This is a genomic window from Cyclobacteriaceae bacterium (genome assembly GCA_030584025.1).
GTDB lineage: Bacteria > Bacteroidota > Bacteroidia > Cytophagales > Cyclobacteriaceae > UBA2336.
This window is the reverse complement of sequence record CP129487.1, coordinates 1,614,801-1,730,143: the sequence shown is the minus strand read 5'-3', so window position 1 is coordinate 1,730,143 and position 115,343 is coordinate 1,614,801. Positions and strand designations below refer to the sequence as shown.

Below are 115,343 nucleotides of genomic sequence, written 5' to 3'. Positions count from 1 at the left end.
ATTGGCTTTTGATTGAAGCATTTGATCGATGTAGTTTGCTTCATTATCAAAAAAGGAGAATTTCATCTGAACGCCATGCGACTTCCATAGCATACTTTTTAAAAGGAAGTCTTCTAATCTTATCTTGAGCTTCCTTCTTTGTTCAGTGAACGTTACTTCTTGGGATAAAGATGATTCATGGATATCATGAATCAACCCTTGCAAGCTTTTGCAAGGGCTTTCGGAATTTAAAGGATTCATATTCTAATAGTTTATAATTACCAAAAATTTGACCGATCAAATGACTCAAATGACGCACCGAAGTGTTTTGTTTTGGTAATTCAACTACTAGAATGTTCTGTTTCACGACTTTTTATTTAGATATAGTTGAAGTATGAAGCACCAAATTTTATGTGATAAAAGCAAGAAAATAGTAAAATATAGTTTACAAATGTCAATTATACTTTACTATTTACTATATTTAGTCAATTATAATTGACATACATTATTATAGAATTGGATTTTAAAGCTGTAGGCAAACTATCTATATGAGTATTTTTAGCATACAATTGAACAAAATTCTGGAGGGAGATATCTCAATTTCGCAGTTAGCAATAGATACTGGTATCACTAGGCAAAATTTACATCGCATTAAAAATGGAGCAGACCCCTCGTTTCACAATGCAGTTAAAATTGCAAGTGCCTGTAAAAAGCAGATCGACTTTTTTGCCCAAACAAATAATGACTACTATTCAGAAGAAGAAATAATAGGTCGTATAATCAAGGAATTTGATACAATGACAATCAAGCAAAGGAATCTGTTTTTTGAATTTGTTCTCCCAACTTATTTACTGAAGAATAAATATAAGTTAGTCTCTCATGGCATTGGAGATTCAAATAGCCTATTTATTGTTTCAACTGAAAAAGCTGATGAAGGGTAAAAGATACAATTCAAATGCTTGGTTTCAGGTCAATGGATTCTCAAAGGATTATCTATGATTTCAGGTACTTAACCTCTGAAATGTATCAGAATGTTGCAGTTAGTGTAACCTTTTTACTAAAACAAACTACCCTGCTCAACGTAGGTAAAGGGTTGTTGTGCTTCCGGTTTATTTCCAATCGCCTCCTTGCCTCTTAATCTCCTTACCGTAAAGGCATCCAGTTCTGTTTCATTATAGGGCTGAGCCAGTTCCTTTAACAATTCCTGATCGGCTTTGGTATTGATGGGTTCTCAGACCGTGCATTAATCGTTCTGTTACTAATCTTTACCGCTTCAGCAGGTGATTTTACCCACCGATGTATTAAACCCCATGAATATAATTCGATCTTTTTGTCTGGGCCTATTATTACGGGAACTTCCGGATGATCAAAACCTGAGGCATGATAGACCGGCCCAAGGTTTATTTTGTTCAGTTGCGCTTTCAGGTACTCTACCTCTCTGAAGCATGCACAGCGTAGCGGTTAGCGTACTTTTCTTGTTTTTTTGTCATTTCTCCTATATAATTAGACTCGACACCAGTAAATCAGACCATCACTTTAAATTAACAGACTATACTGCTTTGGGGGCTTGGTTAGGGCAAATTGGACGATAATTAGGCCAATCGGGGGGTAATTAGGGGAACCGAACCGGGTAAGGATTAAGAAAATTGAGAGGTGATAGAGATAATTGGGGATCAGGGCTCCATTATGATGGATTCTCCCTATTTGAATTCAACAGCTTCAAATTGCCAGAATTAAGAACTACCAATTCAAATTCAACAAGGGATCATCAATTTCAACTTGCCCTTTTTTTGCTGCCTTCCTTCCCTTCTTTATGATTAAAGATCTTTTATGCTCTTTATCCTTGACTTCTTGAGGCCTTTCAACAACTTCCATAGTAGAAGCCAAGAGAAAAACAGCATCATTAAGCACCATTGCCTGTGTATATTCAGAATGGCTATTAAGTTTTTTTGTATGAACTATATTTCGAATAAGTTCAAGTGTATCTGGATGGATTTTAAAAGAATGAGTTATGAGTATACTTTGGTCAATTTCATTTGTGAATAGTTCAAGTTTGGCTTTGACAAATAATTCCGGATTTGCTTTGAATACTTCTGAAATCAAATCAACAACCTTTTTGAAGTTAACTGCTTGCTCCTCCATGTCAAACTTTGATTGAAAGTGAAATAATTGAGCCTCTAAAAGGACCAGGCAACGAATGCACACTAAACCGATTCACATTTTCCGCCATGACCAAAGCTGATCCGGAGACAATGATTAACGAGCCTCCATTTTCAATACAAAAGATCATTAAAGAATTAAGACACCCGCTAGCATGCGTTCCACTACTAAAATTTCCCTCCAATGCCAAAATAATTGCCTCCTCTTCGTTTATGATTTTACTGTTAAATTGACTTATATTCTTAAAAAATCCTTGGCCACAATTGGTAATCGTAAATTTTAATATGCTATTTCTACAACTACTACAAATGAAAATAGGATCAGAACTGTAACCATGATGACTGGCGTTTTCAAACAAATGGAATAAGAAGAATTTCAATTTATCAACCACTGATCTACGTATGTGCGAATAATCATTAAATGCTTTAATCTCTAAATACGTTGCAAATTCAAGATATTTGTAGGGTTCAAAAGAATAAACTTTTGAGCCTCCATCCCAAAAACTCAATAATAAAAATCTACTAGTAGTAACGCGGAAGATATCCGCAAAATAGGGACCTCGATAAGATGAATATCTCTTGGGTAAAATGATTAAAAGATTGTTTGACTTAGTTAGTAAATAATTAATTGCCGCAAAAATGCTGGCAAGATTACCATCGCCTTTATTTGCATTAGGCAAATGTAAAATAATATACGAATTTATGGCTTTATGAGCTTTAAGCATCAGAGTTGATATCGCCATAAGACTTTCGTAAGACGTTGTAAGGTCTTCAAGTTTCGATGAATGAGAAATAGTCTTTGGCATTTTTACAGAAAATTAAGCTGCCTTTGAAGTTTCAAAATCTATTCCCTTTACAATATCCTTTGTGATTTTTTCCACTCCCATTTTAATAGCTTCAATTGCTGATTTTTTTATAAGCATACTAATCTCACCAATTGTTCCATTAGTTCGATCATAAATTAGAAGAGCGAGTTCCTCATCGATAAGCACAGATGGTTTACTCAACGGTAATATTAACTCAAAGCTCATGCTGTTGAAGAGGGGCTGCAAGCAAAAGTGTATGCTTCTCTCCAAAAAGAGACTGGACTCTCTCATACCGAAATAGCAATGATACTTGGGGTCAGCATCAGACACCTTAAAAATAAGAAACAAACAGATCAATTGAATACCAGAGCCTCAGAGAGACTGATTAAGCTGTACGAGCTATGGAATTTTGGCCTTGATGCCTTTGATGGTAATAAGGAAAATTTCAAGGAGTGGTTAAGGGTTCCCCTAGTAGTTTTTCAAGGTAGAACTCCATTGTATTTGATGAAAAATTTGATTGGGATTGAGATGGTCAAGGAGGTGTTAGGCCGTATTGAATATGGTGTATATTCTTGATTATGATTTACCATCATCCACTTACTTGGTTGCATTCACCGAGTTTCTTCCTCCTAAGATGATTGGCAAAAGCAGATCGCCCAAAATTTTTCATAGTACTACATATTTGAACTTTACCATAATTAATAATGAAAGAAAAAATCCATAGACTCACTTTTGAGGAATTTTTATCTCCAAGAAAATCGTCTGTATTAGCGATACACACTCAAAACCAAAGGAAGCTATCCTACCGAAGGGCGATTTATTGATTCATGCGGGAGAAGAAAACCGTGATTTACAATTCTTAATTTCCCTTTAATGAGGTTAAAAAGCAATTACAGGCACTCTCAAATGACATCAACTAGGGGTGGTCAATTACATCGGATTTTGCAAACAACAACCAAACCAACTTAAACGTCAAAAAATGGACACAAGAGAATTTCATACTTTAGGAGATTTTCTGTTGTTTGCTCTAATGTAATCCCCATTTTTATAATTGTATCATTTAGTGAATGGTGTAAGCATTTAGGTCCACCCTCAATCAAATCAGGAATTCAGGGGTAAGGATAAAGTGAATGTAGTCTCAATGATAGGGTCACTTCTAAAATCGATCGTACCCTTTAACATCTTAGCATACATTAAAGCAATACTTAATCCCAATCCAGTACCCTGGATATTGGAAGCGTTTTTACCCCGAAAAAAACGGTCAAAAATAAAGGCTTGGTCTTCTTGCGGAATACCCATTCCCTGATCCCGAACAGAAAATATCAAACGTCCCCTTTCAGCTTTACAATCCAGTACAACTGTTCCCTCTGCACCAGAGTACTTAAATGCATTTGAAAGCAGATTACTAAGCATAATCTTTAAAAAACTCCGATCGCAATAAAATTGAGTCACCTGACTTTTTGGAATAACTAATTTTTGACTTACCAGCTTCATCGCCTCAACACGTTCTGTTAACTCACTAAGAAAGTCGGGTAAATAAATTTTTTCATAATAAGGATTAACATTCCCTTGTTCCAATCTTTCGAAATGAAGAAAATCATCCAAAATTTCGGTGAGCAGCTTTACCGCATTTTTAATACGACTTTTATGAGCTTCGATTGCTTGATCATTTCCACTCCCTGAATAATTTGCCAATAAACTGGCAGAGGTCATAATCGTAGATAAAGGTGTTCGAAATTCATGAGAAGCCATGGTGATAAACCTGGACTTCATCTCATGAAGTTCCCGCTCCTTTTTAAGCGTGTTGATTAATTCAACTTCGGTTTCTTTAAGTACAGTGACATCATGCGCTACAAATAATATCCACGACTTATTTTTATTTACTTTAAAATTGCATGCATTAACTTCAAAGGTCCGCTTGCCTATACTTACCTCTAATGATTTTCGCGAACCATCACAAAGTTCCCGCAAATGGTAATTAACATTAGCTATTGGAACCAAATCCTGAAAAGATTTTCCAACCAATTCAGTAGCGGTTAATCCGATACGCAAAAGCCCTCTGCCTCCGACCAGTTGGAAAATAAAATTTTCATTTAACAAACCAATCCAACCACCCGGAAAGTTCTGTGCAATCGCTTTGTGCATTTCCTGACTACTTCGCAATCTTTCCTCTTCAAGTCTTTGTTGCTCCAATTCTTCCCGCTGACGCTCTTTCTCTCCTTGCAACTTCTGGTAATTGACTATAAAATAAGCGGAAAACCAAATGGCAACCATGGCAGAAACCCTGTTCATTAAAAACGTAGACTGGCCGGCTTGATCGGGAATAATTACGGCATACACATATCCAATAACCAGCAGCAAGGTTGCCCATGAGGCTATAAAAAGAATAGCGCTTTTACGCGTCAAAAACCACATGACTACTGCAGCTACAGCTACGTAAACCACATTACCTAAAATATGGGTATAATACTCGAATACCCATAAGCCCAATAGCATAAAGACACCCGTAGCAATCACCCACTTGTTGTGTATAGAAGAACGCATAAGGCTAAAATAACTGGAGTGAACTTTCCTGAACATGACAATTATCAGGAAACTACCTGAATGCTACTTAAACGAAAAAGTATCTCACTTAATTCGCCCGGTAAGCCGTGTCGCTATGTAAAAATCAATTTCCAGCGACTACAACCTTGATTGCCCGTGCAGGACATGACCGCGCTACCCTTTCGGACAATGCTATTAAGTCAACGCAGCGGAGGGTGCACACATCTTTTTTTAAAACCGATCCGATTAAATTCGCTTTTCCATCCTTTTTAGACATGCGCCACAGTGTAGGTTGTAGCTCATAACAAATGCCGCAACCAATGCATTTCTTTCGATAGTGCACAAGCGTAATCATGCCAATAAAACTTTATACAAGACATCTCCTTCTGATACAGGTATCTCCAACGGAAAAGTAATATGGTCTCCCCCTGTTGCTTCGTATGCAATACATCCATTTACCTGTAGTCCCTGTAACGTTAATCGGGTTATACCTGTTTTCTGACTGATGATCATAATCTCATCACCTTCCTTTAATCTGCCACTTTCCATTGCGAATTCACCAACCTTAAGCCTAGGATAATACCGTTGCCCCTTTCCTACCAGCACTTTCTTCTCCGTGGCTATGGAGCCAGGTTGATTGGACCACTCACCCAGTTTTCTACCCATGTAGTAACCTTCCCAAAAGCCCCGATTGTAAACCTTTGATAACTCACTCTCCCAATGCTTTACCAGCTTTCTATTGAAGGTTCCCTGCTCAATGGCTTGTACCGCTTCCTTATAACATTTAGTAGTTGTATATACATAATCAGCCGAACGGGCACGCCCTTCAATCTTGAGTACTGCAACACCCGTTTGAACAACCTGATCCAGCATATCAATGGTGCACAAATCCTTCGCACTCATGATGTACTCATTATCTACCTCAAATTGGTGACCATCTTCTTTATCGGTAAGTATATACGCCTTCCGGCAATTCTGATAGCACGCACCCCTATTGGCTGAGGCGAATTGGGTGTGAAGGCTTAGGTAACACTTTCCAGATATCGCCATGCACAATGCTCCATGTACAAATACCTCAAGCTTAACCAGTTGACCCGATGGACCTGTTAACTGGCGTTTTCTGATTTCCTGTGCTATTTCTGCTACCTGCTTTAGACTCAGTTCCCGGGCAAGGACCATCACATCGGCATAGGGGGCGTAAAATGATACAGCCTCTATATTGCTTATGTTCGCTTGTGTAGAAATATGCAAAGGCATACCAACGGAGCGACCATACTGCATGGCAGCATGATCGGTAACGATTACTCCATCTACGCCAGAAAATTTCGCATGGTTCATCAAGGCGCGCATTAAGTTAAGATCATGGTTATACAAAATTGTATTCAGCGCCAGGTAACACTTCACATTTGCCTTTTTACAACGGCTAACAATTTCATCAAGATCATTAACCTCAAAGTATTTTGCGGAACGAGCGCGCATATTTAATTGATTCAAACCAAAATAGATAGCATCGGCACCAGCCTGAATGGCGGCTGCTAATGATTCATAAGATCCAACAGGAGCCAGAACGGTTACCTTTTCATTCATGTGTAAAGCTGCTTATGTAAAAAAATTATAATTGATGCGAACAACAGTATCGCGATGAACTGGTGTACCACCCCCAACCAAACCGGAACGTGAACCCAAAGCGTGAGAATGCCCAGTATAATTTGTAATGCGGTCAATAAAAGAATGCGCGAAAGGATTCTACAGCTCCATGTGCCTCGTCCTCCTTGAAACCAGGAAAGCAGTATACTGCCAAACAGGGCAAAGCCGAGCCACCGATGAATGAACTGCAATACCACGCCATTGTAGAGAAGTGGCGCAGCATTTACAACGGTAGCCGAAGGAAAAAACGTATCGCCCATCAGCGGAAAGTTCGTATACGAATATCCAGCCTTTAATCCCGCCACTAAAGCGCCTAGCAACATCTGACCAATCAACAAAATCAGAGATATTGCCGAGCTAACGAAAATAAAGTCAACAACAGGCTTTATTCGCTCTTTGGTTAAGGAAAGGGACGTCCACAGTAATGCAGCGATCAACAACAAGGCAAGTGCCTGATGCGCTGCCAGGCGAAAGTGACTGACGTGTGGCACAGATGAGAGCCCGCTTTTTACCATATACCAGCCCATCACCCCCTGCAACATGCCAAGGACAAAAATCACAACTAAAGAGACCAGCAACTTACGGCCAATCCATTTACGAACGATAAAAATTATTAAGGGCACAATAAAGATGATGCCCATAACCCGGCCCAGTAACCGATGAAGATACTCCCAGAAATAAATGCGCTTGAATTCCTGAACAGTCATGTTGTAATTTAATTTCTGGTATTCAGGAAACATTTTATACTTCTCAAACTCAACCATCCAGTCTCCCTCGTCAAGTGGGGGCACCACACCGGTGACGGGTTTCCATTCCACCATGGATAAACCCGAACCGGTTAACCGGGTTATCCCCCCAATAATCACCATCAGGGCAATCAGTACAAGACCTGTCCAAAGCCAATATTGAATATACCGATGAGCCGGATTCATAAAATAATGGTATGCATTTTCGTATGGGTAACAAGATCAGTATTGAAATGGGTACCTCGATTTTCGGTGCGTTGTAAGGCTTGTTTCAATATTAGCCGGGCAACAATCAGCAGGTTTCGAACTTCATAATACACCCAATTGGGTTGGACCTTCTGTTCAGCTTCTTCCAGTTCACTTTCCAACTTCACGATTGTCTCTAATCCACTCTGAATACCCTGGTTCGTTCGCACAATTCCAGCGGACTGATGAACGCATTGTTGTATACGCATGTGAATCGAGTTGAGTCTGTCGGTATCCGTAACATCAGTCGATCGTACCGGTTGATGAGTATGAAAGGAACAAGTTGAAAAAGAAGCGTGTGAGGCCACATGAATGGCACATCGATACGCAAAGACCAAGGCTTCTAATATCGAGTTCGAGGCCAGCCGGTTAGCGCCATGCAAACCGGTTCGGGCACACTCGCCTATGGCATACAGATTTGGGATGGTGGTTTGCCCATCCTTATTGGTAACGATCCCACCGCATATATAATGGGCAGCAGGCGTTACCGGTACCAGATCCCTTCCCAGATCAAAACCATAACGTAAGCAGGTCTTATAAATGGCAGGAAAATTTTCCGTCAGCTTTTGCGCTGAAATGTGGCGACAATCCAGATAAATGTTTTGCGTCTTCATTTCGGTATAGATAGCCCGCGCCACTACATCGCGTGGAGCAAGCTCACCGCGCTTATCATATGCGAACATGAACCGGTTTCCAGCGGCTGTAACAAGGTATGCACCTGCTCCCCGCACCGCCTCCGAAATCAAAAAAGGTGTACCCGGTGTTGATATCTTTAATGCTGTAGGATGAAACTGAATAAACTCCATATCAGCAATGGTGGCACCTATCCGGTACGCCATGGCAATTCCATCCCCGGTAGCAATTGCAGGATTGGTAGTAACCGGATATACCTGGCCCGCGCCACCCGTAGCCAGGATTATAACAGATGCCTGTATCGACTGGAGTTCAAGGCCTTCCTTTGACAATACCGCAACGCAACAAACCTGATTTTGATCTTTCCCGGAAGTAAGCATATCCACGGCTAATGTTTCCCAGCGTGTTTGCACCTGTGGATAGGCTTGTAATTTTCGTAACAAGGCATTTACCAACACAAAACCCGTTTGATCTTTTGCATGAACAATTCGCGAAGCGGTGTGCCCACCTTCCAAACCAAGTTCTATGTTACCCCTGTCATCATAATCAAAGGAAGTACCCCATGTGATTACTTCCTTCAAGCGCAGGGGTGCATCCCGAACAACCAGGTCAACTACCTGTGGATCACACAGGCCGTCACCCGTGTTAAGGGTATCGGTAATATGTTTTTCAAACGAGTCGGTAATATGGTTCATCACCGCGGCCACACCTCCCTGTGCATAGCGTGAATTGGATTCACCCGGTTTATCTTTAGAGATTAAAATGATGCTTTTTTGAGGAAGTAATTCCGCCAGGTGAATGGCTACGGCCAGGCCACCAATACCGCCACCGATAATTACAATATCACTGCTGTTGTGCTCGTCTGGTTTTGGCCTTGTCATAATGTTGCTGCTCCACTTCATTGGTTAGCTGTAATTCGGGTACACCTACAGGTTTGCCGTGTTCATCGAGCGCTACAAACGTGAAAAACGATTCGCCAAGCTGTTGTTTTTCATCTTGCCCGATAATTTGCTTCCAGGCGCTTACATAAATTTCCATCGATGTAGTAAACGTACACGTAACCCTGGCTTCGATGCGTACGATATCTCCGACCCGGGCGGGGGCTCGAAACTGCACTTTATCAATTGAGGCAGTTACGCATATTTTTCCGGCATGCGTTTGCGCACAAACAGCCGCGGCAATATCCATCCATTGCACCAGCCGGCCACCTTGCAAAATTCCCATAGGATTGGTATCATTTGGACACACCACCTCAGTTTTCCATACCACTGATTCACCCACGGTTCTTTTAATGGCCATTGCAACGATCAATTAACGCCTGAAAATGAGCGCAAACTTAGCGATATAGAAGATATTTTAGTCTTTTAAACATGGTAAATATTTTGATATGATCTGGCTCATATTACCGGCATGCCTATAAGTATTAAACTGCGCCATAATTAATAACCGTTGACAAATTAAACCCCATTATCAATGAACACAGCATTTCCAACATCTGCACAACTTACCGTAGGTGAATTAGTATCACAAGATTGGCGTAAAGCTGAAGTTTTTAAAAAGTATGGTATTGATTTTTGTTGTGGAGGAAAGCAATCTGTCGAAGAAGCGTGCGCACGAAAAGGCGTTGATCCCACACAGGTAGAAACTGAGCTGAGAGAGATAGAAAGCAAAGGAATTATCAATGCCCAAAATTTCAATGCTTGGGAATTGGACTTTCTGGCCGATTACATCATTAACAATCATCATAGCTATGTTAAGGAAGCCATCCCATTCATAGATGAATTATGCCATAAGGTATCCCGCGTGCACGGTGATTATCATCCGGAATTGCTTGAGATCGAAAAGCATGCGGCAGATGTCATCGATGAGCTCACTCAACACATGCGCAAGGAAGAGATGATTCTTTTCCCGTACATTAAGAAACTGGTTGAAGCCAGCCGAAATAATACATCAATCCAGTCCCCTCCCTTTGGTACCATAGCCAATCCAATTAATATGATGGAAGCCGAACATACGTCAGCAGGGAGTTCCATGGAATCCATTGAAACACTCAGCAATCACTTTACTCCTCCGCAGGAAGCATGTATGTCTTACCGGGTCTTATTTGCTAAATTCCAGGAATTTCTGCAGGATCTCCACCAACATATACACCTGGAAAATAACATCCTGTTTCCTAAGGCACTTAAACTGGAACAGGAATTATTGGGTAAATCGTAATGATTCGGCTGCAATAGCTAGGCTTCAACACCTAAAATAAAGATAAAGCCTGCTCATTCGGGCAGGCTTTATCTTTATCTGACGAAATTGATTTGAAATATCCCCGCGAACTAACTGGTACTCAGAAACAGGTATATGCCGCTAAAATGACAGGCACTTCCAACCATAACAAACCCATGCCATATGGCGTGGCTATAGCGCATGTTGCGTAATAGGTAAAAAATCACACCTACGGTAAAAAAAATTCCACCCGCTATGATTAACCAAAAAATTATTGGTTGCAGCGCTTTAAAAAGGGGAACAATAACCCCTAAAGCCATCCAACCCATGCCCAGGTAAATCAGGGTGGAGAGAAAGTTCAGTTTCCGTACAAAAAATATTTTGAATAATACTCCAACCCCGGCAAGAAGCCATAAAGCCATCAGCAATTCATACCCCAGTTGATTCGGAATTGCCAGAACAAGAAAGGGAGTATACGTGCCCGCAATTTTGGAATAGATAGCACTGTGATCCGCCACCCGAAAAATGTGCTTCCATTTTTCCTCCTTGACAAAATGATACAAGGTTGACGCTGTGTATAAAGCAAGTAATGAAATCAGGTACACCCCCACGCATAACCACACCCCAACAGAATGATTGTATTTCATCAGCGCGAAACACATAAAGCCACTGCCCATCAGGCTTAACAACACAGCCAAGCCATGGGTTATCCAGTTGGCTCTTTCTTCATTTTGGGAATACATCGGCATTGATTTAGAATTATTTCTGTCGGCCATCCTGCCCGTTAGATTATTAAAACACCCTTTCGATCACCGCAAAATTAGATTATTACAGGATATTTTAGTCCTTTTTTAATGTAGCGTGTAATTTTTAGTTTTCAACTGAAACCCTTTTACAAGAATTTACATGAACCGCTACATTGACAAAACCTCTACAAAACATTTCCATATGTATTATTATCTTTCCATTCTGCGATCCGTGCATTTCCTATCAAGTGTACTATGGGTTGGCTCGGCCTTTTTCTTAGTCCTGTTTGTTACCCGCTATAGACCCTTTAGGCAGTGAGGGTGGTAAATTCATGAAACAAATCTTTAAAACAAATAAACTTCCTGTAGTTATGCAGGCTTTGTCATTCCTGGCAGTAGTCAATGGAATTTTATTGTTATTCCAGATTTCCGGGGGATTTAACAGGGTGTGGATTTCTTCCATGCATGGTATAGTATTACTCATTGGGGGCATCTTTGGCCTGATGGCCTGTTCTATCGGTTTTCTGGTTATCGGACCAACCGTACGAAAGATTTCAGCGATAGGCCAAAGCCTGGCAAAAAATAGCACGCCACCTAGTTTTGATCAGCTTAACCAACTTGCCAAACTTCGAAACCACATGACCCGTGCACAACGCTGCGATTTCATTTTACTTTTTTTTTCACTGTTTGCCATGAGTATCGTGCGCCACCTGTAGAAATTGTGATCCATTACATATTGACCTATCTCCTTTCAGCTAGGAAAACGAGTTGTCTTCATGAATTAACTGGTACTTTCAATCATCTAGTCAAGACCATACCTTGGCACCCAAATCGCCATGCAAGGCCTGAAACACTTTTAAAAGTTGGTGGAATGGCTCAATCTCCTGATTTTCAGGTGCTCGATAAAAGTTTATTATCCACAAGAAACTTTTCAAGTCAAAATAGCGTATTATTGTGAGTGAACAATCACTCACTTTAATCTAACGTTATGAATGGCCAAACAACATCGCAATTGGCTTTCTGACAATGGGTGCATTTATGGCATATGGATTTCTCCTTATCTACCTAAGGGACTTTGCCCCAGGGAAAGAAGAATGGGTTAATTCCTATTCCGTTGGTAGACATTTTGAAAGTCGGTTGGCACACGTACACGGCAATCTTTTTGCTTTTCTTAATATACTTATCGGCTACCTACTCCTCCATTTTCAATCAAAGTTGACTAGCACTAAATATATCTCTTGGCTGGCTTTAACCGGATTACTGATGCCCATCGGAATTCTGGCTGAAGTATATTTTGGTGCCCCTCCCGTGTTCGTTTTAATTGGTGCAATTGCCATGACTGCTTCTGTGGCGTGGCTGGGCATTTCTTTCTTTAAAATGAAAATAAATAGTAGTAACGCTTAAAATAAAGGAATCATGAAAACGACAAATGCAATCGGTCTTGAAAATAACAATGCCAAACAATTGGCTGAAAAATTGAATGAGCTATTAGCAAACTATTCCGTTTTCTATCAGAATACACGCGGTTCACACTGGAATATTAAAGGTGAAAAGTTTTTTGAGCTTCATCTTAAGTTCGAGGAATTATACAACGATTTACTGCTGAAGATAGATGAAGTGGCTGAACGGATATTGACTTTGGGCCATTCGCCAAGTCACAACTACTCTGATTATACCCGTGTTTCAAAAATTGCTGAGAGTAAAGAAGTAAGTGATGGCATTAAGTCTGTGACCAATATTCTTGAGTCATTCAAAATAATAATTACACTTCAGCGTGAGCTTCTCATACTTTCAGAAGAAGCTGATGATGAGGGGACCAATGCACAGATGAGCGATTATATCCGTGTCCAGGAAAAATTGGTATGGATGTATTCTGCTTTCTTAAATAAAAACTAACATGGAAATCAAAGAAAGACAACTGGAAATTATTGAGGCAGCAGGTGAGATTTTGACCGAGTCAGGTATTGTAGGATTAACTACAAAGAATCTCGCAGCTAAAATGGGGTTTGCGGAATCGGCACTATACAGGCACTTCAAAGGCAAAGAAGAAATAATTCTGACGATGCTGCGATACTTGTCTACGGATATGGATAGCCGACTTATAAATTCTACAAAAGACATTGAAAGTCCGGAAGAAAAGTTGAAAGCAGCATTCAACAATCAATTCGAATTCTTTAAAAAGAATCCACACTTTCTGGTGGCGATATTTTCGGATGGCATGCTGGAAGAGAGTAAGGCTATCAATGAAGCCATCTTGCAGATTATGGGTACCAAAAGGAAGCACTTACTTCAGATCATCCAGCAGGGTCAGAAACAAAAGCAATTCACGGATGCTCTATCAGCCGATGAATTGGTACATATTATTATGGGCAGTTTCAGATTGCACATGTTACAGTGGCGTTTATCAGGTTTTACTTTTGATCTGAAGCTGAAGGGAAATAAGTTAATGGCAAACCTACTCAAGCTGATTCAACCTCATAAATCTATTTTATGAAAACGACACTTAAAATTTCCGCTATCCTACTTACACTTTTTGCACTGATTACAGTGTTCATGAGTGGTTCAGTAATTTTTGATTTGTTCGGCATCCGTGAAAAGGAGGGTAATTATGTTTTGTTTATTGTGATTGCTAATTTTATCAGCGGGTTTATCTATTTGATTGCAGCATACGGCTTGTTCTTTGGAAGAACGTGGACTACAAGATTACTTGTATTCGCCACAAGTATTTTGACAATAAGTTTCGTTGGCCTGATTTGGCATATTTCAAGTGGAGGAATATACGAGCAACAAACTCTTAAGGCAATGCTTTTTCGGATTGCAATTACCGCTGTGTTTGCTGGATTGTCGTGGCGATTTACTTCCGCTGAAAAGGATTACTCTTTAATTAAACAAAAATAGATTTCACCTATGAAACGTGTAACAGCATTCTTAATCACAACCCTTGTTTTCTTTGGTCTGGGCTGCAAAGAAAAAACCACTGAAACCCATACTCATGATGATCAAGCTGTAGTAAAATTAGATGGCGGCAAAAAATGGCTGGCCAATGCGGAGACAACACAGGGCATACAATCCATGATCGTATTGACTGATGGTTATTTAGCCAATCCTTCTCCAGACTTGAACCTGATGAAAGAAAATCTGACGTCAGAGCTAACAGGTATTTTTCAGAAGTGCACCATGAAGGGTGAATCCCATGATCAGCTTCATAACTATTTATTGCCTCTCAAAAAGAAAATAGAAGCACTAAGCAATTCTGGGGATGTGCAAACAGTAGAAGACATAAAAATATATCTCGAAACCTATAGAGATTACTTCGAATGAATCTGAAAGATGTATTCACAGAGTCGAAACCTCTGCAAACAAAAAAGATGTTTACCCCCAATGAAAGCGTAACCACCATTCAGTTAATGGCATCTGCACAGTTAAAGGAACACACGACCAAAGTACCTGCATTTTTAGTATGCGTAACAGGTGAAGTCTTTTTTGAAAATGAACTGGGAGTTAAAGAAAAGCTCCTTTCCGGTGATTTTATCAATATAGAGCCAGCAGTTAGGCACTGGTTAAGTGCGGAGACCAATAGTCTTTTGTTACTCATTAAATAAAAAAATTTGAAATGGTATGTTAGTGAATATTCACTTTTTTAAACAAACAACTTTCAGTCTATTCCTTCTTGTGGGCATTCTGGTTAGTCAGCCTCTCAAGGCACAAGTGTGGACGCTCAAACAATGTCTCGACACGGCACAACAATACAATAAGAACTTGCTGGTTTCTCGAAACAATGTATTGATCGGTCAAGAAAAAGAGCAGGAATCCAGGGCTAATCTAATACCCAAAGTTTCAATTAATGCCGACTACAAGTATTACGCAGACTTACCCTATCAATTCATGCCACAGGTGGCTTTTGGTGGACCTGAAGGAGTATTCAAGGAAATTCAGTTTGGTGTTCCTCATAACATAGCGGCTAACCTACAACTAGCTATTCCCTTGTATAATCCACAAGTGTACGGTTCAATTCAGTCATCAAAAATTGGCTCCGAACTTATTGCTTTGCAAAACCAGAAAAACGAAGAACAACTTACCTATGAAATAACAAACCTTTATTACAACGCTCAAATTCTGCGCTACCAAGTGGCATTCTTAGAGGACAATTTAACGAATGCCAAAAAGCTCTTGCAGAATACCCAAGCCCTGAAAGATCAACTACTTGCTAAGGGCACAGATGTATCCAAAGTACAATTACAGGTGGAGCAACTGACTAACCAGCGGGAGCAGATTTTAAGCAAGTATGGTCAGGTTCTAAATGCCCTGAAGATTTTGGTGGGCATTCCTTTGTCTCAAAACCTTGAGGTGGAAAAGTCAATTATCAATACAACTGCGCCAGTTTATGAGCAAGCGGCTACTTTGGATATGCGTATCATTGAAAAGCAGAATGCTCTTTTACAGAGTGAACTGAGCACATTCAAAAACTCACGACTTCCATCAATTTCCTTATATGGTAGTTATGGTGTTACGGGATTTGGATACGATAAGGCGCCTAACGAATTTCTAAAGTTTTATCCTGTAAGTTTCGCAGGGCTTCAATTGTCCTATCCTCTATTCAATGGAACCGTTACCAGACAAAAAATCTCTCAGAAGAAACTGGAGATTAAGAATAAAGAACTTCAGGCAGACTTGACATCAGATCAAACCGCCCTGTACATTGAAACGGCTCACCAGCAAAAATCAATTGCGCAGCGATCTGTTGAAACAACCCTTGCACAAGTGCAGCTTGCTCAATCCATTTACGATCAAACGATTCTTCAGCAAAAGCAGGGAGTAGCATCCTTGACCGAAGTTCTACTAGCTGATAACGCATTACGAGAAACTCAACAAGGTCACGTGTCAGCTTTGATCGATTATCTGAAAGCGGATTTAGACCATAAAAAAGCAACTGGCAACCTGTTTATTAAATAATTACGTACCATGAAAAAGATTTTGTACTTCGCAATACCTCTGGCCTTGATTGTGCTCATTGCCGTGCGTTTAAAAAGTAATAAAGAAACTTCTTTAAACCGTATTTATACCTACAACAAAGAACAGGCTATCGAGGTAAGAACCGATACTGTAAAATATATCCGCACGGGTATTCAAAAATCCTTTACCGGTCTGTTTGAACCCGACAAAGAAACCAAGGTAAGTGCAGATGTGCAGGGTAAAATCGTAAGCGTATTTGTAGATGCGGGCAGCTATGTAAAGAAAGGGCAGTCGCTCATTAAAATTGATGATGCCTTGTTGAATCTACAACTTCAATCCGTATCCATTCAAATAGAGGGATTGGAAGCCGATGTGAAACGCTATTCAATTCTTGCTGAATCAGATGCAATCCAGGGGGTACAGTTGGAAAAAACTCAACTGGCATTAAAATCAGCACAGGTTCAGCGGAGTACTTTATTGGAGCAAATTAGCAGAACAATCGTTGCTGCTCCGTTCAATGGGATTGTAACACTTAAAATGGCTGAAGCTGGTTCCTATGCGGCACCTGGAGTACCCCTGCTGCAACTCACCGATATTTCTTCACTCCGTTTTACCATTCAGGTTCCTGAAAATGACCTAACGATATTTCACAACAACCAGGCAGTAGACGTTTTTGCCGAGCTCTATCCGTCAATTTCACTTGCAGGAAAAATTTCCCTCATCGGAAGCAAAGGTAACATGGCCAATTCTTTTCCAATTCAAGCCTTGGTGAAAAATACACAGGACATGAAAATCAAGTCAGGCATGTTTGGGAAAATTGTGATTGAAGAAAAGCTTGATGAAAGGCAACTTACCATTCCGGCATCAGCCATCGTGGGCTCTACTTTAAAGCCTCAGGTGTATGTGGTTGAACAGGGAAAGGCCAAGCTTCGCGACATAACTATAGCGGATAGAAAAGGAAGCACCGCTGTTATTCAATCCGGATTGCATGAAGGTGAAATGGTCATCACGAATGGCCTTATCAATCTCTTTGATGGTGCTACTGTAGAAAGTAAGAATTAATTATTATGAACATCACCGAAATTTCTATTAACCGTCCTTCGCTGATTATTGTCTTATTCAGCGTGTTTATACTAGCTGGTTTTTTAGGTTATAAAAATCTCAGCTATGAGTTGATGCCAGACTTCAATCAACCCGTTGTAGTTATTAAGACGGGCTATCCGGGTGCAGACCCTACCGAAGTAGAAACTTCCGTTTCGAGGAAAATTGAGGACGCCTTATCTAACCTTGAAGGCGTTGATTTTATCGTAACCAAATCATTGCCTAACGCATCGGTACTCATTGTCAATTTAAAATACGGATCTGATCTGGATCAAACGATGCAGGATGCGCAACGCTATATTGATAATATCCGGAGGGATTTACCACAGGATATTTTAAGTCCTGTGATGAGCAAAGTCTCGCCTAATGATTTACCCATTATGCAGATCAGCGCAACCAGCAAACTTCCCGCAACTGAATTTTATCAAAAAATGAAAGATGATTTTCTTCCGCAAATTCAGCAACTAAAAGGAGTAGCAGAAATTACATTACTAGGCGGTGAAGAAAGGGAGATTCAGGTTAAAGTAGATCAGGAGAAATTGAAATTGTACAAAGTCTCCATGTATCAGGTTACAGAGGCGATTAATCGTTCTGGTCTTGATGTTCCTTCAGGTAAGGTTCAGACCACCCTTGTTAACAATCCAGTCAGGCTAACAGGAAAATTTAAATCCATCGAGGACATCAGTGCAGTTCAGGTAGCCATGCCCACACCAGGCAGTCCAGTATATGTAAAAGACATTGCCTCCATTACCGATGGAATTAAAGAAATCGTATCTGTAAGCCGATATAACGGAGTGAATGGGATTGGTCTTTTACTTAAAAAGCAGGGGGATGCGAATGCGGTGGAAGTTTCCAAAGCGGTGCAGGAAAAATTTCAGGCAATTGAAAAACAGTATGCTTCGGCACAAGTAAAATTCACCATAGCTGATGACTCCACAGACAACACGATTGCAGCGGTGAATTCTGTTGTATTCGACTTGACTTTAGCTGTCATATTAGTGTCAATTGTGATGCTTCTATTTTTAAGAAGCTTCCGAAACTCTATTATCGTTCTGGTGGCTATACCGACCTCTCTGGTAACTGCTTTCGCGGTGATGTGGCTCTTAGGTTACACACTCAACTTAATGACCTTATTAGCCATGTCATTAATCATCGGGATTTTGGTCGATGATGCAACAGTCGTACTGGAAAATATCCAGCGACATCTTGATATGAAAAAGGATAAACGAGTGGCCGCATTGGATGGTCGAATGGAAATTGGATTTTCAGCATTGTCAATAACCCTTGTGGACGTGGTCGTATTCCTTCCCATTTTATTTCTACAGGTATTTGTTGCAGACATGCTCAAGCAATTTTCTGTAGTGGTGGTCACCTCTACTTTAACAAGTCTACTCGTTGGGTTTACGTTAACACCGTGGATGGCTTCGCGCATCGGTAAATCGGAGGATTTACAACCAACCAATTTTTTCAATCGGTTTTTACTTTGGTTTGAGTATCAGTTAAATCGGTTTATTGATTGGTATGGAAGGCAGTTGGAGTGGGTATTAAATTACAAACTTATCACCACTGGCATTATTCTCTTGTTGTTTGTTTTCACGTTAGGCATAATGAAACAAGGCATCATTGGAAAAGAGTTGATTGCAACGGGTGATCAAGGAAAGTTTCGCATGAACCTTGAATTTGACAAAACCACCACGGTACAGGAAAATAATATCGTTACTCAGAAAATAGAAAGTTTTATTGCAGCACAACCAGAGGTGCAGGCTGTCTTTAGTAATGTGGGCGGACCAAGTTCAGGAATTGGAAGTTTAGGTGTTGGCTCCGTTAATAAATCAGAATTGACCATTCAGCTAAAACCTGCCACTGAACGAGGCTATCAACCTACCGAACAATTCATGAAAGAAATTCGCGAAGCATTGAAGTCAGAATTTCCGGCCATCAATTATTCTATGGCTGCATTGGGGCTTGTACCCCGTTCGGCTCCGATTGAAATTACATTAAGCGGAAGCGATGGAAGTCAGGTAATGAAGTTAGGAAGTGAATTAAAGTCGGTGGTTGAAAAAATTCCAGGTGCAGATAATGTTCGTCTCTCCGTGGAAGAAGGAAGCCCTGAGTTCCAGGTAATTCCTGATAAGGATCGAATGCAGCGATTAGGACTCACCACTGCTTATGTTGGCCAAAGTATTCGCACAGCATTAACGGGAAACGATGATGCTACGCTTACTGAACAAGGTACGGAATACCCAGTGAGGATATGGCTGGATGATTTCAATCGACAGAATATGGAGGATGTTAATTCGCTAACCATTATTAATCCGCAAGGTTTACCTATTGAAGTATCTCAATTTGCTGAAGTTATCCAGGATAATTCGCCTTCGTTATTGGAACGATTAGACAGACAGCCTTCTATCACGTTAACAGCCGATGCACTGGGGCGCCCTTCCGGAACAGTTGCGGATGAAGTGGTGGCTTATATAAAGCAAAATCCATTACCCGAAGGAATTCAAATGACTTGGGGCAGTGATATAAAAAGACAGAATGATAGTTTTGGAGCACTTGGGTCAGTGCTTCTTATTTCATTCATTTTGATTTATCTGATCATGGTGGCGTTGTATGATAGTTTTGTCTATCCTTTTGTGGTATTGTTTTCTATACCCGTTGCGGCAATTGGAGCTTTCCTGGCGCTAAATCTGACTCTAAACAACCTGAGTTTATTTGCTTTGCTTGGGTTAATTATGCTGATGGGATTGGTGGCAAAAAATGCGATTCTGATTGTGGATTTTGCCAATCAATTAAAAGCCTCCGGAAAACATTTTAAGGAAGCCTTAATTACTGCGGGGAAAGAGCGTATGCGTCCCATATTAATGACTACCCTGGCAATGGTTATTGGTATGTTACCGATAGCGTTAGCCAAAGGTACAGCCAGTGAGTGGAAAAATGGACTAGCCTGGGTAATTATTGGCGGATTGCTTTCATCGCTGATTTTAACAGTGTTCCTGGTTCCAATGGTTTATTATGTAGTTGATTCGCTTAAGTCAAAAATGAAGATTATTAACCCATTATGATCGACATCGTTAGATAAGGGACCTCAACAAATTTTTGTTATGTATCATATTACTTTTTGATAACTGTAATTGATCATCCATTACTTGTAAAGTAAAAAATGGAAATAAAATCAAAGCGCTTTGACAATATGGTCAAGGATGTCCAGGAATTCGGGCGCTGTCCGGTTAGTATGATACTCAAAGTTTATGGTGGAAAATGGAAACCAAAAGGAATAACTTTTGCTATCCATTTTCAATAAACACGTTCATACCCTTCCATGCCTGAGTCGCTACCCTCTTGATACATAGCCTGAATGAGATCTTTATATTTTGTATAAATGGCCTTCCGCTTCAGCTTCATGGTTGGTGTTAATTCACCAGTAGCCGGTGACCATTCATCAGCCAGCAAGGTTATCTTTTTTATTTGCTCCCACTGCCCGAAATGCGTGTTGCAGGCATTCACCTCTGCCTGAAGCATTTCCCTCACTTCTTGATGAGCTATCAATTCACTCCGTGAAATAATTCGCAACCCCTTTTGCTCCGCCCATTCGCGAACCTGCACCTGTGAGGGAACAATCAATGCCGCTATAAACTTTTTGTCATCACCCCCTACCACCATAATCTGCTCAATGTATTTGATCTCCTTCATTTTCATTTCAATAACTTGCGGAGCAACATATTTTCCTCCAGCCGTTTTAAAGAGTTCTTTTTTCCTATCGGTGATTTTTAAAAATTTTTTACCGTTACGTTCTATCCACGTTCCTATGTCACCCGTATGAAACCATCCATCAGACTGAATCACCTCTGCGGTGAGGTCAGGCCGTTTGTAATAACCCTTCATTATGTTGGGGCCACGCGCAAGCACTTCCCCATCGGCAGCCAGTTCAATCTCCACACCCGGAATGGCCATGCCCACTGAACCTACACACCGATCAGATTCCGCATACCCATTTACGGTAAGCACAGGGGAAGTCTCCGTTAGGCCGTAGCCTTCAATGATACCGATACCCGCAGCCGTAAATAAGGTGATCAGCCTGGGTTGCATAGCCGCAGCACCCGTGATGATATATTTCACTTCACCGCCCATCACTTCCAGCCATTTTGAAAACACCAGCTTGCGTGCAAGGCCGAGCTTTATACCATAAATTAATCCCTGCTTTTCTCCAATGCGGTATTGCTCACCCACCGCAATAGACCAGTAAAAGAGTTTCTTTTTAATACCCTCCAGCACTGCACCTTTAGCCATAATTTTTTCGTAAACTTTCTCGAGTAAACGGGGTACCGTTGTGAAACAATAAGGCTTAACATCCTTCAGGTTATCAACAAGTGTATCCAGACTTTCAGCATAGCTGATATGAATACCAAAGCACAGGTATACATAGAATACCGTACGCTCAAAACTGTGGCACAACGGAAGAAAGCTCAACGACTTCCTTCCGCCACCCAAAGGCAAAACCTGCTTCACACTCTTGATATTACTCATCAGGTTCTGGTGCGTCAGCATCACCCCTTTCGGGTTACCCGTTGTACCGGATGTATAAATAATGGTGGCCAAGTGTTCTGGAGAAAGGGATTTCTTTTTCAACTTAATTTTGTCGTGACCAATGGTATCCAGTGCAGGCAATATATCCCAGAAGTAATCTGCATCTAGTGAGCACTCAAAACTAATGACGCCCTTCAGGGTTGGGCAGTTATTGCGCACCGCCATCACCTTGCTTATAATTATTTCATCTTCGGCAAACACAAAACACACTTCGGCATCCTGAAGTATAAATTCATAATCATGTTCCGAGAAGGTAGGATACATCGGTATATTGATGATGCCAACCTGTAATGCCCCGAGGTCAACAAAATTCCATTCCGGTCGGTTCGATGAAATAATGGCTACAGTATCACCGTGCTGTAAACCCAGATTTAGCAAAAGCTGACTGGTTTGGTTAACTACATTTTTTACATCCTGATACGTGTAGCCCCTCCACTCCATTGGGTTACCCGGCTGTTTTTTTGATGACAAAAAAAGTTGATTGGGTTGAGCCATAGCCTGCTCATCCAATAAATCAAATAGTCGGGTTGGTTGTGTCATCTGTTTGCTGTTTACATAGAGATGGAACCCTTTCTGAAATCGCTTTTACTAATGATGGCATTGATGATAAATGGAACACCGCTACGGCTCTTGCTCAATGCAAGGGTAACCGAATCACTAAAGTCTTCAATGCTTTCTACCCGAACTCCTTCGGCACCAAAAGCATGCGCAACTTTTTCGTAATTGGATTGTCGCAGGTTCACAGCACATTCGCTCTTCAACAGGGTTACCTGGTCGCGGGCAATTTGGCCCCAGCACCCGTCATTGCCAATTAGCGCAACAACAGGTAGTTGATGACGTGTAAACGTATCGAACTCCATCAGGCTGTAGCCTGCGCTTCCATCTCCATAAATTATCCAAACATCCTTTTCGGGATAAACAAGTTTTGCTCCCAGGGCAAATCCTGCACCTACACCCAATGTGCCAAACACACCCGGATCGAGCCACGAGAGCGGAGCTGCCGGCCGAAGCGTGTAAGCAGCTGTAGCCACAAAGTCACCACCATCGGCAATCAATATTGTGTTCTTGTCTAACAGCGTATTCAGTACCCGGAAAAGTGTTAACGGGTTAATACCTGCTTGCACTTCTTCCGACATGGTATTGATTTTTTCTTCGCGTTGGTTATCGCGACTGCGCAAATTCCCTATCCATTCCGTGTATTTACCCTGATAGTGATCGGCCAATGCGATCAAAAATTCTTGCGGATCGGCCTGCACTGCCAGGGTTGGCTTTTTATTTTGGTATAAATCCAGCCGGCTTCTGTTGATAGAAATAAAAGGTGTATGGCCAATGTGATTTCCGTAATCCAGTCGAAAATCATTTGGTACACCAGCGAGGATGATCAGATCAGCATCCCGGATAGCCTCCTTCCGGTGATGACGCAGCTGTATGGGATGATCGGTTCTTAACAAGCCCCGGGCCATACCGCTGAGATAAACCGGTAATCCCAATCTATTGACAGCATCGGACAGTGCATTTGCTTTTTGGGCATTCATGATGGCACCACTACCGATTACCAAAACGGGCTTTTTTGAACCATTGAGCTTGCTTAATGCATTTTTTAAATCGGATGTAGCGTGGTAAGGAACACTTGCATCTTTAACATGGCCAGAGTGCTCTTTAAAGTTTACGTCTTCAAATAATTTTCGAGCATGCCTATTAATATACCAACGTTCCATACGTTGAATTATATTTTTAGGCGGTACCTCATGTGATTTAATTCCATACCATTCACGCACAATATTCTCCGGATAAAGAATATCAACCGGGCATTCCACAAACACCGGCCCAGGTACGCCACGGGTTGCTTCATAGAAAGCCCTGCTAAGTACCCTTTCAATCTCTTTTACTTTTGTAATGCGTGCTGCCCATTTTACGATTGGGCGCATTAACGAAAGCTGATCAATATCCTGGAGTGCTCCCCTGCCCTGCAACAGTGTAGCCACCGCTCCTCCCAAAAGTACCAGGGGCGATTGCGCCAGTTGAGCATTCTTAATGGCTGTAATGGTGTTGGTAATTCCCGGACCCGCAGTTACGGTCGCCACACCGGGTATTCCTGTGAGACGTGCAACAGCATCGGCAGCAAATGCTGCCGTCACTTCGTGCCGGGTATCGATTACCCGTATGCCTTGTTTTTCGGCCTCCACAAATATCGGAGAAATGTGTCCGCCACTCAGGGTAAACAAAAATCTTACACCTTGTTGCTTCAGCAGGCGGGCGATGATTTCTCCTCCGTTCATAGATAGTTGAAGTCTTACTTAAAGGTACACAACCGCCAGAAAATTCAAGATAATTTCAGCATTCGTTCAAGCGCGCTGGCAGCCTGTTGTCGTATAGCCGTGTTCACCTGTATTTCAGGTTGTTCATACAAGAGGCAATCCCGCAGCTTTTCGAGGGTATTCATTTTCATATATGGACATTCGCTGCAGGCACAGGTATTATCTTCATGCGTTGGTGCGGGAATCAATAGCTTATCAGGCGCCTGTTTGCGCATTTCATGTAAAATACCTGCTTCAGTTGCCACAATAAATTCTGTGCATGCATCGCTCTTTACATATTCAATCATGCCTTTGGTAGAACCGATATAAGAAGCAACTTGTAAAATGTGCGGCTGTGATTCAGGGTGAGCAATGAATTTTGCGTTTGGGTACAACCGGTGTAATGAAAGAATTTTGTCCATAGAAAAGTTTTCATGCACCAGGCAGCTTCCATCCCATAACAAAAATTTCCTGCCTGTTTTACGCATGAGATACTTGCCTAGGTTTACATCGGGTGCAAAAATGATGGGCTTATCACTTTGAATGGAACGAATTACCTTCTCGGCATTGGACGAGGTGCAGACCACATCACTCATCGCCTTGATTTCAGCGCTGCAATTAATGTAACATACCACAGGTGATTGAGGATGTTGTTGAATAAAAGCTTTGAATTCTTCAGGAGGACAGGAATCGGCAAGCGAACAGCCAGCTTCCGTATCCGGAAGCAGTACCTTACGTGAAGGATTTAAAATCTTAGCGGTTTCAGCCATAAAGTATACACCGGCCACTACTAAAATCTCCGCCCGGGACCCGGCAGCAAATTGGGCCATTTGCAAGCTATCGCCAACCATATCCGCTACCTCTTGTATTTCGGGTTTCTGGTAATAGTGTGCAAGGACAATTGCATTTTTGCGTTTCTTGATCGCTGATATTTCCAATGAAATTGTTTGTGTTTCCAGCAAGTCAATCATTATTACAAATATTTTATATAGCACCTTCTTCGCTTATGTTGTTCTGCTTCATAGTACGACCAAAGCGACTGCACCTGCTTATTATCTTCCAGTTCCGGATTTGATTCTGCCATGGTAATATTATTTCGATTAAATGCTTTATTCATTTCTTCCATAACTAGAGCATTGACTCCTTTGCCTTGATAATCTGGTCTAATGGCAACCAGGCATAGCTCTGCCGTGTTGTTTTTTCGCAGGGCTTTCAAAATATGGAAAAGACCAAAGGGAAATAAAGTTCCATTGGCTTTTTGCAATGCTTTTGAAAGGGATGGCATAGTAATTCCAAATGCGATTAATGTTCCACACGAATCGACCACCAGCGACACATAATCTTTGCGAATAAAGGATAAGTATCGCTTGGTGTAATACTGAATTTGTTTCTCCGTTAACGGGACCATGCCGTGTAAGTGACCGTAGCAGACATTAATCAATTCAAATATGGAATGTGCATAGGTCATTATACTATTTGATTCATTAAGATTTACCACAGAGAGCTTGCTTCTTCTTTTAACAATAGTCGCCACTTGTCTGACTTTCTCGGGTACCTTTTTTGGAATTGAAATCCTATACTCAATCCAATCCACCTCCTTGTGATATCCGGCCTTTTCGATGCAGTCAGGATAGTATGGATAGTTATAGAGTTCTGAGAGGGTTGCCAACTGATTAAACCCGTCAACCAACAATCCAGCCGGGTCGAAGTTGGTAAATCCCATAGGGCCATGTACTGCATCCATACCCTTTTCCTTGGCCCATCGTTCAACGTGGTGTAAAAGAGCCTGCGCAATGGTTTCATCCTCTTTAAAATCAAACCAACCAAACCGCGCATACTTTTTACCCCAACGGTCGATAAATCCATGGTTAATAATCCCGGCAATCCGACCTACAATTTTTCCACTTCGATAAGCCAACCAATATTTTGCCTCACAATGATCGAATGCGGGATTGGTGAGCCGAAGGGTTTTCCTTTCATCCGATTTAAGGGGCGGCACATAGAACGGATTACCCCGGTACAATAGGTATGGAAAACCGATAAAAGCCTCAAGTTCTCTGGGATAAATAATTTCTTTAATGATGAGTTTTTTTTGGTCAGGATTTCCCGCCTGCACGGCAACATCCAATTTTTCTTCCATAGGAAATCATGATTTATCCGATTTCAAATTTATATAAAAAGATAAAATTGTCTTTATTTAATTTACTTTTGCTGCTATATTAACTAACCGTCAAAAACGTTAAATCTTGAAAGAAAGTCATAAATACGGTTTGTATGTAGGGTTGCTTTTGTCATTCTCTGTTTATACGATGTTTGTTTATACACAGCCAGTTGTTGTGGACGCCCAGATAAGCGCTGACCCTGCAGTGGGAAAAATGATTTGGCAGGAAAGAAACTGTTCAGCGTGTCATCAGCTTTATGGGTTGGGCGGATTCCTGGGGCCCGATCTTACCAATGTCTATTCGGCTACAGGTAAAGGTTCGCTTTACATTAAAGCTTTTGTTAGCAGCGGTACAACGGTCATGCCTTCATTTGATATGTCGGAAAAGGAATTGGAACACCTGCTTGCGTTCTTAGCACATGTAGATGCTTCCGGAAAAGCAGACCCGAAAACTTTTAAACGCAACGTTAGTGGAACCATTGAACCACAATAGAATGGATGCCCTGAGGTGGCTTATTCTCAGCGGCCTTGTGCTGTTTCTAACGGGTATGTTGTTTGGAATAACAGGTTCACTTCAATATATCCTTCCCGGGTTCTTAAAACCCTATTTGTCTTTTGAAAAAACAAGACCTCTTCACGTTACATCCGTGGTCTTCTGGATTTTATTTACTGCCACAGGAAGCGTGTTGATTTATTTGCGGGAATATACCGGCAGAAAAGTATACGCCAGTTGGTTATCACGCCTTCAGTTGGGCTTATTCGTATTGGCGGCATTGCTGATTTTATCCAGTTACTTTTTGGGAATATTCGGGGGCAGAGAGTACTGGGAATTTCCGCCTGTATTTGCTCTCCTTCTGGCTGCTGGTTGGATACTTTTTATTATTCAAGTAACAGGCTCAATCAAAACACTCAAGCAACAACCCGTATACATTTGGATGTGGCTTACCGGGGCTTTCGGCTTTTTGTTTACATTTTCGGAATCATACTTGTGGACATTGCCCTATTTTGGAAAGGATATTGTGCGTGACATGACCGTGCAATGGAAATCTTACGGATCTCTGGTGGGCAGTTGGAACATGCTCGTTTATGGAGTAGGCATCTACCTGATGGAGAAGATCAGTCAAGACAAAAGTTATGCGTGTTCTCCCATGGCTTTTACGTTGTTTTTCTTAGGCTTGTTCAATCTCATGTTTAACTGGAGTCACCATATTTACACGTTACCTGTGAATCCTAATATCCGGCATATTGGTTACCTGGTCAGCATGACAGAACTTTTCATCCTCGGCCGCTTGATTTATAAATGGAAAGATTCTATAACCGCTGCTCGGAAGAATAAACACAGCCTCCCCTACCGATTTTTAATGATTGCCGATGCCTGGATTTTTATTAACCTTTTTCTTGCCATTCTCATTTCCGTTCCAGCCATCAACGTGTACACACATGGCACCCACATTACTGTGGCGCATGTTATGGGGACCACCATCGGCATCAACACCATGCTGTTACTGGCCGTCTCGTTCGACCTGTTGAGCGATACTTGCCAAAGTCTTGAGCCATATCGAACACGTATCTTTAACGCTACCTGGCTGGTAAATGTCTCTCTTCTCATTTTTCTTACCTCCTTATTTTTAGCTGGTGTACAACGTGCCCGTTGGCAGATGAGTGTCGATGCGATCCCCTTCGGACAGATGATGAAAAACCTGATGCCCTATTTCATTGCTTTTGCCATTTCAGGTGGGCTGATGTTTGTTGCTTTTTCTATTATCGTTTACCCGCTCCTTAGAAATACTTTGGCCTGCTTAGTCAGATCCGGAGAGCGTCCTGTAGGGGAAGGATTAAAACCCGTTATTTTTAAGTCAAATGATTACGCTGACCAAAATTTTCCGATTTGAATCCGCCCACGCCATTCATGGCTATCCGGGTGCTTGCGCTAACATTCACGGACATTCATATGAATTACACGTAAGTGTTACCGATAATCGGGGATCTGAAAATTTCATTGACGGGATGGGTATCGCAATGGACTTCAAAGACCTGAAAACGATTGTACAGACATCTGTGATTTACAAGTTAGATCACGCCCTGATTCTTTCGCAAGCATACCTGGCATCAATACCTAGTGTACCATGGGAAAAATTGATTACATTCGAATACGAACCTACGGCTGAGAACCTACTAATTTTCATTCGAAACGAAATAACCGAATCATTGCCTGAACATATCCAACTCACTGCCCTAAGGCTATGGGAAACTCGCGATTCATACGCGGAATGGTCAGCGGGTTGACTTGCGGGTTCGCGCGTTCTTTAAAAATGTTTTGCCTTGATCCAAATCATCCATTAACGATTGCACCGTTGCTTCTCGCATTACTTTACGGAGTCTATCCTTAAAGCGCTTGATTTCGTGATGAATCGGACATGGAAATTTGTCGGAGCACTCTTTTAATCCCAAGGCACAGTTGTGCAATACCTCATCATTGCCATCAATTGCTTTAACTATCTTGCTGAGCGGGATGGGCTTGGCCTTAGGATCAAGATAAAATCCTCCATTCGGTCCCTTTATCGAGCTTATGATACCTTCACGAACCAAGGTTTGCAGAATCTTAGCTGTAAAAGGAAGGGGAGCATCTATCTGTTTGGCTATTTCAGGGATACTAAGTCGTTTCTCAGTATTGCTTTTTAACGAAACATACAACACGGCCCGAATAGCATACTCACATGCTTTTGTAAACATAACGGCTTTTGTATGGCGAATTACAAAAATTTACGGGTATCACCAACTCATGCCGTAACCAACACCTTATCAAGAAATCCATGCCATGCATTTCTCAAGGTATGCTCGGCTTCTGATATACCCGCCTCAACTTTTTCCTTCATGGAACTAAACTCATCGCCAAAATTTTCCGTTAAGTTCCGGTAGTATTGTATGCCTTCCTGAAGGTTCTGGTAAAATGTTTCTGCAAATGCCTTACTCTTTTGATCCGCAAGTGTTTTGGTATCTTCTAGTAAACCCATCCAATAGTCGACATACAAAGTAAGCTCCTTGAGGAACATATGAGGCCGGTCAACTCGCGCCACAATATTCCCTCTGCCATAGATATGATCCACCATGGTACGTAAAGAAACAATCCGATTAAAGTAGGCCAGGTTAGGCCCCGGGCAAACATTTGCACCCGCCAGGTGCTTAAACGGTTTGAGTTTATAAGCGGTAACCGCTGCATTGCTTAATCCTACACATAAGCATTCCTTATCCAGAATTGTATTCAATTGCTTTTTGTAATCTGCTTCAGGCAAATGCATTCCCTGCAACTGTTCAATTTTTCTTTTCTGATACGTACGTGATGCCGTGCATAAGGGCTTGTCCCCAAACTCCGTATTCATGGCCAGAAATTTTTCTGTACACGGACTTCCCGGCTTACCGGATTGAATAGCAGCAAGTCGTTCAGCTTCTGCAGTACTCCCCTTTAAATAATGAAAGCGGACACCCAGTGGTGATTTATTACTCAGGACAATATCATGCTCGGATGCAGCACATAGTTTTTGCAACGTGGCCTCATCTACCGTGGTAGCTTCAGGCACCAGCAAAAAAGGTGTACCCCATCCTGTTCCATCAACCTGGTAATAAGTGCGCAGAAAGCGATCTTCCTCATGCGTGCCAATGCCACCTTGTACGGTTATTTTCAATTCATGTGGTTCGGGTAATACAACTTTATTCTTCTGTCGCAGCGCATCAACATAAATTTGATACAGGGTACTTCGCAGCTCTTCCTTCTTTGCTTTAAACTCTTCCAGAATGGGTCCTAACAAAAATCCATCGGTTGCAAATGCATGTCCCCCACAGTTCAATCCCGATTCAATCCTGAACTCGCTTACCCACAACCCCTTTTTAGCCAACATTTTTCCTTGAATGAGTGCCGAGCGAAAATCCGAGACCTTAACAACAATTTTCTTGTGAAAACGACCCGTTTCAGTAACATCAAAGGCAGTAAGTTTCTCCATGTAGCCAAACAACCGTGGATTCATCCAGCAGAAAGAATAACTGAGGAATTTGTTAAATTGCTGTTGGCATATCCCCTTATGGCCGCAACGGCATCTGAGCCATCTTCCACTAACGTACCGTCTTTTCGATAACTGTTTCGATCAAGTTTCGTCATGATATTAACATCGATGGTGCCGGGCACCACATAATTGCGCAGGCGATCCTGAAGCTCCGCCTTCTGCTGGCCATCAGGCAACTGAACCATGCTGGTGAAAATCTTTTTCACTGCGCTTGAATCAGGTAGTAATTCAAAATACCGGTATATATCAGAGTCCGGGTTGAAAGGTGCTCGCCTTACTGCTTCAATGTTCTTTTGAACCATCCGGTTAACCAGGTTAAGGTAATCGGTTATACGCCTTGCCCTGTGGTCGGGTACCTTGGCCGTAATGGGCTCAAAATGCTCCTGAAGCTGAACATAATAATGCTCGCGCATTTTCTCAATCAGGTTATCCTGCACAATGGAAATAACCGAGTTAATACCAAAATGCGCAACTTTTGTTGGGGTATCCATGGTATAGGCCAAACCCATTACCGGAATGTGAAACGTGTGTTCAGATGTATGATTCATAGGGCACAAAAGTAGGCCTAATAAAGGATATTATAGTCCTTTATTTAAAATTCTTTTCTTACTTTTAATAACTAACAAACGTACGCCAAACATATGAAGTACAAAGTGTTAACATCGTGATAAAACTCTACTATATAAATAAGATAATCGACTGATAAACGTCATAGCCAATCATTTTATACACCCATACCTTTGGTTAATACAAACAAAAAATTCATAACTATGGAACCTCACTTTTATCAGGTTGATATTACCTGGAACGAAGAACGCAAAGGCATGATGTGCTCACCGGAAATCACTACCGAATCAGGCGCAAGTGGGTGCCTTGAAGTGGCTACGCCTCCTCAATTTGCCAAGGGTATTCCCGGAATTTGGTCGCCTGAACATTTATATACAGCAGCGGTTAGCAGTTGTTTGATGACAACCTTTCTGGCAGTTGCTGAAAATTCAAAACTGGATTTCATGGCATTCAAGTGTTCATCGAAAGGGAAATTGGAAAAAGTGGAAGGAAAATTTTTAATGACCGAAGTCTTACTGGAGCCAACTGTAACCATTGTGCGTGAAGAAGATCGTGAAAGAGCACTGCGAATTCTGGAAAAATCTGAAGCCGCGTGCCTGATTTCCAATTCAATTAAATCAAAGGTTATCATGAACCCACATATTGAAATTTCAGGATTGGTTAGTGCCTGACATCATAGCCCCGTTAACCTATGATCAGTGTAATCATCCGGCAGTTTTGTGCAGTATTAGTAATACTCTTCTCCTGCAAATTAGCATTTGCTCAATTCACATTAACTGGACAGTTGATGCAACGTGCCGAATATCGCAATGGATTCGGACGGCTGATTGAAGAATCCCAGGATGCGGCCTTTTTAATTGGACAGCGGGCGCGCATTCAGGTTCAATATGACCACGAAAAGGTCAGGTTCTTTGTGAGTGCGCAAGATGTGCGAATCTGGGGAAGTACCAGTCAGGTTAAAGAAACGGATAACCTTTTTTCTATTCACGAGGCCTATGCCGATCTGGTGTTACATTCCAACTGGAAATTGAAGGTGGGTCGTCAAGAATTAAACTACGATAATGCACGATTTTTGGGTAACCTGGATTGGGCACTACAGGCACGAGCACATGATTTCGCGTTGGCTAAATTTGAAAAGAAAAACATCAAGGTTCATTTCGGAGCCGGATATAATCAGGTTAAAGAATCGTTAATACGACAACCTTACCCGGTTCCCAACCAATACAAAACAGCGCAACTAATCCGGCTCGAAAACCAGTGGGGAAAATTCAGTGGCAGTGCCTTATTCTGGAATAATGGCGTGGAAGAAAATGATCAGGGCAACCTGAAAATCCGGTATACACAAACGTTCGGCTTACCCACGTTACGCTATACAACCGGCAATTTTATTCTTTCCGGATTCTACTATTATCAAACAGGTACCGACACCACCAGCCGACAAGTGAAGGCGCACAATGCAAATGCACAAGTGACCTGGAAACGAATCAAGAATGAAGAAAAGGGAAAGTCTGTTCAGGTCACAGTAGGTTTTGAATTACTTTCCGGTACATCTCAGCAAGCCAATGATAATATAAACCGGTCATTCAACCCGTTGTACGGAACCAACCACGCACACAATGGCTACATGGATTTCTTTTATGTTGGAAACCGGTATCTGAATACGGTTGGTTTGCAGGATTATTTTCTGCGCTTGCGTTATGACCCCTACAACAAATTCTTCTTGTCATTGAATGTACACCAATTTTTGGCTGCTGCCGATGTGTATGATGGCACTGAAAAACTGAGTAATACATTGGGTGCTGAATTAGATTTTACTTCTGGATATATATTCAATGATGTCGTGTCGCTTCAGGTTGGATATTCACAATTTTTTACAGCCACTTCCTTTGAGTACTTACAAGGTGTCAGTTATCCTTCATCGGTACAAAATTGGGGATACCTGGCGTTGCTTGTTCGCTCCAATATGAAAAACCGATTTACTGGACTTCAATTTTGATCGAACAATTATTCTTTCAACTGTAGACATAATAACATGGTTAAGAAGTATTTGATAAGTATGTTTGTTCAAAATCATTTAATAGACTTATGGAGTACCTATGACCATCAACAATATGAGCATTAAGGAATTTTCTGTCAGTTACTTTGCTTTAGTAATGGCAACTGGTATCATCTCCATTGGGAGTTTCCTGCTGAACATGAAAACGATCGCATATGTCCTTTTCTGGTTCAATCTTGTTGTTTTTCCCTTGTTACTCTTTTTGTTTTTTGCTCGGTTGGTCGCTTACTTTCAGTCAGTTAAAAAGGATTTGATGGATCACCAAAAAGGCCCCTTATTTTTCACCATCATAGCCGCGGCTTGTATACTTGGTAATCAACTAATACTCCTTTATCATCAAATCATCCTGGCTAAAGTGTTATGGATTTTTGCTGTCGGTTGTTGGTTCATTATTACATACACATTTTTCACTTCCATAACCATAAAGGAAAATAAGCCCACAATAGAAAAGGGAATAAGTGGCGCATGGTTAATTATAGTTGTGGCTACACAGGCCATTGCTATTCTTACCATGTTGATTGCCCCCACTTTGCCTGCCGGCACAGAGCTAATGCTATTTATCGCTTTGGGATTATATCTTACAGGTTGCTTTTTATATGTATGCATCATGACACTTATCATTTACAGGTTGTCATTTTTTAGCCTATCATCTAATGAATTAGGGGCACCCTATTGGATAAGTATGGGGGCTGCGGCCATTACTACGCTGGCTGGTTCAATGCTCATTTTGAATTCTAAACAATGGACATTTTTAGCGGATATCACTATATTCATAAAGGCGTTTACACTTCTCTTTTGGTTTTCGGGCTCATGGTGGATACCCTTACTGATTATCTTGGGTATCTGGCGACATTTAGTAGTGAAAGTTCCCCTTCCAAGCACCACCAAAGGCTATAACCCCAGCTATTGGGGTATGGTCTTCCCATTAGGCATGTACACAGTTTGCACATATCGGTTATCTGAAGCTACAGGGATTGATTTCCTGATGATCATTCCGAATAATTTTATTTATGTCGCATTTTTCGGATGGTCTGCAGTTATCATCGGCCTCGCCCGTCATTTGCTCAACAGTTTTAAAACATCAGCAAAGGACTCCTAATTGTTTGGTGCTTAGCACAAATGAGAAAAGTTAGATTCACTGTCAATAAAATCAAATTGTGCAATGATTGCAATAAACCTTTTATGTGCTATTTTAAGGCACCATTGCAATATCCATTAACAGGCCTATGCTTCAACTCTTTAGTACCCTGAACCGAAAAGCTTTTTTTAACGCAATCATCGCCATGCTGTTGGTGATTGTGCTTGCATTTTTAGGCTCCCGCAACCTGCAAAATTTTGATGCCGCCCTTATTGCGTATTTGTTCGGAACCGTATTTGCAGTTTTCGGTATCACCTACCGGTATTCCATTTGGCTACAACGCCCGCCTACCAAAATGTATTGGCGGAGGACCTGGCAGTTTGCCTTCAGCCGGACATTTCTTCCCTATATCGGCCAAACCTTCTGGTTATTCATTAAAAACATTTTGTTTCAACGCTTTATTTATCCTCGTGGCCGTAACCGTTGGGTGGGGCATTTCCTGCTGGCCACCGGATGTACCATCGCCTTTGCCGTAACCATACCCCTTACACTGGGCTGGATACACTTTACCCTAAAACCCAACACGCTTGATATCTATGAAGCACACTTATTCGGTTTTTCAATGCTGGATTTTCGATTGGGCTCCTTCATGGCCTTCAACATTTTTCACGTCTTGTCGTGGTGCTCAGTGCTGGTCATCATCGGTGCGCTGATGATGATGAACAGACGCCTAACGAATGGTGGTCTCATCGCTACACAGTCGTTTGAAGGTGACTGGCTTCCGCTGATTTTATTGCTGGTTATTTCCGTCACTGGCCTCGGCATTACCTACGACTATACTTTTTTACAAGGCAAAACGCACCAGTTCATGTCGGTGATACACGCGATCACCGTTATCCTGTTTTTATTGTGGCTTCCATTCGGAAAATTCTTTCACATCTTTCAACGTCCGGCACAGGTTGGCGCGAACATCTATAAAATTGAAGGCGCAAAACGCGGCATGGTCGTTTGCCCACATACCGGCCAGCCTTTTGCAACCCACCTACACATCAGTGATCTCAAACAAGTGACGAAAGAGCTTGGCTTCGATTTTAACCTGAAGGATGGTAGCAGTCACCTCGACCTCAGTCCTGAAGGAAAGCGGTCGGCCATTGCCAAAGCACACTTCAAAGCAAGGCAGGAATCAGGAAAATTTTTTGGTTGATTAACGAGACGGAACACATCACACCCATGGCAAAACTACCACTACCTGTTGAAGACATTGTTGCGCAATTTGGACCGCACAAAGCCTACACCCCTGAAGATGGATTCAAGGGCCGATCTGAGCCTGACAAACTGGTAAAAACACATTGCTGCTTTTGTGGTATGCAATGTGGCATACAGTTGAAAGTGAAAGACAATACGGTTGTAGGCTTTGAGCCCTGGATGGAGTTTCCGTTTAATGAAGGACGATTGTGCCCCAAGGGTGTGCAGCGTTACCTCCAGAATAATCATCCAGATCGCTTATTGTCTCCACTTCAACGTACAGAAGGAAAAGGGTTCGAGTCCATCGATTGGGAAACCGCCATGAATCGTACCCTATCCGAAATCAGACGCATTCAAGCTGCCTATGGTAACGATGCATTCGCGATGTTGTCGGGAGTTTCCTTGACCAATGAGAAGAGCTACATGATTGGAAAGTTTGCCCGCGTAGCACTGAAAACAGCCAACCTCGACTACAACGGCAGGTTGTGTATGGTGAGTGCCGGAGCAGGGAACAAGAAAGCGTTTGGTCTTGACCGCATCTCCAACAGCTGGGCCGATCTGGCGCATGCCAACGTGATCATGATCTGCGGCACGAATGTGAGCGAAACTTTTCCTACGCTTACCCATTACATCTGGCAGGCACGCGACAATGGTGCAAAACTTATTGTAGTGGATCCGCGGGTTACCCCCATCGCACGAACTGCCGATTTGCATCTGCCTGTTAAACCCGGAACCGACTCCGCATTGTATGGGGCCATGCTTAAGATTCTGGTAGATAACGATTGGCTCGATCACGACTTCATCAACAACCATACCTCAGGTTTTGAAGACGCAGTTGCCGCAGTGAAAGACTATGATCTCGATTGGGCCGAGCAAATAACAGGAATTGCCAAAGAAAAAATTTTACTAGCTGCTACGTGGTGGGGAAAAACTGCAACTAGTTTTTTACTACATGCACGGGGCATTGAACACCACTCAAAAGGTGTTGATAATGTAGTGAGTTGCATCAACCTGGTGCTGGCTACTGGACGCATTGGAAAACCGTACTGCGGGTATGGCACCATTACCGGACAAGGAAATGGTCAGGGCGGTCGCGAACACGGCCACAAATGTGATCAACTTCCGGGCAATCGGGACATCACCAACCCGGAACATCGAAAATACATTTCCGGTGTGTGGGGCATTGAAGAAAAAGATTTACCAGGTAAGGGACTCTCCGCGTACGAAATTATTGAAGCCATTCACCGGGGAGAAATTAAAGGATTATTATCCATTTGCTTTAATCCGTTGGTGTCACTGCCCAACAGCAACTACGTGCGAGAAGCACTGGAAAAACTTGAATATTACGTAGCCATTGATTTTTTCCTCAGTGAAACGGCACGTCATGCGGATGTAATCATGGCCGGATCACTGCATGAGGAAGATGAAGGAACTGTTACTACTGCAGAAGGGAGGGTTGTACGTATACAAGCAGCTGTTACGCCACCCAACAACGCACGAAGAGACAGTGATATCTTATTGGAGTTAGCCCAACGGCTGGGAGCTGGGGATAAATTCAATTTTAAGAATAGTGAAGCAATCTTCAATGAATTGCGCGTAGCATCAAAGGGAGGTACAGCAGATTACTATGGAATCACCTACGAAAAGATTGAAAGCAACATGGGTGTATTCTGGCCTTGTCCGAGTTTAGATCACCCAGGAACACCCCGGTTGTGGGAAGACAAGAAGTTTGCAACCGCAGACGGAAAAGCTCACTTCAACCCTGCTCCCTATCGCGAACCGGGTGAAGTGACAGATGCAGAATTTCCGGTTGTACTTACAACCGGTCGGGTAGTGTCGCAATACCTGAGTGGCAGCCAGACCAGGCGTATTGGCAAACTGGTTGATCAGTATGCTGAACCGTTGTTAGAAATCCATCCTAAGTTAGCTGCGCACTATGGCATTAGCGAACGCGATCTTATTAAAGTAGTAACCCGAAGAGGGGAAGCCTCCTTTCCAGCACAGCTGGTAGAAACTATTCGCGAAGATACGGTTTTCATTCCCTACCATTGGGGGGGCAGCAAATCGGCAAACCTGTTAACACCGGGCACACTTGATCCCATTTCAAAAATACCCGAGTTTAAAGTTTGCGCATGTAAACTCGTGCACTTGGGCGTAAAAGCACCTAATCTAAATCAATCCAACGCATATCAAAGCATATAAAACATGGCCGCAGCAGAATATAAACATGATCAGGAATTTTTTATCGACATGCAGCGCTGCATTGGTTGCCACGCGTGTGAAATGGCCTGTGCCGAATGTGAAACAAACGGACAAGAAAGCATGATCCATATTCATTATGTCGATCGAGCACACACCGTGCAAACAACCGTACAAGTATGCATGCATTGTGAAGAACCCGCCTGTGCCAATGTATGCCCTGCCGATGCCATTACAAAAGACAGCTTTGGCGTGGTGCATACTGCCAATACGGCCCGTTGTATCGGTTGTTCCAATTGCGTACTGGCATGCCCGTTTGGTGTACCAAAAAAAGAAGAGAAAGCAGAACTCATGATGAAGTGCAACATGTGCTACGATCGTACCAGTGCCGGCAAAAAACCTATGTGTGCAACCGTATGCCCAAGTCAGGCACTATACTACGGAACACGCGAGGAGATCCGTAAGATGCGCCCAGACAGTGATCCTGTGCAGACTTTCAAGTTCGGTAATGAAACTGTTAAAACGAAGGTAAACATTATGATGCCCAAAGGAAGTACAATACTCAATGTTCATGATTAATACGAAGAAGTATGTTGACAACGCCTGAAAAAGAAAAAACTCCCAATTGGAAAAGTGACTTTCCGATAGAGCAAAGTGAGGCCACCCACATTTCACGAAGAGAGTTCGCTAAATTTATGTGCTTGCTTTCCGGTGGCATGGCGCTCGGCAATGGTGCCATCGTAATTAAATCGTTTGCCTTTCCAACTCAGCCACTTGCAGGAGAACATTTGGTATGCCTTCGGACGGATGTACCGGTTGGGGAAATGAAACAATTTGTAATTAAAGGACGGCTGGAAGTTCCCTATATACTTATTCACCTTGATGAAAATAAGTGGCGTGCATTTGAACAAAAATGTACACACTTATCCTGTGCTGTGCGTTACCGGGCAGATCTGAATAAAATTGAATGCCCCTGTCATAAAGGATACTTTGATGCTCAAACGGGTGTGGTGCTTCAGGGACCACCTCCCCGACCTTTACCCCAACTACAGGTGGTTATAAAGGACAATCAGGTTTATGTGAAAGCATTCGAAGAAAAATCAGCATAGTTATGGGCGATTTCAGAGAAGTACAAAATCAGGCGCATCCGAATAAGACCAACACTTTAATGGGTGGAGTCATTGCTTTGTTAATAGGCATCCTAGGCATTCAGGTGTGGTTGTTATACAGTGCCCTAAATAATGCATTGGAAGATCACCGCGGAATAGCAATCGCTGCCTTTCTCGGCTCTTCAGTATTATTTGTCTTGGCCCTTTGGTTATTGCGTTATGTTCCACAGGCCCGAAATTATGGCCAGAAACATAAAAAAAAACCGGAGAATCAATATTCCTAATCTACCTCAATTTCAATCTTAAACTGCCCGGCAACTACTTCTCCGTGGATTGAAGTTGCTCTTCCACAATCCCCATGGCAGCCATCATGGTTGGAAAACCAACCGTTGGTAAGAAGAGTAATACGAGGTGTTCAATTTCGTCTCTTGAAAGGCCTGATGCGACTGCCTTTCGGATATGCGCTTTAAATGCGCTGCTGTATAAATGACTACCGGAAATAGCCAGTTTGATTAACGCGCGGTCGCGGTCATCCAACGGACCAAGACCATGAACGGCATCACCCATGGCTTCATAGGATTTAGCAACAGCGGGATATTTTTTAACGAACTGCTCATAAAACCTGGGTGGTTTTGGCATTGGTTTTCTTTTGGTTGATTTCTTTTTCATAGCAATAAAAATTATTAAACAGGTCATTAAGGACTACTTAATCAGCAAACCATTAATGTAGTTACTTTCCCTTAAAAGCATACTACTTGTATCATAATACCGGAATAGGCCATCTTTCATATCATTCACATATCTTCCCTCCAACCGCAGGTTTCCGTTTGGGTACCATTGCATATACATTCCATTCAATTTATCGTCAACATACTGGCCCTCACTTTTTTTTACTCCATTTTCGTACCACGTATTCCACAGGCCATTCCGTTTTCCCTCCTCGAAATTTCCTTCGGTCATTTTAGTTCCGTTCTCATACCACCAGGTCCACGTACCCTCGGCCTTTCCATTAATAAACCCACCGGTCGACTTGGGCTGACCGGTTGAAAAACGGGGTGGTTCCGTGCTCCTTTCCGAGGTTAACCAAATCATAATCACTACGGCAACCAACCCTATTAATTTAAGATAATGCAGTATGGTATTACCACGGACCATTAACAGATCTGCCAAATCCATTCCAAAGGTACTTTGGTTTTCGTAATAAAAGATAATATTATCTTTTATTAGATAATCAAAAAGCAGATATTTATATCAGAACCATCAACCACCCTTCAATGAAAACAGTAAAACTCGGTTTAACCACCCTTGTATTTTGCGTGGGGATATTTGCCGCCTACGCCCAACAATCAGGTGAAATGATGTTTAAAACATTCTGTTCAGCCTGTCACACCATATCTAAAGGTAGGCTGATAGGGCCCGATCTGGCCGATGTACAACTTCGAAGGTCAGATGATTGGCTAGCAGAATTCATTAAATCATCACAAGCTATGGTTAGCAAAGGAGATCCCGATGCGGTTGCCCTTTTTGAGGAATACAATAAAACTGTGATGCCTGATGCGCCCTATTCGATTGATCAGATTAAGGAAATCATTGGCTATATAAAATCGAAAAGCCCCGGTTTCGTAGCCACGACTGAGTCAACTACATCATCAATTCCCGAGGAACCCAAACAACCGGTACGTTCAGTGAATGAAGCTACTGAAAGCGAAATCAAGTTGGGGCAATTGCTATTCACAGGAGAAACAAAGTTGGGTGAAGGGGGTCCCGGTTGCATTTCCTGTCATCATGTTAAAAATAACGCGTTGATTGGAGGCGGACTATTAGCCAAGGATTTAACCGATGCTTTTTCCCGAATGAATGAAGCGGGTATCCAGGCAATCCTAACCTCTCCCCCATTTCCAGCCATGCGAGAAGCATATTTAAACCACCCGGTTTCAGAACAGGAAGCCTACGCCCTTACAGCTTTTCTCAAACAAGCAGATGAAGATCAATTCGGGCAATACCCGCGCAACTGGCAACATTTCTTCTTGTTAAGTGGGGGTGCAAGCTTTATCGCATTGTTGGTTATCTTTTCCATGGTGTGGTCGAACCGAAAAAAGAATGCCGTAAACAAGAAAATTTTTGATCGTCAGGTTTATTCATAATTCTTAACCAATATTTATGAGCTGGATTGAAGACATCATATCGCCACAGACCCGTAAGTGGGAAGAGTTTTACCGCAACCGCTTTCAGCATGATCGCATAGTGCGAAGTACCCATGGCGTGAATTGCACGGGTGGGTGCTCCTGGCAAATCCATGTGAAAGATGGTATCGTGGTATGGGAAACCCAACAACTCGACTATCCATTACTGGAAAGTTCGCTCCCACCTTATGAGCCGCGCGGTTGCCAACGGGGTATTTCTTTTTCTTGGTATTTATATAGCCCGCTTCGCATTAAGTATCCCCTTATTCGCGGAGCATTGATCGATGCCTGGCGTGAAGAAAAAAAGAAGGCAGGTGATCCGGTTAAAGCCTGGGCAAGCCTGCAGGCCAACGCAGAAAAAAGAAAGAAATACCAGAACGCACGCGGAAAAGGTGGCTTCAGAAGGGTAACCTGGGACGAGGTGATGGAACTGATTGCTGCCGCCAATATTTACACCGCCAAAAAATACGGCCCTGATCGCGTTATAGGGTTTTCACCCATACCGGCCATGTCCATGCTGAGCTATGCGGCAGGCGCCCGATTCCTTCAACTCTTTGGAGGGGTGAACCTGAGCTTCTACGATTGGTACTGCGATCTGCCCACCGCCTTCCCCGAAATATGGGGCGAACAAACCGATGTGTGCGAAAGTGCCGATTGGTACAACGCCAAGATGATTGCTGATATGGGTGCCTGCCTGAACATGACCCGCACACCCGACTGTCACTTTTTTGCTGAGTCCAGACATAACGGAACCAAGGCCGTGGTGTTCTCACCTGATTTCAGCCAGGTGTGCAAGTATGCCGATCAATGGGTGCCCGTTCATGCCGGCAGTGATGGTGCCTTCTGGATGGCAGTAACGCACATTATATTAAAGGAGTGGCACCACGAAAAACAAACTCCGTATTTTTTAGACTATACCAAGCAATACACCGACAGTCCGTTCCTGGTAAAACTTGAAGAGGAAGACGGTAAACTTGTACCTGGCCAACTGGTTCGCGCCAATGAAATGGCTGAGTTCAGTAGCCTTGAAAATGGCGACTGGAAATTTCTGAACATCGACAGCAAGACAGGTAAACTCGTGGTACCGAAAGGAACCATGGGACACCGCTGGGAAAAGAAAGGTGGCAACTGGAACATAAAGCTGGAGCATGAAGTCGATAACCAGCCTTTTGATCCATACCTCACCCTGATCAATAATAGTGATGAGGTTCTTCAGGTAACCTTCACCGAGTTCGGATTGGACAAGCATCGTCAGCGTGGCGTTCCGGTAAAGTATTTGCAAACCAGCGCAGGTAAAATTCCGGTAACAACCGTGTATGACCTGGTGATGGCACAATATGGTGTTGATCGTGGGCTACTGGGCGATTATCCGAAAGACTACACCGATAAGGATGCTGCCTATACACCGGCATGGCAGGAAATTTTCACGGGTGTAGATTCAAAGACAGTCATTCAGTTTGCCAAAGAATGGGCAAACACAGCAAACCTTACAGGCGGTAAATGCATGATCATTGTAGGTGCAGGGATTAACCACTGGTACCATGCCAACCTGATGTATCGTGCAGGTATTATGGCCCTGATGCTTACTGGTTGCGTTGGGAAAAATGGTGGTGGAATGAATCACTATGTAGGCCAGGAAAAGCTGGCACCAGTAGATTCATGGAGTGCCCTCACCTTTGGTAAGGATTGGCAGAGTGCCGCGCGCCTGCAGCAGGCACCGCTGTGGCATTACATTAACACGTGTCAATATCGGTATGACGGTCAGTTTTCTAAATACAATACGGTTCCAAAAAATAAATGGACCCAACAACATACAGCCGATACGATATTCCAATCAGTGCGCATGGGATGGATGCCATTCTATCCGCAATTCAATCAAAACACACTGGAGCTAAGCAAGGAAGCGCAGCAAAATGGTGCAAAGACGGATGATGAAATCAAAAATTATACAGTAGAAAAACTGAAAGCAAAGAAACTGCACTATGCGGTAGGTGATCCTGAAGCAGAAGAAAATCATCCAAAAGTTTGGTTCATCTGGCGGGGCAACGCCATCATGGGCAGCATGAAAGGGCATGAATACGCACTTAAACACTATTTGGGTACGCACTCCAACCGCATCGCCAAAGATTCACCTGATCATACCGATGAAGTAAAGTGGCACGACATGGCTCCGGAAGGAAAAATGGACCTCGTGGTAGACCTGAACTTCCGTATGGATTCTTCAGCCTTGTATTCAGATATCGTATTGCCCGCAGCAAGTTGGTATGAAAAGGCCGACTTGAACAGTACAGACTTACACTCATTCATTCACCCACTTTCAGCAGCCATTGCACCGGTGTGGGAAGCCAAAACTGACTGGGATATTTTTAAGTTGATTGCCAAACACACCAGTGAAATAGCAAAGCAACATTTGAGTGAGCCGCAGAAGGACATTGTGTGCTCACCGCTTTCCCATGATTCTGCCGGTGAGATTACCCAACGGCATGTGAAAGACTGGTACAAAGGCGAATGCGAACCCATACCAGGGAAAACCATGCACAGCATAGCCGTGGTAGATCGTGATTATACCAAATTATACGACAAGTTCATCACGCTTGGCGACCGTATCAAAAAGAGTGGCCTTGGTGCACACGGCAACAACTACATGTGTGATGATGTGTACGATGAAATCATGGAATCAAACCACTTCCCGAAAGAACGGATGAATGGTAGCGTGCTCCCGTCATTAAAAGAAGACCGGGATGCGGCCAACATACTTTTAAAACTATCTACGCTAACCAACGGCAAGCTTACTGTTCGTGCCTACCGGGAAGCAGAGAAAAAAACCGGCCTTGTGTTATCGGATATCGGTGAAGGCTATGAACAGGTTGGCATTACATACGGGGATCTGCAGGCACAACCGCGCAGGTACAACTCCTCACCACTTTGGTCGGGATTAATGCAGGATGGTCGTGCCTACTCTGCCTACACCTACAATGTTGATAAATTGGTTCCATGGAGAACCCTTACCGGCAGGCAACACTTCTACCTGGATCATGAGTTGTACATCGCCTATGGCGAGCACCTTCCTACCTATAAGCCTTCACCCAAACCAGAAGCATACGGTGATCTCAAGGAATCGCTGGAGCGCGAGCAGGCCAAAGTGCTGAACTGCCTCACACCGCATGGTAAATGGCACATCCACTCCACGTATATGGAGAACTTGCGCATGCTCACGCTTTCGCGGGGATGCGAACCGTGCTGGATCAATGAGAAAGATGCAGAAGACCTCGGCATCAAAGACAACGACTGGGTAGAGGTGTACAACGACCACGGTGTTTACTGTACGCGAGCTTGTGTAAGCTCACGGATACCACGCGGTGTATGCATTGTTTACCATGTACCGGAACGAACTACAGGTATCCCCAAATCACAAGTTCGGGGTAACAAGCGTGGTGGCGGACACAACAGCTTCACACGCATACACTTGAAGCCGAACTACCTTACCGGTGGATACGGTCAGTTTTCTTATCATTTCAACTATTGGGGCCCAATCGCACCAAACCGCGATACCCACGTAATTGTAAAGAAGATGGAAAAATTAGTATGGTAATAATTCCCAACGCATAAACCTGAAATCTCATGGATGTACGAGCACAAATGTCAATGGTTTTTCACCTCGATAAATGCATCGGGTGTCATACCTGTTCCATTGCCTGTAAAAATATATGGACCGACCGTAAAGGAGCCGAATATCAATGGTGGAATAATGTAGAAACCAAACCGGGAACCGGTTATCCCACAAAATGGGAAGATCAGAATATTTACAAAGGCGGTTGGGAAAAGAAGAATGGTGACATCAGTTTGAAGGGTGCAGGTAAACTGCGTGGATTGATGAACATCTTTCACAACCCACACTTGCCGGTAATTGATGATTACTACGAGCCTTTTACCTACAAGTATCTCGACCTGATTGAATCGCCCGCTATGGATGATCAACCAACGGCAAGGCCGGTTTCGCTCATCACAGGCAAACCCATCGATATCAAAGGCGGTCCTAACTGGGACGATGACCTGAGCGGAACACCCGATTATGCTCGACAGGATCCAAACCTGAAGAACCTGTCGCCTGCCGAGCAGGAAGCTATGTTCCAGCTGGAGCGGATGGCCTTTTATTACCTGCCACGCATCTGCAACCATTGTTTAAATCCTGCCTGCGTAGCCTCCTGTCCTTCCGGTGCGATCTACAAGCGTGGTGAAGATGGTGTGGTGTTGATCAACCAGAATGTTTGCCGGGCGTGGCGGATGTGTGTGACGGCATGCCCCTATAAAAAATCCTATTACAACTGGCATACTGGTAAATCTGAGAAATGCATTCTGTGTTACCCCAGAATTGAAGCCGGATATGCACCTGCCTGTATGCATTCTTGTGTTGGACGCATACGCTACCTGGGCGTAGTCCTGTATGATGCAGACATGATTTATGATGCTGCATCCAGCGATGAGAATAACCTGGTAGATCGGCAACTCAGCATGATCCTCGATCCCTTCAATGAACAAGTAATTGAAGCAGCCAAGAAAAATGGTGTGGCCGATTCAACCATCAAAGCGGCTCAATATTCACCAACCTACAAGTTTGTTAAAGAATGGGGACTGGCCCTGCCGTTACATCCGGAATTCAGAACCCTGCCCATGTTGTTCTACGTACCACCCTTGTTACCGGTGATGGCCTCCCTGCGTGAAGTAGATAACCAGGCACAATCCGAGAAGATGGATCCCATCGCCAAGTACTGGAACGACAACTGGCTTTATGATACCAGCACCGAGGAATTATGGGGTACCATTGAGCAAGCTCGTTTTCCCTTACAATACCTGGCCAGTCTCTTTAGTGCGGGTGACGAAGGGAAAATCAAGCACATCCTGAAAAAGCTTATGGCCGTGCGTATTTATCGCAGAAGCAAAACCGTAGGCGATATGGAGCAGGCTAAGGTTGACCAGGTAATGAAAGACACCAACCTGACAGCCGAAGAGGCAGAAGCAATTTACTACCTCACTTCGCTGGCCAAGTTTGATGATCGATTTGTGATACCGGCTTCACACCGCGAGCAATCGCTGGAGATGCTGGAGTTTCCAGGCGATGCCCGTGGCTCTGTTGGATTTGGATTTAAATCGGAACCGTTACGCAGTGCATAACGAAAACAAACAGGATATGATTAAGACAAAAAATTCAAGATTAACCTTGTTGTCGGCACTCACGGATTTTCCGTTGGAAGGCTTTACCGAAAAAGTAAAGGAAATTCAGCTTTACCTGGATGGTTGTTATCCTGAGTTGGGCCAAGTGCTGGAACCCTTTACCGAGTTTGTTTCCACAGCCTCTCTGGATGAGATGCAGGAGTTGCACACGCGCACCTTTGAAGTGCAGGCCATCACCACATTGGATGTTGGCTACCTGCTCTTTGGTGACGACTACAAGCGTGCCGAACTGCTGGTAAACCTGAGCCGGGAGCACACCGCAGCCGCCAACGACTGCGGGTACGAACTGGCCGATCATCTTCCCAATGTGATCAGGTTAATGGATAAAATGACCGATGCAGAACTCAGGCATGAACTGGCCGCCAAAGTAGTATTCCCGGGATTAAAGAAAATGGTTTCAGAATTCGATCCCCACCACCTCGGCAAGAAAAACGAAGTGTATGTGCGCCATCACAAAACCTTGATTGATATGCCAGGCGATTACGGAACGTTATATCAGCGGCCGCTCATGGTTCTACTCGAAATTTTCCGTTCTGAGTTTAATCTTGAAAAAGTAACTGAAGATAAAACATCGGATTTCCTTAACAGCATCAGTACTGAAATGAAATTAGAACCATAACCTTTCGAGACTATGACTATTCTTAACACCTTCTTCTTCATCATACTTCCTTATCTGGCTTTGTTTATATTTTTTATCGGTACCATTTACCGGTACCGGAATGTCAAGTTTCAGATCTCCTCTCTGTCATCCGAATTTCTGGAGGGTAAGAAATTATTTTGGGGCAGTGTACCGTTTCACTGGGGTATGCTCTTTCTCTTCTTTGGTCACCTTACCGCATTTCTCATTCCAAAAAGTGTGTTGCTGTGGAACAGTCACCCGGTACGTTTACTGGTGCTGGAGGTAGCTGCTTTTGCCTTTGGTTTGAGTATGCTGGTTGGCCTGGCAAACCTGATTTACCGTAGGTGGACGCAGGGCCGCATTCGGGTGGTAACCAGTTGGATGGATCATGTGGTGGAAATTCTGTTACTGGCACAGGTGTTTTTGGGATTGTGGGTAGCTTACGAATACCGTTGGGGTTCATCCTGGTTTGCATCGTCACTTACACCTTACTTGTGGTCCATTTTCTTACTCGAGCCGCGCATGGATGCCGTAGTGGCGATGCCGCTCGTTATCCAATTGCATGTGATCGGAGCTTACCTGATTGTAATGCTCTTCCCCTTCTCACGCCTGATGCATGCACTGGTTGCCCCGTTGGATTACCTATGGCGGCCGTATCAACGGGTAATCTGGAACTGGAACAAAAACAAGGTGCGAAATCCAGCCAACGGCTGGTCGGTTTATAGGCCAAGAAATAACTAATGTTTCAACATGATCGATTTACAAAAAATAAACAATAATGATCCATTGAAGCGGATGGTTGAAAAGGAAAGTGGGATTGAAGAATTTTCACCGATGGATCCACCTGAAGCCTTTACACCACCCGTAGTGGATACGGTGCCCTACGATGAATTACATCCGTGTTTGCAGCAATTTATGGATGAACACACGCAAGCCAAAAAGGAATTGGAAGCGTTTGAACAAGCTCTGATTGCCTTTAAGCAAAATGGTTGGCAACGACATCCCGATATCGAAAAGAGTTTTCACACGTTCTTCTCCTACATGGACAACCACATGGTGAAACATCACCTGAAGGAAGAGAAAGTGTTGTTCCCGGTATTACAGAAAAGGCTAATCGAACACAAGGAGCACAGTAAAGGACCGTTTCCTAAAACAGCCATTGACATGCTGGAGGATGACCACTTGAAAATTATGCAGCACCTGACTCTCATGTTCAATTTTATTTCGCTGGCTACACGACTGCCAGATGTTACTTCACGTGCGTTAACGTTCGATGTCGCTGCCGAACAGGGATTCGCTCTCATTGAACTACTCAAGTTACACCTTTTCCGTGAGGAGAACGTGGTATTTCCGAAAGCAAATAAGTACATCAGCACCCAGGAATTTGATACCCTGCTGAAACAGGTAGTGGCTTATGCACAATATTGAACTCTTTGATTTACGCTGAAAACGCTGTAACCAGCCAAGCAGGGTTGAGATACTCTGCCACGTGACGACTTAAAATCTGTTACGTGCTTTTTTTTGAATTGCAATATTCGATTCAAATCATATTAATCAATAGCAGTATGAAAAACCAGATGATCAAAATGCTTGTTGCTGCGATGGTATTCAGTGCGATAAGTGAGCGTATACTGGCACAGCAAGAGAAGTATGCGCTTGTGATCGGTGTAAAATCCTATCAGCATGTTCCGCCTTTAAAGAATTCACTGAATGATGCGGTTGATATGGCCTCAACGCTGAAGAAAAAAGGATTTACTGTGGTGGAAATTTATGATCCCATGAATAAACGTGTGATGCTGGACGGTATCCTGCGGTACTTTAAGCTGCTGCAAACTGAACCTCATGCTACCGGTTTGGTTTTTTACTCGGGTCACGGCATGCAGGTAAAAGGTGTGAACTACCTCATACCAACCAGTGCTAATCCTCAAATAGAAGCAGACCTTGACGACCAGTGCGTGAACATGGATTACGTGATGCGCGCCATAGAAGAGGCCGGAAATGGATTGAATATTTTTATTGTGGATGCCTGTAGAATTAATCCATTTCGCAGCTTCAGTCGTACAGGTGAAAAGGGGCTCAGTATGGTAGCTACGCCAAAAGGCTCGTATATCGTGTATGCCACAAAGCCCGGCTCTGTGGCTAGTGATGGTCAGGGACGGAATGGCCTATTTACCTCCAAGTTATTGCAATACATGAATTCACCCGGCCTCAATATTGAACAGGTATTCAAGAATGTGGCACGAGATGTAGCGGCAGCATCGGGTGATGCGCAACGCCCTTGGATTGCCTCGGATTATACGGGAGATTTTTATTTCACGCCCGGATCAGGAGTTAAGGAAACAATGACTAAACCCGCAAGCAAACGGGAAACCATAACCGAGCCCCCCGCTGAAACAATTGTCAAACAAAAGGATAAAAGTGTTGATCCATTCAACTCAACCACAATTGGCACCCAGGTATGGATGAGCCGAAACCTGGATGTTGATCACTTTGCCAATGGCGACCCGATACCGGAAGCTAAAACACCAGAGGAGTGGAGTCGTGCAGATGCCAACAAACGACCCGCCTGGTGTTATTATGAAGATGATCCAGCCAATGGTCACATCTATGGTAAAATGTATAATTGGTATGCCGTGAATGACCCTCGCGGTCTCGCGCCCATCGGATGGCACATACCCACCACTAAAGAGTGGACCATCTTGATTGAATCTTTAGGAGGTGAAGATTCGGGTGGGTTATCACTGAAAAGCATATCCTCCTGGCATGAAAAGGGAAACGGTGTAAACACCAGTGGATTCGCAGGCTTGCCCGGTAGTTACCGTAACCCAGACGGAACATTTGGTCCACCGGATAAATACGGTAATTGGTGGAGTTCCACTGCGTACAATGCTTACAGTTCCTGGTACTACCTGCTCAGTTACATCAATAATGGCATAGGCAGAGGAAGTTACAGTAAAGGTTGTGGTGTCTCTGTACGCTGTATCAAGGACTAAAAGTTCTCCGGAAACAATGGCCTTCCAGCCATGCTTAGGTTTTACTTTACATGAACTAAACCTAGGATCATCTGACATATTATCTTTCAAAACGACTCAGGAATGTTCCGGTCTTACCCGTACTACGGGCCTGAGATAGTCAGGAATTGGCTCAGTTATGCTTTTCATTGTTATTATGATTGGTCGGAATCAGATTGCTTCAAATCGTGCTGTGAAATGGCGGAGTAAAGGTGGCTCGTATACGATCCTGAGTCCTCTTTTCTTGTCGCGCATTTCTAGGATATCATCAAACACCTCCAGTACATAGTCGATATGGCTTTGCGTATACACCCTACGTGGAATAGCCATACGCATTAGTTCATGCCGCGCATGTTTCATTCGGCCTTGTTCATCGTACGTGCCAAACATTACGCTGCCCACTTCAACACAGCGTATCCCCCCACGTAAATAAAGATCACAAACCAATACTTGTCCTGGAAATTCTTCAACCGGAATGTTTGGGTAAAGCTTTTTCGCATTCACATAAACCGCGTGTCCTCCTATAGGCCATACAACAGGTACACCTTTTGCCTTCAGGTGTTCGCCCAGATAAGTTGTACTTCGTATTCGGTATTGTAAATAATCTGGATCAAAAACTTCGGTCAGCCCCACCGCCATGGCTTCCATATCCCTGCCTGACAATCCACCATAGGTGGTATAACCTTCTGAAATAATGAGCATGTTTGTGCACTTAATGTGGAGTTCCTCATCCTTCAAGCAGAGCAGACCACCCATGTTCACCAACCCGTCTTTCTTGGCACTCATCACAAATGCATCACTTAGGTTCAGCATCTCTGCGGCAATGCTATAGTAACTTTTGCTCTCGTATCCTTTCTCCCTGTGACGGATGAAATAACTATTTTCAGCAATCCGGCATCCGTCAATTACAAGCAGCAGCTTATGGCGGTTGCACACCGACCGCACCGCCTTCATATTTTCCATACTCACGGGCTGGCCTCCAGAGGAGTTGTTGGTCACTGTCATTATCACTGCGGCAATATGCTTCGGGGTATGCTTCCGGATTTCCGCCTCCAGCTTTTCAAGGTCAATATTTCCCTTAAAGGGGAATTCCCGTTCGAGGTCTGCACTTTCTTCAGGCACTAGATCCAATGCTGTGGCACCGGTAAATTCAATATTGGCTCTTGTGGTGTCAAAATGGGTATTGCTCAAGAAAACCTTTCCTTTTCCACCTGTGATTCCATATAAGATTCGTTCAGATGCCCGTCCCTGATGTGTTGGAAGTATATAAGGCATCCCGCATAACTTCATCACCACTTCCTGTAGCCGTTGCCAACTTCGGGCCCCAGCATAACTTTCATCACCTATCATCATACCTGCCCATTGACGGTCGCTCATCGCCCCAGTTCCACTGTCGGTAAGCAGGTCAATAAACACATCTTCTGATTTAAGAAGAAAGGCATTATGACCAGCCTGACGAAGCGCCTTTTCCCGGTAGACCTCGGTGGTCATGCGCAACGGCTCAACCATTTTAATACGGAAGGGCTCAGCCAAGGTCCTTCGTGGATTTTCTTGCATGTATCAGGTTATTTAAGGACTAATTTATCTTTTTTTGTATAATTATATTAAGAGTATTTTATCTTTTATTAAGTTTAACCACTAAATACACGGTATGGGAAAGAGGAACGTCCTTGACTATTTATTAAATCCAAAGAAATGGTGGCTCCCACTCCTATTAATTTTTCTTGTCAGCTTTACCGGGGTAGTTATGATGGGTGTTCACACTTATACAGAGGCACCACCTGTAGCTAACTTTGTTGACGTTGAACACAATACAATTTTTACACAAGACGATATCCAGAAAGGCCAGGCACTTTTCCAGCAATATGCCCTGATGGAGTATGGATCCATGTTTGGCGATGGTGGTTACCGGGGCCCCGATTATTCAGCCGAGGCTTTGCACCTGACGGCCACTTTCATGACAGACTATTATAAAGAAACAACCCATGCCGAAGTATCCGATCGGGAAACAGTACTGTTGGGGATTACTGAAAAGGTTAAAAAGGAAATTAAAGCGAACACCTACCAGGAAAGCACACATTCAGTAACCCTTAAAATGTCACAAGCCTATGCGGCTAAAAAATTAGTGACCTATTACCATGAAGTTTTTTTAAATCCCAAACATGAACAAGCCTTTTCCCCAACAGGGTACATTACCAACCTGGAAGAAATCCGCAAACTAACCGCCTTTTTCTTCTGGGGGGCTTGGGTATGCGGGGTAGAACGCCCCGGGAAAGACTACAGCTATACCCACAATTGGCCTTTTGATGCAGGGGCAGGCAACACACCTACGGTTGCCACTATAATCTGGAGTATTGTTGGGTCATTGGGATTGGTTCTTGGATTGGGTATTGTTCTTTACTACCATGGAAAACTGGAGAAACTTGATGATGCCGCATTTACTAATCATGCTGCACCTTTAGTAACCGAAAAGGGAGTTCGAGACTTTTTACCAACACCCACACAGCGTGCTACCTATAAATTCTTTTATGCAGCCATCATTTTATTTGCTGTGCAGGTTTTGGCAGGAATTCTTACTGTACATGATTTTGTGGGATTTGTAAATTTCTTTGGGTTTGATATGTCCAAAAGTTTGCCTATCACGGTAACCCGTAGTTGGCATATTCAGCTTTCACTTCTTTGGATTTCTGCTTGTTGGATAGGCGCATCGTTTTTTGTTATGCCGATGCTCTCGCCTAAGGAACCGGCCGGGCAACGCAAACTCATCAATATTGCTTTTGGATTAATTGTGCTATTGGTTGCAGGTGCTGTGATTGGTCTGTTCATCGGACCCATGGGATTTGCCGGCAACGCATGGTATTGGATAGGGCACCAGGGTTGGGAATACCTTGAGCCGGGAAAATTGTGGCAGGGATTACTCTACATTATTTTCGGATTTTGGGTAGTGATCCTTTTCCGAGGACTCAAACCGGTAATGACCTTAAAAAAGCCTTGGGCCCTACCCAATTGGTTAGTATACGCAACCTTAAGTATTCTTGTGTTGCTCTTTTCCGGCTTGATGTTCACGCCAAAAACCAATTTTGTCATTGCCGATTTTTGGCGTTGGATGGTTGTACACATGTGGGCTGAAGCCTTTTTTGAAGTCTTTACAACCGTATTGATCGGATACTTTATGGTGTTGATGGGACTGGTAAGTGAGCGTGCAGCAACCCGCGTTATCTACCTGGCGTGTTTACTTTTTTTGGGCTCAGGGTTATTGGGTATATCCCATAACTTTTATTGGAATGCAAAACCGGTATTTACCATGGCGCTTGGTTCTGTATTCTCAACCCTACAGGTGGTACCCTTGATTTTATTGACGCTGGAAGCCTGGCGATTTGCAAAACTCCCAGATCAATTAACAAATGGGAGCAAGGCAAAAGAAGCATTTGGGTTTCCTGGCGTGTTTCTATTTTTACTGGGTGTAAATTTCTGGAACTTTCTTGGTGCAGGCGTTATGGGATTTATTATCAACCTGCCAATAGCCAATTATTACGAACACGGTACTTACCTTACCGTAAATCATGGTCATGCTGCATTAATGGGCGTGTACGGAAACCTATCCCTGGCTGCTGTCCTATTTTGCTGTCAGTTGCTATTCAAACCGGAAGTGTGGGATAAAAAATTAGTTAATACTTCGTTCTGGTCCATCAACATCGGTTTACTGCTCATGGTGGTGCTTGATCTTTTCCCTGCAGGCATTCTGCAATTTATTGCCGTGGTAGAAAATGGTTTATGGTTTGCCCGAAGCAGTCAATTTATTGACAGTTCTCTATTTCAAGGGCTTACCTGGTTACGGATTATCGGGGGGTCCATTTTTGTTTTAGGGGGTGTAATCCCGCTGCTGATTTTCATTGTGCGCAACGGAAAGCATTTGAAGAAAAATTTGATTTTTCCGGAGGTAACCGGAAATGGTCATAAAAAGCCAAAAACACTAAAAAAGGAATTTGGTATATCCATTACTGATTGATATGACAATTCGTGAACTTTTAAACCTTCAGCCTTCCAGTGCCCGCATCATGCGAAAATACGGTCTTCACTACTTGCGGTGCCGTCAAATGGAGTTCGAGGAGGCATGCAAAACATGCTCCGTAAATCCCATTCATGTTAAAGAGGAAATAAAATCCTTACAGTTTTCATCCACACCTATGGACAAACTGCTTAGCGAAACCATGAACGAACATGATCAAGTTAAAAGGCGATTATCTATACTGACGCGTTCGCTTGAAAAGGCTACAAAACGTTATAGCTCCTTCACCCTTGAATTATTAACAATTAAAGTAAATATTGAAATACTGGCTGAACAATTAGAGATGCACCTATATAAGGAAGAAATGATTCTGTTTCCCGAGTTTATAGCTGTTTGGTCCAAAAAATATAAAAATTCAGGTGTGAGCTGCCAGCCTACTTTTCGTTTTCAGTATCCGATTGAGCGACTGGAAAATGAACATGCCTCCACACAACAAATCATGACTGAAGTAAAAAAAGTGAGTGAATATTTTTGCATCACCGATAAAGATAATAGCTACAAGACCATTAGAAACCAGGTAGCACGTTTAGAGAAATCATTGAACAAGCTTATCAAACTTGAAAACGATATTCTTTTTCCCCAAGCCTTAACATTAGAAAGCGAAATATATAAAGGTACCTGAACGGTATTGTATAAAAAGCCCGTAACTATTTTTTAAACTAAAACTTACCACAACCATGGAACTCAATCAAGAAATCCTCAGTGACATTGTCATTTACATGAAGTATGCGCGCTACCTGCCTGAATTGCAGCGTAGAGAATTATGGCCCGAAATCTGCGCGCGATACGAAGCTATGATGATTGATAAATATCCACACATTACTGATGAAATTCAGGAGAATATGCAGTGGGTATTGCAAAAAAAGGTATTGCCATCTATGCGTGCCATGCAATTTGCTGGCGCTCCAATTGTTAAGAATAACAGTCGCATTTATAACTGCGCCTATATGCCGGTAGATGATATCCGGGCATTTCAGGAGGCGATGTTTTTGCTGTTAGGTGGAACAGGTGTGGGTTTTTCAGTTCAACAACATCATGTAGCGAAACTTCCTCCGATACAAAAAGCAGAAAAGCGCAGAAGATTTCTGATTGGTGATAGTCTGGAAGGTTGGGCCGATTCCATCAAAATGATTATGAAGGCTTACTTTGGACAAAATGAAGCAATGCCTGATTTCGACTATTCCGACATACGACCAAAAGGCGCACGCCTGGTAACAGCAGGGGGCAAAGCACCCGGCCCGGAACCATTAAAGGTTTGTCATGCGCATGTTACAGCAATTTTGGATCGAAAAGAAAACGGGGAACAACTCACCCCGCTGGAATGTCATGACATCATGTGCCATATAGCCAACGCGGTGCTTGCAGGGGGCATTCGTAGATCAGCCATGATTTCCTTGTTCTCCCTAGATGATGAGGAAATGTTGACCTGTAAGTTTGGAAATTGGTGGGAACTGAACGAGCAACGGGGTCGCGCAAATAACTCGGCTGTGCTCTCGCGAGAACATACCACGCAAAAAGAATTTCTTGATCTGTGGAAAAAGATTGAACTGTCAGGTGCTGGCGAACCCGGTTTTTACTTCAGCAATCACCCCGATTGGGGAACTAATCCTTGCTGTGAAATTGCGCTACGTCCCTTCCAGTTTTGCAACTTATGTGAAGTCAATGTTTCCGATGTAGAGAATCAGGAGGAGCTAAACAACCGTGCACGTGTAGCGGGATTCCTAGGCACCTTACAAGCTGGCTTTACCGATTTTCACTACTTGCGTGATGAGTGGAAAAATACTACCGAGCAGGATGCGCTTATTGGAGTTGGCATGACGGGCATTGCCAGTGGAAGAGTGGCCAAACTAGATTTACGTGAAGCAGCAGAAGAAGTTAAACATATTAACATTGAAGTGTCTGCTAAAATAGGTATTTCATTTGCGGCACGATGTACAACAATAAAGCCCTCTGGCACCAGTTCTTTGGTGTTAGGGACATCATCAGGAATTCATGCATGGCATAATGATTACTACTTGCGTAGGATGCGTATAGGAAAGAATGAAGCACTATATGAGTACCTCCGCATAAACCATACTGAATTATTGGAAGACGATTTACTCAACAGCAAACAAGCCATCGTGTGCATTCCGCAGAAATCGCCCGAAGACAGCATTTTGCGGAATGAAGATGTAATGCAGATGCTGGAACGGATCAAGCACTTTAACATTCAGTGGGTACGAAACGGATATCGGTTAGGGTACAATGCTAACAACGTGTCGGCAACGGTGTCGATTAAAGACGATGAATGGGAAAAAGTTGGGCACTGGATGTGGTTAAACAAAGCCAGCTATAATGGACTTAGTGTTTTACCTTACGACAATGGGAATTACAAACAACCTCCATTTGAAGATATCAGCAAGGAGCACTTTGAAGAATTAGAAGCATCACTACATGCCATTGACCTTTCTAACATCTATGAACCCGATGATGCAACGGATCTGCAGGCTGAAGCTGCGTGTGCAGGGGGAGCATGTGTTATTCAATAAAATAACGGTGAGAATTATATATTATGAGAATTTATTTAATCATCCTTTCGCTAGCTGCATGTTGCTTTAGCTGTTCGACCGAAACAAAGGATTACCGGGCATTTACAACAAATACTAAATTATATACCCAAACAGTATTTGAACTTAACCGTGTAGTCATGCACGATAATTTTACTCCACCGGTTGCCAACCGCAACTACACTTATGCCAATATTGCGGCATATGAATGCATTGCAGCGGGGTATCCTGAAGAGTTTCAGTCATTGTCAGGACAACTGAATGGTTTAAAACCCATGCCTCAACCTGAAAATACGAAAAGCATTGATTTCGAATTTGCAGCTGTGCTTGCTTTTTGCAAGGTAGGTGTTGAATTAACTTTTTCTGAAAGTTTGTTAGAAAAGTATGTAGATAGTTTAAAACGGGAAGCCAAACAATTCGGTATGCCTAATGCAACACTTAAAGCCACAGAAAAATTTTCTACCGCCATTGCACAGGCCATATTGGATTGGGCTAAAGATGATAACTATTTGCAAACACGTACTGCTATAAAATTCAACGTTACGCAAGAACCTGGCCGTTGGATTCCTACCCCACCCATGTATGCAGAGGCAGTTGAACCCGCCTGGAATCAAATACGGCCCTTGGTGATGGATAGCGCCAATCAAATCTCAGCACCTCCCCCATTTCCATATAATGTTTCGGATACCAGTAGTGCATTCTACCAAGAAGCAGTCAAACTTAAAAGGGCCAGCGAAACCCTTACTGACGATCAAAGACATATGGCTGACTTCTGGGATGACAATCCCTTCAAACTAAATGTAGTCGGTCACGTTATGTACTCGACCAAAAAATTCTCACCACCGGGTCATTGGATGGGGATTGCTGGTATCGGAGGCGCTGCTGTACAAGCTGATTTCCCAAAACTGGTGTGTGCCTATGCTAAAACATCCATAGCGCTATTTGAAGCTTTTATACAATGCTGGAACGAGAAATATGAACACAGTTATGTTCGACCTGAAACCGTAATCAACCAACATATTGATCCTGAGTGGCGTCCCTATTTACAAACACCTCCTTTTCCAGAATATACAGCCGGGCATACCACCACCTCAGCAGCAGCTGCCGCTGTACTTACGGAAGTTTTTGGTGATCAGATCGCCTTTACAGATACAACAGAGTTAGAATTCGGAATCCCCAGCAGATCCTTTACCTCCTTTCGTCATGCCGCTGAAGAAAATATCTGGGCCAGATTTTATGGAGGCATACACTATTACCATACGTGCGAAGTCAGTAATAAGCTAGGAAACGAAATAGGGGAATTTGTTTCACGTAAGTTAATCATGAATAAACTCAACTAAAATGATTCGCATTTAAGTTAATTCGAAAAATGCAAACCAAAAATTGAAAAATAGGGCCCATCCTGGGCTCTATTCTTCCTCAAAGCCAACTTAAGCCATTATCTGATAACCCATTTTTACTGTTCTCTCCATAAAATAAGATCATATCTTGCGCCCTATAAAGATTTCAGTGAGTTTCTGAATTCAGTATCCAAATAGTAAAACATTCCTTAGTTTGAAAACGGAATAATCATCTTCACGGTTGTACCTGTTCCTTCATCTGATATTAAATCCAATTTTCCCTTTAACTTCTCAACAATCATCTTGACTTTAAATAACCCTAATCCAATACCTTGAGATTTCTCATGGCCTCTGAAGAACATCTGAAAAGCATTCGCCTTAATTGCCCCGTCCATGCCAATGCCATTATCACTGATTTCAATGGAAATTTGATGGGACATTTTCTAGTATGATAAATTTTTTAACTATCTGATAATTAACTCTTTATATATAATAAATTTTCTATGATTTCTTTAGTCGCATTTACTGCTGTGAAAAAGTAATTCAGTATCAATTATTAAGAGAGAAAGTCTCAATTCTTGTAGTTACACAAGCCCAAACAAGCTTCATTGGTCGCATTATTTAGAAGAAGTGACATTTTTAGCCAGATAGGCTTTATCGTAACACATTACTTTTTGCGGGATAAATAGCTAAACGGTTCCTGAAGGAAAGGCTTTTATATTTACTTATTTTATCGAATTTATTCTAGCGTCAAACATCGACATAGCAAGACCTATTAATAAACTCATTACTCCATTAACCATTAACAACCAGTAGAAACATTATACCTTTACATGGCCAGCCTGTCAGCGAAATAGATTTACAAAGCCTTGGTATTTTAATTATCTATATTTTAATTGTTAATGTAATTAGTATGAATTTTCTCAACAGAATCGATTTATGAACACACAAAAGATTATTAAAATCGTAATTATTAGTTCTGTACTAATATTTATTGCACTGGAATTTAGGACTTGCCTAGTTCGTTCCATGCCTCGTCAATCATTTACAAAAACAAAGGATGTTATGGTCGGATCCGTAGAAATGTATCCTAAAATATTTGCTATAAATGATACATTAGATAATACGCGCTACCGTATACGATATCGGGACATTGAACCCATTTTTCATCAATTTGATTCATCGCTGATTGGTCAGACACTAACCATTACATATGTAGATGAACCAAACGTATTTGGTCGACTGGCCGCCAATTACAAGATGGTCCGTATGAGTAAGGGAGACTCAGTCTATTTTGATTTTATTTTATACGGAGAGTAAAGTAGGCTAAGCTGTGATAGTAACTTGATTTAACACCAGCTTACGATAGTGGTTGCCTCTAGGAAATTACTAAAACCCCTTCCCTGTTTTCTAAAAAAACCATCATGATTCCATCTGTCTACTTATCTCAGTTGAAGCGATCATAATCAGTTCTTCGAAAACTTCAGCAGGGATATCAAGTTCTTTCCTTTTGTTGATAAATTTCAAAAGTACGTGAGGGTAACTGCGTGCCAATTCACCGTAAGTCATACCCTGAAACTTACTCCATACTTGTGGAAGAAATTTCTTCTTTGGAAGTTTTGTATTAATGCTCTCAACTATATTTTCATAATTAGAGTCATGAACAGGTTTGAGTGTTGTTTTTTTCTTCTCCTCAACTTGAACTTTTGTAGCCGAGTGTTTTTGCTCCCGCATAACGATGACCTCAATTCCTAGTGACTTTGCAAGGGTCTTGTAATAACTATCTGCATTACCACAAAGTATTACTGATCGATCAGATTTTGGCTTGAACCTTCTAATAATAGCCTTGGTTACAGCGGCTTTGCCCAGTACCTTGATATTACATTTACCAGGGTATTCATGAATAAGTATTATATCTCTATCATGAATATGAGCTGTCCTATCATTATTATCAATCTTTTCATATCCATGAATGAATAACCCATCCACGTTAATAGAATCAGAATCGAAATTTCCCTGTTTGATGAGAAAGTTAATTTTTAATGCACCATGAAGTGAATTACAGTACTTATATATTCGCCACGGGTGCTGCACTTTTCTTTTGCGTTAATAATTAAAGCTAATCATATTTCATTTCATAAATCCAGCCAGGTAGGCTTTTTGAGTTTCTCTAAGGGTTCCCAATCTCCATGATCCAGCTTAAACATCTTCTTGCCGCTAGGCGTACCTATCCGCATGAGGTGGTAACGCCTGTTGAATTTAATCTTGTATAACCCATTTACCAACGCCATACCCAAACATAAAGGGTTGGTTGGATTGAAAGCAATAGGCTTCACCACACGTGACATGAAATGTCATAACAAGCAAATATCATTACAGGATAATCGTACTTTGGGCCTAAAAATCGCAGTTTTTGACCCGAAAACCTTATATTTAGACTTTGACCCTATTTGTCCCACTTCTTACGCGCAACGGATGCCAGTTATATTCGACAACATTGAGAACCATCTTATTCAAGGGCTAAAGGATTCACTGGAAGTTTCAAGACGTGCCGATTTCTGTGTTGGGTATTTTAATCTTCGTGGATGGAAACAGGTTGCCAGGTACATTGAAGGCTGGGAAGGTAATGATGATAACCGCTGTCGGCTTTTGGTAGGAATGCAAAAGCCGGATGACGAATTAATCCAGGAGTATTTCTCAAGGATAGAGCAACAGCCCATCGATAATCAGCAAGCGATTCTCATCCGGAAAAAACTCGCTGAAAAGTTTAGAGAGCAGCTTACCATTGGTATCCCCACAGAAGATGATGAACGAGGCTTAAGGCAACTATCCAATCAGATCAAGAAAGGTAAAGTTGTGGTTAAACTCTTTCTCCGTCATCCCCTGCACGCCAAATTGTACCTCTGTTTCCGGGATGACAAGATCAATCCAATCATTGGCTATGTAGGAAGCAGCAACTTAACGCTTTCCGGTCTCTCCTTACAAGGTGAATTGAATGTTGATGTGTTAGACAAAGATGCAAGCAACAAACTATCGAAATGGTTCAATGACAGATGGGATGATAAGTTTTGCATTGATATTTCTGAGGAACTCGCGCACATTATTGATAACAGTTGGGCTGCCGACAAACTTTTAGAACCCTTTCACATCTACTTAAAAATAGCTTACCACTTAAGTCGTGAAGCACGATCTGGTCTTTCTGAGTTTAAACTTTCACGCGTTTTTGAAAAGCAACTATTGGAGTTTCAGCAAAAAGCTGTTTTAGTGGCTGCGCATCACTTGAACAAACGTGGTGGCGTTATCATTGGTGATGTGGTGGGATTAGGTAAAACAATTACTGCCACAGCCCTTGCTAAGGTTTTTGAGGATGATTTCTTTCTAGAGACACTCATCATCTGTCCAAAAAATCTTGTGCACATGTGGGAGGATTATGTGCATAAGTATCAGCTAAGAGCAAGAGTTATCTCGGTTACACAAGCACAAACAGTTCTGCCTAAAATGAGGCGATATCGCCTTGTCATCATTGATGAAAGTCATAACCTTCGAAATCGTGAGGGCAAGCGGTATAAAGCTATTCAGGAATATATTCATTTGAATGATAGCAAAGTGATTTTGCTTTCGGCAACACCGTTTAATAAAAGCTACATTGATTTATCAAACCAGCTTCGTCTATTTCTTCCCGAAGAAGCTGATTTGGGTATTGCCCCAGAACAATTCATAGAAAGCATAGGCGGCAAAGTTCAATTCGTAGGCAAATATCAAACGCCTATTCGTAGCATCTCAGCTTTTGAAAAGAGTCATTTCCCAGATGATTGGCGTGAATTGATGCGCTTATACCTCGTGCGTAGAACAAGAAGTTTCATTAAACAATACTATACTGAAACTGATTCAGCGACAGGCAGGAAGTTTCTGACTTTTGCTGACGGCACTCGCTCCTTCTTCCCTGAACGGATTCCCAAAAAGGTTGAGTATCACTTTGACCAGAATGATCCACATGATCAATACGCCAAGTTATATAGCGATTCAATCGTTGAAATCATCAATCATTTGAATCTTCCTCGGTATGGTCTGGGATTGGATATTTACATGGAGCAGCAGCCTGTACCAGCGGCTACCAAAGACGAACTCGTAATTCAGGCGAATCTTGGTCGTGCAGGCGCGCGACTTAAAGGATTTGCCCGTACTAATCTTTTTAAGCGATTGGAAAGCAGTGGTCACTCCTTCCTGCTCTCCATCAGCAGGCATATCCTGAGGAACTTCCTTTTCATTTATGCCATTGAAAACAAACTCCCCTTCCCTATTGGTAAACAGGACGTGGCCATGCTGGATGACTATCTGGAGGATCAAGATCAGGAAGCTTTAGAGGATAATGGTGATAAAATTAATCTGATTCTGGATGAAGATGATTACTTCAATCAGGCTGAGCGCGTTTATGATATTCTAAATAGGAAATATCACAAACGTTTTGATTGGATTGGCAGTCATTTGTTTTCACAGAAACTAAAAGCTGCATTGTTATCCGATAGTCGCGAACTTTTGAAAATACTCCACTTGGGCAAAGACTGGAATCCTAAGGAAGATCGGCAGCTCAATACATTGCAAAATCTAATTCAGAAAAAACACGGTAAAGAAAAGGTCTTGGTATTCACTCAATTTGCCGACACGGCCATTTATCTAAAAGAGAATCTTCAAAAGAGAGGTGTAGCAGACATCGAATGTGTTACCGGTGATGCTGACGATCCCACTTCATTTGCTTATCGTTTTAGCCCGGTAAGCAATGAAAAGCGTGCTTCAACTTCTGCAGATAAAGAAATTCGTGTGTTGATAAGTACGGATGTACTCAGTGAAGGTCAAAACCTTCAGGATGCCCACGTAATCGTAAATTATGATTTGCCTTGGGCTATCATCCGATTGATTCAGCGGGCAGGACGTGTGGATCGTATTGGACAAAAATCAGAGAAAATCTATTGCTATTCGTTTTTACCCGAAGATGGAATTGAAAAGATTATCCGGCTACGTTCACGACTTAAAACCAGATTAGAGCAAAGCGATGAAGTATTGAGTTCTCCGGATGAAATCTTTTTTGATAACCAAAAGATCAGAAGTCAGCTTGAAGCGCTTTATAGCGAACAATCCGGCATTCTGGATGAAGAAGATGATGGTGAAGTCGATCTGGCCTCGTATGCTTACCAGATCTGGAAAAATGCAACAGACCACGACCCTAGCCTTCAGAAGACCATACCCGATATGCCCAATGTGGTCTATGCCACTAAGCAGAATAGCGATGAACCACAAAAAGAAGGTGTGATTGTGTATTCACGAACAGCAGATGATAACGATATTCTTGCCTGGGTTAATAAAGAAGGAGAGATCATTACGCAATCTCAACTCACCATTTTAAAGGCCGCACAATGTCAGCCTGATACAAAAGCGCTTTATAAATTGGATAATCATCATGCCTTGCTGGGAAAAGCACTCGACTACATTAAAGACATTGAAAATAATGTTGGCGGACAGCTGGGCAGACAAACCAGTGTGCGATACCGTATTTACATGCACTTAAAGCGATACTATGAGGAGTTTAAGAATACACTATTTGTAACGGAAGAACTAAGCCGTGCTATTGATGACATTTATCGCTTTCCATTAAAAGAAGCGGCCAAAGAAATTATTGGCCGTCAATTAAAGGCAGGTGCTGATGATAGTACACTCGCAAACCTGGTGGTATCCCTTCGTGAAGAAGACCGGTTGTGCATACATTCCAATGAACCTGATGTGAAGCGCGAACCACAAATTATTTGCTCCATGGGATTAAAAAATACATAGAACTTGATGTCACTATTTATGACTTCAGAAAATAATAAAGGAGCCGATCTGGCACCTTAAAGCATAACTATGGGAAAACATAAAAAAGCTGAAATAACGTTATCTGAAGAAGCAATCTACGCCCAGATTTTTGTCATTAGAAAGCATAAGGTCATGCTGGATTTTCATCTGGCAGATCTATATGAGGTCGATACAAAAGTTTTGAATCAGGCTGTTAAGCGAAATCTTGACCGGTTTCCTGATGATTTCATGTTTCAACTTAGCGCGGATGAGTGGGATAGTTTGAGGTCACAATTTGTGACCTCAAAAAGTACAAGAGGTGGCAGACGTTATGCCCCGTTCGCCTTTACTGAACAAGGTGTCTCCATGCTTTCCAGCGTATTGAACAGCCCCCGCGCCATTGCCGTAAACATTCAAATCATGCGGCTTTTCGTGAAGATGCGCCAGATGATCATTGGCTATAAGGACCTGCTAAAGAAAATCGAAAAGCTGGAAAAGGCACAAATGGAAAACAATGAAGACATTGCGTCTATTTACAACCTCATAAAAGAACTATTAGAACCAGCCATCAAAGATCGCACACCGGTTGGCTTTAAAATCAATCCGAAAAATGGCTAAGAAACTCAACATAGAAAGCACCCGAATCGCCCTGCAAAACTTCGACTTTGCTTCACTCTTCCGCGAGGAATTGGGATGGAGCGCACCGAAGTCCACCACAACTATTAAGGAAACAATCAAAGATATTTCATTCACAAGAAAGCGAATAGCCGAACTCTCAGGTGCTGTGGTATATGAAATTACCATGGCGGATGGTTCGCTCCCTGACTCCTCTCAACGTAAGGAAGTTTCAAAATTTATTCGTGATCTCAACTTTGAGAACGTTTGCATTTTTGTGGATAAAGACCGAAGCCAAAGCATCTGGCATTGGGAGAAAAAGCAAGATAAGAAGATGATGCCGCGCGATCATTTCTACATGCGTGGGCAACCGGGCGATTTATTTATTGCCAAACTTTCTGCACTCGTATTTGACCTGAGTGATTTTGACAAGGACGGTAATGTGCCCATTGCCGAAGTAGCCGGACGAATGAAAGCTGCGCTGGATGTAGAAGTAGTTACCAAGAAATTCTACAAAAGCTACCAGGATGAGTTTAACGGCTTTCTGGAATTCATTGAGGGCATCAGCGATGAGAACGACCGCAAATGGTATGCTTCGGTTATCCTGAACCGATTAATGTTCATCTACTTCCTGCAACGCAAATTCTTTCTTGACAATAGTGATGCCGATTATCTTTCAACCAAACTCGAATACAGCAAGAAACAGTTAGGTAAGAACAAGTACTACGATGTATTCCTAAAGGCCTTGTTCTTCGAGGGTTTTGCTAAAGAAGAAAAAAGCCGCACTGCCGAAATCAACAAACTGATTGGCAAAATCAAATACCTGAACGGTGGTTTGTTTCTGCAACATAAAATTGAAAAGAAATACAACGGCAAGATTAAAATTGCCGACAAAGCCTTTGAAAACCTGCTGGAACTCTTTAAAGCCTACAGTTGGAATTTGAACGACACCCCGGGCGGACAAGACAATGAACTGAATCCCGATGTGCTGGGTTACATTTTTGAAAAGTACATTAACCAGAAAGCCTTTGGCGCCTACTACACGCGCACCGAAATTACCGAGTACCTATGCGAACAAACGGTTTATAAACTAATTCTTGATGCCATCAACGGCCCCGATACCAGCGAACACGATGAGGTAATTGAAAAAGTAAAAGGTTCGTCCGCATTGCTGAGTAAGCCCACTCCTTTATCTGCTAAAAACAAAGAAGTTCAAAAACGCAAACGCTACGAACGCATTGAAGACTTATTGATTGATCTTAACGCAGACACCTGCCGAAAACTGGTGGTGGGTGAAACGGCCGTGTTACCCAACCTCTCACTTCTCGACCCGGCCTGTGGCTCTGGCGCTTTCCTTGTGGCGGCTATGAAGACACTCATCAATGTGTATGCAGCCATTTTGGGGAAGATTAAATTTTTAGGCGACAAGAAACTGATAGCATGGCTGGAAGAAATTGAAGCCAACCACCCCAGTGTAAACTACTACATCAAAAAACAGATTATTACTAATAACCTGTACGGGGTGGACATCATGGAAGAAGCCTCTGAAATAGCGAAGCTTCGGTTATTCCTGGCCTTGGTAGCCAGTGCGCAAAAAGTGGATGACCTTGAGCCCCTGCCCAACATTGACTTTAACATCATGACCGGCAACAGCTTGATTGGACTAATGCGTGTGGATGAGAACGAGTATAACAAACACCAACAGGGTGACATGTTCAAAAAGAGCTATAGCCAATTGGTGCAAGAGCGCGAAGCTGCTATTCGTGCTTTCAAAGCCTTTGAAGGTAATCGCGAAGCACTGCAATCAAAGAAAGAAGCAATAGACCGGCTTGAGACAGAAGCTAACAATACTCTTAATCTCATACTGGGCCAGGAATTTCAAAACCTCGGCATTAAGTATGTACAAGAAACATGGGATGACAAAAAGAAGAAATCCGGCAAACCATTAAAGCGATCAATTACCATTAAAGATATTGAAAGTCTCACCCCATTTCATTGGGGCTACGAGTTTTCTGAAATCTTCCGAAAGAAAAACGGCTTTGATGCAATAATTACCAATCCACCTTGGGAAACATTCCAACCAAACGCAAAGGAATTTTTAATGAAATTCAGCGACTCCATTTCCAAGAAGAAAATGGATATTAAGGATTTCTTAGAGGAAGTGAAAAACCTAATGGATGACGATGACACTCGACAGCAATGGTTAGCTTATTCAAGTGAATACAATCATTTAAGGGAATATTTTCGATTTTCTAAGCAGTACGAGAATCAGGTCCCTATCATTGATGGCAGACGTCACGGAAAAGATGTTAATCTGTATAAGCTTTTTACCGAACAGTGTTATAACCTATTGCGAAAGGATGGTTACTGCGGTATTGTAATTCCAAGTGGAATTTATACTGACCTAGGCTCTAAACAATTGCGACAAATGCTTTTTGAACAAGCGCGCGTTACTGGCCTGTTTTGTTTTGAAAACCGTAAAGAAATCTTTGAAGGCGTGCATCGCAGCTTCAAGTTTGTGGTGCTAAGTTTTGAAAAAGGCGGACACACCACCTCCTTCCCTGCTGCCTTTATGCGGCATGAAGTGAGTGAGCTGGATAGCTTTCCCCAGAGTGGCTCAGTAAGCATTACGCTCGACTTTATTAAAAAGCAATCTCCCGATAGTTTATCTGTAATGGAAGTGAAAGATGAACTTGACTTTGTTATAGCAGATAAGGCGCTCAAATTTCCTTCACTCAATAGCAATAAAGATGGAAGTTGGCAATTAGAGCTTCATCGAGAGTTTAATATGACTGATGATGCTCCATTGTTTAGTAAGAAGCCTCTAAAAGATTCTTTACCACTTTTTGAAGGAAAGATGATTTGGCATTTCTCTCACTTACTTTCTGAACCAAGATACTGGATAAAGGAAGCTCAAGGAAGAGCGGCACTTTTAAAGCGTGGAGTGAGTGATAGTGGTCAAAAAATTGGATACCAGAAGTACAGGCTTGCGTATCGTTCAGTTGCTTCTAATACTAATGAAAGGACGATGGTTTGTACTGTCATCCCTCCTTCATTCACGGGTAATTCACTTAATGTATCTGAAAATTTAGATTATGTCACACAGTTCTATTGTGTGAGTATTTTAAGTTCGTTTGTTGTTGACTGGTTCATAAGGCAAAATGTAACAACAAACATAAATATGTTTTATGTGTATCAGCTTCCAGTGCCACGTTTAGATAAATCAAAACCAGAATTTCATTCAATCGTAGATATTTCTTTAAAACTGATTTGCAGCACTGAAGAGTTTGCTGATTTGTGGCAGGAATCTACAGGCACAAAATGGAGCAAGAGCAAAGTAGTCACTAAGGAAGAAGACCGCGCCAAGCTTCGTGCAGAGTTGGATGGTTATGTGGCCCATATTTATGGTCTAACGGAGGAAGAGTTTCAATATGTGCTCTCAACCTTTCCCCTGGTACCGGAGAAAACCAAGCAGGAAGCGTTGCAGGCGTACAAAGATTTAGCACCACGGTTTAGAAAAGCCTCCCCTCCTTTTCCGGGTGCTCCGGGTACACACCAGCCTTCACCAAAACAAATAGTAAGAGAACTCATTCAAAAAGGCGAGCACAAACAACTAGAGTATAAAAGCACACTCCTCTGGGATGTGCGCGAGCAAACCAAAAAATATCACATTGAGCACAGCGTACTCAAAACCATTGCGGCCTTCTTAAACTCGGAAGGTGGCACCCTGCTCATTGGCGTTACCGATGATGGACAAATCCATGGTCTGGAAGACGACTTTAGGCTGCTCGGCTCCAAAGGCGACCCACGCGATAATTTCAACAAAGCCTTTGATAACCTCATTACCAACAACTTCGGCAACGCCATCCACCGACTTATTGATTTAACATTGGTGGAGATTGACGGCAAGCACGTAGCCAAAGTAGTAGTAAAAGAAAAAGCCCCCGAAGAAGTCTTCCTCGCCAACAAAGACAAAAACAGCGTAGAAGAATTCTATGTGCGCCAAAACTCCCGCAGCATCGCACTAACGAGAAAAGATTTAACGAAGTATATTAAAGAGCATTGGAAGTAAATATGCCATTCACAAAAGAAGATAGAATAAAAACTGTATTCAATGGCGGTAATCATGTCGTAATACTTGGCGCAGGGGCAAGTATCGCCTCGACTATTAGAAATCCAGAAGTTAATGGAAAGAAGCTACCTTCAATGGATAATTTCGTAGATGTCGTGGGTCTTCGAGATATTGTTGAATCTCTCCCCATAAAAGAGCAAGAAAGTAACTTTGAAAAACTATATAGCCAGTTACATCAAAAGAATCACCTCAGTCCAGAAATTCAAGAAATAGAGAAAAGAGTTCAGGCATACTTTGGTGATATGAGACTTCCAGATGCACCTACAATTTATGACTATTTAATTCTCTCCCTGCGTTCGAAAGACCTTATTGCTACCTTCAATTGGGACCCATTTCTTTATCAAGCATTTTGCAGAAATCGTCATGTCGGAGACTTGCCACATCTCACTTTTCTTCATGGTAATGTGGCTATTGGATATAGCAAAGAGGACAAACAATGTGGGCCAGTTGGAATGCGGATAAGGAAAACAGGTAACTATATGGAACCAACAAGACTACTTTATCCTGTAGAAAAAAAGAACTATACCGATGACGAATTTATTAACATAGAGTGGGAAAGAGTGAAGCATTGGTTGAAGAATAAGAGAACAAAGCTTGTAACAATCTTCGGTTATGGTGCACCAGTAACTGATGTAGAGGCTGTTACACTTTTAAATGAAGCGTGGGGTACCAGCAGCGATAGACCTTATGAACAATTTGAAATTATTGACGTAAGACCAGAGGAGCAAGTACGCAAACAGTGGGATAATTTCATCCATTCACACCATTATGATTATTCTACTGACTATTTTAACTCGCTTCTATCACGTAACCCAAGAAGAACATTCGAAAGTTATCATCAACATATGTTTCCTCTAAGTGAGGATGAAGTATTTAGTGAATCAAACCCCATACCCAATGATATTGCAACGTTGGAAGAATTATGGGCATGGCATAAACCACTAGTTGAAGCAGAAAATAAGTAGTTATGAAAACAGATTATCAGATGATCAAAGTCGAAAGCTACTACGAAAGTGGCTCAGGTCTTCATGGGCTAGTACACATTCGTCCGCTACCGGGGCAATCACCTTTTGAAACGTGGATGCGTGTTGAGTGCTCCAAGGAATTGAGTAATACAAGCGCTTATCCCGTAGGCACAAAATTTCTTATTAAGGCCAAAATTACGAACCGCTTGGGAGGCACGTCATTTATTTACTCTAATCATACTTGACCCTTTACAACAATTAAATAAATGTAAACATGGAATCAGTAACTCTTTACATAGTGTCCAGAAAAGCAATTCATTGGCTGCTAATAATATAGATACTGGACACTTTGCTGGACGTAGTGTCCAGATTGATAGAGCACAAAATGAAGGTAAAACAATTGAGGCATGGCAAACCAAGACATAACCGTAAGGCAATTAGTTGATAAAGTACTATCTAAAGAATTAGCATTACCTGAAATGCAACGAAGGTATGTGTGGAATGCTGTTAAAGTTAGGGATTTGGTAGACTCACTTTATCGAGAATATCCATCTGGAACCATTTTGGTTTGGGATGCAGAACCAACCTTAGAAGAAAGAAGCCTTCAGGTTTCGGGCGTACAAGACATTGAGCAATCTGGCCGGTACCTTTTATTAGATGGTCAGCAACGGTTAACAAGCCTTACTGCTCTCCTATCGGGCAAAGCTGTGAAGGTTCGCAACAAAAAAAAGGAGATTGAAATTCTGTTTAACCTAAACCACCCTGAGGGTATATCAGAAGAAGAAATTACCTCAATTGAAAACGAAGAAGCCGCTGCAGCTGACGAGGAAGAAAATGAAAATGGTGACTTGGAGGATGAAGATGATGAATCAGGAGATAGCGACATCATGGAAGAATTACGCAAGCGTACTTTTGTTGTTGCTTCACGCTCCTTAAAAAATGATCCCAATTGGATTTCAGTTGCTGAAGTTTTCAAAAAGTCAGATTCACAGTTGCTAAAACCATTAGGAATAAACTCAGAGAATCCATTGTGGGACAAATATTCTGAGCGAATAAGAAAGCTTAAAAAGATTGAGGACTATCAATACAGAATGATAATTCTTGACAAAAAGCTATCGTATGAAGAAGTTACCGAAATATTTGTTCGTGTAAATTCACTTGGCGTAAAGCTTCGCGGTTCGGATTTGGCTTTAGCACAAATCACCTCCAAATGGAAAGGCTTTATGCAAGAGTTGGATAAGTTCGCGAAAGAATTTGAGCACAATGAGGAGTATCTCTTAAATTCAGGTATTCTGGTAAAATCTTTAGTAGCCTTTGCTACCAATCAAAGTAAATTTAAAACCGTTAACCGCGTAAAGGTTGATGACTTTAAAGAAGCCTGGAAGAAAGCGCAGTCAGGTCTGCGGTTTGCTATTAATCTTTTAAGAAACAACGCTCGCATCGAAGATTTGCGCTTGCTTGGCTCTCCATTCTTACTCATTCCTATTGCTTATTACGCTATTCAAAAAAAGGAAAGGCTATCCAAAGATGACGAGAAGAAAATAATGCTGTGGTTTTATGTAGCCCATATGAAAGGCCGTTATGGTCTCGGTTCCAGTGAAGGTTTATTGGATAGCGATATTTCCGTTTTGAATCGAACACAAAGCCTTGATGAGTTACTTGCGTTACTTAAACTTCAGGTTAAAAACCTCTTTACCTCTGTTGATGAGATTAAGGGTAAAAACCGGAGGAGTCCATACTTCAGTATGCTCTTTATTATTGGTAAACAGCAAGGAATTAAAGATTGGTCAACAGGCGTTATCATTGGAGAGAAAATGGTTGGAAGAATTCATGCCTTGCAGTTTCATCATATTTTCCCGAAGTCATTATTGAAAAAGCAAAGTGTAAGCCCTAAAGAAATTAATGAAATCGCCAATCTCGCTTTCATTGGGGGTAGAACAAACAGAAACATCAGTAACAAGGAACCTGAAAAGTATTTGGTTGAAGTAATTAAAGACCGTGGAGAAGAAGCACTGAGCCAGCACCTAATTCCAACAGACCGTAATCTTTGGAGGCTTAGTAGCTACCAAGATTTTTTGAGTTATCGCAGGGAGAGGCTCGTTGAAAGTATTAATTCATTTTTGAATCAATTCAATTAAAATCTGTAATTCAAACTAAATAATTATTTATTATATGAGAATTAGATACATATTTTCAATTGAAACATCGGAGCAATTATTTACTAACTTTTCTGTTGTTTTTTGGGGTGTTCCAAATATTAATAAGCAATACACTGCTGAAATTCTAAGTGAAGATGCCCAGACAAAGAAGACTTTTAATGAGTCTTCAATCGAAGCCCTTGGTGAGAAAGTATTTGATTATTTTTCTAAACGAGGAAAAATAGTTACTCATAAAAAACTAACTGAAGATGATGCTACAATTAAATTTTTAGAAAAGTATTATTTGCCCCTTAAGAAGGAAAAAGCTAAAAAAATTATGGATAACGTAGTTGCCCTTGGTAAAAAGTATAAAAAGGCTGATTAGCAATCAGCATTTATAGCACTGCCTTCGGCTCGGGCTATCCGCTACAAGTCCGGCCCCGCTCATGCCAACATACTTCGCGCTTTCCGCTACTATCCCTATTGCTTTGCCAGCGCAGCAGCAACAGACATTGTCAGGCCGCACCTCCTACCCTGCAAGCCTAAGCCTGCCATAGAGTGTCGCTGCCTCAGCCCGCTAGTAGATAATGGGGAAAGGGGTACTAAAACTCCTCACAAAAAAACTTTTTATGAAGATTGGAGAAAGGCCATCCATGAAATGTAAGATGCGAAGTCTCAAAAATAGCAACATTATGGAATTCTTTGTTCAGGTAGTTAGCAGAAACTGAAAATTCCCATCTCGATAATCCATCAGTGATCTTCCCTGGCTAATACGTGCTAATACGGTGTATTTAGTATTTACAGTCGCAATCTTGAGTTAAACTTATTATCTCCATCGTCAATAAAAATGTTTAAGTTTTATCAATAATTTACTATTAAATAAATGTACATTTATATAATTTAGTAAATACAAATTATCAAAATCCAGTCCTCTCAACATGTAAAATTTTATGGCGGGGCTAACAATTATTAAGAATCAAGTAGATAATCCACTGCCTAAAGCCTCCCAGGTTCTCGTTGATTATGATTATTGGCTAAAAAAGCGCTACGATGCAAGCCCAGCATACCTTGCTAATGCCAAATCGTTTCTACGCTCCTATCGCCAGGGAGGAGACGTGAAGGCTCAGTTGGAGGATTATATCAGCAGCAAGGGGCCAGCACTCAGATCGATCTTAAATCGATTCCTTAATTTTCTGGCGGGCCGTAAGTTCACCTACCTGATTAATGACTTGCACGAGACGAAGCTCCCGGTTTCTAACCTGTTCGTCAAATTGTTTTTGATTTCCAATCAGGACAGGTTTCGATCAAAGGGTACCCTAAGTATTTACGCTACTGTGCTGAATGGATATTTCCTTGCAATCAAAGATGATGTCACCAGGATTAATAAACGAACTGCCAATAAGTACATTCTGGCCCCTACCCTTTCCGATTATACCAAGAGGCTATATAAATCTGTTTTGAAGGCTTTTTGTGAATGGGCGTTGATGTATCAAGCTCTTGATTCCAGGGATTTATCTCGTGAGCAACGAATGGTTAAGTCAGGATTGAAAAAAATCAGTGTGCAATCCCTTCGAGAAATTGCTGCCATTAAAGTAATTATCCCCCGCAGCATATCAGGTACCTATCATAAGGATAGCTTATCTGAGAGTCAACGGAAGCGGTTATTAAAGTTAGCGAAAACTCCCCGCGATAAAGCCATTCTGGCACTCATGGCATGGAATGGTTTGCGATCCATGGAGGTACTGCGCTTGAATGTTGGAGACATCAAGTTATCGCAAGGCAAAATCCTGGTTTGGAGTAAGGGCAAAAGCGAAAAATCCAAGGATACCATCAAGCTCTCATCGATAGCCCGCAAAGAATTGATGATTTACCTGAAAAAATCTAAGATTAAGCGTGGAAAAGTATTTCCAAAACTTACGCGTCAGGAACTGGATTCACTTATTCGGAGGTATTTCAAAAAACTCCGAGTGAAGGGAAAATATAGTCCGCATAGTTTACGGCATACCGCTGGTCAGCTTATGTATGAGAAGAACATACCGATGGAACTCATTCAAAAAACCCTGAGGCATGCGGATATGAGAACAACCATGATGTATGCACAGAAAGCCATTGATAAGAACTATTTTATGCGGATGAAGCGGTTTTGATTAGCTTTAATTAAATGTCAAGCGGATATGAAGCGTGGTAAAGCGATAGATTACAGTAAGATAATTGAAGGGTATTCACCATTAGAACTTTTTGAAGCTGTTGACAAAGGACTGCCAGCAAAAGTGTATGTTTCTATCCAAAAGAAGACTGGACTCTCTCATGCTGAAATGGCCATGATACTTGGGGTGAGCGTCCGTTATCTTAAAAGTAAAAAGCGAAACGACCTGTTAAGTACTAAGGCCTCCGAGAGACTGGTTAAGTATTATGAATTATGGAATTATGGCCTTGATGTTTTTGATGGGAACGAAGAAAATTTCAAAGCGTGGCTAAAGGTTCCTATTACACAGCTTAATGGTAAAACTCCGCATGAAATGATGAAAAATTTCATTGGCATGGAGATGGTTAAGGAGGTGTTAGGACGCATTGAATATGGTGTATATTCATGATAAATGAAGTTTGGAAAATAACCAACTGGATCAAAACCTATTCATTATACAATAATTGACGCTACTTTTATTAGTCAAACTGCCAATCAACGAATTAGTTCTTTCTCAATTTGCTCAAGTGTTTTTCCTTTTGTTTCCGGTAAGTAGAGAAGTAATACAATAAAACCAAATGCACAAATTATACCATACAACCAGAAATTATTGGCCCAACCTAAGTTTTCCTTAATTGTTGGAAATGTAAATGTAAGAGAAAAATTACCTATCCAATGCGCTAGAGCTGCTATCGACATTGCTGCTCCGCGAATCCGATTTGGAAATATCTCAGAAAGAATAACCCATAATAATGGTGCAAGCGTTATTGAATAGAATAATACATTGGCAAGAACAAGCAACACTACCACAACACCAGTATAGTTATGATAAAATGAGAATCCAATAAATGCATAGACTATAGCCATCGAGATTGTTCCAAATAACATAAGTTTTTTTCTGCCAAGACGATCGACTGTAAGCATGGTAATAATCACTGCTACGACCATGACAGAACCAATTACTACAATATTTAACATCATCTGTTTCAAATTGTAGCCAGCAGCTTGAAAAATATCAGAAGCGTAATAAATAATTACATTCAGTCCGCTCCATTGTTGTAGAAATGCCAGGAAAACACCTAAGCCGATAAATTTCAAAATATTTGGATTCAGAAGTTTCTTAAAATCAACATGTGAGATATCATCAAGTGATACTGTTGATTTTACTTCATCAATTTGGTTTCTTGCATATTCTTGTCCTCCTATTTTCTCAAGTATTCTTTGTGCTCGGTCAATGTGATTATTCTTAACCAGCCATCTAACACTCTCAGGGACAAAAAACATCAATAAAAAGAAAATAAAAGCAGGAATTGCTTCAACACCAAACATCCATCGCCAGCCATACAAACCACTCCAGCTTTGTGCAATAATGGCCGAAGAGGCATTATCAATCAAGTCAGTATCCAATAGAGAAATCTGCCAGTTGACGACTTGTGCCATAAGAACACCAATCATTATTAACAATTGGTTTATAGATACATACATTCCACGCTTTTCAGGTGGAGCAATTTCTGCTATATACATTGGGGAAAGATTAAGAGCTATCCCCATAGCTACACCACCAACAATGCGGTAAAAATTAAACCCAAAGAATGAATTAACAAGGGCAGTCCCAATTGCGGATATCGTAAATAGTAGTCCGGCAAATAATAGCAGTTTTTTTCTACCATATCTATCTGCCAACATGACGCATAGTATTGCCCCTGCCATGCATCCTATTAGTGCTGAACTTGTGCCCCAACCCTTTTGGGTTGCAGACTCAAGTCCAAAAAATGGCTCATAAAAGGGTTTTGCTCCACCAATAACAACCCAATCATAACCAAAAAGGAAGCCACCCATAGCGGCTGTAAGACTTACAAGCCAAAGAAATAGTTTATTATAACGAATAGACGGTTGATTCAAGGGTTGGAAATTTTAGATTAGGGTTCGGTTGTTTATTTCTTTACTTGAATCTTAAGTACCCATGCATATGGAGACGTCTTTGAAAATTCATTACGCAAACTTTCAGGAAAGTTCAATTCTAAATTACTGCCTGACTGGTTCCATTTTAGTTGACCTTTGTAACCAAGCAAACTTGCCTTTGAGCCCTTTAATGCTGTTAAATCTTTTATCACTGCACTTTCACCTGGCAATTCAACAAAATGAACATAGATATACTTTCCATCCTTACTCTGTGTAAAGTATTGATTACCATCAACTTGTTTTACCCATGGTCTTGTAGAATAAATTCCTTCACCGTTAATTCTTAACCAATCCCCTAAGTCTAGTAGTCGTTTACGTTGAATTTCTGATAATTTCCCTTTTCCATCTGGGTTAATTACCAACAATAGGTTTCCGTTTCCTGAAACAATTTCTATGAACATTTTAATAAGTTCAAAGCTCGATAATGAGTTTGATTCGTTATCAGTCCAATTGTAACCAAATGCAGGACTAATTGATCTACAAACTTCCCAATTGATCGAGGGATCAATTTTTCCAATATGGTACTCAGGAGTAGTATAATCTCCTAATTGTCGATTTCTTAAAGTTCTTTCAGTTGCTGCATCATGATCACCTGATTCACGGAGCCTTCGTAGTTCGGCCATTTCTTCAGCTGAAAGCGCGCTACCAGCTCGATTATTTATTACAACTTCCTTTCTGCCTTCTGCCTGATTGTAAAAATATGCCGACAATTCAGCCGCTCTGCTTACAGAAACTGGTACCCCCCAACCTCCATCATACCACACAATATCAGGGTCAAATTTGTCAACAGCTTCCTTAAATAAAGGCATCATGTAATCAGCATAATAGTCACGAACCGGAATTTTACCTGAAATCATTCTATCATGCACTGCAGGAAAATAACTTGCATATGGGATTGGTCGTGGAAGTATAGCCATGCCGTCATGAAAAATCGCAAGATTTGGTGTCGGATCCCATTGGCTTATACGTTTATCTACAATTACCGGATATTCCCATTCAGCAATTGAGAAATACAAAGCAAACTTGAGCCCTCTTTTGCGCACGGCTTGAGCCAATTCCATTTTAATATCACGTTTAGGCCCCATTTCTTTTGCATTTCTAAATGTATAGCTTGATTCCCACATTGTCCAGCCTGCATGATGACGACTAAATGGAACAAAATATTTTGCTCCTGACCGAACAGCTAAATCAGCGTACTCATCAGCGTTAAGCTGTTCACCAGTTAGTAATGGTAAAAAATCATCTCTTCGAAAATCAGGGCCCCAAACAGTATCATGATACGATTTATAGGAGTAATCCATAAGAAATTCATACCAATCAGGATAAGATCCACCTGTGCCAAGATTAGGATCTCTCGGAACTGCATACCCTGGTACAGACCATGGTCCCCAATCAAAAAATATGCCTAGCTTCGCATCACGAAACCAATCTGGTATTTTATGATTAGCAAGTGACTCAGGATTTGGTTTATACTTACCCTTTTCATTTACTTCAATCAATTTTTTAACATCATCGGCAGCCCTTTTCATCATATCTGCCGAAAATTTTTCGTAAAGCTCAAGTGTTGAATACTTATAATGGAATGGCTTAAAGTCTGAAGGTCGCTTTGGTTGTTCTTGTGCGACAACAGAAGTTGTTACAAGTACAATATAACAAGCTATGGTGAGAAAAGTTTGAATCTTGCACATAGTTAATGAATTTAAAATCTTACTATTTTATTTGTACTTTTATTACCCAAGCATATTTTGTTGGACGGTTGGATTCTACCTGTAAAGTTTCGGGAAGCGTGATAACTACACCTGCTTCACTTTGATTCCAGACTAAGCTATCATCGAATCCCAACATAGTTATCTTTGAATCACTGCTTGGAGTTATCCCATTTATAGTTAGCTTTTCTCCTGGCCATGATGTCAAATGTGCATAGACATATTTCCCTTCCTTGCTACTAGTAAAGAAAAGATCACCATCTTGTTGCCTTATCCATGGACGCGTTGAATAAATACCCTCACCATTAATCTTAAGCCACAGTCCTAGCTCTTTAAGTCTATTTTTTTGTATTTCAGAAAGTTTACCTGAACCATCCGGATTAATCACTAGAAGTAAATTACCATTCTCGGCTACTATTTTGATAAACATCTTAATTAAATCTTCGCTACTCTGTGAACTCTCTTCATCATCTTGCCAATTGTAACCAAATGCAGGGCTAATTGATCTGCAAACCTCCCATTTCTTAGTAATATCAACTTCTCCTATTGTATACTCAGGGGTTCCATAATCACCTAGTCTCGCAGAGTTAAGGTATAGTTGCATTGCCTTTTCCTGTTCGCCACTCTTCATGTATTCCATAAATTGACTCAGTTCTTCATCAGTCATGGTACTGCCAGCCCTATTATTTATAACTACTTCCTTACGGTTATTTGCTTGATTATAAAAATATGCAGACAATTCAGCAGCTCTACTAACAGACACTGGACTTCCCCATCCTCCATCATACCAGACTAAGTCAGGATCAAACTTGTCGATAGCTTCTTTAAACGAAGGCATCATGTAGTCTGCAAAATAATCCCGAACAGGAATTTTGCCCGAAATCATCCTGTCATGAACTGCAGGAAAATAAGTTGTTAAAGGCTTTCCACGTGGTATTTGTCCAAGCTCATCTTGAAAGATTGCAATGTTTTTAACAGGAGCCCATTGCGTAACCGGTTGTTCAACAATAACCGGATATTCCCATTCTGAAACAGAAAAATAGAATCCAAGTTTGATATTATTTTTTTTAGATGCCTCAGCAAGTTCTTTATAAATATCACGCCCTGGCCCCATTTCAACTGCATTTCTCTTAGTATAAGACGACTCCCACATAGTCCAGCCACCATGATGTTTAGAGAATGGAACAAGATACCGAGCTCCCGCATCTATGGTGAGTTGTACGTATTCCTCAGCGTCAAAATTTGAACCAGTTAACATTGGTAATAAATCATCTCTTCTAAAGTCGGCTCCAAACACTTCATCATGATATTCTTTGTATAAATAATCCATCAAAAATTCATACCAATCAGGATATGATCCACCAGTACTAGCCTCCGCCCCTTTTTTCGGTGCATACCCTGCGGCAGACCAAGGTCCCCAATCCAAAAATATCCCTAACTTAGCGTCTTGAAACCATTCAGGCATTGGGTGACTACCCAACGACTCGATTGTTGGCTTATATGGTCCTTTAGCGTTAACTTCAGATAACTTCTTCAATTCTTCGCTTCCTCGCTTTAGTATATCCTCAGTGAATCGTTTATTCAACTCAACTATAGAGTATTTATACCTAAATGGTTGGAAATTTTCAGGACGCTTAGGCTGGTCGGGTGACGTGGTGAGATGCTTGCTATTTGGCATTTCACTTTCATTCTTTGCTTGCTTATCGGCACAACCAATAAATAGAAAGATTATAATCCAATAAGCAATGAAATTTTGCTTCAATGATAGTTTCATCGATTTAATTTTTTTTAAAGTGTTTGGATTACTAAAAATAGATTACCCCAACTTAAAAACAATCCTGTAGTATCCTGATACTATTGAGGTATCTGATTCCTTAATAAAGATCTCGACTAATTTCGACTAATTTTTAAATCAGGATTTCCTGGGCCAAAATGCTTTAACATTACTATGGGATCACTTTCAGAAGGGTTAACAATACTTACACCCTCGTTGGCTGCTTTCTCGCTTACAAAATATTCGTCATACGTGTGCTGTCCATATCTAATTAATGATGGTGTCTCTATCTTGAGCCCGTTTAACTGTCCGTATCCTTGCACCATGATGAAGCCATAGCACGCACTATCTTTTATTCTAACAGAAGACCCTGGTAATATTGTCAATTCCTTTGCACTAAAAGATTGAGATTTATAGCATATCCACTTTTCATTATAGCCCTCACTTAGCATTTCCTTTGAATCATTCACAGGTATTGGTGGCATAAATCTGTTTTTATACAAATTATTATCAATATTTAGTTCCCAATCCAAAACTTCAAGCAAGTAGTCATAATCGCCTTTCCTATCTTCAGGTGAGCAATTCCATAGAAGATCCTCTGGAACGACAGCTTCATTAACCAAAGACTGATACATTGCAAAAACATCTGACGCCTTCTGAGGTTCGTATGTGCATAAACTCCCCGGGGCATGTAAAAGCCCTGGAGGTACATCCCACCCAGTTCCCGGTTCCAGCTTAAAGGCTTGAGAAAAGTTTGTAATTTTATTATCACCTTTAGTAAAATTGACAAGGCATTCTCTTATTTCCTCTTTTGTAGTACCTGGAGTGATACCAAAAAATGTATAAGGAAAATCACCTCCATGATTATTCATTTGCGGAGGAAAGTAGTATGCCTCTGGCTTTCCAAATTGTCCTACTAGTTTCGCCTTTTCATCGTTATGGTGTACATGATGAGGCAACGGACCCATGTTATCAAAGAATTTAGAATACATGGGCCAGGACTTATAGGTATCCCATAAGCGACCACCTATGAGCTTATCTTTTAACTCTTCAATTGCATCAGCAAGCAAGAATGTCTCATTTTTACCATTATTTTCAAATACAACTAAACTCATTCCTTCATGCTCGCCAGTAAGGGGTCCATTTTTGGCAGGAGTAGTAGATGCTAACCATCGTTCATCTATACCTCCCCGAATCCCTCCAAGAATATAGTAATCATCCGGATGCAGTTTTATTCGCCTTCCTGGAACACAAAAAGATCTTGGTACCCAAGTTGGTGTAAGTCTTAATATACCGTTTCCCTTTTCAAACGCAGTCTTGATCTTAGATGTAATACTCATATACAAAAGATTTCATTTATTTTACGTTCAGAAAATACCTAACTAATTTCTCTTATTTCAATTTCAATTTCAAACTGCAAGGTTTCCGAGGGAAGCAAATTTATTAGAGTGCCTTCATCTCTTGCCTTTGCTTGTCCAATTGGCGGATGTGTACAGGGTTCTAATGCTGTTACGTATTCGTTCCGTCCCCAATGCTGCCAATTTGTTAGCCATGGCAGTTGGTGCTTTTTAAACCGAATAAATATTTCAAGCTTAATCGACTGATTAGAAATTCCACATTCACATATTCCATCACTATTTTCATTTATATCAATAAATGCTGCTTCCTCTCCATTTCCATTGTGGCTTTCCAAAGGAGTTCTACACTTTTTGAAGTCATTACCATTTTTAAAGATTAATGCTTTGCTTTCATTTTCTCTTGCTGTCCAATTCCCTTCCCAAAATATTCTTGCTCCTTCATCAACAAGTGGCCAACCAAGGTTTATATGATATAAAAGCATTAAAGGAGCGGGTTCGTTGCCAATATTAGTTACTTTGTCTTCTATACGGATTTGTGATAGACCAAGAGTGCTTGATATTTTTCTCTTTAGCTCAAGACTAGGGCCAAGTACTTGTGACTGTATCATCGTACCAGATATACTCATCTCAAATTGATTTCTAATTAGGTCAGGTTGTACAATCGAATCAACTTGAGCTGATATATTGCTTATCCTATCATGAAGTCCCCTATCACCATTCTGATCATACTCAGGTGCACCTATATGTGTTAAGCCACATGTTGTAACCAATCCACCACTAAATGACTTCAACCAATCAAATCCATGAGTTGAATAAAGCTGTGGTGCAGTTACTCCTGTATGACTCAGCCATGCTAAACTAAATCTATTAAAAAAAGCATCTGCAATATCTAACCCTCTGTCAAGAACTACTTTATACCTTAGACCTGAACCTGTATTTATCCAAGCTATCCTTGTACCACTGCCGCATCCATTATCAATAACGGATGTCTCAATTCCTCCTAATTGATTGTGATTGGAAATCTTATTAAGCCAGCTTTTATTGTCGATAACCATTTCAAATGATATGTTTAATGTCTACAAGTAATGAGGTGCGAGCTAAATTATCATCCTGTACTGTCTGTTTCAAATAGCCTTAAAAATTAATCCAGTATGTCAATTTAGCTACAATAGCACGATTTTTAACCTTCAAATTCTCAGGAAAATAATTTTCAGTATATACGAGAAAGAAATCAGAAGCAGGCTTAAATCTCCACTGTAATCGTGAATTAATATTCAAATTTCTAAATTGGCTATTGTATTGGGTAAAAGTGGTCCAGAACAGACTTTTTGTAAAGGTAACATCAACACGTTGACCAAGTAAGACTAAATTTGCATCATCATAACCCTCAGCTAAATCAATCTTATTAATATTATAAGTCAATGAGAAGGCTGCGTATTGTTTAAAGCGATAACTGATGCTCCCAGAGAGTTGTTTTAGATTACCATTGTAAAATCCACCACTTATTACTTGTAAAAAATAATTAAACTTTTTACGGGTATCTGATTGAAAAGATGATAAGAATCCGGTTTGCGAAAAGCTTTCACCAGGTTGGAATAACTGTTCTTGATTCCCTGTAGGATTGAAAGGAGTAAATAACTTCACATAATTGCTGAGGATTGAAAAATTATACCGTGCAGTCGATTGAAATACTGTTGTCCATGATGTAGAAAAATTGTAATCAGTAATACCCCATGTGTTATTCCACAGAAAATTATTTGAAAGTTGTAAAACGTGTTGATTTATCCAATTTGATTTAGGAAATATATTATAACCTAAAACCGGATTAATCCGCTTAAAGTCATTTCTAGGAAGGAACCCCACACTTGTTTCAAAATCTTCTCCAACGAACTGATGAGTCCATGATGCATTGAACTTGAGTGTATTAAATAGTAATGTTGCTCCATGAGATATAGGATTGGAGTTATTTAATTTATTAAATGAATGATGATAGTATGCTTTTCCGATCCATTTTCCATCGGGAGACGCCAGATTATAATCCAGACCAATTAATCTACTGAAATTACCTAACGCTGGATTATAAACGTCAATGGGCAAATTCTCAAAGTTGCTCTTATTAACATAAATAGCACTGATATTTGATCTTGTGAACAATTTACGCTGTACTACTGCTACACTATAATTTAGCGATGGAATATTAAGCAAATTGTCCTTAGCTGTTTGCATACTCATAATACCAATTCGCCAATTTTTGTCAATTTTACCACTCAATCTTGCACCTGCAATTATTTGATTTTGAATATTCTGACCGCTTGCAGAATCAATGGCAACTCCAATGCGTCTGGAGAAGAAAGGACGAGCATTAGATAGTCCGAAGCTTGAAAACAAATCTGCATTTTCCAGAAAAAATTGTCTCCTTTCTGGAAAGAAAAGTTCAAATCGATCTAAATTAGTTTGTTGCTGATCAACTTCTACCTGTGAAAAGTCTGGATTAATTGTTAAGTCCAAATTTAAGGAGGGACTGACAGCGATTTTTATGTCTCCCCCAAGAGAGACATCCGATTCAAGATTGCTTTCGGCTAAGTAAGCTTTAGAGGAGTTAGCTGCAATGTATGGAATTACGGATATATTGTTACTGGTCTTTCTTAGGGGTTTATCCCAAGTTAAGCTACTCAAAAATGCTAAATTAGAAAGTTGAAATTGTCGAGGTACTGGCGTTAAAGTAGAGCGCTCATTCAGTTTTGAGTCTACCCTAAATACATTTATTCCCCAAATAGAAGCCCCTTCGTTGAACCGGAGAGTCTTAAATGGTATTGCAATTTCCGCCACCCAAAATGCATCGTATATTTTAACATAAGAAAACCATTTATTATCCCAGGAAAAATCTATATCAGAAACTTGTACACCGCCATTTGAAATTAATCCTTCTCTCTGAACACCATAAGGCGTAATGCCGAAAAAAAATCCATTAGTTCCATCTTTAAATGTATCTAATACTAATCCAATACCATCAGTTGACTCATCGGTAAAATCTCGCCTTAAAGAGACAGAAACATAATTACCTGTTATTACCTCGTATACTTTTGCCGATAGGTAAACGAAATCTTTATCGTAACTCAGCCTAATTTCAGTATCATTTACAGCATAGGACGTATCATACGGAAAATACTGCTTAAATCCACTATATACTTTTGAAATTTTCCAAGCTTCATCATCAAGATTGCCATCAAGTATAATCGAAGTATCAGTTCTTTCAATTGTCAGTATTTTCTTCTCAACTCCTTGAGCATAACTCATTGTAATAGATATCCAAAAAAAAAGGAGTACCCAATAGTATATATGACAGAACATTTAGAACAGGAGAATTAGAAATAAAGTTTTATCTGACTTTATTGAATAAAGAGATACTAGATATTCAAGAAGTGTGATGACTTCCTATTACTTCGAATAAGAAGTCATCTTCACCTAATTAGTTATAACCTGGATTCTGCTGTAATTGAGGGTTGACAATTATTTCATTAATCGGAATTGGATATAACAAAAAGTCACTAGTGACATTGAATGAATTTGGTGGAGGAGCGTTTCCTGGGGCATAGTAATATACCTCAGGGTTATTCTTTACACTTGTTCCAAATGTAGTCATCACAGAAATTGCGATATTCTTACGTACCAGGTCATTCCACCTTTTATTCTCAAAGGCTAATTCAATTCTGCGCTCATTAATAATTGCATTTCGCAGCTCCCCTTGGACAGTAGTAGTTATATCAGTAGTTAAACCTGCTCTATCTCTCACCTGATTTATGTAAGTAAGTGCTTCCGCAGACTTATTTTGTTCATTTAAAGCTTCTGACATCATTAAGAGAACTTCAGCATAACGATATACAGGCCAATTTTGGTCAGTTTGATTATATACAGCATGTGGATGAAGATACTTCCTTATGTATGGTTGATTTGTATAATTAGGTATGCCCACCATAGAACCCGGTCCAGTGTAAAATGCGATACTTGCTCCAAATCTTTCATCCTCCACTTGATCTTCATAAGAGGCTATTAAATCTGGAGTTGGAATGTTATTTGATCCGCCACCATTTGGTGTTGCTGGGCTAACACCTGTAATTACTGCAGGATCTGGCGTCTGTGGAATAAATGAGTAAGGGAAAGTACTAAAAAGAGGTTGAGAGGTACCTGTAACATACCAAATTTCAAAGATAATTTCAGAATTTCCTTTATTTGCAGGTTTAAATATATCTGCATAATCACCAAGAAGTGAATACCCCATTGACAAGACAGGTGTAAGGATTACTTCAGCATCATTCCAACGTTCAAGGTTAAGGTATATATCTGCAAGTAAAACACGTGCCGCTCCTGAAGTAGCTCGTCCTGTTGTTTGAGTAGTTCTATCTGGAAGCAGATCAATTGCCGCAAGTGCATCTAAAATAATTTGATCATAAACCTGTTGTTTTGTAGCTCGAAGCTTAAATGTTTCATCATACGATGTTGGTGGAGCAGTGAAAATAGGAACGCCACCGAAATTTTTAACAAGATCAAAATACGCCAAAGCGCGAAGAAATAATGCTTGACCTTTTAAATTTTGTTTAACAGAATTCTCAAAATCAACGTTATCAATTTGTGCGAGTACAAGATTAGCTCTTGATATTATTTGATAGTTGTATTGCCAGTTACTTTGAAGAGTAGCATTATTTGTTTCAACAGTGAATGTCGCTAAATCTTCAGTAGGTTTACCCCCCCTATTACCAACATTATAGATAAAGTATGTATTATCAGAGCGTAATTCATTTAGCTGCCATTGTAACTGGTAAAGCGGTTGCAATGGGGCATAGATACCCGTAACTGCTTGTTCAAAGTCGTTCTGATTTTTATAAAAATTCTCTTGAGTCAAAATAGTCTCAGGTGCAACTTCAAGAAAATCATCACAAGAAGAAATTGCAATAAATAATATACTAATATAAATGTACTTTTTCATAACTGTATATTTTAGAAACTTAAGTTTACGCCAACACTAATAGTACGCGGAACCGGATATGAGTTTTCATCTACACCAGGAGTAATTCCAAAACTGCTTTGATTAGCTGCAGTTGCACCATTTGTTTGTGTATTAACCTCTGGATTAGGACCAGGATACCTTGTAAAGATGAATGTATTCTGTGAACTGATATAAACATTTGCGCGTTTGAAAACCCTATTATCATTAAGCGGAATGTTGTAGCCTAATGTTATATTCTTAAACGCAAGATAACTTCCATCTTTCAAGTATCTTGAATTCCATCTGTCTCGCTCTAAAAATGTTGTGCCTTGTTGAACACTTCCGTACTTTCCATCACCGGGATCTTCAGGAGATTTCCAACGGTTTTTTACTTCAGAGAGTACATTAAATACTCCATCTAGGTTAGTAGTCCAATTTTCATGAAAAGCCAAAATCTTATTTCCGTAAGATCCTGCTATAGAGAACGAAAGATCAAAATTACCATAAGAGAAATTGTTAGTCATACCAAACGTAAATTTGGGCCAAGGGCTACCTATTGCAGTCATATCATCCGGAAATGAAATAATACCATCATTGTTTAAATCACGGAACTTAACGGTACCCACTTGAGAGCTTTCATGTTTCGGAGAATTATCAAAATCTGCCTGATTAACGTAAACGCCATCATGAATCGCACCATAGAACATAGCAACAGGTTGTCCTACTTGCGTTATATGACTTCTGTATTGATAAAGAAGTAATCCACTTGGGAGTACACCATCAGCCGTTGCCAAAGACATTGTTTCATTTCTGTCAAAAGAAAAGTTGAGGTTAGAATTCCACTTAAACTTACTGGTATTTAAGATCGTGCCTGATATATTGAATTCATGCCCCCAGAACTTGAGTTCGCCAATGTTCGATTGTATGTTTCCAAAACCTGATGAAAGAGGAACCGGTGCATTAAAAAGCAAATTTGTTGTGTTTCTAATGTAATAATTATAGGAAAACTGGAAGCGGTCGTTAAGAAAGTTAATATCCAAGCCTAAGTTAAATTGCTTATTATTTTCCCAGCCTAATGACTGATCACCTAGATTATTTGGAGCCCTCCCTGTACTTACAGTATTTCCAAAAGGATAAAAGGCGTTTCCGACTGTAGTCAGGTGGGAGTAGTTTCCAATTTCAAAATTTCCGGTAATACCATAGCTTGCTCTTAGCTTTAGGAATGACACTTCTTCAAAATTCCAAAAATCCTCTTTGGAAATTATCCAACCAACAGAAGCCGCTGGAAAATTACCCCATCTATTATTCTTACCGAATCTTGACGATCCATCTCGTCTGGCTGAAAGCGTAAAAAGGTATTTATCTTTATAAGTATAATTTACGCGAGCCAAGTATGAAAGTAATGTCCATTCTTGAATATCACTTGTTACTAAAGTAATACCAGCGGCATTTACGGTTTGTATTTTATCATCTGGGTAATTAGATGCACTTACCAATGTTCCATCAAGTCGATAACGTTGAGATGTAAATCCGACTAAAGCGTCAAAACTATGGTCTTCAATCTTTTTTTGATAAGTAATTGTATTCTCATTTACCCAGTTAGTGAACCGTCTATTATTATCAGATCCAAAGGGTATCCGTGGAGGTGGAATAAATAAAACACCAATTGTTGAGGGATTGAACTGAAATATGTTTCTGTTACCATTTTGAATATTAAAAGTGGATTTAGCTGTAAGGCCTTCAAGTATTTCGTATTCCACAAATGCATTTGTTAGCAACCTAAAATCTCGATCCTCATAGACCTTTTCCCTTGCAACCCTTAGCCAGTTTGGATTACCAAACGAAGCAGGATCGGTTGCCCTTAAGGCAAGTGTACCATCGCTATTAAATGGACTGGCAAGCGGGGTGGTAATTAACGCAGAGGATATGAGATTCTCGGTTACATAAGGCCACCCATCTGTATTAAAATTAGTGTTAAAAGTGAAGTTAGGAGCAATATTGAATCCTATACCTAATTTTTCTGTTGGCTGAAATCGTGTGTTGATTCTAAGAGAGAACCTTTCAAACTCAGTTCCTTCAATAACGCCCTCTTGATTGAAATATCCAAAATTGGCCGATGTTTTGATCTTCTCTGTCCCAGTTCCCAATGATAAATTGTAACTCTGAACCGCACCTCTCCTAGTTATTTCTTCGAACCAATCAGTTCCTTCACCATATTGTTCAGGATTTTGAAAGGCAGGATTTACCGGTCTACCATTTGTTTCAGCGATTTCTTTCTGGAATTGAGCATACTCACGAGCATTCATCATATCCAAACGCCTATTTTTGGGTACACTTTCTACACCGTAATAAGAGTTAAAATCGATTTGTAATCTACCGGCCTTACCAGCTTTTGTTGTTACTAATACAACTCCATTTGAAGATCGAGAACCATATAAAGAGGCTGAAGCAGGATCTTTCAAAACGGTTATGTTTTCAATCTCATTCGGATTCAAAAAACTTAGATCACCTGTTATAGGCATTCCATCTACTACATAGAGTGGGTCAGATCCTGCAGTAAGGGAAACTGCTCCACGTATTTGAAATTTCATAGCCTCCCCTGGCCTTCCGGAGGTTTGAGTTACACGTACGCCTGCCAATTTACCTTGTAGCATTTGCCCAATTGTAGCCACAGGAGCTGGAGGTTCATCTTTCATAGACAAAGTGGCTATAGCTCCTGTTATATCTTGGCTTCTCTGTGCTGCATAGCCAGTTATTATAACCTCATCTAGTGTAGCTACACTTGGCTTCATTGAGATGTTAATTACTGACTGAGAACCTACCCGCATTTCTTGGGATTCGAAACCAATAAAACTAAAAAGTAGAATGTCTTCAGGACTAGCAGAGATTGAGTAATTACCAGAGACATCTGTAATTGTGCCTGAAGTACTCCCTTTAATAAGAATGGAAACTCCAGGTAGGTCAGTTCCATCTGAACCGGATGTGACTTTGCCGGTAATCTGACGGGTTTGTGCAAAACCACTGGCCATGATTAAGCACAATTTTAGGATTAGTAGATTTTTAAGCATAGGGATTATTAGGTTAGTATTGGTTAATGATTCAGTAACTCATTCATAATTTGAATTTCATAATTCTTATTTTACTTATCATCCTGTACACTCCTGTTCCGATTGCACAAACGTTTTCTTTGACTATCTGGTAGTATGTTTAATAATTATTTTGTACATTAGAAAACTCTGATAACAGTTTTCAACTGCATGACAGTGCAGGACAGTACCCTAGATATTTAAATCTATTTGAGATTTTAACGAACAATAAAATGAAATCGGGATTGGTAGAAATTGATGAAAGCTCAAAAATTCCAAAGTACCAACAAGTAGCTGATTACATTATATCTGAAATAGGTGGAGGATTTGTAAAAGTTGGCGACAAAATACCATCTATCAATGAAACAAGCGAAGAATTGCTATTATCTAGAGACACCGTTGAAAAGGCATATAAGAACCTGAGGAAACGGGGTATAATAACTGCAGTTCAAGGTAAAGGGTTTTATGTCACTAGCACTATACGATCTGATGGGAAACGAATACTCCTTGCCTTCAATAAATTAAGTGATCATAAAAAGGCTATATATAATTCCTTTATTAAAAAATTGGGTGATACAGCCACTGTTGATTTACACGTCCACAATTCCGACAATAAAATACTGGAAAAAATTATCATCGAAAATTTAGGAAAGTATGATTTCTATGTAATAATGCCCCATCTGAAGGACGAAACAGATAGTGTTAAGGACGCTATAAATAAAATATCGAAAGATAAGTTATTACTTATAAACAAAGATTTAGATGGGATATCTGGTGAATATGGTTGTGTCTATGAAGATTTTGAACAAGACATTTATCAAGCCCTTTTAACAGGAATAGCTCGCATAAAACGATACAAGAAATTAATCCTAATTTTTCCTACAGAAAACTATTATTGCACAGGAATACGTGATGGGTTCATTAATTTTTGTAGAAAGAATGAATTTGATTTTGATATCATTGGGAGCGCCCAAAGACATGAAATTAAATCAAAAGAGCTCTACATCGTAATTGAAGAGGCTGATCTAGTTGAAATTGTTAAAAAGGCAACTTCTAAAAATCTTTCACTAGGTAGAAACATAGGAATAATTGCCTACAATGATTCTCCATTTAAAGAAATCTTGGCCGGTGGCATATCTGTGTTAAGTACGGACTTCGAACGAATGGGTGCTGAAATTGCCGATATGATTCAAACCAGGACTCAAAGGAAAAGAAAAAATCCATTTTCATTAATTCTAAGATCCTCAGTGTGAATGAAATTCAATTATTATTAGTTATCACATGAAACTACAGGACAGGCTATTAAAAATTCAATCTTAGATTTGAGCAATAGCCACATTCCATCATGTGAAAAAGGACATTGTTCAATTATTCAATCAAAATAAAAGAGGTATCACTATACCCGGTGAATTATATTCAGCATTATCATCTCTAATACTTTCCAAAATACTGGAAAAACCAAGCGGGAAACTCTTCCTGACCGAGCTATTAGACTATGTATACATAAATAAAGATAAGCTAAGCGACAAGGGTAATATTGGATGGTGGCTTATTCAAGTTAAGCGAGATCTATCTGCCCGTAATATTATCAGAACTTCAATAACCCCTACCCTTCGTCAATATTTAGAGCTAAAGAAGAGTAAACGTTTGGCTACATATCTTATTGAAAATATTGTAACCTTAAGGGAATTAAGGCCATGATAGTACAGTACAGTTATTAGAAGTTCAATTAATATTTTAGTTCTATAATAATCATGGGACTCAATTTCATCTAATCACCTACAATCTAAATTATCGATATGGAAAAAGTATCACCATTTAATAGTACCACTCTAAAAAGCGACTTTAAGCATGTAAGTTATTTATGGGATGATGAAAGAGCATCAAAAATGCTAAGCGAAGTGGAGCTTTTAATTTATCGATCAAATTTACTTGGATCCGATCTACGCTTGACAAACTATGGTGGAGGTAACACCTCTTGTAAGGATATGGGTATTGACCCAATTACAGGAGAATCAGTTAATATAATGTGGGTAAAAGGTTCTGGAGGTGATCTGGGCACCTTAAAACATTCAGGGTTAGCGGCATTGTATCTTAATAAACTTAGAGACCTTGAAAAAGTATACAAGGGACTCATGTATGAAGATGAAATGGTAGATCTTTTTAACCATTGTATTTATGATTTAAATTCTAAGGCTCCTTCTATTGATACACCACTACATGGATTTCTTCCATTTAAGCATATCGATCACCTTCACCCAGATGCTGTAATCTCCATTGCTGCTTGTAAAAACGGTGAGCAATTGACTAAGGAAATATTTTCTGGAGAAATCGGATGGATAGGTTGGCAACGTCCTGGTTTCGACTTAGGATTAAAATTAAGGCGATGTTTGGAAGAAAACCCAGGGATCAAAGGCATTATTCTTGGTTCACATGGCCTATTTACTTGGGGCGATTCTTCTTATGATTGCTATGTGAATACGTTAAATGTTATTGAAACCTGTTCAAGGTTTATTGAGAATAGGACAGTTAAAATCGATACAATATTTGATGGAGGGAAGATTAAATCTCTATCAGAAGAGGAGCGTAAATTAAGAGCAGCAAACCTTTCGCCAATTTTAAGAGGGCTTTGTAGTAGTGAACAAAAAATGATTGGACATTTTACTGATGATCCAAGAGTGCTCCAATTTATTAATTCACATGCGCTCAATCGTTTAGCTCCTCTGGGAACAAGTTGCCCCGATCACTTTTTAAGGACAAAAATCAGCCCACTTGTACTTGACATTGGTCCCGAGGAGGACTTAAATGCTACCGAAATACTGCGTTCCAAACTACAGAGTCAATTTGAGTCTTATCGTTCTATGTATGAGGCATATTATGAGATGCATAAACACCCCAATAGTCCCCCTATGAGGGATCCTAATCCAGTGATTATGCTTTATCCCGGAGTAGGTATGTTTGCATTTGCTAAGGATAAACAAACAGCAAGAGTTGCTTCGGAATTTTATATTAATGCGATCAATGTAATGCGTGGGGCTGAAACATTATCCGAATACATAGCCCTACCCAGGCAAGAGGCATTTAATATAGAATACTGGCTTTTGGAAGAAGCAAAACTTAAGAGAATGCCCAAAGCTAAAACTCTTTCAGGTAGAATTGCATTAGTAACAGGCAGCGCAGGAGGAATTGGAAAAGCAATTGCGAAAAAATTTCTAGACGAGGGAGCTTGTGTCCTAATTAACGATAATAACAATCTTAGACTGGATGCAACTAAGGAAGAATTTCTTAAGTCATATACATCTGATCAATTTAGTGCAATATATTTAGATGTGTCCAATAAACAGGATATCGTCAATGCTTATAAGAGAAGTTGTCTGGAATTTGGGGGGGTAGATATTATCGTTAATTGTGCAGGATTATCCATCTCCAAATCTTTAGAAGATCATACTGAAGAGGATTGGGATTTATTGTTTGATGTACTGGCTAAGGGTCAATTCCTTGTAACCAAGAATGGTGTTGAAATCTTTCGAAAGCAAAAGTTTGGGGGTGATATAATTAACATTGTTAGTAAAAATGCACTAGTATCTGGACCAAATAATTCAGGATACGGTTCAGCAAAAGCGGCTCAACTTCACTTAAGTAGATTAAATGCTGCTGAGCTTGGAAAAGAAAAAATACGGGTCAATGTAGTAAATCCAGATGCTGTAATTTTTGAGAGTAAAATATGGGAAGGAGAATGGGCGGAAGGTCGTGCGAAAGCTTATGGAATTTCAGTTGAAGAACTACCAAAATTCTATGCGCAAAGAACACTTCTGAATGAAGTTATATTGCCCGAAGACATCGCAAACGCATGTTTTGCTTTAGTCAGCGGTTTGCTGAATAAATCAACCGGAAACATTCTAAATGTAGATGGTGGAGTGCCTATGGCATTTGTTAGATAATTCTTCATATATTAATCTACAATGTATGTTATGCTTTACCTATGGCAGTTTCAGTAGTAGCTATTTTTGACATTGGGAAAACAAATAAGAAATATTTTCTTTTCGATAATCAATACTCAATTGTACACGAGGAAAGTACAACCATCGATGAATGCTTAGATTTAGATGGATATCCCTCTGAAGATTTATACGCATTATGCTCCTGGATAAATGATAGACTTGATTCAACCTTTGCAAATAAAAAGTATAGGGTTGAAGCGATAAATTTTAGTTGTTATGGTGCTAGCTTAGTCCATTTAGATCATAATTACAAAATTGCTCTTCCATTAACTAATTACTTGAAGCCTTTTAATGATCGTTTATCAAAAGATTTTAATAATCTTTATAATACTTCAAATAGACTTTTAGTTGAGACTGCGTCACCCTATCTCGGGAACCTAAATTCAGGCTTACAATTGTTTGATTTAAAACACAGTAGGCCTCAGATTTATAATAAGATAAAGGTTAGCCTTCATTTGCCACAATTCTTAGCATTTACGTTGTGTGGTGCAATCTTTTCTGATATGACTAGTATTGGATGTCACACCCTCCTCTGGGATTTTCAGAAAAACACCTATCATCAATGGGTTCAACGTGAAAATATTGATAAAAAACTTGCACCAATAGCGTTAGAAATTAATACATATCAATTCAATGATTTATCGTTACCTCTTAAAGTTGGAATAGGCTTGCATGATAGTTCATCAGCTTTAATTCCATATCTTATTAACTTTCATGAACCGTTTATTTTAATATCCACTGGAACCTGGTCGATAAGTCTTAACCCATTCAATCAGTCAGTTCTTTCATTGAATGAGTTAAATCATGATTGCCTTAGTTACTTAAGCTCTAGCGGTCAGAAAGTAAAGGCATCAAGAAAACTTATTGGACTTGAACATGAACATGAAGTAAAAAAACTTTGCACACATTTTCATAAACAAATCGATTTTTACAAGGAAATAAGGTACAATCCATTATTTAGAACTGATAAATCAACTTCTTATGGCTCCGATCTATCAGCATTTTCCTCATATGAAGAAGCTTATCATAAACTAATACAAAAGCTAGTTGATGATCAAATTACTTCCACCAATCTTATAATAGAGAAAAATAAGCCTTTGCCGCGCATATTCGTTGATGGAGGATTCAGCAAAAACTCAGTATTTATGACATTTTTGGCATCTGCATACAACAATACAGAAGTATTTGCAGCCTCCATGGCTCAAGCATCAGCATTGGGTGCCGCTTTGTCCATACATAAGTTTTGGAATAACCTACCCATCCCCCAAGATATAATTAACCTTAGATATTATTCTGGCGATATACCAATTAAGAAATGAAAATATCCAGCAAATGGAGATTTATCTCAGTGCCAATAGATTATTCATGATCATGGAAGTATATGATGCTTTCTCAATCACCGAGAAAAATAATACCGACACAAAATTCAAAATGTAAAGGAGTGGGAATCGATGATGCGGTAGTATCAGCAAGCCATTCCTGAATCTTACCCTGAGGAAAAATGTAAGTTTATGAATAAGATTATTGAAATGAACAAATATTAATACAGCAGCAATGAATTGGAATTACAACAGAACTTATCCCTCCATTGAAGATTTAAGAGAAAAAGCAAAAAAAAGAATACCACGTTTTGCTTTTGAGTATCTCGATGGAGGGTGTAATGAAGATGTGAACCTTCATAAAAACACGGACGAAATTCGCAAGGTAGATTTAATTCCTCAATATTTGAAATCAGCTGTCAATGTTAACTTGAAGACTGAATTATTTGGTCACACCTATGATGCTCCTTTTGGTATTGCCCCTGTTGGACTTCAGGGTTTGATGTGGCCGAAAGCTGCAGAGATATTGGCTGCTGCCGCAACTCAACATAATATTCCTTTTATCTTAAGTACAGTAACTACTGCGAGCATCGAACGTATTAGTGAGATCACACAAGGCAACGCTTGGTTTCAACTCTATCATCCTGCTGAAAGAGAATTGCGTGATGATATTCTTAAAAGGTTGAGTGCTGCAAGTTATCCTGTTTTGGTATTGCTCTGCGATGTGCCAACATTTGGCTACCGCCCCCGCGATATTCGCAATGGCTTGGCTATGCCGCCACGAATGACGCTAAAAAATATTCTTCAAATCATCAGTAAACCTCATTGGGCATTGAGTACTTTACTTAACGGTCAGCCTACGTTTGCTACATTGAAACCCTATATGCCAAAAGGTCAAAGCATGAAACAACTAGGTCAGTTTATGGATCGCACATTTTCAGGAAGGCTTAATGAGGAAAAGATTGCACAAATCCGTGACCAATGGAAAGGAAGATTGGTGTTGAAAGGGGTGGCAAGTGAAGAAGATGCTGAAACGGCAATCCGTATGGGTTTAGATGGTATAATCATATCCAATCATGGTGGACGTCAGCTAGACGCTGGTGAATCTGCCATTCATTCACTTGTACCTATTGTAAAAAAATTCAAACACCAGATCAAGATAATGATGGACAGCGGGATTCGGTCAGGGCCTGATGTGGCCAGAATTCTGGCAAGCGGTGCAGAATTTACTTTTTTGGGTCGCTCATTTATGTATGGAGTGGCTGCGCTGGGTGATCAGGGAGGCAATCATACTATTGCTATCTTAAAAACGCAGCTAAAACAGGTAATGGAACAATTGGGTTGCAATGATCCCTATAACTTAGATAAGCATTTAAAATTTTGAATAGAGTTATAAGGTCTTATTTGTCACTCCTTGCTGCAAAAGGTCACACCTGCACTTAAAATCTGTGCTGCAGCTTGCCAAGGGCTATTCGCACAAACAACAATAACTAAAGGTTTCGCAGCGCTCCATTCTGTAATGAAACGGGCTATCAGCTTCAATCTTTTTACCTATAAGAATGGAGTATTAAGGATTTTTAAAAGATTCCGTGTAACTTCATATCAATGCCCCGCTACTACACCATTCGCAACTACGAAGAACCTGTACGAAACCGGGTTTTGGAGAGGCTTCTCGATCTACGTCAGCAACTTGATTCAACAGTCCCTCCTACTAAACCAGACTCATTGCTGCTGGCCACCTGGAACATCCGGGATTTCGATTCCAACAAATTCGGGAACGGACCTCGCCTGCCGGAAACGTTTCACTACCTGGCTGAAGTGATTTCGAGATTTGACCTGGTAGCGGTTCAGGAAATTAATCGTGACTTGAATCCTTTAAATAGGTTAATGTATTTGCTTGGTAACGATTGGAATTTTATCATGACAGGAGTTACAGAAGGCTCATCAGGTAATGATGAACGCATGGCTTATCTGTTTAATACCAAACGGGTTCGCTTCACAAACCTTGCGGGACAGGTAGTATTGCCTAGGAAGGATTTGGTAGCAGAAGAAGGACTTCAGTTTGCCCGCACGCCATATGTGGCCAGCTTCCAGGCGGGTTGGTTTAGATTTAATTTATGTACGGTACATATTTATTTCGGCAGCGAATCTGGTGCCGCTTTGGAAAGGCGCGTTCAGGAGATAAATAAAATTGCAGCACACTTTAAAAAACTAAATCAGAAAGAGCCAGGTGACTATATTTTATTAGGTGACTTCAACATTGTAAGCCCGCAACACAAAACCATGGAAGCATTGAAGAAAAATGGGTTTGCCATTCCTGATCCTTTGAAAAGCTTCACTACTAACCTGGCCCGAAACAAATACTACGACCAGATCGCGTTCAAGCAATCAGACAAGCGGCTTGAATTTGGTCAAGCGGGGGTGTTCGATTTCCGGACTGCAGTATTTCGCAATGAAGACTTTGAAGCCTATTATGACTATATGCCGCCAGCACTTCGTGACTTTCATCAAAAAGGCAAAAAGAAAGGTCTGCGTAGAACCAAGGAGGAAAAGAAAGACTATTATAATAGAGAATGGATAACCTGGCAGATGTCGGACCATTTGTTGCTATGGAGTGAGCTTAAAGTGGATTTTACCAATGATTACTTGAAAAGCCTGTTCCCCGGAGAAAAGGCTTTAGCGGATTTTCCATAAGATCAATTTATAAGTCAAAGAACAAAATATTTAGCCGCACTGAATTCCAGGTGCTCATTTCGGCCCACATACCCGAGTTGATTGGTCAGTAACTGTGTTTTACCAATCGTGAAGTCAGGCACATTAAAATGGTGATGACCGTAGATCCAGGCATCCGGGCTATGTTCTTCAATTAATGAAGCTAGCTCAACGGCAAAACCTTCGTTGAGCGGACTACCTTTGTATACTTCAGGGTAATTGATCTTAGTTGGCACATGATGGGTTATCACAACGTTTTTTTCTGTCCTTGGCCATGCTAAAGCCTCCTGAATAAACCGAATACAATTTATATGCAATTGGTTATATGCATCTGCTGAAAAGTAATCCCCCCTATTTTTAATCACATGAAAATCACTCATTCCACGCTCAACCTGAAATCGATTAACCTCGCTTATAATAGTCCAAAGGGTTGAGAAAATAAGCGTGACACCCTCATGTATAACTACCTTATTATTGATAAGGTGAACGTTGCTCCTGATATGTTCGAGTAACACACCTGCCCGTTCTGAAATATCACTATGGTAGTATTCATGGTTACCGGGAATCCAATATGTTGTCGCAAAATGATCAGAGATATAATCAAAAAAATCATCGTGTTTATCCATTACAGAAAACGGGACTATATCCCCAGCCAAAAGTAAAATCTCTCCCTTCGGCTGAATCGGGTTTTCAATGAGGTACTGCTTATTTGCCTGAAATTCGAGATGAAGATCTGAGCAATACTGTAAGGTCATGGGCAAAGATATTAATGGTCTACTTGATAGGTACCCAGTCGGAAAAAAGCTTTGACAGATTTTTCTTAAAGCACTTTACTTCCTGAGGCACTAGTCGTTAAATGCTTAGGGAACTTCCACCGGCAATCAGCTGATGAGCTATTCACTCGGTATATAGGTTAAGCATTCACACTATCTGTCATCGGGAATAATCTGAATTTTATTCTCCAACCGATTATCAATAGAACCAATAATGAAATATTCAACGGAGAGTAGCTAATCGAAAGACTCAGTATTTGATTCATTGTGTAGATAAACAGAAAGGCATAAACAATAGCACCCATTACACGAGCTGTGAAGTTTGAAATTCTCCTGATCAGAATCTCCATTCCATTCAAGAACATGGCTTTGTTCACCTGCTCATAGTTTGTTACCAGCTGTATTTCTGGTTCAACCTTAGAAACAATGGATGGGTTAATATATCCCTTCGTTTTATGAAAATAGCTGTGGAGTGCCTCTAAATATTCAGACTTTTTGGTGTTACTAATATCATTCATGGATTAACAGAATTAATGTCTCAAGAAACAATTTGTTTTAGCGAAGTAAGCATACTTACAGACAGTTTGTGTCAGTAGAATATACTTCTACAAGTACTTTTCAATTATACAGGTTAAGTGAACCAAATAGGTTTAACGACTCCAAGAAAGGGTGGTATTTGACCAGGCTTACTTCAACTCCAGAATTCCTTCACGTTTACTAGCCTGAACTTAGTGTCAAAAAATTTACCGGTTTTGGCGGATTTTCCGTGGGACAAAAAGCATCTTTTAATAAGGAATCCCGTGACTAATTCTATTCAGAATAAAAGTCAAATCTTTGATCTCAGAAATACTGTTCATCAAATCCTTAGGGCATCTCCCTTGGCAATCAATGGACGGGGTATTCAGCCAGCGCAAGAAGTCTTCTTTGGTTAGAAAAATGGAAAGTCCCGTTTTTGCTAAGTCTCTAAGAGCCGAATCAAATCGATCTAAAGCTGCAGGATTAGCATCATCAATATCTAGTAACTCATTAAGCTGATAAAGAAAATCAGAATCCATGAAATATGTCTTAGTTCACATATTTAAGCTACCCCATTTTAATCACTTTCACAAGCATATTGATATCCCGTTTATTAGGGATAAAATGTAGGATAAAGAAAAGATTTAAGTTTTAATAAAATCGGGATAAATAAGAACAAATTCTTGGAAACAAGCCTGTATTCTGAATTTCTGAGTCACATTTTAAAAATTAATTTAATCTAAAAGTGTTGTTTAAAGTTCTTTCTTAATTATCCATTCTATCATCACCAAATGAAGGATAAAAATTGGTAAATTGACTGGATTTACTGGAAACACGTCCCCTACCTCTAATTTTTTTGAAATACTTTCTTTAATGACCCAACCAGCATCATTATATATGCCCAAACCTCAATTTTTTGCCCTGCTACTGCTTTTTGACATTTCTGCTGCTCTTGGGCAAATAGTTTTTGAGAAAGCATTACCCTATACAGAAGTAATGCTTGGTGGCCAGTCCATAAGCGGAGAATACTACTTTTTCCTCTCTGACGATTATCTTAACAAATATGATCAGTATGGAAAATTCATCGACAAAGTAGCCACTTCTGGCCACTATGATATTGCTGTTACTGGAAATGAAATTGTACTTGCCGGTGAACGTAATGGCGGATTGACGATCACGAGATTTGATTATGATTTGAATTTAGTTTCGGACTGGTTTTTCGGTTATAGCCGATCGTTCAATAAGATTTATATCGAACCTGTTCTTTCGGGTGGTTACCTTGTTTTCTTATCACGTACAATTATTCCTGCAGGAACATACCAAGACCTCAGGTTATTTGCCTTATTCATTAATGATGATGGTGTTAAAGTTTGGGATAACCAGCTTCCCGGATCTCTTTCATGTGAAGCAGCAGCAATTGTACCTGCTGATGAAAATAATCAATTCTACCTGTTGGCAAACGAGTTTGAATACACGACCACTACAAAATATATTGGTCGCGTTACAAAAGTTGACCTGACAGGGAATTTTAGTACAGATGAGACCCTGAATGATGTTATCCTAATATCGGGTCATATAAAGCCAACAGGCATTGACGTTTTAGCCAGGGAGTCTACGCAATTGAGTGTATACAAATTGGATGAGTCGGCACACGTGATTGACAAAACAATTGTTGCTCAATCAGTCGATTTCAATCATACACTCCCAGAGCATGTCACCCTAAATGAAGAAGATGGGTTATCAGTAATGGGAAGGACAACAGGTGTTCAACTTCCTGCTGGTTTTTTTATACTACGCACTAACGAAAATTACCAGTTAACTGACACTGTATTATTTAATCGTGGTTTACCCGGGTCAAAAATGAACGGGTTTATAAAAACAACGGATAATGGTTATTGCATGTTTGGTGTTGTATACCCACAACGGCAAACAACTCCCCCCTATCCGACTGCATTCGTTATGAAAATGGATTCAACGTACAGCACAGGCTACAGACCTTCCTTTACCATTTCAAATATTCCCTTAGGGCTCTCCGCTGATATACCGATGTATTGGATGGATTATGATAATGACGGTGACTTGGATATGCTCACCATCAATTATTTAGCCATGAGGTTATTTAAAAATAATGGGAATGGTGAGAGCTTCACGGAAATTACGAATGTATTTCCCCCTGTTACCAATGGTACCGCCATCAGCATTGCTGATTATGACAACGATGGATTCGAAGACGTGTACGTTCAGCGCGGTTATGGTTGGGCGGAAACAAATATTTTATTCCGAAATCAAGGAAATGGCACATTTCAAAGCATAACTGACACAGGTTTGACGGATGATGCATCTATTTTGAGTCCATGCACATGGCTTGATTTCAATGCTGATGGGTACATGGACTTATTTTCACCAGGAAGACTGTATGTCAATGATGGCTTGGGGAAATTTAAGAGAATATTTGAAGATGAAATTACAGCAGGCAATGTTTGGATGGACGTTAATGGTGATGGTTATCGTGAGCTACTTGCTATCGGTAGTTTTATTGAAGAGCATATATATCTGAATGATCATGGAAGAAATCTGATAAGAACACCTCTGAGCAATTTTTTCATGCCTCATGAATATTTACCAGGGATTGGTACTCTTTACGATTGGGATGTTGTTACATATGACAAGGAAAACAAACCCACCAGCATTATTGCCTTAGGTACAAATTGGGATTTCATGTACAATATGAAATTGAATGGCCTGTACGAAAAAGAACCTATGGCACAGGATATCGTGTTTGATAATGAACCAAAAAATTTTGTTCAAGTTGATTTTGATAACAACTCATACCAAGATCTTTTCTTCAATGGCAGTGGATCCTCTTCTACAGAGTTATATGAACTGCTATTTAACCGAGCTGATGGGCCGGCAGGCTACTCTTTTATGCGTGAATTGCCGGAAGCTAAAAGATTGTTTCAATCCTTTAGCTGGATTGACTTGAATGAGGATGGCACACTCGACCTGATCGGTACCTCAGGATCCGATCTGCAAGTGCTCACGTCAACACCTACCTCCAATAATTGGATAGCCATTAAATTGGAGGGTGTCTCTTCATCACCATCAGGAGAAGGAGCTATTATTAAGGTCAAGGTAAATAATCATTGGCAAACTAAAGTAATTAGAAGTACAGCGGCACACAATCGTACTTACGAGAGAGAAGCTCATTTCGGAATCGGAAATAATGTAAAGGCCGATAGTGTTATTGTGCATTGGCCCTCAGGATGTATTCAATCAATGATAGCTGTACCAGCTAATCAGCGGCACACACTTCGCGAAAATTGCTCCGGTGAAAATCCAATTTTAGAGTGGACAGAAAATGTATGTAAAGGTGAAAGTGTAGAGGTAGTGGTACTTAATGATGGTGAACTATTTAGCTGGTTTACATCTACTACAAGTGAAGTCCCTCTTGGTGAATCTGGTAAATCCTTATTTATAGATACCCTGACCAGAAGCACGATTTTGTATGTTGCCAATGCAGACTCTTCTATTCTTTCACGTAGAATTCCAGTACCTATACAGGTATATGAAAAACCTAATTTTATTTTGGAAATTGATTCTATTAACTCAACTACATATCAATTTTCTCCTTCTTCTCATTCGGGAATTAAATCATATGAGTGGTCTATAAATGGTGAAATAGTGTCTTCTGAACCCATATCCGAAGTTGAGTTATCTGAATCACAGCTTTATACTATTTGTTTAGAGGCATCAAACCCAGGATGTGAAACGATTGTGTGTGATGAAGTCTTTTTATTAGTCACCAGCTTAAACCAAGAAAATGAGCTCACATTTGATATTTTTCCAAATCCTGCAATGCGTTATCTGCAGATAAAGCATCGCGGAGAAGAATTCTTTAACGTTAAATTGTTAGCCCCAGACGGAACGTGTGTTTTTAATGAATTGAACAAGTCTGAATCGAACATACTGATGGAAAATCTTCCAGCTGGCACGTATTTTTTAATCATTGAACAATCGTTAAAAAAGAAATTTTCATTTAAAATAATCAAGCTGTAATCAGTGTAGTTGTAATGATAGAGTTAATGGATGCATGACCTTCGCTAATTCCATCAATAATGTCCTGTTGAGAGGGTGATTCAATAATATAAATATGAGTTAGCTCCTTGAGTTTAAAATTAGGATCTGACATAATCCAAATTTAATGGAAATGAAGTGAACAATACCCACCCAACAGCAACACCCATTGTCAAGCCACACATCCCTCCCACTTCCAAAGCCCGCCAAAGAGTGCTGCTGCCTTAGACCGTTGTGAAAGAGAAAAATTGTTTATTGAAATGCCCACGCTAAAAAACTTTCCATGAAGATTTCGGTAAGGCCCGGATACCAAAGCTATGTTAACATAACGCAATGACATTATACAACAACTTGACAGGTTACTTTACTACTCCACCTTCACCATTTTTAAATCTGTATTGGCGTTTACTACCGGTACGTACATCAACGATACTTGTGATGGATTGAGCACGAACTTTCCGGTAAACCGGGGAAGTAATGAAACTGTAAACGTATGGGTTCCGGCTTTCAGGTTTTCACAGAATATGACCGCCTTCTCTTTAAAATATTCGCGGTGTGTTTCTTTGCTCCAGTCCTGTCGTTTATCGTTATAACTGCACGCGCCCGGTATTGGAACTTCAATCATTACATATTCCATGGAGGCATCCCGTTTAACATGCACTTCAACCAGCAGGTTAACGGGCTCACCTGCCTGGAGCGTAGTTTTCTTGTTCCCGAGTGAAGTTTTAATGGTAAATCCTTCAACACCGGTTTTGGCAACCGTAACGCGTTCCAGGTTGTATTGCATGAAGTAAAGCGGTACGCCTGATACCTTTTCAATGCGCAGTTCTTCGCCAGATTCAAGTTCAATCCGGTAAGGAAACTTCGTAAGTTCTTCATTAACCCTTCCCGCGAGCTTCACTTTTGCAACCTGGCCACTGGTTGCCCCGGCTTTTAGCAGATCAGGCAATACACTCATCAGCACGTTGGCGCTATGGTAGGTGTTCCATGAATTTTTTCTTCTTTCCTTTAGAAAATACAACTGCATGGGGATAGTTAATTCACGCAAGGCTGAATCACGCTTCACCATGCGGTATGCAATTGTATTAGCCGTAAGCTCGTTACGATACCAGTATGGAGATGACCCATCGGTAAAATTTACATCTCCGAGTATCCCCTCCCTTTTATAATGCAACAGCGAGTCACGTTCATAGGGAATATTATTGAGCTGCTTCACTTCCAACACCAGTAGTTTTTCCAACAGGAATGCCGGTTTCCATTTTCTTTCACCTGTCCGGATATTTTTAATAAACTGGCTTTGGAAAATAACTGAATCCATTTTACTCACCAGCGTGGTATAGTCTAATGGAATGTTCCACATGGCCAGCGCATTCAACAAGTCAGCATCCGACACGCGGATTTCTTTTTGAAATTCATACCGGTAAGAAGCTTTTCTGGTCAGGTTCTTTACATCAAGGTTCACGGTGTATCCGGCATCTTGCGCAGCCTTCAGCGCCCGCAAAATGTGAGCCGACATCCAGTATGAAGTATTTGATGAAACACCCCACCACGACCATAGAAATTCTTCATTTTGATTTTTCAACAGGCGGTTGATTATCCTGTTGACGTCCTTATCGTAGCGGAAGGGTTTTCCCTTAAACTGCATCACGAGCTTGTTGCTTAGCAAGCCCAGCAGTTTGGAGGCAAGCTGTTCATTGCAATCGTACCGGTAGTGAATCAAGCTTTCTGCATCGCGGGCATAAACTTCAATGGGGTTGTCGAGTATCTCTACAATGGTTACTTCGTTTTCTTTTGCCCTTACCACGATGACTTCGTTTTCCTTCAGGATGTCGAGTGTACCGTTTGCTCGGATTATGCCCTGTTCAAAAACGGGTATCTCCCGCTCCTCTCCCTCGAGGTATCCATCATCGCGGGTAAAAATGAATTTCCCTTTGAGGGTGTCAGTCGAGGCGACCGATGTGTATAATTTCTCGGAATGAAAATCCGTAAATGAAATGCTCTTTTCCTGTTCGTTACCCGCGAGCGTCCATTTTATTTTTCCGTTGATGGTTGAATCCTGGGTGTAGTTCAACACTTTACCCAACAGAAAAACAGAATCACCCTTGGTAAGAAATTGCGGTACATGAAACTCGGCCATTAACGGCTTGTATGATTTAATGCTCTTCCTGGCAGTACCGGTTTGAAGCCGCCTGTTCATGGCATAAACGGTCGCATCCCAGCGGGCAATATTATCCGGAAATGTAATGTTGAACTTCGATTCACCATCCTTGTCAGTGAACAGCGTTGGTTCCCAGAAGCCAACATCGGAGAAATTGGATCGGATGCTGTTCAAATTAAGTAGCTCCTGATAGAGTCGTTGTTCAGCCTCTTTAATCTCCTCATTGCTTTTTTCTTCGATAGCTTCGTCCTCTTCATAATCTCCGTCAATAGCAACACCTGCTACCCTTCCTTGTAAAGATGAGACAGCTGAACTCAGGTAACTTTTTTGAGTAGCACCGTAGCCTACTACAACCACTTCCTGCAGTTGTGTAACATCAGCTGCCAGAGCTACCGATATTACCGTTCCGGCCTGTACTTCAACCTCTTTTGTTTGCAATCCAATGAAACTAAATACCAGTATAGAAGGCGATTCGGTAATGCCAATCGAAAACTGTCCATTGATGTCAGTAACAGTTCCAAATGCAGTGCCTTTAATCATCACATTTACGCCTGGAATGGGAGAGTTATCCTCTGCACTCAGGATGGTTCCTTGCACATTTCCATTCACAGCCTTTCTTGAGTACATGCGAAAGGTTCGTGACTGAGGTATCTCCGGATAGCAATTGTCCGGTGGCCTTTGGAGCCATGCCCGCGATGCCTGATCAGGAGGATGAACAGTTTGTTGGTTGAAATTGATAACAGCTTTTGTGAAGGAACGTAACTCAACGGCATTGACTTTAAAATAGCGACCGTTGTTGTACAACACGATTACGTTGTGGCAACCACGTGGAAGATTGAAATACCCCGCTTGCTGTGAATAATTTCTGCAGGGCGAAACAAGCTTCTCGCTTTTGCATTCTTCTAACAACACACTGGCAATCCCCGTTTTCTCTTCTTCTTCAGGAAGCAAGAGGGTAAGCCTCATGGATTTATCAACATAATCGATGGTACGGGCATGCCATTTCCTATCTGGCTCAGGAATAGCCTCCAGAAACTCTTTCTTCGTTACTACCCGATCACTCATTGTTATAGATGGATCGAGCGTTGTGTTGAATAGTCTAGTCGGTATCAGATCTTTTGAATCAGTCTTGTACACCACATTATCTTCAAAGGCATAGTTAAACCCGCCCATATGCTGATAGGAAACTGACGTAAGTCCAACTCCGGAAAAGGTCTGTCGGCCCGGTGCTACCGGACCAGCCGTTACGAAATTGGAATTGCCGCGCCCATTAAAAAGTGGAACAAAGCCAGCTGCCGACTCCAGGTAACCTTTTGTTGATGAAGGTTTAAACCCGGCAATGTATTGCGTATATCTGTTGATCTCAGTCGGTGAAAAAACGGGCGGTTTGCGAAACTTACGTTTCTTGGAAGGCTGATATAATTTCACCACCTCTACCCCTTTCGGTAAGTGATCCAGGTCGATACTCAAAATTGTTTTCTTACCGGCTTCGAACTGAATGGAATCCAGTATCAACACACGGTCGTGAAGCCTGAGCGTAACGTGACTTTTCTTTTGAGAAGAAACGTAAAAGGAATAGCTTGGGGGCATTACTACCCATGAATAATAAACCGGAATGCGATTTACTTCAATGACATAGATTTGTTGGGCTATACCGTCTTTCATCACATAAGGCGCAAACTGTGCGCTGTCATTGATGGCGTAGGCATACTTAAATTGCCCGGAATATGGATACGTGAATTGATAGTATTTCATCGTATCGAGATGCGAACGCCTTTCCCATTTGCTATACTCCAGATCAAGTATGGCCATCCGATTATTAACAACCTCCTTACTGAAGTCGGCACTCCTGCTTCGCCCTGAAGAGGTGGATCCATAATAAGGAAGTGAAGGTGCATAATAACCCAGCTTGGAAGTGACGGCAAAGGCAGTCAGATCAACATTGGAAACAGGTCTCCCCTCCTGATCTTCAACCTTGATCAGTGCTTCAACGGATTGGCTCGGATAAACTTTTTCGGGAAGATTAACGGACACGTTCAGTATGTCGTCCATGAAAGGGAATTCCTTGGCCAGGATATTTTCCTGACCTCCAAAAGTATAAAGGAGTTCAACCGTAAACGTTCCTAAGCGATCAGTAATCGCTGACTTGTACTCAATGTTTGTTCCCGACCCTCTGCTCAGCAGGTCATTTCCTTGATAGACAAACCAGGATACATCAATTTTCTGAGGATTATCCAAGGAAACATTAAAGCTGTCTTTCATAATCCCACCCTTGATTTCAAGCGTTGGAATCAGGTTGCGCATACTGAAATTGCGTGAAGCCTGTTCGGTTTCAATTCGCACGTTGGTAATAACCGGATTTAATTTTTCTTTAAATGGCAGCACTACGCTTAAAGAATCAAAATCACTGTGAACGATCTTTGCTGAAACATTTTTTAATGCAACTCCACTGCTTTGAAGTTCATAAATGATGCTGTCATTCGAAAAGCGGGTTACCACTTCATACTTGGAGAAAAAATGAACAGCTGAAACCGACTGAACAATACGTTGGTTTTCACTATTGGTAACAATGACATCAACGTTATAGGCCGTATTTGATTTCCCAAACAAATCCGATGGAATACTGATCACAGTAGGTCCAGCTGGATCCAGCATCATTTTTTTATGAAGCAAGGTGTCGGGAAGAATAACAACCGGATCGAATGTCTCGCGAATGGCATTTGTAGTCACAATGATAGTTGCGGTAGCATCTTTAAGTATGAGCCCGTTGACATCGGTTGCCTTAATGATCAGTTCATTATCGAGCGGATGAAATTGCCGATCTGTTTTTAGTTCAACTTCCAATTTATTTCCAAACAATTCATAGTCTTCATACTTAAATTGACTGCTGGCCACTACCCTTCCATTTTTTTCACGCAACTGCAGCGTGTAATTTTTATCTAATGTCAGCTTAAGCGAATCATGCAGATGTAACTCACTGGCGTAACTTCCGGGTCGGTGTGGTTTTACAAGACTGATTTTCTTAGACCTGCCCCTATCGAGCAGCCAAACTTCAAGTTCCTTTCGTAACGGTGATCTTCCTCCCGTCAACGCATACGATTTAAAACGCACCTGTTCATTCGGTTTATACCGGTTTTTATCCGTGATCATATAGCTATAGAAATCGGGGCCATCGTCATTGTTGTAGTAGTAGTTATCATACCACGATGGAACTTCGTGTTTCTCAATGTTAAAGACACTTCTAAAGTCCTCAAGCTCAACCGTTACATAGCGTTTCTTGCCTGTAAACCATTCATTTTCCATCCGATAGGTTTTTGTTAACGTATCGATTCGGATTTTTTTTAAGCCCAATTTCACTTTAGCATCTTCCCGAATATTTCCTTCGAGGTCAAGCACCTGGAGTGCGAGAGCACCAAACTCTTTTAGCAGAAATACCTGATACGGAAAAACACTTGTGTATTCGCAATGAATTTTATTCTTATGAATACGAACCAGAATAAAGTGACCCTTTGATGGTCGCTCTGTCCATCCGGTATTAATATCGAATGTATCAATAACGGAATGCAACAAGTCCTTAAAAATTTCATCGGTTTTGGATGTGGTCAATAACTTTTGTGCCTCCTGATTACTAATCTGATACACAAAACCCTTTTGCGGGCCAAGCTCCCAATGGATGGGTTGTGCTTGGGTATTTAGTGCGAAGAACCAGAACAGGATGATGTAAAAAGTTGTAAGCGTATAGTTTCTCATAGGCAGAAGGTAAAAATGAATATCATCCTTTAGATGCGTACTGTCACGTTATTCCATAACGGAAAATAGATTAAATTCTGCTAGCCACCAATATTTCTTGGTGCGGAATAGCTGAGCAAATACTACATTGATCACATCCAGTCTAAATACCCTTTTGTGTATGTAGTTTCGCTCTGCATCTCCCCTAAATTACTTTTTCAAGAACATTGATTATTTATATTCTTAGTTGCTCCTACTACTTACTCCTCCTTCAATATTTTAACCGGGCTCATGTGTTAATCTTAATGGCCTGGCAGTCGACTGAAAGGATGCATTGCCAACATGGCTCCTCATAAATAAAAGTTATTAATCTATGCCCATCCATTTGGAAAATTGAAAACAATCCTCCATTATTACACTGTATTAGTAAAGTAATACAGTAAATCAGATATAATGGTTATTATCAACGACTTAGGATTTAGGTACTCCAAAAAAATACAGCCACTCTTCCACGAACTGAACTGTGAACTCACTTCCGGTAGCATTGTGGGGCTGTTGGGTAAAAACGGAGCCGGCAAAACAACTTTGCTGAAACTGATGATTGGATTGCTGCGGCCAACGGAGGGAACGGTGCGCATTATGGATCAGCAACCAGCTGAACGCGAGCCATCACTGCTGCAGGATATGTATTTCCTGCCCGAAGAATTTCATCATCCCAGTGTTACCATCAGGCAATATGTAAAGGCGAATTCCGGATTCTATCCACGCTTTGATCAGGAACTGCTCAAGCGTTTAATCACCGACTTTGAACTACCCGAAAACAAACGCCTGAATGAACTTTCCTACGGTCAGAAAAAGAAATTCCTCATCTCGTTTGCGCTATCTACCAAATGCCGGCTACTGGTTTTAGATGAACCGACCAACGGATTGGATATACCTTCCAAGTCAATTTTCAGAAGAGTGATGGCGGGCTCGTTGGATTCGGATCAGCTGGTGATCATATCCACGCACCAGGTTCGCGATGTGGAAAACCTGATCGACAGGGTACTCATGCTCGAGCAGGGAAAATTCATCATGCAGAAAAACATCTATGAGATCGCGTCAAAACTGCATTTCGCCACCACGTCATCACCTGAAGGTGAGCATATTCTGTACCGCGAGATGGTGCCCGGTGGTTACAAAGTGATTACATCACAAACAGACGGAAGTTCTTCCGTTGACATTGAATTATTGTTCAATGCGATTTCCCATGGAACCGAAAAAATGAGAGAATATGTCAAATAATATATTCAGTCGGAAACGTTTCTTGTTGCTCTTCAAGCAGCATTTCATTCACAACGCACAGTTGCTGTTGCTGTCGACAGGCGCTTATGTGGGTGTCATTTTCATTGTCTTGTCGCTTACGCAGATTGGCATTGATCTTAAGCCTCATGGTTTAGAAAACTTTCAGGGTTTCCTGATCGGGTTTGTCACGGTGTTTGGCATTCTCTATGTCGGTCACGCCTTTCCGGCATTCCGGTCGAAAGAGAGTACCATCCATTACCTGATGATACCTGCATCGGTATTGGAGAAATTTATCTTTGAGTTTGTGAGCCGGATCGGTATAATCCTGTTATCGTTGCCATTGTTGTTTTGGTTAACCTTCCATGTGCAGGGATACTTCTTTTCCATATTCACGGAGGAGATTTTCAGCCCCATCGGTATACAGAACCTGGTTCTGATTGATGATGTACCACCTGAATACCAGTTGTTGATTTATTCACTCGTAACGGGTGCCGTATTGTTTGCCCTTTCATTAGCGTTCACCGGTGCCGCCATGTTCACCAAACAACCCCTGGTTAAATCACTTTTTGCGGTGGCGGTAATCGTCATGTTCTTTGTCGGGTATAGCTACATTGTTATTGAGCACCTGGGAGTAGGAAAATATAATCCTCCCGAACACATGTGGTTGGTTCCATTGGAAGAGGATAATGCGTTGAAGGCAGTAACCGTTGCGCTTTTTGCAGGCACAGCCGTGATGCTCTTTGTGGCATTCCGAAAATTAAAAGAGCGGGAGGTGTAGTATGCAATTTCAGGAAGGCAAAAGTATTTTTCTGCAAATAGCAGATACCATTACCGAGAAGGTAGTGAGCGGTGAGTTTCCCGCTGGCGAAAAGATACCTTCTGTGAGGGAACTGGCTGCTGAGATGGGTGTGAATCCGAATACCGTTATGCGTACGTATAGTGAACTGCAGGCCATGAACATTATAGAAAATCAGCGAGGTATCGGGTACTTCGTAAATCCCGAAGCGAAAAGCATTATCCTCAAAGACAAGAAGCAGGAATTCTTCAATAAAGTCTTACCCGAATTTCTCAGGCAGGCAGCCCTGCTCGGCATTAGTGCCGATGAGTTAAAAAAACATCTTGAATCTTGAATGGAACTACTATGAAGCTCAGCAATAAAATACTTATCGGATTTTTAGGATTCATCTTTCTTTACCTGACTGCAGCATTTGCTGAGTTGAGGCTGAATGGCATACCCAACGTTATCAATGACACGAACAGCATAGCGGAGACGGTAGATCTCGCAGCCATTTCGTATCTTAATATCAAGGACGTGGATAAAACTGTACACGTCATCGTCTCGGATCTCCCGCGATTAGAGGTGCGCAGCTTTTCTGGCGACTGGCTGACAAAATTAAAGTTTTCAGTTTCTGGTGATACGCTTACGCTATCGGATTTTCACGCGGAAGACACAAAAGTCAAAATCTCTGTTTTTGTACCTAAAACTCATCTAAACGGAATTACCATACAAACGGGTACAGCTATTGTGAATGGGTTGAAACAAGATCTGTTACACCTTTCACAAAAGTCGGGAAGCATCTGGATAACGGATAGCCAACTAATAAAAATGGATGTTAACCTGGATCAATCCTATTTAGAAGTATCAGGCACCACGTTGGACACGTTGTCGGCACAGATTGAACGTTCACGAGTAAACATCCTCTCCCCTGTCGGCATCTTGCAAGGTTCCATGAAAAACAGTGCTTCTTTGAATCTGAGCAATGTCGAAGAGATTCAAGTAAAGAAAGATAAAAGCAGCCGATTGCTCATGTATTAGTACTAAAGGTCACAGGGCTGTGTAACAAAACATCAGATAAATCTTCTCCTCTTTAAAGTAGTCTATTATGCAAGCTTTCAATCATCCATACCATTCTCAAGGGGAAGCCCTGCCTTCAGATAGAAACAAAAATTTCGAATCTACTTTGTATTTAAAAGTACTTTTAAATACTTTTAAAGCCGAGCATAACCATGAACGCACTACTCCATGAATATTGAGATATCTGGACTTTCCAAAATTTACCCCAACGGACATGCGGCCATTAAAAACATTAATCTGCAGATAGGAAGCGGCATGTTTGGATTGCTTGGACCAAACGGTGCCGGAAAGTCGAGCTTCATGCGCATACTGGTTACGGTGCAAAAAGCAACTTCCGGAACAATTTTAATGGATGGCATGGACATCAATACGCACCGGAATGAAATCCGGAAGTTGATCGGGTACCTGCCTCAAGACTTCACATTTTTTTCAAAACTAAAGACGTGGGAGTTTTTGGATTACGCAGCGCAACTGGCCACATCATTAAAAAGAAGAGAACGGTTAGCCAAAGTTGATAAACTACTGGACCAGGTAGGATTGCTGGATGTTCGCGATCGGATGGCCAATAAACTTTCGGGTGGGATGAAGCGAAGATTGGGAATTGCCCAGGCGCTTATTGGCGAACCGCGGTTGTTGGTGATTGATGAGCCCACCACCGGCCTTGATCCGGAGGAACGTATTCGCTTCAGAAACATTCTCTCCGATCTGAGTCAAAAAGATGTTACGATTATACTCTCAACCCATATCGTAGGAGACATCAGCAGTACCTGCCATAACATGGCGATGCTTAACAAAGGTGAGGTGGCGTTCAAAGGTTCTCCTGAAGGGATGATCGATCAGGTGCGTGGCCATGTGTGGCAGATTCTGTTGGCAGATGATGAGTTTGACATTATAAAAGCAAAGTATCCGGTGGTATCCACCATCCCGACCGAAGGAAAATGGGAAGTGCAAGTGATTGCCAACCATCAGCCGCATCCGGCAGCCATCGTGGCTAATCCAAACCTGGAGCATGCGTATGTATATTTTATGGAGAATGAATTTGGTGTATCGCTGGTATGATGTCGATTAAAAACATATTAACCATCTCATCATACGAGTCGAAGGTACTTTGGCGGAATTGGTTTTTCCGGATTATTGCCCTGGCAGGTATTGGCTTCGTTACCATTTTTAACCTGGCTATGTTTTCTGAGATCAGTACACCCGAGTGGGGCGACATTTCCAACGGCTGGATCCTCCCCTACGCGAGCCTGCTCCTGATCAGCATACCGCAAGCCGCTGCCGTTATATTTTTGGCTACCGGCTTGATTAAGAAAGATAAAAAGCTGGATACGAATGAAGTCTTCTTTGTTCGGCCAATTTCCAACCTGGATTACGTCATCGGAAAAGCGCTGGCGCTGTTTAAACTTTTTTTCCTTTTAAACTTCGTTCTGCTCGTCATTCCATTGGTTGTGGGGTTAACCAACCCGTTCGCTACCATCAACCCGATGGCCTTCATCCTCTATCCATTGCTCACCAGTCTTCCAAGCATTGTGTTTACAATGGGAATGGCCTTCCTTCTGGTCACGATCATCCGGAATCAACCCGTCTCTATCGTCTTGCTCATTGGTTTATCGGGTGTTCAATTAATTTACTACTTCGATAAGTTCTCCAACATTCTGGATTTTACTTCGTTTCGGCTTTCCATGCTCGCTTCCGAAATGACCGGTTTCATTGATATAGAATTCGCACTGTGGCAACGAGCATTTTATTTGGTTACAGGCATCACGTTTCTATTCATCACCGCATTTCTCCTGGATCGGTTGGCTGGCCATAAGGCGGCCCACAAGGCTACGGTCTTAACCGGTGTAGCGCTGCTTTTTCTCTCCTCTTTTATAATGATCAATCTTTGGAGCATGCGGCAAGAACCCATCGCCACACGGCAAGAGATGATAGCCGCTAATGGCCGATGGACGAATGTATCCAATGTTGAAATCGTTAAGCATGCTATCAAGCTGGAGTGGGCGGGCAAGGAGATTATGAGTACCTCAGATATGCTGGTAAAAAACAACACGCATGCGTTGCTCGATACCATCTACTTTACCTTGAATCCCGGGCTGATGGTTGAGGCCATCTTGCTGAACGATAAACCCATAGCATTTAACAGAGACCTGCAAATTATTTTTCTGAACCAAGGCATCCGGGTTGAGCCGGGTCAGGAAGTAAACGTACGGATAAACTATCACGGTGCAGTAGTTGAATCAGCCGCGCACCTTGATGTTGACCAGAAGCGGTATGAAACGGCCAATAATTTTCTCATGTTCTCGTTGCCAAAAAAGTATGCCTTTCTTGAAGATGATTATGTATTACTTACCAAAGACGTAATGTGGTATCCGGATACAGAAGTGGGTTATAACCGCATATCTGCTTCGAAGAAAAGGCAATCCTTCACTGATTTCGAATTAAACGTGAAAGCGCCCGCAGGCCAAACACCAATTTCACAAGGCGAAGTAGTCATCAAAGGCGACACCTACCAATTCAAACCAGAATATCCGCTGCCACACATTTCACTTGTAATCGGAACATATCAGGAAAAAGAGATAACCGTAGATAGCGTTATCTATTCGGTATTTCATTATCCCAAAAACGATTTCTTCCTGAAACAGCTTAACCACCTTGGTGATACACTCAGCTACCTGATCACCGATGTTGTCAACGAATATGAGCATGCTCAAAAAATCTCCTATCCTTTTAAAAGGATGCAATTTGTTGAAGTACCCCTTCCGTTTACAGCCTACAATAAAATCGATGAAAGTCACCAGGCATTTTTACAACCCGAGACTGTTTTTTGGCCGGAGGAAGGTGGCGAAATAAGGCAGTTTGATTTCAGGCGACAACTGAAAGACATGAATACCCAGGCTGCTAAAACAAATCAGGTGCTGACGGATAAACAGAAACAAGCCAACATTTTTAATGACCTGATCAGGAAAGTATTTACGAAGCAGATTGGCGAAAGATGGGTGTTTGATGGCAATGATGCCGACAATCCAGACTACTCCCTTTTTCCAAATTATTATGATTTTAATTCAGGAATTGTCAGTCAGGACTGGTCGTTGCTAAACCGGAGTATGGCCACCTACCTGAGGAATGATAAGCAAATACAGAATGACTATTCAAGAAACATAAATGGAATCTCGTTCACGGAAGAATGTAATGATCTCATGCGCACTTCTTCCATGACAAAAATCCTCACGGAAGCTGAGTTCAGTAAAATCAACAAATCGGTAACCTTAAAAAGTCAATACCTCTTCTCCTACCTCGGTCAGACAATAGGTGAAAACAATTTCAAGTCTTTCCTGTATGAATGGGTGAATACGCATCAGCACCAGCTTAGCCGGTACGAAGACTTCAGGAAAGCGATGCTTTCCCACTTCAATATTGATATTGACCCGATCATCCGCAAGGTGTATTCGGAAACTTCGCAGCCCGCTTTCGAAATTGAAGACGTTCAAAAATACGAAGTTATGGATGGTGACCGAAAGCGTTACCAGGTACTGATTCAGGTGAAAAACTCCGGCAACAGTGATGGCGTGCTCGAAATCAAATTCAATAGCAAAGAGGACAATGATGAAGATTACTACGCCAAGGTAAATGAAGAAGTGGAAGAAGAGGTTCCGGGCAAATTGTCGGTGATTAAACAAGGAGAGACTAGGCTTCTGGGATTTGTGATGGATGAAAAGCCAAATACCATTACAATCAATACCATCATTTCCAGAAATATACCTTCGGTGATCAACATGGCCATGGGAACATTGTCAAAGCGTGAAGGCGGCCTTCTCTTTGATGGAGAACGGATCGTAGAACGTGAAAAAGATTCGACTCATTACGAGGTCATCATCGACAATGAAGATCCTGAATTCAGCAGCTTCAGCCCCATCAAGCCAACAATACTGAGGGCCTTTATTGATAGCAGAAAAGATGTTGAGCAAAAGTATTTTGGAGAATGGGATAGCTCCTACGCCCTTTGGCAGGCGACAACAGGTTCCGATTTTTATGGCAGGGTTATCCGCTCAGCGCATTT

92 protein-coding genes (2 of these 92 cut by a window edge) are annotated in these 115,343 nt (G+C 41.1%); 56 read left to right on the top strand and 36 right to left on the bottom strand.

Translation table 11 applies throughout. The features are described from left to right. Nucleotides 1-240: the 5' portion of a hypothetical protein gene (locus tag QY309_07985; protein WKZ61419.1), read on the bottom strand. 162 nt of this gene lie to the left of the window's left edge; 240 of the gene's 402 nt are visible here — the first part of the coding sequence; it begins with the start codon at nt 238-240; its stop codon lies beyond the left edge, outside the window. Between the two features lie 287 nt (nt 241-527). On the opposite strand from QY309_07985, the gene QY309_07980 reads away from it, so the two are divergent. Then, complete coding sequence (locus QY309_07980; GenBank protein WKZ61418.1) at nt 528-920, top strand: helix-turn-helix transcriptional regulator; 393 nt, start codon at nt 528-530, stop codon at nt 918-920. A 116-nt stretch (nt 921-1,036) separates the two neighbouring features. Here QY309_07980 and QY309_07975 read toward each other — a convergent pair whose 3' ends face one another. The 9 genes from QY309_07975 to QY309_07935 form a co-directional block, all read right to left on the bottom strand. Further along, nucleotides 1,037-1,180, bottom strand: a complete 144-nt coding sequence (locus tag QY309_07975; GenBank protein ID WKZ61417.1) for a hypothetical protein — start codon at nt 1,178-1,180, stop codon at nt 1,037-1,039. A 539-nt stretch (nt 1,181-1,719) separates the two neighbouring features. Continuing rightward, nucleotides 1,720-2,121, bottom strand: a complete 402-nt coding sequence (locus QY309_07970; GenBank protein ID WKZ61416.1) for a hypothetical protein — start codon at nt 2,119-2,121, stop codon at nt 1,720-1,722. A 1-nt stretch (nt 2,122) separates the two neighbouring features. Then, a complete protein-coding gene (locus tag QY309_07965) occupies nt 2,123-2,944 on the bottom strand; it encodes a hypothetical protein (GenBank protein ID WKZ61415.1) in 822 nt (273 codons plus the stop codon). 12 nt (nt 2,945-2,956) lie between these two features. Beyond that, nucleotides 2,957-3,169 (bottom strand): hypothetical protein, encoded by a 213-nt coding sequence (locus QY309_07960; GenBank protein WKZ61414.1) that lies wholly within the window; start codon nt 3,167-3,169, stop codon nt 2,957-2,959. An 876-nt stretch (nt 3,170-4,045) separates the two neighbouring features. Further along, the gene (locus QY309_07955; protein WKZ61413.1) at nt 4,046-5,488 is read right to left on the bottom strand and encodes a PAS domain-containing sensor histidine kinase; all 1,443 of its coding nucleotides are present in this window, start codon (nt 5,486-5,488) and stop codon (nt 4,046-4,048) included. Between the two features lie 351 nt (nt 5,489-5,839). Then, complete coding sequence (locus QY309_07950; GenBank protein ID WKZ61412.1) at nt 5,840-7,075, bottom strand: peptidase U32 family protein; 1,236 nt, start codon at nt 7,073-7,075, stop codon at nt 5,840-5,842. Continuing rightward, a complete protein-coding gene (locus QY309_07945) occupies nt 7,072-8,067 on the bottom strand; it encodes a COX15/CtaA family protein (protein ID WKZ61411.1) in 996 nt (331 codons plus the stop codon). The genes QY309_07950 and QY309_07945 overlap by 4 nt, the downstream gene beginning before the upstream one ends. Further along, nucleotides 8,064-9,641, bottom strand: coding sequence for an L-aspartate oxidase (nadB, locus tag QY309_07940; GenBank protein ID WKZ61410.1), 1,578 nt, complete (start codon nt 9,639-9,641; stop codon nt 8,064-8,066). Before nadB ends, QY309_07945 begins: the two co-directional genes overlap by 4 nt. After that, nucleotides 9,604-10,059, bottom strand: coding sequence for an acyl-CoA thioesterase (locus QY309_07935; GenBank protein WKZ61409.1), 456 nt, complete (start codon nt 10,057-10,059; stop codon nt 9,604-9,606). Before QY309_07935 ends, nadB begins: the two co-directional genes overlap by 38 nt. 174 nt (nt 10,060-10,233) lie before the next feature. On the opposite strand from QY309_07935, the gene ric reads away from it, so the two are divergent. Next, the gene (gene ric, locus QY309_07930) at nt 10,234-10,977 is read left to right on the top strand and encodes an iron-sulfur cluster repair di-iron protein (protein ID WKZ61408.1); all 744 of its coding nucleotides are present in this window, start codon (nt 10,234-10,236) and stop codon (nt 10,975-10,977) included. Nucleotides 10,978-11,087: 110 nt separating this feature from the next. Here the strand turns inward: ric and QY309_07925 are convergent, their stop codons facing one another. Then, nucleotides 11,088-11,720 (bottom strand): hemolysin III family protein, encoded by a 633-nt coding sequence (locus tag QY309_07925; GenBank protein WKZ61407.1) that lies wholly within the window; start codon nt 11,718-11,720, stop codon nt 11,088-11,090. A 335-nt stretch (nt 11,721-12,055) separates the two neighbouring features. Here QY309_07925 and QY309_07920 point away from each other — a divergent pair, with 335 nt between their 5' ends. The 10 genes from QY309_07920 to QY309_07875 all read left to right on the top strand — a co-directional run bounded on the left by QY309_07920 (nt 12,056) and on the right by QY309_07875 (nt 20,842). Beyond that, on the top strand, nt 12,056-12,439 hold the full coding sequence (locus QY309_07920; GenBank protein ID WKZ61406.1) for a hypothetical protein: 384 nt from the start codon (nt 12,056-12,058) through the stop codon (nt 12,437-12,439). A 547-nt stretch (nt 12,440-12,986) separates the two neighbouring features. Further along, a complete protein-coding gene (locus tag QY309_07915) occupies nt 12,987-13,127 on the top strand; it encodes a hypothetical protein (protein WKZ61405.1) in 141 nt (46 codons plus the stop codon). Between the two features lie 12 nt (nt 13,128-13,139). Then, nucleotides 13,140-13,619: a Dps family protein gene (locus QY309_07910; protein ID WKZ61404.1), complete on the top strand. Its 480-nt coding sequence runs from the start codon at nt 13,140-13,142 to the stop codon at nt 13,617-13,619. A gap of 1 nt (nt 13,620) precedes the next feature. After that, entirely contained in the window at nt 13,621-14,217 is a 597-nt protein-coding gene (locus QY309_07905; protein WKZ61403.1) for a TetR/AcrR family transcriptional regulator, read from the top strand. Then, the gene (locus tag QY309_07900; GenBank protein ID WKZ61402.1) at nt 14,214-14,621 is read left to right on the top strand and encodes a hypothetical protein; all 408 of its coding nucleotides are present in this window, start codon (nt 14,214-14,216) and stop codon (nt 14,619-14,621) included. The genes QY309_07905 and QY309_07900 overlap by 4 nt, the downstream gene beginning before the upstream one ends. Before the next feature lie 9 nt (nt 14,622-14,630). Next, entirely contained in the window at nt 14,631-15,044 is a 414-nt protein-coding gene (locus tag QY309_07895) for a hypothetical protein (GenBank protein WKZ61401.1), read from the top strand. Next, complete coding sequence (locus tag QY309_07890; GenBank protein ID WKZ61400.1) at nt 15,041-15,325, top strand: hypothetical protein; 285 nt, start codon at nt 15,041-15,043, stop codon at nt 15,323-15,325. Before QY309_07895 ends, QY309_07890 begins: the two co-directional genes overlap by 4 nt. Before the next feature lie 16 nt (nt 15,326-15,341). Continuing rightward, on the top strand, nt 15,342-16,676 hold the full coding sequence (locus QY309_07885) for a TolC family protein (protein WKZ61399.1): 1,335 nt from the start codon (nt 15,342-15,344) through the stop codon (nt 16,674-16,676). A 9-nt stretch (nt 16,677-16,685) separates the two neighbouring features. After that, the gene (locus QY309_07880) at nt 16,686-17,738 is read left to right on the top strand and encodes an efflux RND transporter periplasmic adaptor subunit (GenBank protein WKZ61398.1); all 1,053 of its coding nucleotides are present in this window, start codon (nt 16,686-16,688) and stop codon (nt 17,736-17,738) included. A gap of 5 nt (nt 17,739-17,743) precedes the next feature. Beyond that, nucleotides 17,744-20,842, top strand: coding sequence for an efflux RND transporter permease subunit (locus tag QY309_07875; protein WKZ61397.1), 3,099 nt, complete (start codon nt 17,744-17,746; stop codon nt 20,840-20,842). A gap of 232 nt (nt 20,843-21,074) precedes the next feature. Here QY309_07875 and QY309_07870 read toward each other — a convergent pair whose 3' ends face one another. From QY309_07870 to QY309_07855, 4 genes are read right to left on the bottom strand one after another with little or no spacing between them, the layout of a single operon-like run. Further along, a complete protein-coding gene (locus tag QY309_07870) occupies nt 21,075-22,904 on the bottom strand; it encodes a long-chain fatty acid--CoA ligase (GenBank protein ID WKZ61396.1) in 1,830 nt (609 codons plus the stop codon). A gap of 11 nt (nt 22,905-22,915) precedes the next feature. Further along, the gene (locus QY309_07865; GenBank protein ID WKZ61395.1) at nt 22,916-24,643 is read right to left on the bottom strand and encodes a thiamine pyrophosphate-binding protein; all 1,728 of its coding nucleotides are present in this window, start codon (nt 24,641-24,643) and stop codon (nt 22,916-22,918) included. A gap of 44 nt (nt 24,644-24,687) precedes the next feature. Then, nucleotides 24,688-25,632: a quinolinate synthase NadA gene (gene nadA / locus QY309_07860; protein WKZ61394.1), complete on the bottom strand. Its 945-nt coding sequence runs from the start codon at nt 25,630-25,632 to the stop codon at nt 24,688-24,690. A 2-nt stretch (nt 25,633-25,634) separates the two neighbouring features. After that, nucleotides 25,635-26,801 carry a GNAT family N-acetyltransferase gene (locus QY309_07855; GenBank protein ID WKZ61393.1) on the bottom strand — a complete coding sequence of 389 codons (1,167 nt, stop codon included), beginning with the start codon at nt 26,799-26,801 and terminating at the stop codon, nt 25,635-25,637. Nucleotides 26,802-26,907: 106 nt separating this feature from the next. Here QY309_07855 and QY309_07850 point away from each other — a divergent pair, with 106 nt between their 5' ends. The 3 genes from QY309_07850 to QY309_07840 are packed head-to-tail and all read left to right on the top strand — an operon-like array spanning nt 26,908 to nt 29,108. Further along, nucleotides 26,908-27,315 (top strand): cytochrome c, encoded by a 408-nt coding sequence (locus QY309_07850; protein ID WKZ61392.1) that lies wholly within the window; start codon nt 26,908-26,910, stop codon nt 27,313-27,315. A 1-nt stretch (nt 27,316) separates the two neighbouring features. Then, nucleotides 27,317-28,714, top strand: coding sequence for a cbb3-type cytochrome c oxidase subunit I (locus QY309_07845; GenBank protein ID WKZ61391.1), 1,398 nt, complete (start codon nt 27,317-27,319; stop codon nt 28,712-28,714). Further along, nucleotides 28,683-29,108, top strand: coding sequence for a 6-carboxytetrahydropterin synthase (locus QY309_07840; GenBank protein ID WKZ61390.1), 426 nt, complete (start codon nt 28,683-28,685; stop codon nt 29,106-29,108). Before QY309_07845 ends, QY309_07840 begins: the two co-directional genes overlap by 32 nt. Here QY309_07840 and QY309_07835 read toward each other — a convergent pair. From QY309_07835 to QY309_07825, 3 genes are read right to left on the bottom strand one after another with little or no spacing between them, the layout of a single operon-like run. Beyond that, entirely contained in the window at nt 29,097-29,555 is a 459-nt protein-coding gene (locus tag QY309_07835; protein WKZ61389.1) for an Rrf2 family transcriptional regulator, read from the bottom strand. The genes QY309_07840 and QY309_07835 overlap by 12 nt on opposite strands. Before the next feature lie 47 nt (nt 29,556-29,602). Continuing rightward, nucleotides 29,603-30,844, bottom strand: a complete 1,242-nt coding sequence (locus QY309_07830; GenBank protein ID WKZ61388.1) for a hypothetical protein — start codon at nt 30,842-30,844, stop codon at nt 29,603-29,605. Beyond that, nucleotides 30,841-31,428, bottom strand: coding sequence for a hypothetical protein (locus QY309_07825; protein ID WKZ61387.1), 588 nt, complete (start codon nt 31,426-31,428; stop codon nt 30,841-30,843). The genes QY309_07830 and QY309_07825 overlap by 4 nt, the downstream gene beginning before the upstream one ends. A 222-nt stretch (nt 31,429-31,650) precedes the next feature. Here QY309_07825 and QY309_07820 point away from each other — a divergent pair, with 222 nt between their 5' ends. The 8 genes from QY309_07820 to QY309_07785 all read left to right on the top strand — a co-directional run bounded on the left by QY309_07820 (nt 31,651) and on the right by QY309_07785 (nt 39,418). Continuing rightward, on the top strand, nt 31,651-32,118 hold the full coding sequence (locus QY309_07820; protein WKZ61386.1) for an OsmC family protein: 468 nt from the start codon (nt 31,651-31,653) through the stop codon (nt 32,116-32,118). Between the two features lie 20 nt (nt 32,119-32,138). Next, nucleotides 32,139-33,443: an alginate export family protein gene (locus QY309_07815; protein ID WKZ61385.1), complete on the top strand. Its 1,305-nt coding sequence runs from the start codon at nt 32,139-32,141 to the stop codon at nt 33,441-33,443. A gap of 100 nt (nt 33,444-33,543) precedes the next feature. Further along, complete coding sequence (locus QY309_07810; GenBank protein ID WKZ61384.1) at nt 33,544-34,602, top strand: tellurite resistance/C4-dicarboxylate transporter family protein; 1,059 nt, start codon at nt 33,544-33,546, stop codon at nt 34,600-34,602. Nucleotides 34,603-34,729: 127 nt separating this feature from the next. Further along, nucleotides 34,730-35,785 carry an MFS transporter gene (locus QY309_07805; GenBank protein WKZ61383.1) on the top strand — a complete coding sequence of 352 codons (1,056 nt, stop codon included), beginning with the start codon at nt 34,730-34,732 and terminating at the stop codon, nt 35,783-35,785. A 26-nt stretch (nt 35,786-35,811) separates the two neighbouring features. Next, the gene (locus QY309_07800) at nt 35,812-38,028 is read left to right on the top strand and encodes a molybdopterin oxidoreductase family protein (GenBank protein ID WKZ61382.1); all 2,217 of its coding nucleotides are present in this window, start codon (nt 35,812-35,814) and stop codon (nt 38,026-38,028) included. A gap of 3 nt (nt 38,029-38,031) precedes the next feature. Further along, the gene (locus QY309_07795; GenBank protein ID WKZ61381.1) at nt 38,032-38,604 is read left to right on the top strand and encodes a 4Fe-4S binding protein; all 573 of its coding nucleotides are present in this window, start codon (nt 38,032-38,034) and stop codon (nt 38,602-38,604) included. 11 nt (nt 38,605-38,615) lie between these two features. Continuing rightward, entirely contained in the window at nt 38,616-39,134 is a 519-nt protein-coding gene (locus tag QY309_07790) for a Rieske (2Fe-2S) protein (protein WKZ61380.1), read from the top strand. Between the two features lie 2 nt (nt 39,135-39,136). After that, complete coding sequence (locus QY309_07785) at nt 39,137-39,418, top strand: hypothetical protein (protein ID WKZ61379.1); 282 nt, start codon at nt 39,137-39,139, stop codon at nt 39,416-39,418. A 34-nt stretch (nt 39,419-39,452) separates the two neighbouring features. Here the strand turns inward: QY309_07785 and QY309_07780 are convergent, their stop codons facing one another. Together QY309_07780 and QY309_07775 are read right to left on the bottom strand one after the other, a co-directional pair. Further along, on the bottom strand, nt 39,453-39,803 hold the full coding sequence (locus tag QY309_07780; GenBank protein ID WKZ61378.1) for a carboxymuconolactone decarboxylase family protein: 351 nt from the start codon (nt 39,801-39,803) through the stop codon (nt 39,453-39,455). 33 nt (nt 39,804-39,836) lie between these two features. Then, nucleotides 39,837-40,310, bottom strand: a complete 474-nt coding sequence (locus tag QY309_07775; protein ID WKZ61377.1) for a toxin-antitoxin system YwqK family antitoxin — start codon at nt 40,308-40,310, stop codon at nt 39,837-39,839. A gap of 98 nt (nt 40,311-40,408) precedes the next feature. Between QY309_07775 and QY309_07770 the strand changes: the two genes are divergently transcribed. The 7 genes from QY309_07770 to QY309_07740 all read left to right on the top strand — a co-directional run bounded on the left by QY309_07770 (nt 40,409) and on the right by QY309_07740 (nt 50,161). Further along, nucleotides 40,409-41,278: a c-type cytochrome gene (locus QY309_07770; GenBank protein ID WKZ61376.1), complete on the top strand. Its 870-nt coding sequence runs from the start codon at nt 40,409-40,411 to the stop codon at nt 41,276-41,278. 16 nt (nt 41,279-41,294) lie between these two features. Next, nucleotides 41,295-44,909 (top strand): nitrate reductase subunit alpha, encoded by a 3,615-nt coding sequence (locus tag QY309_07765; GenBank protein ID WKZ61375.1) that lies wholly within the window; start codon nt 41,295-41,297, stop codon nt 44,907-44,909. A 29-nt stretch (nt 44,910-44,938) separates the two neighbouring features. Further along, nucleotides 44,939-46,489, top strand: a complete 1,551-nt coding sequence (narH, locus tag QY309_07760; protein WKZ61374.1) for a nitrate reductase subunit beta — start codon at nt 44,939-44,941, stop codon at nt 46,487-46,489. A gap of 16 nt (nt 46,490-46,505) precedes the next feature. Then, a complete protein-coding gene (locus tag QY309_07755) occupies nt 46,506-47,168 on the top strand; it encodes a hypothetical protein (protein WKZ61373.1) in 663 nt (220 codons plus the stop codon). Nucleotides 47,169-47,180: 12 nt separating this feature from the next. Further along, nucleotides 47,181-47,909: a respiratory nitrate reductase subunit gamma gene (gene narI, locus QY309_07750; protein WKZ61372.1), complete on the top strand. Its 729-nt coding sequence runs from the start codon at nt 47,181-47,183 to the stop codon at nt 47,907-47,909. 9 nt (nt 47,910-47,918) lie between these two features. Next, entirely contained in the window at nt 47,919-48,596 is a 678-nt protein-coding gene (locus QY309_07745; GenBank protein ID WKZ61371.1) for a hemerythrin domain-containing protein, read from the top strand. A gap of 137 nt (nt 48,597-48,733) precedes the next feature. Continuing rightward, complete coding sequence (locus QY309_07740) at nt 48,734-50,161, top strand: FISUMP domain-containing protein (protein WKZ61370.1); 1,428 nt, start codon at nt 48,734-48,736, stop codon at nt 50,159-50,161. Between the two features lie 189 nt (nt 50,162-50,350). Here QY309_07740 and QY309_07735 read toward each other — a convergent pair whose 3' ends face one another. Beyond that, nucleotides 50,351-51,736, bottom strand: a complete 1,386-nt coding sequence (locus QY309_07735) for a tryptophanase (GenBank protein WKZ61369.1) — start codon at nt 51,734-51,736, stop codon at nt 50,351-50,353. A gap of 190 nt (nt 51,737-51,926) precedes the next feature. Here QY309_07735 and QY309_07730 point away from each other — a divergent pair, with 190 nt between their 5' ends. The 4 genes from QY309_07730 (at nt 51,927) to QY309_07715 (ending at nt 58,134) form a co-directional block, all read left to right on the top strand. Further along, nucleotides 51,927-54,188: a cbb3-type cytochrome c oxidase subunit I gene (locus tag QY309_07730; protein WKZ61368.1), complete on the top strand. Its 2,262-nt coding sequence runs from the start codon at nt 51,927-51,929 to the stop codon at nt 54,186-54,188. Nucleotide 54,189: 1 nt separating this feature from the next. Further along, nucleotides 54,190-54,870, top strand: a complete 681-nt coding sequence (locus QY309_07725; protein ID WKZ61367.1) for a hemerythrin domain-containing protein — start codon at nt 54,190-54,192, stop codon at nt 54,868-54,870. A 55-nt stretch (nt 54,871-54,925) separates the two neighbouring features. After that, on the top strand, nt 54,926-56,776 hold the full coding sequence (locus QY309_07720; protein ID WKZ61366.1) for a hypothetical protein: 1,851 nt from the start codon (nt 54,926-54,928) through the stop codon (nt 56,774-56,776). A gap of 158 nt (nt 56,777-56,934) precedes the next feature. Next, entirely contained in the window at nt 56,935-58,134 is a 1,200-nt protein-coding gene (locus QY309_07715; GenBank protein WKZ61365.1) for a vanadium-dependent haloperoxidase, read from the top strand. A 209-nt stretch (nt 58,135-58,343) separates the two neighbouring features. On the opposite strand, the gene QY309_07710 is transcribed toward QY309_07715, so the two are convergent. Beyond that, complete coding sequence (locus QY309_07710) at nt 58,344-58,574, bottom strand: HAMP domain-containing sensor histidine kinase (protein ID WKZ61364.1); 231 nt, start codon at nt 58,572-58,574, stop codon at nt 58,344-58,346. 625 nt (nt 58,575-59,199) lie between these two features. Between QY309_07710 and QY309_07705 the strand changes: the two genes are divergently transcribed. Continuing rightward, nucleotides 59,200-59,454 carry a hypothetical protein gene (locus QY309_07705; GenBank protein WKZ61363.1) on the top strand — a complete coding sequence of 85 codons (255 nt, stop codon included), beginning with the start codon at nt 59,200-59,202 and terminating at the stop codon, nt 59,452-59,454. Between the two features lie 102 nt (nt 59,455-59,556). Here QY309_07705 and QY309_07700 read toward each other — a convergent pair whose 3' ends face one another. Together QY309_07700 and QY309_07695 are read right to left on the bottom strand one after the other, a co-directional pair. Continuing rightward, nucleotides 59,557-60,123 carry a hypothetical protein gene (locus QY309_07700; GenBank protein WKZ61362.1) on the bottom strand — a complete coding sequence of 189 codons (567 nt, stop codon included), beginning with the start codon at nt 60,121-60,123 and terminating at the stop codon, nt 59,557-59,559. 146 nt (nt 60,124-60,269) lie between these two features. After that, nucleotides 60,270-60,482 (bottom strand): hypothetical protein, encoded by a 213-nt coding sequence (locus QY309_07695; GenBank protein WKZ61361.1) that lies wholly within the window; start codon nt 60,480-60,482, stop codon nt 60,270-60,272. A gap of 127 nt (nt 60,483-60,609) precedes the next feature. Here QY309_07695 and QY309_07690 point away from each other — a divergent pair, with 127 nt between their 5' ends. The 8 genes from QY309_07690 (at nt 60,610) to QY309_07655 (ending at nt 74,404) form a co-directional block, all read left to right on the top strand. Next, on the top strand, nt 60,610-63,960 hold the full coding sequence (locus QY309_07690; protein ID WKZ61360.1) for a helicase-related protein: 3,351 nt from the start codon (nt 60,610-60,612) through the stop codon (nt 63,958-63,960). A gap of 69 nt (nt 63,961-64,029) precedes the next feature. Beyond that, nucleotides 64,030-64,578: an ORF6N domain-containing protein gene (locus QY309_07685; protein ID WKZ61359.1), complete on the top strand. Its 549-nt coding sequence runs from the start codon at nt 64,030-64,032 to the stop codon at nt 64,576-64,578. Next, nucleotides 64,571-68,647: a putative DNA binding domain-containing protein gene (locus QY309_07680; GenBank protein WKZ61358.1), complete on the top strand. Its 4,077-nt coding sequence runs from the start codon at nt 64,571-64,573 to the stop codon at nt 68,645-68,647. The genes QY309_07685 and QY309_07680 overlap by 8 nt, the downstream gene beginning before the upstream one ends. A gap of 2 nt (nt 68,648-68,649) precedes the next feature. Beyond that, on the top strand, nt 68,650-69,672 hold the full coding sequence (locus QY309_07675; GenBank protein ID WKZ61357.1) for a hypothetical protein: 1,023 nt from the start codon (nt 68,650-68,652) through the stop codon (nt 69,670-69,672). Nucleotides 69,673-70,079: 407 nt separating this feature from the next. Next, nucleotides 70,080-71,810, top strand: a complete 1,731-nt coding sequence (locus QY309_07670) for a DUF262 domain-containing protein (GenBank protein WKZ61356.1) — start codon at nt 70,080-70,082, stop codon at nt 71,808-71,810. Nucleotides 71,811-71,844: 34 nt separating this feature from the next. Next, complete coding sequence (locus QY309_07665) at nt 71,845-72,195, top strand: hypothetical protein (protein WKZ61355.1); 351 nt, start codon at nt 71,845-71,847, stop codon at nt 72,193-72,195. Between the two features lie 565 nt (nt 72,196-72,760). Then, entirely contained in the window at nt 72,761-73,957 is a 1,197-nt protein-coding gene (locus QY309_07660; protein ID WKZ61354.1) for a site-specific integrase, read from the top strand. Between the two features lie 27 nt (nt 73,958-73,984). Continuing rightward, on the top strand, nt 73,985-74,404 hold the full coding sequence (locus QY309_07655; protein WKZ61353.1) for a DUF2384 domain-containing protein: 420 nt from the start codon (nt 73,985-73,987) through the stop codon (nt 74,402-74,404). Nucleotides 74,405-74,490: 86 nt separating this feature from the next. On the opposite strand, the gene QY309_07650 is transcribed toward QY309_07655, so the two are convergent. From QY309_07650 to QY309_07615, 8 genes are all read right to left on the bottom strand, one after another. Next, nucleotides 74,491-75,897 carry a sugar porter family MFS transporter gene (locus tag QY309_07650; GenBank protein ID WKZ61352.1) on the bottom strand — a complete coding sequence of 469 codons (1,407 nt, stop codon included), beginning with the start codon at nt 75,895-75,897 and terminating at the stop codon, nt 74,491-74,493. Between the two features lie 32 nt (nt 75,898-75,929). Continuing rightward, complete coding sequence (locus tag QY309_07645; protein ID WKZ61351.1) at nt 75,930-77,645, bottom strand: alpha-L-fucosidase; 1,716 nt, start codon at nt 77,643-77,645, stop codon at nt 75,930-75,932. A 22-nt stretch (nt 77,646-77,667) separates the two neighbouring features. After that, the gene (locus QY309_07640) at nt 77,668-79,437 is read right to left on the bottom strand and encodes an alpha-L-fucosidase (GenBank protein WKZ61350.1); all 1,770 of its coding nucleotides are present in this window, start codon (nt 79,435-79,437) and stop codon (nt 77,668-77,670) included. A 116-nt stretch (nt 79,438-79,553) separates the two neighbouring features. After that, complete coding sequence (locus tag QY309_07635; GenBank protein WKZ61349.1) at nt 79,554-80,777, bottom strand: hypothetical protein; 1,224 nt, start codon at nt 80,775-80,777, stop codon at nt 79,554-79,556. Between the two features lie 38 nt (nt 80,778-80,815). Next, entirely contained in the window at nt 80,816-81,850 is a 1,035-nt protein-coding gene (locus QY309_07630) for an aldose 1-epimerase family protein (GenBank protein ID WKZ61348.1), read from the bottom strand. Between the two features lie 79 nt (nt 81,851-81,929). After that, nucleotides 81,930-84,092, bottom strand: a complete 2,163-nt coding sequence (locus QY309_07625; protein WKZ61347.1) for a DUF5916 domain-containing protein — start codon at nt 84,090-84,092, stop codon at nt 81,930-81,932. A 172-nt stretch (nt 84,093-84,264) separates the two neighbouring features. Beyond that, nucleotides 84,265-85,779 carry a RagB/SusD family nutrient uptake outer membrane protein gene (locus QY309_07620; protein ID WKZ61346.1) on the bottom strand — a complete coding sequence of 505 codons (1,515 nt, stop codon included), beginning with the start codon at nt 85,777-85,779 and terminating at the stop codon, nt 84,265-84,267. An 11-nt stretch (nt 85,780-85,790) separates the two neighbouring features. Beyond that, nucleotides 85,791-88,808: a TonB-dependent receptor gene (locus tag QY309_07615; protein ID WKZ61345.1), complete on the bottom strand. Its 3,018-nt coding sequence runs from the start codon at nt 88,806-88,808 to the stop codon at nt 85,791-85,793. A 290-nt stretch (nt 88,809-89,098) separates the two neighbouring features. On the opposite strand from QY309_07615, the gene QY309_07610 reads away from it, so the two are divergent. From QY309_07610 to QY309_07585, 6 genes are all read left to right on the top strand, one after another. Further along, nucleotides 89,099-90,118 carry a GntR family transcriptional regulator gene (locus QY309_07610; GenBank protein ID WKZ61344.1) on the top strand — a complete coding sequence of 340 codons (1,020 nt, stop codon included), beginning with the start codon at nt 89,099-89,101 and terminating at the stop codon, nt 90,116-90,118. A gap of 94 nt (nt 90,119-90,212) precedes the next feature. Then, entirely contained in the window at nt 90,213-90,566 is a 354-nt protein-coding gene (locus QY309_07605; GenBank protein ID WKZ61343.1) for a hypothetical protein, read from the top strand. A gap of 98 nt (nt 90,567-90,664) precedes the next feature. Then, entirely contained in the window at nt 90,665-92,806 is a 2,142-nt protein-coding gene (locus QY309_07600; protein ID WKZ61342.1) for a bifunctional aldolase/short-chain dehydrogenase, read from the top strand. Between the two features lie 41 nt (nt 92,807-92,847). Then, complete coding sequence (locus QY309_07595; GenBank protein WKZ61341.1) at nt 92,848-94,185, top strand: FGGY family carbohydrate kinase; 1,338 nt, start codon at nt 92,848-92,850, stop codon at nt 94,183-94,185. A 235-nt stretch (nt 94,186-94,420) separates the two neighbouring features. Continuing rightward, nucleotides 94,421-95,569, top strand: a complete 1,149-nt coding sequence (locus QY309_07590) for an alpha-hydroxy acid oxidase (protein ID WKZ61340.1) — start codon at nt 94,421-94,423, stop codon at nt 95,567-95,569. 221 nt (nt 95,570-95,790) lie between these two features. Then, a complete protein-coding gene (locus tag QY309_07585) occupies nt 95,791-96,879 on the top strand; it encodes an endonuclease/exonuclease/phosphatase family protein (protein WKZ61339.1) in 1,089 nt (362 codons plus the stop codon). Between the two features lie 14 nt (nt 96,880-96,893). On the opposite strand, the gene QY309_07580 is transcribed toward QY309_07585, so the two are convergent. The 3 genes from QY309_07580 to QY309_07570 all read right to left on the bottom strand — a co-directional run bounded on the left by QY309_07580 (nt 96,894) and on the right by QY309_07570 (nt 98,725). Next, complete coding sequence (locus QY309_07580; protein WKZ61338.1) at nt 96,894-97,652, bottom strand: metallophosphoesterase; 759 nt, start codon at nt 97,650-97,652, stop codon at nt 96,894-96,896. 158 nt (nt 97,653-97,810) lie between these two features. After that, nucleotides 97,811-98,188: a hypothetical protein gene (locus QY309_07575; GenBank protein WKZ61337.1), complete on the bottom strand. Its 378-nt coding sequence runs from the start codon at nt 98,186-98,188 to the stop codon at nt 97,811-97,813. 267 nt (nt 98,189-98,455) lie between these two features. After that, nucleotides 98,456-98,725, bottom strand: a complete 270-nt coding sequence (locus QY309_07570) for a DUF2384 domain-containing protein (GenBank protein ID WKZ61336.1) — start codon at nt 98,723-98,725, stop codon at nt 98,456-98,458. Nucleotides 98,726-99,059: 334 nt separating this feature from the next. Here QY309_07570 and QY309_07565 point away from each other — a divergent pair, with 334 nt between their 5' ends. Continuing rightward, nucleotides 99,060-102,242 (top strand): FG-GAP-like repeat-containing protein, encoded by a 3,183-nt coding sequence (locus tag QY309_07565; protein WKZ61335.1) that lies wholly within the window; start codon nt 99,060-99,062, stop codon nt 102,240-102,242. A gap of 385 nt (nt 102,243-102,627) precedes the next feature. Here the strand turns inward: QY309_07565 and QY309_07560 are convergent, their stop codons facing one another. Further along, nucleotides 102,628-108,168 (bottom strand): carboxypeptidase-like regulatory domain-containing protein, encoded by a 5,541-nt coding sequence (locus QY309_07560; protein WKZ61334.1) that lies wholly within the window; start codon nt 108,166-108,168, stop codon nt 102,628-102,630. Between the two features lie 432 nt (nt 108,169-108,600). Between QY309_07560 and QY309_07555 the strand changes: the two genes are divergently transcribed. The 6 genes from QY309_07555 to QY309_07530 all read left to right on the top strand — a co-directional run. Further along, a complete protein-coding gene (locus tag QY309_07555; protein ID WKZ61333.1) occupies nt 108,601-109,431 on the top strand; it encodes an ABC transporter ATP-binding protein in 831 nt (276 codons plus the stop codon). Further along, entirely contained in the window at nt 109,421-110,209 is a 789-nt protein-coding gene (locus QY309_07550; GenBank protein WKZ61332.1) for a hypothetical protein, read from the top strand. The genes QY309_07555 and QY309_07550 overlap by 11 nt, the downstream gene beginning before the upstream one ends. Nucleotide 110,210: 1 nt before the next feature. Next, nucleotides 110,211-110,561 carry a GntR family transcriptional regulator gene (locus tag QY309_07545; protein WKZ61331.1) on the top strand — a complete coding sequence of 117 codons (351 nt, stop codon included), beginning with the start codon at nt 110,211-110,213 and terminating at the stop codon, nt 110,559-110,561. 11 nt (nt 110,562-110,572) lie between these two features. Then, on the top strand, nt 110,573-111,247 hold the full coding sequence (locus tag QY309_07540; GenBank protein WKZ61330.1) for a hypothetical protein: 675 nt from the start codon (nt 110,573-110,575) through the stop codon (nt 111,245-111,247). Nucleotides 111,248-111,454: 207 nt separating this feature from the next. Then, the gene (locus QY309_07535; GenBank protein ID WKZ61329.1) at nt 111,455-112,345 is read left to right on the top strand and encodes an ABC transporter ATP-binding protein; all 891 of its coding nucleotides are present in this window, start codon (nt 111,455-111,457) and stop codon (nt 112,343-112,345) included. Continuing rightward, nucleotides 112,342-115,343: the 5' portion of a hypothetical protein gene (locus tag QY309_07530; protein WKZ61328.1), read on the top strand. The gene runs 328 nt beyond the window's last position; the window shows 3,002 of its 3,330 coding nt (coding positions 1-3,002); it begins with the start codon at nt 112,342-112,344; the stop codon falls past the right edge of the window. Before QY309_07535 ends, QY309_07530 begins: the two co-directional genes overlap by 4 nt.

Bases quoted from the DNA above. Each gene is read 5' to 3' on its own strand.
- QY309_07800 (WKZ61382.1), top strand. From the start codon at position 35,812: ATGGCAAAACTACCACTACCTGTTGAAGACATTGTTGCGCAATTTGGA.
- QY309_07915 (WKZ61405.1), top strand. From the start codon at position 12,987: ATGCCCATCGGAATTCTGGCTGAAGTATATTTTGGTGCCCCTCCCGTG.
- QY309_07665 (WKZ61355.1), top strand. From the start codon at position 71,845: ATGAGAATTAGATACATATTTTCAATTGAAACATCGGAGCAATTATTT.
- QY309_07820 (WKZ61386.1), top strand. From the start codon at position 31,651: ATGGAACCTCACTTTTATCAGGTTGATATTACCTGGAACGAAGAACGC.
- QY309_07965 (WKZ61415.1), bottom strand. From the start codon at position 2,944: ATGCCAAAGACTATTTCTCATTCATCGAAACTTGAAGACCTTACAACG.
- QY309_07880 (WKZ61398.1), top strand. From the start codon at position 16,686: ATGAAAAAGATTTTGTACTTCGCAATACCTCTGGCCTTGATTGTGCTC.
- QY309_07535 (WKZ61329.1), top strand. From the start codon at position 111,455: ATGAATATTGAGATATCTGGACTTTCCAAAATTTACCCCAACGGACAT.
- QY309_07845 (WKZ61391.1), top strand. From the start codon at position 27,317: ATGGATGCCCTGAGGTGGCTTATTCTCAGCGGCCTTGTGCTGTTTCTA.
- QY309_07795 (WKZ61381.1), top strand. From the start codon at position 38,032: ATGGCCGCAGCAGAATATAAACATGATCAGGAATTTTTTATCGACATG.
- narH (WKZ61374.1), top strand. From the start codon at position 44,939: ATGGATGTACGAGCACAAATGTCAATGGTTTTTCACCTCGATAAATGC.
- QY309_07545 (WKZ61331.1), top strand. From the start codon at position 110,211: ATGCAATTTCAGGAAGGCAAAAGTATTTTTCTGCAAATAGCAGATACC.
- QY309_07920 (WKZ61406.1), top strand. From the start codon at position 12,056: ATGAAACAAATCTTTAAAACAAATAAACTTCCTGTAGTTATGCAGGCT.
- QY309_07865 (WKZ61395.1), bottom strand. From the start codon at position 24,643: ATGAACGGAGGAGAAATCATCGCCCGCCTGCTGAAGCAACAAGGTGTA.
- QY309_07825 (WKZ61387.1), bottom strand. From the start codon at position 31,428: ATGAATCATACATCTGAACACACGTTTCACATTCCGGTAATGGGTTTG.
- QY309_07950 (WKZ61412.1), bottom strand. From the start codon at position 7,075: ATGAATGAAAAGGTAACCGTTCTGGCTCCTGTTGGATCTTATGAATCA.
- QY309_07835 (WKZ61389.1), bottom strand. From the start codon at position 29,555: ATGTTTACAAAAGCATGTGAGTATGCTATTCGGGCCGTGTTGTATGTT.
- QY309_07765 (WKZ61375.1), top strand. From the start codon at position 41,295: ATGAGCTGGATTGAAGACATCATATCGCCACAGACCCGTAAGTGGGAA.
- QY309_07955 (WKZ61413.1), bottom strand. From the start codon at position 5,488: ATGCGTTCTTCTATACACAACAAGTGGGTGATTGCTACGGGTGTCTTT.
- QY309_07720 (WKZ61366.1), top strand. From the start codon at position 54,926: ATGGAACTCAATCAAGAAATCCTCAGTGACATTGTCATTTACATGAAG.
- QY309_07685 (WKZ61359.1), top strand. From the start codon at position 64,030: ATGGGAAAACATAAAAAAGCTGAAATAACGTTATCTGAAGAAGCAATC.
- QY309_07755 (WKZ61373.1), top strand. From the start codon at position 46,506: ATGATTAAGACAAAAAATTCAAGATTAACCTTGTTGTCGGCACTCACG.
- QY309_07645 (WKZ61351.1), bottom strand. From the start codon at position 77,645: ATGTGCAAGATTCAAACTTTTCTCACCATAGCTTGTTATATTGTACTT.
- QY309_07895 (WKZ61401.1), top strand. From the start codon at position 14,631: ATGAAACGTGTAACAGCATTCTTAATCACAACCCTTGTTTTCTTTGGT.
- QY309_07875 (WKZ61397.1), top strand. From the start codon at position 17,744: ATGAACATCACCGAAATTTCTATTAACCGTCCTTCGCTGATTATTGTC.
- QY309_07775 (WKZ61377.1), bottom strand. From the start codon at position 40,310: ATGGATTTGGCAGATCTGTTAATGGTCCGTGGTAATACCATACTGCAT.
- QY309_07570 (WKZ61336.1), bottom strand. From the start codon at position 98,725: ATGGATTCTGATTTTCTTTATCAGCTTAATGAGTTACTAGATATTGAT.
- QY309_07555 (WKZ61333.1), top strand. From the start codon at position 108,601: ATGGTTATTATCAACGACTTAGGATTTAGGTACTCCAAAAAAATACAG.
- QY309_07615 (WKZ61345.1), bottom strand. From the start codon at position 88,808: ATGGCCAGTGGTTTTGCACAAACCCGTCAGATTACCGGCAAAGTCACA.
- QY309_07900 (WKZ61402.1), top strand. From the start codon at position 14,214: ATGAAAACGACACTTAAAATTTCCGCTATCCTACTTACACTTTTTGCA.
- QY309_07660 (WKZ61354.1), top strand. From the start codon at position 72,761: ATGGCGGGGCTAACAATTATTAAGAATCAAGTAGATAATCCACTGCCT.
- QY309_07560 (WKZ61334.1), bottom strand. From the start codon at position 108,168: ATGAGAAACTATACGCTTACAACTTTTTACATCATCCTGTTCTGGTTC.
- QY309_07550 (WKZ61332.1), top strand. From the start codon at position 109,421: ATGTCAAATAATATATTCAGTCGGAAACGTTTCTTGTTGCTCTTCAAG.
- QY309_07725 (WKZ61367.1), top strand. From the start codon at position 54,190: ATGACAATTCGTGAACTTTTAAACCTTCAGCCTTCCAGTGCCCGCATC.
- QY309_07740 (WKZ61370.1), top strand. From the start codon at position 48,734: ATGAAAAACCAGATGATCAAAATGCTTGTTGCTGCGATGGTATTCAGT.
- QY309_07625 (WKZ61347.1), bottom strand. From the start codon at position 84,092: ATGAGTTATGCTCAAGGAGTTGAGAAGAAAATACTGACAATTGAAAGA.
- QY309_07785 (WKZ61379.1), top strand. From the start codon at position 39,137: ATGGGCGATTTCAGAGAAGTACAAAATCAGGCGCATCCGAATAAGACC.
- QY309_07745 (WKZ61371.1), top strand. From the start codon at position 47,919: ATGATCGATTTACAAAAAATAAACAATAATGATCCATTGAAGCGGATG.
- QY309_07815 (WKZ61385.1), top strand. From the start codon at position 32,139: ATGATCAGTGTAATCATCCGGCAGTTTTGTGCAGTATTAGTAATACTC.
- QY309_07970 (WKZ61416.1), bottom strand. From the start codon at position 2,121: ATGGAGGAGCAAGCAGTTAACTTCAAAAAGGTTGTTGATTTGATTTCA.
- QY309_07805 (WKZ61383.1), top strand. From the start codon at position 34,730: ATGCTTCAACTCTTTAGTACCCTGAACCGAAAAGCTTTTTTTAACGCA.
- QY309_07585 (WKZ61339.1), top strand. From the start codon at position 95,791: ATGCCCCGCTACTACACCATTCGCAACTACGAAGAACCTGTACGAAAC.
- QY309_07575 (WKZ61337.1), bottom strand. From the start codon at position 98,188: ATGAATGATATTAGTAACACCAAAAAGTCTGAATATTTAGAGGCACTC.
- QY309_07890 (WKZ61400.1), top strand. From the start codon at position 15,041: ATGAATCTGAAAGATGTATTCACAGAGTCGAAACCTCTGCAAACAAAA.
- QY309_07710 (WKZ61364.1), bottom strand. From the start codon at position 58,574: ATGTCCCATCAAATTTCCATTGAAATCAGTGATAATGGCATTGGCATG.
- QY309_07680 (WKZ61358.1), top strand. From the start codon at position 64,571: ATGGCTAAGAAACTCAACATAGAAAGCACCCGAATCGCCCTGCAAAAC.
- QY309_07855 (WKZ61393.1), bottom strand. From the start codon at position 26,801: ATGGAAGAAAAATTGGATGTTGCCGTGCAGGCGGGAAATCCTGACCAA.
- QY309_07935 (WKZ61409.1), bottom strand. From the start codon at position 10,059: ATGGCCATTAAAAGAACCGTGGGTGAATCAGTGGTATGGAAAACTGAG.
- QY309_07690 (WKZ61360.1), top strand. From the start codon at position 60,610: ATGCCAGTTATATTCGACAACATTGAGAACCATCTTATTCAAGGGCTA.
- QY309_07655 (WKZ61353.1), top strand. From the start codon at position 73,985: ATGAAGCGTGGTAAAGCGATAGATTACAGTAAGATAATTGAAGGGTAT.
- QY309_07715 (WKZ61365.1), top strand. From the start codon at position 56,935: ATGCACGATAATTTTACTCCACCGGTTGCCAACCGCAACTACACTTAT.
- QY309_07695 (WKZ61361.1), bottom strand. From the start codon at position 60,482: ATGTCACGTGTGGTGAAGCCTATTGCTTTCAATCCAACCAACCCTTTA.
- QY309_07670 (WKZ61356.1), top strand. From the start codon at position 70,080: ATGGCAAACCAAGACATAACCGTAAGGCAATTAGTTGATAAAGTACTA.
- QY309_07590 (WKZ61340.1), top strand. From the start codon at position 94,421: ATGAATTGGAATTACAACAGAACTTATCCCTCCATTGAAGATTTAAGA.
- QY309_07735 (WKZ61369.1), bottom strand. From the start codon at position 51,736: ATGCAAGAAAATCCACGAAGGACCTTGGCTGAGCCCTTCCGTATTAAA.
- QY309_07610 (WKZ61344.1), top strand. From the start codon at position 89,099: ATGAAATCGGGATTGGTAGAAATTGATGAAAGCTCAAAAATTCCAAAG.
- QY309_07945 (WKZ61411.1), bottom strand. From the start codon at position 8,067: ATGAATCCGGCTCATCGGTATATTCAATATTGGCTTTGGACAGGTCTT.
- QY309_07635 (WKZ61349.1), bottom strand. From the start codon at position 80,777: ATGAGTATTACATCTAAGATCAAGACTGCGTTTGAAAAGGGAAACGGT.
- QY309_07810 (WKZ61384.1), top strand. From the start codon at position 33,544: ATGACCATCAACAATATGAGCATTAAGGAATTTTCTGTCAGTTACTTT.
- QY309_07925 (WKZ61407.1), bottom strand. From the start codon at position 11,720: ATGTATTCCCAAAATGAAGAAAGAGCCAACTGGATAACCCATGGCTTG.
- QY309_07830 (WKZ61388.1), bottom strand. From the start codon at position 30,844: ATGAATCCACGGTTGTTTGGCTACATGGAGAAACTTACTGCCTTTGAT.
- QY309_07770 (WKZ61376.1), top strand. From the start codon at position 40,409: ATGAAAACAGTAAAACTCGGTTTAACCACCCTTGTATTTTGCGTGGGG.
- QY309_07885 (WKZ61399.1), top strand. From the start codon at position 15,342: ATGTTAGTGAATATTCACTTTTTTAAACAAACAACTTTCAGTCTATTC.
- QY309_07840 (WKZ61390.1), top strand. From the start codon at position 28,683: ATGATTACGCTGACCAAAATTTTCCGATTTGAATCCGCCCACGCCATT.
- ric (WKZ61408.1), top strand. From the start codon at position 10,234: ATGAACACAGCATTTCCAACATCTGCACAACTTACCGTAGGTGAATTA.
- QY309_07640 (WKZ61350.1), bottom strand. From the start codon at position 79,437: ATGAAACTATCATTGAAGCAAAATTTCATTGCTTATTGGATTATAATC.
- QY309_07870 (WKZ61396.1), bottom strand. From the start codon at position 22,904: ATGACACAACCAACCCGACTATTTGATTTATTGGATGAGCAGGCTATG.
- QY309_07675 (WKZ61357.1), top strand. From the start codon at position 68,650: ATGCCATTCACAAAAGAAGATAGAATAAAAACTGTATTCAATGGCGGT.
- QY309_07980 (WKZ61418.1), top strand. From the start codon at position 528: ATGAGTATTTTTAGCATACAATTGAACAAAATTCTGGAGGGAGATATC.
- nadA (WKZ61394.1), bottom strand. From the start codon at position 25,632: ATGATTGACTTGCTGGAAACACAAACAATTTCATTGGAAATATCAGCG.
- QY309_07910 (WKZ61404.1), top strand. From the start codon at position 13,140: ATGAAAACGACAAATGCAATCGGTCTTGAAAATAACAATGCCAAACAA.
- nadB (WKZ61410.1), bottom strand. From the start codon at position 9,641: ATGACAAGGCCAAAACCAGACGAGCACAACAGCAGTGATATTGTAATT.
- QY309_07705 (WKZ61363.1), top strand. From the start codon at position 59,200: ATGGTCGGATCCGTAGAAATGTATCCTAAAATATTTGCTATAAATGAT.
- QY309_07620 (WKZ61346.1), bottom strand. From the start codon at position 85,779: ATGAAAAAGTACATTTATATTAGTATATTATTTATTGCAATTTCTTCT.
- QY309_07540 (WKZ61330.1), top strand. From the start codon at position 110,573: ATGAAGCTCAGCAATAAAATACTTATCGGATTTTTAGGATTCATCTTT.
- QY309_07630 (WKZ61348.1), bottom strand. From the start codon at position 81,850: ATGGTTATCGACAATAAAAGCTGGCTTAATAAGATTTCCAATCACAAT.
- QY309_07780 (WKZ61378.1), bottom strand. From the start codon at position 39,803: ATGAAAAAGAAATCAACCAAAAGAAAACCAATGCCAAAACCACCCAGG.
- QY309_07905 (WKZ61403.1), top strand. From the start codon at position 13,621: ATGGAAATCAAAGAAAGACAACTGGAAATTATTGAGGCAGCAGGTGAG.
- QY309_07600 (WKZ61342.1), top strand. From the start codon at position 90,665: ATGGAAAAAGTATCACCATTTAATAGTACCACTCTAAAAAGCGACTTT.
- QY309_07595 (WKZ61341.1), top strand. From the start codon at position 92,848: ATGGCAGTTTCAGTAGTAGCTATTTTTGACATTGGGAAAACAAATAAG.
- QY309_07730 (WKZ61368.1), top strand. From the start codon at position 51,927: ATGATGGGTGTTCACACTTATACAGAGGCACCACCTGTAGCTAACTTT.
- narI (WKZ61372.1), top strand. From the start codon at position 47,181: ATGACTATTCTTAACACCTTCTTCTTCATCATACTTCCTTATCTGGCT.
- QY309_07580 (WKZ61338.1), bottom strand. From the start codon at position 97,652: ATGACCTTACAGTATTGCTCAGATCTTCATCTCGAATTTCAGGCAAAT.
- QY309_07960 (WKZ61414.1), bottom strand. From the start codon at position 3,169: ATGAGCTTTGAGTTAATATTACCGTTGAGTAAACCATCTGTGCTTATC.
- QY309_07565 (WKZ61335.1), top strand. From the start codon at position 99,060: ATGACCCAACCAGCATCATTATATATGCCCAAACCTCAATTTTTTGCC.
- QY309_07790 (WKZ61380.1), top strand. From the start codon at position 38,616: ATGTTGACAACGCCTGAAAAAGAAAAAACTCCCAATTGGAAAAGTGAC.